We start from the raw sequence: 112738 nt of genomic DNA on the forward strand, positions 1-112738 counted from the left end.
GGCGACCCGGCTGCTGCGCCTCCTCGGCGCCGACGACCGGCCGCCGTCGGCGGACCGGCTGCCGGTGGACGCGGTGGAGGACCTGGTCGGCGACCGCTACGCGGACGTGGTCGGCGTCCACCCGGACCGGGTGGGGCTGCAGCGGGCGCTGCCCGTGGAGGACCTCTTCGGCGGCGCCCGGCGGCTGGACGCGATCGGCATCGGGCTCAACCTGCTGGTGCAGAACTACTCCGGCCGCCGCCTCGGCCGGCTCGCGGAGGCCGGCTGCCGGATCCGGCTGCTGTTCCTCAACCCGGCGAGCAGCACGGTGCGCCGGCGCGAGCGCGAACTGGGCATGAAGCGGGGCGAGCTGGCGCGGGCGGTGGAGACGAACATCATCCACATGCGCCGGGTGCGCTCCCGCGTGCGGCCGTCCGGCGGCGACCTGGCGGGGGCGTTCGAGATCCGGGTCTTCGACGAGACGCCGCGGTTCACGGCTTACCTGATCAACGGCGACCGGCCGGACGGCCTCGGGGTCGTGCAGACCTACCTGCGGCGGGCGCGCGGGGCGGAGGCGCCGGCGCTGGTGCTGCGGGCGGCGCGGCGGGAGCTGGTGCACGGGGAGGGCGGCGGCGAGCCGGGGCTCTTCGAGGTGTACCGCGAGGAGTTCGAGAGCTTCTGGACGGACGCGCGGCCGGTCTCCTGACGGCCGCCGCACGCCCTCTTCGTACGCCCCCTTCGTACGCTCTTGGCGGGCCCGCAATAACCGGAATCTCCCGGTCCGGTATGTCAGTGGCGGGTGAGAGTGTGGAGTCACTGGCCACAAAGCAGGGAGGGCGCCCATGGGGTGGTACGGGGAGCTGCTGGTCGGCTTCGACCTGGAAACGACCGGGACGGACCCGGGGGAGGCGCGGATCGTCTCCGCCGCGGTCGTGGAGGCCGTCCGCGGCGTGCCGACGCGCAGGCGGGAGTGGCTGGCCGACCCCGGTGTTCCGGTGCCGCCGGAGACGACCGCGATCCACGGGATCACCGACGAGCGGGCGACGACCCACGGCCGGCCGGCGGCGGAGGTCGCGGACGAGGTGGCGGAGGTGCTGGCGGCCCACTGGTCGCGCGGCGTCCCCGTCGTGGCGTACAACGCCGCGTTCGATCTCACGCTGCTGGCCGCGGAGTTGCGCCGCCACGGGCTCGCGTCGATGCGCGAGCGGCTGGGCGGCGGGGAGGAGGGCCCGGTGATCGATCCGTACGCGATGGACAGGACGGTGGACCCGTTCCGGGAGGGCAAGAGGACGCTGGAGGCGGTCTGTGTGGAATACGGGGTGGTGCTCGGCCGCGCGCACGACGCCGCGGAGGACGCGCTCGCGGCGGTCCGGCTGGCGGTGGCGATAGCCGAGCGGTACGGGGACGTGGCGTCGACCGGCGCCTGGGAACTGCACCGCGGCCAGGCGGGCTGGCACGCGGAGCGGGCGGAGGGCTACCGAACGCTTGCCCGGGGTTCCACCCTTCGGGGTGGAGGTGTAGGGCATACCGGCGGTAGCGCCTCGGAGGGGTTCAGGGCATGGCTACTATCGCCTTGTCCGGCAACGGAGTTGTCGGACCTACCGCCGGACGGGCGGGACGTGAAGCCTGTGGAGACCACGTCAGACTTCCCCTCTCGGGGCAGCAGCGGTCGGTGAAGCAGGAACCCGAGGTGGCACCGCGGAGCGGTGCCGACCAGAATCGTTCGCCTTCAGGCGGATGAGGACGTCAACGCCAGTGGCTCCTGCACCAGACCCGCCGCCCCGGCGACGGAACCGGTGCCGGAGCGCGCTTCGGCGCGGCCGGGGGCCGTCGCGCTTGTCGGGCCGCGAGGCGGGTTGCACCGCCTCGCGGCCCGGGGCGCGTCCCCGCCCCGCCAGCCGCAGGCCTCAGCGCAGCGTCTCGTGGAGCGTCAGCCACTGCGCGGGCGTGGCGAACGCCACGACCGTGTCACGGGGGAGGCCCGCCGCGCGGAAGGCGGCCATCAGGCGGGCCGGCGGGTAGCCCGCGCGGCGCAGCGAGGCGAAGAGCGTGCCGCCCGCGCCGCCGAAGCCCGCCTCGACCATGCGGCGGTACGCCGCCTCCTCGCCCCGCGGCAGCAGCGGGCGCCGGCGGCGCTCGATCCGCAGCACCGCCGAGTCCACCCGCGGCACCGGCCGGAAGCACTCCCGCGGCACCCGCCCGCACAGCCGCCACTCGTGCCACGGCCACGTCCGCACGGTCAGCAGGCTCCAACGGCCGAAGTCCCCGGTCCGCTTGCGGGCGTACTCGAGCTGGGTGACGAACGTCGCCGAGTCGAGCCGCGGCGCGCGCAGGCACCAGTCCACGATCTCGGAGGTCCGGGCATAGGGCACGTTGCCCACCACCGCGAACGGCTCCCGCGGCGGCCGGGCGGTGAGGAAGTCCTGCCCCACGACGCTGACATGGGCGTGGGCCGCGAGGCGGGCGCGGAGCCCGGCGAGGAGCCGGCGGTCGATCTCGTAGGCGATCAGCTCCCGGCAGTGCGGTGCCAGCACCTCGGTCAGCGCCCCGGTGCCCGCGCCCACCTCGATGACGAGCCGGCCGTCCGGCTCCGGCGCCGCGATGCGCACCACGCGCTCGGCGACGGTCCGGCTGGCCAGGAAGTTCTGGGAGAGGGAGCGGGAGGGGGATCGGGAGCCGCGGCGGGTGCCGCGCCCGGGCTCGGCGCGGGCGCCGTCGCGGTCGCCGGCGCCGGCGGAACCGGGCGAGCTTCCGGGGGAGTTGCGCCCAGCGCCGCCCCGAGCGCTCCCGCGGGGGTCGCCCCGGCCCTCCTGCCGGGCGTCATCCCGGGCGTCGCCCCGGGTCTCGCCGCCCACCGCGGGGGACCCGCGGCGGCGGTTCGTGCGGGCGTTGCCGCCCGTGTTCGTACGGGCGTCGTCGGCACGACGGTTCGTATCGGAGTCCGCGCGCGCGTGCGCGCGTCGGTGAGAGCGGGCCACAGCCGGCCGTCCTTCCGGAAAGAAGTGCGTTCCTGGACTGGCGGATGGCCCTGGCCGGGCAGCGAGACGTCGGCCCTCGGCGGGGCACGCGGACGTGACGGGAAATGCCCGGCGGGCGCGCTCAGGGCGCGCGGATCGCGGGGGCTGCGACGGGGTCGCTCAGCGGAAATGCCGTCCCGGGCTGCCGGTCAGGGCGCCGGGACCACGCGGGGGCGATAGGGCACGAGGGAGAAGGCCGCATACCGCAGACCTGCGTGGCCACCGGTGCACAGACGGGTCATCCCGCCGATGCCCGCGCACGAGCAGCAGCCTGCCACGGCGTCTCCTTGCCTCGGATTGCCTCGGATGCAGTTCCGCGGCCACCATAGCCGCCCGCCCACCGCCCGCGCACCTCGGTTTTCCCGCCCCCGTCCCCGCCCCGTACCGCCCCCGCCGGCACCGACCCGTACCCCGGGCCCCCACGCTCGGTGCCGGTGCTGCTACGCTCCCGCTGGGCCGTACCCGGGAGCGAGATGACCACCGCTGCCTTTCCCACCCCCCTGCACCGCACGGTGCTCGAGGTGGTGCTGACCGAACTGCGCGCGGACCCCGACGTCCGCGGCATCCTGCTGTCCGGATCCCTCGCCCGCGGCACCGGCCGCCCCGACTCCGACCTCGACGTGCTCGTGGTCACCGCCCTCGACCCCGTGCGGCCGGCCCCCTGGCGCTCCCGGCGCCGCCCGCTGCCCGTCGACCTGATCCCCCGCACCGCCGAGCAGTGGCGCTCGCACTTCGCCCCGAACCGCGTCGGCGACGAGTCCTGGGGCTACGCCTTCCTCGACGGCGTCGCCCTGCACGACCCCGACGGCGCCGTCGCCCGCCTCACGGCAGACGCCGAGACCATCCACGCCGGCTACCGCACCCCCGCACCCGTCAAGGCGCACTACGCCACGCTCTGGGCGCACGTCGTACCCAAGATGCAGGCCGTGCGCCGGCGCGGCGACCCCGTGGAGACGGGGTGGGCGGCGGCCGTCATGACCAACGAGCTGATCCGCACCCTCTGGGCGGCCAACGACCTGCCCAACCCCTCCCTCGACCTCGGCACCTGCCAGCGCCACCTGGACGACCTCAAGGTCCCCGCGGGCGCCACCGATCTCCTGCGCGCCGTGCTGCGCGCGGCCCCGCGGGACGCGCTCCGGCTGCAACTGGCGCTGGTGGAGGACGTCCTGCCGCTGCTGGCCGCGCCTCAGACCGCGCAGCCGCCGCCGGGTGCGAAGGGCGGAGCATACCGGTAGCGGCCCCACCCGAGCGGGACGTGGGCGCTCCGGTTTCGCCACGCCCGGGCGGCACGGCAAGCTCCCCTCCATGGCATACGCATCCCCCTGGCGCGTGCCCGCCTTCCGACGGCTGTACGCCGCCACCGCCGCCGACCAGATCGGCATCCAGGTCGGCCATCTGGCCATACCGCTGGCGGCACTCGGCCTCGGTGCGAGCCCCGGTCAGATCGGCCTGCTGGCCGCGCTCGGCACCTCGGCGTACCTGCTGATCGGTCTGCCCTCCGGAGTGTGGGTGGACCGGCTCGGCTGTGTGCCGGTGCTGGTGGCCGCCGCACTGGCGCGGGTCGTGCTGCTCACCGCCGTACCGCTGGCCTGGTGGTTCGGCACGCTCACGCTCCCGTACCTGTACGCGGCCGTGCTGCTGGTCGGCTGCGCGACCGTGTTCTTCGACGTCGCCTCACACAGCTGCCTGCCCGCGGTGGTGGGGCGGGAGGCGCTGGTGCGGGCGAACGCGGGTGTCGTGAGCCTGTACGCGGTCGGCAGCATCGCCGGGCGCGGGGCGGGCGGGCTGCTGGTGGAGGTGCTGACCGCGCCGGTCGCGGTCGCGGCGCAGGGGGTGAGCCACCTGGCCGCGGCGGTGTCGCTCACCGGCATCCGGGGCGGCGCCGCACGCCGCAACCGGGCGGCGCCGGCCGCGTCCCGCCGGCTGGCCGCCGAGATGCTCGACGGGCTGCGGCACGTGCTGCGCAGCCGCGAGCTGCGCTCACTCGCGCTCGGCGCCGCCTGCGCCAACCTCGGGGCGCAGACCGTCAACACGATGGTCCCGGTGCTCTTCGTCCGCCAACTCGGGCTGCCTGCCTGGCTGCTGGGCGGCTACTGGGTGTGCTGCGGCGCCGCCATATTCGTCGGCGCCCGGCTCGCCCGGCCGCTCGCCGCCCGGTGGGGGTGCGGGTGGACGCTCGCCACCGCGGGGCTGTGCGTGGCGCCGGCGGCGCTGCTCGTACCGCTGCTGAGCCGGCCGCCGCTGCTGTGTGCGGCCGGGGCCGCGGGGATGGCGCTGGTGTCGGTGAAGATCGGCGTCGACAACGTGCTGGGGCTGAGCCTGCGGCAGGGGCTGACCCCGGACGCGCTGCTGGGCCGGATGAACGCCACCTTCCGGTTCCTGCTCATGGGGTCGGTCGCGCTGGGCTCTGCACTGTCCGGCGTGATCGGCGAGTTCGCGGGCGTGCGCGCGGCGCTGTGGACGGGGGCGGTGATCCTCGTGGTGGCGGCGCTGCCGCTGTACTTCTCGCCGGTACGCGCCCGCCGCCACCTCCCGGGCGCCCCCGTCCCCGAGCCGGACCCGGTCGCCTGACGCGCCCGCCCGGGGCCCGTGCCCCGTACGCCCCGGGCGGGCGAGCCGTGCGTTCCCGTCCCCGTGCGCTCCCGTGCCCGAACGCCCGTCCCCGAGCCTCCCCGTCCCGTAACGCCCCCGTCCTACGCCTCCTGCGGCACCAAATCCTTCCCTCCACCGCACCCTTCGCCGCCCCCTGCGACGCACACGGTGTCCGCCGCCGCACCGCCGGCCCCGTTCCCTCCGCCCTCCTCCGCGAACTGCGTCCGGTACAGCTCCTCGTACCGCCCGCCGGCCGCCAGCAGCTCCGGGTGCGTGCCCCGCTCCACGATCCGGCCCTCCTCCACCACCAGGATCTGGTCCGCGGCCCGCACCGTGGACAGCCGGTGCGCGATGACCACCGCCGTGCGCCCGGCCAGCGCCTCCGCCAGCGCCTCCTGCACCGCCGCCTCCGAGGTGGAGTCCAGGTGCGCGGTGGCCTCGTCGAGCACCACCACGCGCGGCTCCGCCAGCAGCAGCCGGGCGATCGTTAGCCGCTGCCGCTCGCCGCCCGACAGCCGGTAGCCGCGCTCGCCGACGACGGTGTCCAGGCCCTCCGGCAGCGCCGCGATCAGCTCGGCCAGCCGCGCCTTGCGCAGCGCGTCCCAGAGGTCCGCGTCGCTCGCGTCCGGCCGCGCCAACAGCAGGTTCTCGCGCACCGACTCGTGGAAGAGGTGCCCGTCCTGGGTGACCATGCCGAGCGTCGCCCGCACCGAGGCGGCGGACAGCTCGCGCACGTCCATGCCGCCGAGGCGCACCGTGCCGCCGTCCGTGTCGTACAGCCGCGGAATGAGCTGCGCGATGGTCGACTTCCCCGCGCCCGAGGAGCCGACGAGGGCGACCATCCGGCCTGGCTCCGCGCGGAACGACACCCCGTGCAGCACCTGCGCGCCGGCCTTGCCGTCCAGCACCGCGACCTCCTCCAGGGAGGCCAGCGACACCTTGTCGGCGGCCGGGTAGCCGAAGTCGACGCCGTCGAACTCCACCGCCACCGGCCCCGCCGGCACCTCCCGCGCGTCCGGCTTCTCGGCGACCAGCGGCTTCAGGTCCAGCACCTCGAAGACCCGCTCGAAGCTGACGAGCGCGCTCATCACCTCCACCCGCGCCCCCGCCAGCGAGGTCAGCGGCGCGTACAGGCGGGTGATGAGCAGGGCGAGGGCGACGACGGCACCGGCGTCGAGGCTGCCGCGGAGGGCGAAGAAGCCGCCGAGGCCGTAGACGAGGGCGAGGGCGAGCGCGGAGACGAGGGTGAGGGCGGTGATGAAGAGCGTCTGCGTCATCGCCGTACGGATCCCGATGTCCCGTACGCGCGCCGCCCGCTCCCGGAACTCCGCCGACTCCCGCTCCGGCCGCCCGTACAGCTTGACGAGCGTGGCGCCGGCCGCCGAGAACCGCTCGGTCATCTGGGTGCCCATCGCGGCGTTGTGGCCGGCGGCCTCCCGCTGCAGCCGGGCGAGCCGGGCGCCCATGCGGCGGGCGGGCAGCACGAAGACGGGGAGCAGCACGAGCGCGAGGAGGGTGATCTGCCAGGAGAGCCGCAGCATGACGGCGAGCGTGAGCAGCAGTGTCACCAGGTTGCCGACGACGCCGGACAGGGTGTTGCTGAACGCCCGCTGGGCGCCGAGCACGTCGTTGTTGAGCCGGCTGACCAGGGCGCCGGTGCGGGTGCGGGTGAAGAACGCGACGGGCATGCGCTGCACGTGGTCGTAGACGGCGGTACGGAGCTGGAGGATGAGCCCCTCGCCGATACGGGCCGACAGCCAGCGTGCCAGCAGCCCGAACCCGGCCTCGGCGACGGCGATGCCGGCGATCAGCAGCGCCAGCCTGACCACCCGGCCCTCGCCGTCGCCGCCGACGATCGCGTCCACGACCCGGCCGGCGAGCAGCGGCGTGGCCACGGCCAGGGCCGAGGTGATCACGCTGAGCAGCAGAAACCATCTCAACAGCCGCCGGTGCGGCTGGGCGAACCGCCAGATCCGCCCGAGCCCGGCCCGCGACAGCGGACGCTTGTCGCGCTGCGCGGTCACCGTGCTGTGGAGCGACTGCCAGGCGGTGGCCTGCATGTCCATCGGGTTCTCCCGTCTCGTGGTGCGCGGCCGGGTGCGACGGCCCGCACCGTAAAGCTAGAACGTGAACCATGGTTCAGCGCAACCGCGGACTGTCGGGGCCCGGGGGTGGATTGTGGGCGGCCCGGGGCGAGGCTACACAGATGGGCACCGCCCTTGCCCGCGGTAACGTCCGCCCGCACACCCCGCCCGGCACCCCGCCCGGAACCCGCCACCGTCCGGCCGAGTGTTCCCCGCTACCTCAGCGCGTTGCGGGGCCGGGCCAGACGGCTGAGGCGTCGTCGCGGTGCGGGCCGGGCAGCCGGATCGGGCGGACCGGAATCACGCGCTCGTGTCCTTCCGTCGTGGCCGTCCACGAGGTGGGGTGCCCGGAGTAGCACAGGGTCGTCAGGGCGAACACGCCGTCGGCGTAGACCTCGACGTACTCGCCGATGGTGAGGATGCGCAGGGTGGCGGCCGGGCTGGTCAGGACGGTCACGCGAAGCGGGGTCCCGTCGGGGCCGGTGACCCAGAGGTTCTTGCCGTCGCAGCCGACGGCGAGGGCGGGGCGGTCGCTGTCCGGTGTGTCGGTGCGCAGGGTGATCTCCACCGGCCCTGTGATGCCGACGTCGCCGACGGCGTGCAGGGTGGGGCGGTCGGTTTCCTCGCCGAGCCAGTCGTCCAGGCCGGGCCACCATTCCAGGCGGGGAGCCGAATCATTCTCCACCACAAGGGACTTCGGCTGGGCGAGCATGCCGCGGCAGCGGGCGCCGGTGTCGCTGAGACCGACGCGGCGGGGGGTGGTGTGCAGCACGACGCGGGAGCCGTCGGGCATGCCGATGACACGCGGGGCGTAGGCGTCGGTCGGCCCGAGAGGACCGCGCCTTGTCCAGGGGCCGCGCAGGGCCGGAGCGGTCCACGATTCGATGCCGCGGGTGGCGGCGACGGAGCCGAGCAGCAGCCAGCTGCCGTCGTCGAGGCGTTCCAGGACCGGGCACTCCAGCTCGTCGATGCCGCCGGGGGAGATGAGTGGCGGGTGGACGGTCCAGTGCTCCAGGTCGTCAGAGGTGGCCCAGCCGACGCAGCCGCCGGCTTCTGCCGGGAGGGACGCGTCGTTGGCGCAGATGACCATGACCCAGCCGTCTGATTCGTCATCGCGTACGACGAACGGGTCGCGCCAGCCCATGTGTTCGCCGGTGCGGTACCAGCGCGGGTCCGCCTCGGCGACCGGTCCGGTGCCGTGCCGGCGCCAGCCGGTGCCGTCGGTGCGGTCGGAGTACGCCAGCCCGACGGTCTGCAGGGGCCAGCCGCCGCGGGTCAGGCCGCTCACGCCGGTGTAGAACATCGCCATCCCGGCGCCGTGCCGAACGGGGTGCATGGTCCACACCGCCTGCTGGTCGAAGCGGCCGGGCAGACCGACCCCGAAAGCGGTGCCCTGCGGCTGCCAGCCGACCAGGTCGGTGGAGGTGGCCCGCCCGTAGGAGGTCTCCATCCACAGATGGTCGAACTCCGGTGTCCAGGGTCCCTGCAGGTGCAGAACCACGTACATGCCGTCCTCGTCGCGCAGGAGGGCGAAGTCGTTCACGCAGAGGCCGGGCGGGGCGTATCGCATGCACAGTTCCTGTCGCTCTACAGCGCCCAAACGTGTGCGCTGACATGTGACTGCCGATCGAGACCGTCGAGAATCCGCCCAAGTAAATATGAACTCAAACGCTTGCGCAACAGGGTCGCCGGGTCTACGGTCACGTCACTCACACCGACGTGAAACCAACGGGAGGAACCCGCCGTGACCGCCAGCATCACCGACGTCGCCCGTGCCGCCGGAGTCTCGGCGTCGACCGTGTCCCGCGCGCTGCGCGGCCGACCGGGGGTGTCGGAGGAGGTGCGGGCACAGATCGCGGCCGTCGCCGCCGAACTCGGCTACACCGCTTCCCGTTCCGCCTCCAGCCTGGCCAGTGGCCGCACTTACACCATCGGTGTGCTGGTGCCGTACGTCGGCCGCTGGTTCTTCGGCACAGTGGTGGACGCCGCCGAGCACGTCTTCAGCGCCGACGGGTACGACGTCCTCCTGTACAACCTGGGCTCCGCGGAGTCCCGCAAGCGCTTCTTCAGCAGGCTCCCGGTACGCAAGCGAGTGGACGCGGTGCTGACGCTTCTCATCCCCGACGACGAGGAGTCGGCCGCACTGCGGTCACTGGGGGTGCCGCTGGCCACCACCGTCGGCGGCGCCCGGCCCGGTTTCACCGTGGTCGGCATCGACGACCGGGCCGGCGCCGAGAGCGCCGTACGGCATCTGGTGAACCTCGGCCACCGCCGGATCGGCATGATCAGCGGGACCAGCGGTCCGCTGCACTGGACCACCCCTGTCGAGCGGCGCGGCGCCTACCTGGACGTACTGACCGACGCCGGGATAGAGCACGATGCGGCTCTGGAGGCGGACGGCGACTACACCGTCGAGGGCGGCGAGCGGGCCATGACCGAACTGCTGGCCGTCTCGCGCCCGCCGACCGCCGTGTTCGCGCAGTCCGACGAGATGGCGATGGGCGCGCTGCGCGCCCTGCGCCGCCATCGGCTGACGGTGCCGGACGACGTGTCCGTCGTCGGCTTCGACGACCACGACCTCGCCGACGTGGTCGGCCTGACCACCGTCGCCCAGCCGGTCGCCGACCAGGGCGCTGAGGCCGCCCGGCTGCTGTTGCGGCAGTTGAACGAGCCCGACGCCGAAGCCCCCGCGGAGCAGGTACAGATGCCCATCCGCCTCGTACTGCGCGAGACCACCGCTCCGCCGCGCCCGCGCGGCCCGCACTGACACCCCGAGCCCGACAGCCCCACGCCTGGAAAGCACGTCAGCCCCTGGAACCCTCGCCGCGGAGGCACAGCCATGAACCCACGCAGCAGAACGCACCACCACACCGTCCGGGCGGGCCTGGCCCTGGCCCCCTTGGTGGGGTTGGCCGCCTGCGGCTCGGGCGGGGGTACCGATGCCTCCGCCGAGTCCGGGAGCGGCAAGGGCACCATCAGCGTCTGGGCGCACCAGGGGCAGCAGAGCGAGGCCGATGCGCTGCAGGACGCGGTGAAGTCCTTCAACTCCTCGCAGAGCAAGATCAAGGTCGACCTGAAACTGATACCCGACCTTGACTACACCAAGACCATCACGGCCACCGACGCCGCCGAGCTGCCGGACGTACTGGAGTTCGACGGTCCGACCATGGCGAACTTCGTCTACAACGGAAAGCTCGCCCCGATCGACACGTACGTCTCCGCCGCGACCATGGACAACGCCACCGACGCGAACAAGGCCCAGGGCGAGATCGACGGCAAGCACTACGGGCTGGGCATGTTCGACTCTGGGCTCGGGATCTACGGCAACAAGAAGCTGCTCGACGCGGCCGGGGTGAAGTACCCCGAGGGCGAGTCCGACGACTGGACGGCAGCCGAGTTCACCGCGGCGCTCAAGGCACTGAAGGTCGAGGACTCCGACGGTAAGACCCTCGACCTCCAGGAGGCCAGCGGCCTGGCCAGCGAGTGGGGTACCTACGGCTTCGCCCCGATCGTCTGGTCCGCCGGCGGCTCCCTCCTCAAGGACGGCAAGGCAGAAGGCGCCCTCGACACCCCGGCCGTGGTCTCGGCCCTGAAGACCTTCCAGTCCTGGAAGACCTACGTCGACCCCAACACCGACGGCAACGCCTTCGCCAAGGGCCGCGTCGCCCTGAGCTGGGTCGGCCACTGGATGTACCCCGCATACAGCGAGGCCCTCGGCGACGACCTCGTCGTCCTTCCCCTGCCCGACTTCGGCAACGGCCCCAAGACCGGCCAGGGCTCCTGGGCCTGGGGCATAGGTGCCGGCACCAAGAACGCCAAGGCCGCCGGCGCGTTCCTGGACACCCTCCTGGACGATGCCAGCGTCACCGCCATGACCACCGCCAACGGGGCCGTGCCCGGCACCAGTACCGCGCTCGCCAAGAGCACCCTCTACAAGCAGGGCGGCCCGCTCCAGCTCTTCGCCGACCAGCTCGCCAAGCCCTGCGGCGCCAGCGACATCACCACATCCTGCGTCGCCGTCACCCGCCCGGTGACCGCCGGCTACCCCGTCATCACCGCAAAGTTCAGCGAAGCCCTGAACTCCATCTACGGCGGTGCCGACCCCAAGAACGCCTTGGAAGAAGCCGCCCGCGCCATCGACCAGGACTTCTCCGACAACGCCGGATACCAGATCCCGTAGAACCCGTCGGCCCGGGCGGGCGCGGCAGCAGCGCCCGCCCGCCGAGAACAGGACCCTCCCGTGAAATCCGTGGAACCCGCGCACGCCGCGCCGCCCGGCCCGGAGCAGGCCCTCTCCGCGACATCCGTGAAACCCGAGCGGTCGACGCGGTCAGCGCGGCGGGGCCGCAAGAACCGCGACTGGCTGCACGGACTGCTCATGTCCGCCCCGGCCGTCGTCGGGCTCATCGTCTTCGTCGGTGTGCCGTTCGGCTACGCCGTGGTGCTCTCCTTCTACAACGTCCGCCTCGGCTCCCCTCTCGCACCGTCCTTCTTCGGCATGGAGCAGTACCGGCGCCTGTTCACCGACCCGGACATGTCCGGCCCGTTCCTGCGGGCGCTGCTGAACAACCTGACCTTCGCCGCGGTCGTCGTACCGGTGCAGACGGCCCTGGCGCTCGGTCTGGCGATCCTGCTCAACCGCAAGCTGAAGGCGATCGGTCTGTTCCGGTCCCTGTTCTTCATGCCGGTGGTCTTCCCGATGGCGCTGGTCGCCGTGATCTGGCGGCTCATCCTCGCCCGCAGCGACCAGGGCATGCTCAACTCCGCACTGGACGCGGTGAGTTTCGGCAACTGGGGCGCCTTCGACTGGCTCGGTGACGGTGCCACCGCGATGGCCTCGATCATCGTGCTGTCCATCTGGCAGGGCGTCGGCTTCCAGATGGTCATCCTCCTGGCCGGCCTCCAGCAGATCCCGGGCGAACTCTACGAAGCCGCCCGGCTCGACCGCGCCGGTCGCTGGCAGCAGTTCCGCCACGTCACCCTGCCCGGCATCCGCGGCACCCTCGTCTTCGTCGCCATGCTCACGTCGGTGCTCTCCTTCCGGGTCTTCGACCAGGTCTACGTCCTCGTCCGCGGTGGCGGCCTCGACGAGGAGGCCACCCGCACCGTGATGTACCAGACCGTCACCACCGCCTTCGACCAGAACAACATCGGCCAGGCATCTGCGATGACCGTCGTCTTCTTCCTGATCGTCGTCGTCCTGACGCTCATCCAGCGCCGCGTCATCCGGCCCGGAAACGAGGACTGACCCATGGGCACGTTCCCTACGCCCCTGCGCCGCTTCATGGACTACGCCGTACTCAGTGTGCTTGCCTTCATCTTCGTTCTGCCCGTGATCTACCTGTTCCTGGGCAGCCTCAAGCCGTCCGACGAGGTCCTCGGCGGCCTCTCGGGTTTCCTCCCGACCAACTTGTCCCTTGACAACTACTCCGCCGTCCTCAGCAGCCTCAACTCCGACAGCACCGGCTACTTCTGGCGCTTCATGGGCGTCTCCCTGCTGCTCGCGTTCGTGGTGGTGACGGGGGGCCTGTTCGTCAACTCGATGGCCGCGTACGGGCTGTCACGGCTGAAGTGGCGCGGCCGGGAAGGCGTCTTCACCCTCATCCTGCTGCTGATGCTGGTCCCGTTCGAGTCGGTGGCCGTGCCGCTCTTCTACATGTTCAACGACCAGCGCAACACCCTCTACATCCTGGCTCTCCCGTTCATCGCCAACGCCTTCTCGGTCTACCAGTTCCACACGTTCTTCCGCTCGATCCCGCTGAGCATCGACGAAGCCGCCCGCATGGACGGCGCCGGCCCCTGGCGTACCTTCTTCGCGATCATCGTCCCCATGTCGAAGCCGGCCTTCGCCTCCGTGGCGATCCTGACCTTCCTCATCCAGTGGGGCTCGTTCCTGTGGCCGGTGCTGATGGTCTCCGATCCGTCGGTCCGCCCCCTGCCGCTGGAAATGAGTGTCTTCCAGGGCCAGCAGCCCCCGGAATGGGGCCAGATCCTCGCCTTCGGCGTCCTCCTGGTCCTGCCCGTCCTGGTGGTCTTCGCCTTCTTCCAACGCTGGTTCGTCCAGGGAGTCGCCAGCTCCGCCGTCAAGGGCTGATCGTGTCGGCCGGTCCCGGGTGCCGGGTGCCGATGGGGCGTCGTAGAGAATCCGCGAGGGCGGTCCGTCAGCGGGAGAAGGTGGCGCCCCAGGTGGCGGGTCCGACGATGCCGTCGACGTCGAGGCCGTGCTTCGACTGGAAGTTCCGGCATGCGGCGTCGGAGTTGGGGCCGTAGGCGCCGTCCGCGGTGAGGCTGTAGCCGTGGGCGATGTTCATCTGGTTCTGCCAGGTGGCCACACTCGCGTGGTTGAAGGTCGGCGGCTGGCGGAAGTTGACGCCGGGGTGCGGCAGCGGGCCGCCGCCCGGGTTCGTCGCGCCGTTGAGCACGCCGTTCGCGTACAGGTTCCCCGGGCAGCCGGTGCTCAGGTGGTCACGGTGGCCGCAGATGGCCCGGGCCGCGCCGCCTTGTGTGCGCAGGCGGTTGACAGCGTAGCGGAAGGCGCTGATCAGGCCGGTGGTGATGGTGTCGTAGTTGCTCGCGGTCCCGCCGACGAGGCCGCAGACGGCGTACCAGTTCTGGTTGCCCGGGGTGGTGCCGTTTGCCGCTGTGCGGCGGTTCTCGCCGCGGCCCTGGAACACGTAGTCGTGGACGCACACCAGGTGGCTGTACGCGATGTCGTCCCAGCCGTTGCCGTCCATGTGGTGGTTCTGGATCCCGCGCACCTGTGCCGCGCAGTCGGCGTGGTTCCCGCGGGCGACGCGGACGCCGTCGACGTGGTGGACGGTGACCCCGCCGTGCTGCGGGGTGATGCTGCCGCTGGTGCTCCGCGGCGGGCGCGCGCCCCACGCGGACCGGGTGACGAACGTGGTCATCGGGCCCTCCGTCCGGACAGCGCGCAGTCGACGGTGGCGTTGAGGGGCTCCGTCTGTGCGTGGCGTAGGCCGCCGGAGGGGTGGACCGCGCCGGGGTGGTCGGGGCGGTTCACGATCGGCAGCTCGCGCGGGTCCGCGGCGAAGGCGTGACCGGAGCAGATCACCGGTGCGGCGGCCGCGGTAGCCGCGGCTATTCCCAGGAAGCCACGACGGGATGGTCGGTACGACATGTCGTCTCCAGACGGTTGTGGGTTTCGGGCGCTGCCTTGTGCGGATCTCCGTGTTCTCACGTGCGGGCGCACGCCAGGAGTACAGGACACCGGTAGCGCCGCGGTTGCGCCGTAGCCGTGGCTACGCGGCAGGCACGGGATCCCGGGAACACATCGCTCAGGTCACCGAGTCACCGCTGCGGCAACCGCCCCGACCGACTGTCCCGGCCCGGATCAAGCGCTCAGACGTGGCCGCGCCGGCGGGGTCAGCGGGCCGTCAGCAGATAGCGGGTGTGTCCGAAGCCCAGCTGGTCGCCCGGCCGGACCGGCGCCTCGCCCGTCAGCCGGCGGCCGTTGATGAACGTCCCGTTCGTCGAGCCGAGGTCCCGCAGCAGCCACACCCCGCTCGCGCAGCGCAGCTCCGCGTGCATCCGCGAGACGGTCTCCTCCATCAGCCGCAGCCCGTTGCGCGGATCCCGCCCTATACGCAGCGGGAACGCGCCCGGCGCCGGCAGCATCAGCGGCGGTAGCCGCTCCGCCTGCCACGCCTGCTTCACCCGCACGCCGAGCGACGACGCCTTGGCGACCGTGCCGAGGATCGCCCGCGTCAACCGCCCCTCCCGCGGCGGCAGATCGGCCGTCAGCGCCACCAGCTGCTCGTGCGAGTGGGCGGCGAAGGCCAGCTCCATCCGGGCCAGGAACGTGTCCTGCGACAGCCGGCCCTCCGCCGCGCCGTCGCGCAGCAACTCGATGGCCCTGTCCCGTTCTTCGTCGGACACGCGAGGGGTCCCCGCCGGGTACACGGGGAAGGCGGAAGACGTGGGGTGGTCGGAGCCGGACACCTTCGAATTGTCGGGCTGGGCGGCTGCGGGTGTCCAGTACGCTTCCGTTCCCGTACGGACCCGTGACAAATGATCGACACGCCGCCGCGCCCCGTCGGACAGGGCCTAGGGTCGGGTCATGCGCACACCCCGCCGCGCGGCCCGGCTCGCCCTCCTCGACTCCACCGGCGCGATCTTCATGTTCCGCTACGACGACGTGGAGGCCGGCATCCACTGGGCCACGCCCGGCGGCGGCCTGGACCCCGACGAGAGCCCCCGCGCGGGTGCGGTGCGGGAGCTGCACGAGGAGACCGGCTGGACGGACGTCGAGGCCGGGGAGCTACTGTGCACCTGGGTCCACGACTTCACCCGGCAGGGCGTCCCGGTGCGCCAGCACGAGCACATCTACCTGGCCGCCGGGCCGCGCCGCGAGCCGACCCCCGAGGCGGTCGCCCGGCATCCGGCGGACCGGATCCTCGGCTGGCGCTGGTGGCCGCCGGAGGAGGTGGCGGAGCCGTACGAGCCGCTGTGGCCCCCGCCGCTGGCCCGCCTCCTCGCCGGTCGCGGCGGCGGGCCGGTGGACCTCGGCTACCTGCCCGTCGCCCCCTCGCACCGCGCGTAGCGGCGGATACCCGCTATCCGGCGTCCCGGGTGAGGACGAAGTCGCGCTCCCGCACCGACGTCCCGTCCGGCGTGCCGCGCAGAATCCAGTAGCCGGACTCCTCGGGCGGCTCGCCCGCGCGGAACGTGCCGACCACGAGGTCGTCGTACCCGTCCGTGTCGAGGTCGGCGAGGTCCAGCTGCCAGCCGAAGAAGTGGTCCGCGTTCGGGCGCCCGCGGCGCTCCGCCCCCAGATCCTGCGGCACGACGACCTGCGCGCCGTCCGCGTCGAGGCCGTCGGCGCCGCCCAGGGCGACCGTGACCTTGCCCTCCCCGCCGCTCGCGGAGTGGGACGTGGCGAGGTCGTCCGTCCCGTCGCCGTTCACGTCGCCGACGACGTACCCCAGGTCGACCTGCCGGTCCAGCTCGGCGTCGCCGCGGCCGCCCCCCGGGCCCGCCGGGCTGCCGTAGGTGACGACGGCGCGGTCCTCCTCCTGCCGGGCGACGATGTCGTCCGTCCCGTCGTCGTCGAAGTCGCCGGACACGAGCGGAACGGCGGCGTCGCTCAGTGCGGGGGACCCGGAGAGGGCGCCCGGCACAGCGCCGGCGAGCCGCAGCCCTTCGGGCGTGCCGCGGTAGTACGCCACGTCGAGGACGCCGTCCGGCATGTCCTCCTCGAAGCGCACGTCCTCCTCGCCGTAGTTGGCCCTGGCGACCAGGTCGTCGCGGCCGTCGCCGTCGAAGTCGCCGGTGACCACCTCGTTGATCGACGCCCAGCCGTCGGAGCCCACGTCGATGTCCGCCGTCGAGCGCGGCTTCGCGCCGGCGCGGGAGAGGGGGCCGCGTAGCACGGTGGCGGGCTGGGCGCGGCGGTTGTATTCGGCGCCCTCGTGGCCGGCGAGGGTCAGCAGGTCGAGGGTGCCGTCGCCGTCGAAGTCGGCCACGGCGGTGGCCGGGTCGGCGTCCCGGGGCAGGTCGGTGGCGGCCACGGGTCCTTCGGGGCCGCCCCACACGATGCGCTGCTTCCCGGAGTCGGAGCCGTCCGGGCCCCGTACCCCGCGGACGAGGACGTCGGCGTAGCCGTCGTCGTCGAGGTCCCCGGTGAGCTGCGCGGAGTAGTCGTGGCCCACGGGGAACTGCGGCAGCGGGCCGTGCGGCGGATAGCACCCGGAGAGGGGGAAGGCGGCCGACGGGTCCGGGCCGCCGTCCGCGGCGCGGAGCACGAAGCGGTTGCTGCGCCACGACGTGCCGCTCTTGTACCAGCCGTTGAGGACCGCGTCGGCGTGCCCGTCGCCGTCCACGTCGTCTTCAACGGGCCCGCCGGCCCGTTCGGAGGCGCCGCCGCCCTGGCCGGAGGCGTACGTGCACGCGGCCGGCCTGCGGGCATCGCCCCCGCCGCCGCCGTCATCGCCTCCGTCGTCGCCGCCGCAGCCGGCGGCCAGCAGGGCGGCCGGGAGCACGACGGCCGCGAGTATCCGTCCCGATGCGGTGAGGTACATGGCGCACGAGTCTGCGGCGTGCAGCGCACGGGCGCATAACGGTGCGGTCAGGGTCCCGTTCCAGCCCGTACGGCCCGGGCCCGCGCCCCGCTCAGTGCTCCACCGCCAGCCGGATCCCCAGCGCCACCAGCACCGTGCCGGACACCTGCTCCAGCCGCTTGCGCACGCCCGCCCGCGACAGCACACCCTTCAGCCGCCCCACGAACCACACGTACATCGCGTACCAACCCACCTCGTACACCGCCCAAAGCGCGGCGAACGCCACCGTCGTCGTCGGCTGCGGCGCCGACGCCGGCACGAACTGCGGCAGGAAAGACATCGCGAAGACGCCCACTTTCGGGTTGGCCAGGTTCAGCAGCAGCCCCGCGCGGTACGCGCGCCACGACGTGACCTCCTCCGCCGCCCGGTCCGCGAACTCCGCCGCCGTCCCCCGCCGCGCCGCGCGCAGCGCCTGCACCCCGAACCAGACCAGCACCGCCGCGCCGACCCAGCGCATCACGTCGTACGCCAGCTGCGAGGCCGCCAGCAGCGCCGTGAGGCCGAACGCGGCGACGGCGCCCCACAGGAAGACGCCCGTCTCGTTGCCGAGGACGGTCATCATCCCCGCGCGGCGGCCGCGCATGGAGTTGCGGATGATCAGGACCGTGCTGGGGCCGGGCGTGGCGGCGATCAGCGTGCAGGCCCCCAGGAAGGCGAGGAGAGTCGCGAGCATGCGCGCCATCATGGCCCGGGCGAAACGGAGGCGCCATCGGATTAACGCACCCCTTCCGGCCTGGACAGCGTGCGGCGCCACCCAGCAGTCTGGTGCGCGTGAACTCCCCGGTAACGACCGTGCTGATGCCCGTCGTCCTCGCCGTCATCATGTACGGCCTCGGCCTGGGCCTCACGCTCGCCGACTTCCGGCGCGTACGGCACCACCCCCGCGCCGTCGCCGCGGCGCTGGTGTGCCAGGTGCTGCTGCTGCCCGCCGCCTGCTTCGGGCTGGTGCTGGCCTTCGACCTGGCGCCCGTGTACGCGGTGGGGATGATGCTGCTGGCCGCCTCGCCGGGCGGCGCCATCGCCAACTACTACAGCCGGCTCTTCGGCGGCGACGTCGCCCTCAACATCACGCTCACCGCCGTCAACTCCGCTCTGTCGCTGTTCTCCCTGCCGCTGATCGTCAACTTCTCGCTGGAGTACTTCGACGTCGGCCGCGACAACCTGGGCCTGAACTACGACAAGATCCTCCAGGTCTTCGCCATCGTGCTGATCCCCGTCGGGCTCGGCATGCTGACCCGGGCCCGCGCCCCGCGGGTCCGGGAGCGCATCGACCGGCCGGTCCGGGTGGCGTCCCTGTTCGGCCTCTTCCTGGTGATCGTCGGCGTGGCCGTGGTCGAGCGGGACCGGATCACCGACTCGTTCGTGGACCTCGGGCCGATCACGTTCCTGTTCACCCTGGTCTCGCTGGCCGTCGGCTACGGCGCCACCCGGCTGGTGCGCGCGGCGCATCCGCAGGCCGTGGCGTGCTGCTTCGAGATCGGGATGCACAACGTGGGGCTGGCCATGACCATCGCGATCAGCCCCACGCTGCTGGACAGCACCGAGATGGCCATGCCCGGCGCGGTGTACGCCGTCCTCAGCTACGTCGCCGCCACCGCCGCGGGGTACGCGCTGCGGGCGATCAGCCCGGAGGGCGGGGCACGTCGTCCGGCCCCAGTTCGCCCGTCGAGCGGTGACCCGACAGTCCCAGGGTGAGGTCGAGGTCGGCGAGCAGGCTGCGGAGCACGTGCGCCACGCCCTCCTCGCCGCCGTGGGCGAGCCCGTAGGCGTACGGCCTGCCGTACAGCACCGCACGCGCGCCCAGCGCGAGGGCCTTGAGCACGTCGGCCCCGGTGCGTACCCCCGAGTCGAAGAGCACCTCGACCCGGTCGCCGACCGCCGCCGCGATCTCCGGCAGCACGTCGAGTGCGGCGACGGCGCCGTCGACCTGCCGGCCGCCGTGGTTGGAGACGACGACGCCGTCCATGCCGGCGTCCGCGGCCCGGCGGGCGTCGGCCACGTGCTGGATGCCCTTGAGCAGGATCGGCCCGTCCCAGTGCGCCCGCAGGAACGGCAGCCGGTCCCACGTCCGGTCCGTGCCCGTGAACATCGGCACCCAGCGCAGCACCGCCGCCCCCAGGTCCTCCTCCGGCGGCTTCGCCAGGCCCGCGCGGAAGGCCGGGTCGGAGAAGGCAACCGCGGTGCCGACGCCGCGGATGAACGGCAGGTACGCGGCGTCGAGGTCGTGCGGGCGCCAGGCCAGCGTCCAGGTGTCGAGGGTGACGACGAGGGCGGTGAAGCCCGCGGCGCGGGCGCGCGCCAGGATGCTGGCGCACACCTCGTCGTCGTTCGGCCAGTACAGCTGGTACCAGCGCGGGCCCGCGCCGCTCGCCTCCGCGACCTCCTCGATGGAGTACGAGGAGGCCGTGGACATCACCATCGGGACCCCGAGGGCGGCGGCGGCGCGGGCCGTGGCCCGCTCGCCGTCGGGGTGCAGGATCGACTGCACCCCGACGGGCGCCAGCAGGACGGGCGCGGGGAGCGCGGAGCCCAGCACGGTGGTGGCCAGGCTCCGCTCGGTGGCGCCGCTCAGCATGCGCGGGACGAGGCGGACCCGGTCGAACGCCTCCCGGTTGGCCCGGGCGGTGGCGCCCGAGCCGGCCGCGCCCGCGACGTACCAGAACGGACCGTCCGCCAGCCGCTCGCGCGCGGACTGCTCCAGCGCGGTGAGGTCGGTGGTGAACGGCGGCACCTTGTCGGCCAGGCCGTTCAGGTAGATCTCGCTCTGGTAGTTGCCGAACGGCAGGTTCATCGGCGGCTCCCTTCGACCAACGGAGAGTGTGCGGGAACCGGCGGCACGACGCTACCCGTCGGTGCCGGCCGCGGCTCGTCGTGCTCCAGGTCGGGCAGCCAGCGCAGCGCCTTCGGGAAGTGCCAGTTGCGCTCGCCGAGCAGCGACATCACCGCGGGAAGCAGCACGCCGCGGATGATCGTCGCGTCGATCAGGACCGCCGTCGCGAGGCCCACGCCCATCTGCTTCATGGACTGCATCGACAGCGTGCCGAAGATCGAGAACACCGCGACCATGATGACGGCCGCGCTGGTCACCACGCCCGCGGTGGTGATCACACCGTGCGAGATGGCGTCCGCGGTGCCGCGGCCCTGGGCCCGCGCCTCCTTGATCCGGGAGACCACGAACACGTGGTAGTCCATGCTCAGCCCGAAGAGGATGACGAAGAGGAACAGCGGCAGCCAGGCGACGATCGCCCCGACGCCCTCGGCGCCCACCAGGCCCGCGCCCCAGCCGTGCTGGAAGACCATGGTCAGCACGCCGTACGCCGCGCCCACCGACAGCAGGTTGAGCAGGATCGAGGTGATCGCGATCGTCAGCGACCGGAAGGCCATCAGCATCAGCAGGAAGGCGAAGGCCACCACGAAGATGAAGACCGGCACCACCGCGCCGACCAGCTGGTCGTTGAAGTCCTTGCTCCCGGCCACCTGGCCGCCGACCGGCGCCTCGACGCCGTCCACCGCCTCCAGCGTCACCGGCCGGATCTCGTCGCGGAGCAGGCTGAGGCTCTTCTCGGCCTTGTCCTGGTCGGAGCCGCCGACCAGGGGCACCTCGATGATGGCCACGTTCTTGTCGTCGTGGACCTGGATGTCGATCGGGCCCTTCGACGCGCCGGTGTCGAGCGCCTGCTCCTCGAAGTCGACGATGGCCTTGCGGACCTCGGGCGCGTTGATGTCGTCGGCCCTGACCACCACCTCGGCGGGGTCGGAGCCGCCGGGGAACGCCTCGTTGACCCGGTCGTAGGTCTGCACGATCGGCAACGAGTCGCCGAACTCCTGGTCCAGCGTGAGGTTCGCCGTGTTCATCCCGAGCGCCGGCAGGGCGATCGCCGCCAGCGCGCCCGTGGCCACCACCACCGCCACCTTCGGGCGGCGCAGCACCCGCGTCAGCACGGCCCGCCACACCCGGCTCTCGCCGCCGGCGTTGGACCGGCCCCGCTTCAGCCGGGCCAGGAACGGCACCCGGCCCTTCTCGACCCGCTCGCCGAGCAGCGACAGCATCGCCGGCAGCACGGTGACCGAGCCGACCATGGCCACCGCGACCACCATCAGCGACGCCACGCCCATCGCCTCGAAGTCGGCGAGGCCGGTGAAGAGCATGCCGCACATCGCGACGATGACCGTGATCCCGGAGACCAGCACCGCGCGCCCGGAGGTGGCGGCGGCGATCTCCAGCGCGGTACGCGCGTCCCGGCCCTTGGCCCGCTCCTCGCGTTCGCGGCGCAGGTAGAACAGGCAGTAGTCGACGCCGACGGCCAGCCCCACCAGCAGCATCACCGAGTCCGCGACGTCGCTCATCGGCTGGACGTGGCTGACCACGCCCATGAGGCCCATCGTGGCCACGATCGCGGTCAGCGCCAGCACCACCGGCAGCAGCGCGGCCACGAACGCGCCGAAGACGATCAGCAGGATGCCGAAGGCGATCGGCACCGCCGAGTACTCCGCCTTCTTGAAGTCCTCGCCGAACGCGTCGTCGAAGGTCTTCTCCATGCTGGCGCCGCCGATCTCCTCGACCAGCAGCCCCTGCGACCTGTGTTCCTCCTGGACCTTCGCGACGGCGTCGGTCACCGGCTCCACCCGGTCGGCCGCGGTCTCCGGGTCGCCCTTCATCCGGAACTGCACCAGCGCGGAGCGCCCGTCCTCGGAGATCGTGTCGCTGTCGTACGGCGAGACGACGTCCGCCACCTCGCCGGTGCCCTGCACGGCCCGTACGACGTCCTCGACGGCCGTACGGAACTCGCCGGCCGACGCCTTCAGCGCGCCGTCCGGCGACTGGACGAGCACGCTCTCCCCGACCGGCTCGTCCACCCCCGCGTCCTCAAGGATCTTCGCGGACCGCCCGGTCTCGCCCGGGACCTCCTCGCTGTCGCTGACCTCCGCCCGCCCCGCCGCCGAGCCGGCGACGGTCGCCAATACCACGAACAACACCCAGACACCCACCGCGGCCCAGCGGTGGGTGACGCTCCAGCCGCCGACGGCCGCGGCGACGCCCTGCCGCCGCCTCGTATGCCCTGGCGTCCTCGGTGCCCCCATCGTCGCTCTCCCTCGTCGCGCGGCGGCGGCACACTGCCCCCACCTGCCGATACGACGCTAGAGAAGCGCGGCTGAGGTCCCCATCGTGCTGGCTGGTGAACCCGGTGGCGCTCAGCTCCACCGAAAGTACGGGGGATAACCCCACCCCGGAGGAGTCATGTCCCTTACACGCACATCACCGGGGGCAGTTCCGGGACCTGTTCTGCGGCCCGGAACGGCCCCCGGTGCGCGCGGGGAACAGCTCGTGCTCAGCGCGTGACGAGCAGTCCCCGGTTGCGCAGTACGCGGCGTTCCATCGGGCCGAAGACCAGTAGTTCGATGGCGACGCCGACGATGAGGATCAGCAGGATCGCGTTGAGCACGATCGCCATGTCCTGGTAGCCGCGGCCGGTCTCCAGCAACTGGCCCAGGCCCACCCCGAGATCGGGGGAGGTGGCGATGATCTCCGCGGCCATCAGGGACCGCCAGGAGAACGCCCAGCCCTGCTTGAGCCCGGCGAGGTAGCCGGGCAGCGCCGCCGGCAGCAGCACGTGCCGTACGCCGTGCAGGCCGGTGGCGCCGATGACCTGGCCGGCGCGTAGGTACAGGGGCGGGATCTGGCCGATGCCGGAGACCAGCCCGTTGGCGATCGACGGGACGGCGCCGAGCAGCACCACCGCGTAGATCATCGACGGGGTGAGGCCGAACCAGATGATCGCGGCCGGCACCCAGGCCACCGACGGCAGCGACTGCAGCCCGGTGAGGATCGGGCCGATCGCGGCGCGCACGAACGGCACCTTGGCGACGATCAGTCCGAGCGGGGTGCCGATGGCGATGGCGATGAGGAAGCCGAGCACGCCGCGGGACAGGCTCGTCCAGATGGTCTCGAAGAGCGTGCCCTCGTACCACTGGTCGGCGAACGCGTCCCAGACCTGGCCGGGGCCCGGGAGCTGGTAGTCGGGCTTGACCTCCAGCACGTACAGCAGCTGCCAGACGGCCAGCACCAGCGCGATCGCGATGATCGGCGGCAGCACCTTCTGCAGCAGCACCTGCCGCAGCGGGGTGCGCGACGCGGTGTGGGTGTCGAGGGCGTCGAGGCCGGCTTCGAGCCCGGCGAGGCCGGGGGCGGAGTCCTCGCCGCTCTTGGTCTCAGTGCTTGCCATGGCGGCGGATCTCCTCTCGCAGCTCTTCGGTGATCTCCAGCGACAGGTTGGCCACTTCGGTGTCCTCGATCCGGCGCGGCTGCGGGATGTCGATGGCCCACTCCCGGGCGATGCGCCCGGGGCGCGAGGACATGAGGATGACGCGCTCGGCGAGCTTGACGGCCTCGCGCACGTTGTGGGTGACGAAGAGCACGGAGACCTTCGTCTCCGTCCAAATGCGGGTCAGCTCGTCGTGCAGCACGTCGCGGGTGATGGCGTCGAGCGCGGCGAACGGCTCGTCCATCAGCAGCACCCTGCTGTCCTGGGCGAGCGAGCGGGCCAGCGCGACGCGCTGGCGCATGCCGCCGGACAGCTCGTGCACCCGCTTGCCGTACGCGCCGGCCAGCCGGACGAGTTCGAGCAGGCGCTCCGCCTCGCCGCGGCGCTCGGCCTTGGGCAGGCCGCGCATCTTCAGCGCCAGCTCGATGTTCTTGCCCGCGGTCAGCCACGGGAACAGCGCGTGCTCCTGGAACATCAGCGCCGGGCGCTGCGCGCCGGGTATCTCGATGGTCCCGGCGGACGGGGCGTCGAGGCCGGCGACCAGGTTGAGCAGGGTGGACTTGCCGCACCCGGACGCGCCGAGCAGCGTGACGAACTCGCCCGGCGCGACGTCGACGCTGATGTCGTCGAGGACCAGCAGCCGTTCGCCGGGGCGGCCGAAGGACTTGGACACGTGCGTGATGCGGGCCGCGGGCCCGGCCCCGGCCTGCGCGGAGCCGGCCGGGGCGTCGTCGGTGATGGCGGTGGACATCTCTTGCACCTCCCGGAGGTGAGGCGGGCAGAACTACTCGACGCCGAGGCCGGCGTCGTCGACGGCGGGCCGGCCCTCGCTCTTGAGCACCTCGTTGAGGATGGACAGGTCGTAGATGCCGTCGGTCTTCGCCTCGTCGAGCAGCCCCGACGTGACGCTGTGGTCGGCCTGTTCGCCGAGGGTGGTGGCGAGGGGGTCGTCGGTGACCTCGATCTCGCCGAACGCGCGGTTCAGCACCTCGTCCGGCAGCGGCTTGCCCCCGTACTCCTTGAGGCTGGCGTTGATCAGGGTCTTGGTCTCGTCCGGGTTGTCCTTGATCCAGGCGTTGGTCTTCACCGAGCCGCGGATGACGGCCTCGACCACGTCGGGGTGGTCCTTGAGGAACGTCTGCGAGACGATCAGGTGGGTGGTGACGAACTTGCCGTCCTCCCACAGATCCTTCTCGTTCAGCAGCACCTCGCCGCCCTTGGCGACGAGATTGGACGCGGTCGGCTCCGGCACCCAGGCGCCGTCGAGGCCGCCCTGCTGGAAGGTGGTCGGGATCTCCTTGTTGTCCTGGCGGATCACCGAGACGTCGCCCTTGCCGGACTGCGGGTCGACCTCCAGGTCCTCGCCGGCGAGGTAGTTGAGCAGCGCCACGTCCTGGGTGTTGCCGATCTGGGGCGTGGCGATCCGCTTGCCCTCCAGGTCGTCCAGGGTCTTGACCTTGTCGGGGTTGACGACGAGCGAGGCGCCGCCGGAGGTGGCGCCCGCGACGATGCGCAGGTTGCGGCCGTCCGCCTGGGTGTAGCCGTTGATGGCGGGGGAGGGGCCGATCCAGGTCATGTCGACGGAGCCGGCGTTGAGCGCCTCGATGGCGGACGGGCCGGCGTTGAAGATCTGCGGCTTGACGGCGGTGCCGCCCAGCTCCTTGGTGATCAGGCCGTCGTCGCCGAGGCCGACCAGGGGGGTCGCGTGGGTCACGTTGCCGAAGAAGCCGATGTTGATCTCGTCGAGGCCGCCGATCTTCTCGCCCTGCGCGGCGGGGGCCGCGTCGCCGCCCTCGTCGTCGCTGTCGGAGCCGTAGCCGCAGGCGGTCAGGGCGAGGAGGGGGAGGGCGGCGGTGCCGGCGAGCAGACGTATGGCCGCGCGGCGGCGGCGTGGTGCAGACACGGGAGGGTCATCCTCTCGGGGTTGTTCCGGGAATCAACATCGTCTTTCCGATTATCCCTATTGACTTAGTAGGGATAATCCCCCCGGGGTAGATCGGTCAAGGGGGTTCTTGAGGCGTGGACGAACGGCCCGAGATTCGGGTAGCTCATTCGTGTGCTTTTGCTTGCCTTTGTGGGGGAGGGGTGTTACGGGAGTGTGACCGGTAGGCCGGCCCGCCGCCACGCCTGAAAACCGCCGGTCAGATCCGTCGCGCGGGACAGCCCGAGCGCCCGGAGGGAGGCGGCGGCGAGCGACGAGGCGTATCCCTCGTCACACATGACGATCCAGTGCACATCCGTGCCGGTGGCCTCGGCCACGGTCGCGCCGCTGGACGGGTCGCAGCGCCACTCCAGGTGGTTGCGCTCCACCAGCAGCGCCCCCGGCACGGTGCCGGACGCGCGCCGCTGGAACTCGGGCCGGGTGTCCACGAGCACGGCGCCTTCGGCGAGGGCGGCGTACGCCTGCTGCGGGGTGAGGCGGTCCAGCGTGGCGCGTACGGCGGCGAGCATGCCGTCGATGCCGTCGATGCCGGAGCCGTTGCCGGTGGTCATCGGTCAGTCCACCGGGTCGGTACGGACCGGGCGCAGGCCGCCGTCGGGCACCTCGGCGTAGTACGACATGGCCGACAGCGCCGGCGCGTAGGCGTGGAGGCTGACGGCCGGCTCCGCGCCGGCGTTGACCACCTCGTGGACGTGCCGCGGTCCGAACGCGCGCAGCCCGCCGACGGCCAGCTTCCGTGCCCGCGGCGCGTCGCCCCGCAGCCCGGGGAAGGTGCGCTCGGTGAGCGCCCCCGCCACGACCGTGAACGCGCCCGCGGCGCCGCCGTGGTCGTGGATCTCGGTGCCCTGGCCCGGCAGCCAGGTCAGCAGCCAGACCTCGTACCCGCCGGACACCTCCAGCCGGGTGTGGAAGCGGGCCGCGGCGTCGAAGCGGACGGCCGGGCGCCAGCGGTGGGGACGGCGGGCGAGGCCGCGTACGACCTCGCCGAGCGCGGCGGGGGACAGGGCTGCGGGGGCCCCGGCGGGCGGGGCGGGGGAGAGGGTCGGCGGGGTGGACATGGAACCTCATTCGGGGTCGGTCGTACGGGCGGGTGGAATCAACGGGTGGCGAAGCACCCGTGCGGAAGGCACCCGCGGCGTACGCCCGGGCGCGGCCGTCTACGGACGGCCGCGGAGACACAGCGCGCTCGCCACGCGCACCAGATCCACGTGGTGGCGTGCGAAGAAGCGCTGGTCGATGGGCATGACCGGACGATCGCAGAATTCCCCGCCACATTCAATTCCCGTACCCGCGACGGGAATTGACGACAAAATTCCGAAACAACGTGAAGCGTTTGTTAAATCCGCGACCGGGGTGAAATCCACGCGGTGCGCCGACGGGATCGCGTACGACCGGCAACCTCCCGGGCGCCGGTGGCGACCTTCCAGCGAACGCCCCCCACAGAAAGGGAAGGTTCCATGGCACGGAAGCACGGGAAGCGCTTCACGGTGAAGCGTGCGCTCATCGGCGCGGTGAGCGCCGTCGCCCTCGGCGCCGGAGCACTCGCCACCTCGCTGGCCTCGCCGGCGTCGGCCGCCGAGTGGCCCACGCCCAGCGGCGAGGAGGGTGTCAGCGAGACGCGGGTCATCAGCGGCGAGTTCGACGGCGGCCTGACGCGCTTCTACGGCGAGGGCGACCTCGGCGGCGGCGGGCAGGGCGAGGGCCAGGATGCCATCTTCGAGCTGGAGGACGGCGCCACGCTCAAGAACGTCATCCTCGGCTCTCCGGCAGCCGACGGCGTGCACTGCGAGGGCAGCTGCACCCTGGAGAACGTGTGGTGGGAGGACGTCGGCGAGGACGCCGCCACCTTCCGCGGCGGCGACGGCTCCCAGTTCACCGTCAACGGCGGCGGCGCCCGCCAGGCCGAGGACAAGGTGCTGCAGCACAACGGCGGCGGCACGCTGACCGTCAGCGGCTTCGCGGTCGAGGACTTCGGCGCGCTGTACCGCTCCTGCGGCAACTGCTCCAGCCAGTACGAACGGCACGTGGTCTTCAACGACGTCGAGGTGACCGCGCCCGGCGACCGGCTGGCCGGCATCAACGTCAACTACGGCGACACCGCGGAGTTCAACAACATCACGATCATCGGCGACGACGGCCGCGAGATCGAGCCCTGCGTGAAGTACGAGGGCAACGACTCCGGCGACGAGCCCGACGAGATCGGCTCCGGCCCCGACGGCACCAACTGCCTCTACGAGGAGTCGGACATCACCTATCAGTGAGCGAAGCGGCTAAGCAGTGAGCGGGAGCTGCTCGCCGGCGCGTGCCTCGTCGTACCGCCGCGCGAGCAGCTCCGCCAGCTCCGGCGCCGCGCCCAGCACGGGCGCGAGCACGTCCGCCCGGGCCTCGGCCGCACCGTGCACGATGCGGTCCGGCAGGAATCCCGGGGCGATGACGTACGGCGCGACCGCCACCCGCTCGGCGCCGTCCGCGCGCAGCGCGCGGACGGCGTCCGCGGTACGGGGCGGGGCCGCGGAGGCGAACGCGGGCCGCACGGCGCACCATCCCGCGGTGCGCCGCCACTCCCGCGCGGTCCCGGCGACGCTCGCGAGCGCCTCCGGGTCGGAGGAGCCCGCCGCCGCCAGCACGACGCCCGTGCGGGCCCGTTCGGCGGGCAGGTGCAGCCCGGCCTCCGCCATCCGGCGGTCCAGCGCCGCCGTCAGCAGCGCGTCGGGGCCCAGCACGCCGCCCTGCACCACGCGCAGCCGCGGCAGGACGGCCCGTACCTCGTCCAGCACGGCGGGGATGTCGGACTTGGCGTGGAAGGCGCGGGCCAGCAGCAGCGGCAGCGCGACGACGTCCCGTACGCCCTCGTCGTACAGCCGCCGCAGCGCCCGCGGCACGCGCGGGGCGCAGTGGTCCAGATAGCAGGTCTCCACCCGCGCGTGCGGCCGCGCCGCCGCCACCCGCGCCGCGAGCGCGGCGACGGTGGCGGCGTGCCGCGGGTCGCGGCTGCCGTGGGCGACGATCAGCAGTACGGGATGCATGGCTCGCAAAGCTAGGACGGTGCGGTTGGGGAACGGTTGGGCGCGCGCCGCGCCGGGCCGCGGCGGCGGGCGGGGGAGGGCTCAGACGTTGATGCCGCACTCGGTCTTGGCGAAGCCCGCCCAGCGGCCCGCACGGGCGTCCTCGCCGGGGGCGACCCGGCGGGTGCAGGGCGCGCAGCCGATGGAGGGGTAGCCGTCGGCCAGCAGCGGGTTCGTGAGCACGCCGTGCTCGGCGACGTAGTTCTGCACGTCCGCCTCGGTCCAGCGGGCGATCGGCGAGACCTTCACCTTGCGCCGCTTGGCGTCCCAGCCGACGACCGGGGTGTCCGCGCGCGTCGGCGACTCGTCGCGGCGCAGGCCGGTGGCCCAGGAGTCGTACGCGGCGAGGCCGTCCTCCAGCGGCTGCATCTTGCGCATCGCGCAGCACAGGTCGGGGTTGCGCTCGTACAGCCGGGGGCCGTACTCGGCGCCCTGCTCCGCGACCGTCAGCCTGGGGGTGAGCGAGACGACGTTCACGTCCATCACGGCGGCGACCGCGTCGCGGGTGCCTATGGTCTCGGGGAAGTGGTAGCCGGTGTCGAGGAACAGCACGTCCACGCCCGGCATGACGCGGGACGCCAGATGCGCGACGACCATGTCCTGCATGGACGAGGTGACACAGAAGCGCTTGCCGAAGGTGTCCGCGGCCCAGCGCAGGATCGTCAGCGCCGGGGCGTCCTCCAGTTCGCGGCCGGCCCGCTCGGCAAGCGCCGCGGTATCTGTCTCCGCGTCTTCGATGACGGTCATCGGTGGTGGTTCCCTCCATCGCTGTCGGAACGCAGCCCTTCGGCCAGCAGCCCGAGGAACGAGAGCTTGAATGCGCGATTGCAGGACCGGCACTCCCATGTGCCGTGCCCCTCTTCGGAAGGACGCAGGTCCTCGTCGCCGCAGTACGGGCAGTAGAACGGCGCCGCCCGCCCGCTCACGTGAGGTCCTCCTCGCCGGCGCGCGCCGCCCACTGGGCGAACCGCTCGCCCTCCTCGCGCCCGGCGGTGTAGCGGGTGAGCACGCGCTCGACATAGTCGGGGAGCTGGGCCGCGGTGACCTTCAGGCCGCGGACCTTGCGGCCGAAGCCCGGGTCGAGGCCGAGGGCGCCGCCGAGGTGGACCTGGTAGCCCTCGACCTGCTCGCCGTTCTCGTCGGTGACCAGCTGCCCCTTGAGACCGATGTCCGCCACCTGGATACGGGCGCAGGAGTTCGGGCAGCCGTTGAGGTTGATGGTGATCGGCTCGTCGAAGGCGGGCAGCCGCCGCTCCAGCTCGTCGACGAGTGTCGCGCCGCGGGCCTTCGTCTCGACGATCGCCAGCTTGCAGAACTCGATGCCGGTACAGGCCATCGTGCCGCGCCGGAACGACGACGGCGCGACCTGGAGGTCCAGCGCCGCCAGCGCCTCGCGCAGCGGCTCGACCCGGTCCTCCTCGACGTCGAGGATGAGCATCTTCTGCTCGACGGTGGTACGGAGCCGGTCGGAGCCGTGCTCCGCCGCCAGCTCGGCGATCTTCGTCAGCGTGCCGCCGTCGATGCGGCCGACGCGGGCGGCGAAGCCCACGTAGTAGCGGCCGTCCCGCTGCCGGTGCACCCCGATGTGGTCGCGCCAGCGCTGGGCCGGCACGGCGGGCGCGGGGCCGTCGGCGAGGGTGCGCAGCAGGTACTCGTCCTGCAGCACCTGGCGGAACTTCTCCGGGCCCCAGTCCGCGAGCAGGTACTTCAGCCGGGCCCGGTTGCGCAGCCGGCGGTAGCCGTAGTCGCGGAAGATCGACACGACGCCCTCGAAGACGTCCGGCACGTCCGCCAGCGACGCCCAGGCGCCGATCCGTACCCCCAGCCTGGGGTTGGTGGACAGCCCGCCGCCGACCCAGACGTCGAAGCCCGGGCCCAGCTCCGGGTGCTCGACGCCCACGAAGGCGACGTCGTTGATCTCGTGCACGATGTCGAGCACCGGGGAGCCGGAGACCGCGGACTTGAACTTCCGGGGGAGGTTCGAGTACGCCGGGTTGCCGACGACCCGCCGCTGGATCTCCTCGATCGCCGGGGTGCCGTCGATGATCTCGTCCGCGGCGATGCCGGCGACCGGGGAGCCGAGGATGACGCGCGGGGTGTCGCCGCACGCCTCGGTGGTGGACAGCCCCACGGCCTCCAGCCGGCGCCAGATCTCCGGGACGTCCTCGATCCGGATCCAGTGCAGCTGGATGTTCTGCCGGTCGGTGAGGTCCGCGGTGCCCCGGGCGAACTCCTGCGAGATCTCGCCGATCGTGCGCAGCTGCGTGACCGTCAGCCGGCCGCCGTCGACGCGGACGCGGAGCATGAAGTACTCGTCGTCCAGCTCGTGCGGCTCCAGGATCGCGGTCTTGCCGCCGTCGATGCCGGGCTTGCGCTGCGTGTACAGCCCCCACCACCGCATCCGGCCGCGCAGGTCGGCGGGGTCGATGGAGTCGAAGCCACGCTTGGAGTAGATCGTCTCAATGCGCGTCCGCACATTGAGACCGTCGTCGTCCTTCTTGAACTGCTCGTTGGCGTTGAGCGGCGTGAAGTGGCCGGCGGCCCACTGGCCTTCGCCGCGGTGGCGGCCGGCCTTGCGGCGTCCGGCCCCGGTCGGGCGCGTGGAGGAGTTAGCCATGACAGGGGTGTCCTTAAGGCGAGCGAAGGAGCCGGCCAGGGTTGCGCATGACCCTGTGTGACCTGCGTAAACGGTTCTTCAGCAGGGCGGCTCGGCAGGGCCGCACGCGAGCGTCCGCGACGGTGGGGACGGCTGGGTGGCGGCGGGAGGTCGGCGGTGCTGTGACTTTCAGCCCGCCGGACAGATGGCGCTGGACATGCGGCCGAGATCGACGTGACGCCGACTCACCAGGGCGACTCCAGCTCGATCCATGAAGAGAGCGTGGCATGGGGTGCCGCGGATCGTCCACAGTATTCCGCCATGCGGACAGTCCGGTCTCGCTATATGGACAGGGGTGGGGGCCGGGGTGGGAGCCGGGCTTCGGGTCCTACGTCCGGGGGTCGCCGGCCGGGGCGTCCCCGGTGCGTACGTCGAAGATCCGGAAGCCGCGGCGCCGGTAGTTGTCCAGGGCGTACGGGCCGTCGTCGCTGCAGGTGTGCACCCACACCCGGCGCGTCCGCGACTGCTGTGGCCAGCGCTCCGCCAGGTCCCAGGCGCGCGCCGTGCCGACGGAGAGCAGGTGCCCGCCGATGCGCCGGCCGCGGAACGCGGGCAGCAGCCCGAAGTAGGTGATCTCCACCACCCCGTCCGGCCGGCCCTGCAGTTCCAGATAGCCGGCCGGCGTGCCGCGCTCGTACGCCACCCAGGTCTCGGTGCCCGGCTCCTCGACGAAGGCGCGCCACCGCGCCTCGTTCCACACCAGCCGGTCCGTCCACGACACATCGGCGCCGACGGCCTCGTACAGATAGCGGTTGAACCCGGGGGAGGGGATCCCGGCGCGTACGACGGTCAGCTCGCCGGCCGCGACGGCCGCCGGCTCGGCCGCCGCGCTGAGATCGTCCGCGGCGGTCTGCTCCAGCGACCAGGTGGTGAGTGCGGTGCTCTCCATGAAGGAATCAGACCATGGCGCACGGTGCCTTGCCGACCCGGGAGCGGTGCAGGAATCTGCGTCACGACCCCTTGCCCGCGGGTGGGCGCCGCCCGTAGCTTATGGCAAGCGCTTTCTGTGGCCTTGGCCACTGCCGTAGCACCGCACCAGGCACCACCAGGAACCACCTCGGAACTGCCCCGGCGACGGCCACCTGTTCAACCTCGATTGGATGCATCCCGAGTGACAACGGCACAGGACGACCTCAAGGCGCCCGCCGCCGTCCCGACCGCTCCCGAGCGGACGGGGCGGCGCGGAGCGCGCCTCGGCAACCAGCTCGCCGCCTTCGGCTCCGCCGTGTGGCGGCCCCTCATCGTGCTCGCCGTGATCGGCCTCGTCTGGTGGTTCGTCACCGCGCGGGAGATGGTCGAGCGCTACCTCGTCCCCACCCCCGGCTCCGTCTTCGAGGTCATGTGGGAAGAACGGTCGATGCTGGCCGAGCACACCTACGTGACGCTGTACGAGACGGTCATCGGCTTCCTGCTGGCCGCCCTCATCGGCATCGCCGCCGCCGTGCTCATCGTCTACTCCAAGACGGCCGAGCGCTCCCTGTACCCGATCATCCTCTTCGCCCAGGTCATCCCGAAGATCGCCATCGCGCCGATCCTCATCGTGTGGTTCGGCACCGGGCTCTCCCCGAAGATCATCCTGGCCGTGCTGATCGCCTTCTTCCCCGTCGTCGTCTCCGGCGTCGCCGGGCTGCGCGACACCGACCCCGAACTGCTGGACCTCTCCGCGACGATGGGCGCCAGCCGGTGGAGCGTCTTCGTCAAGGTGCGCTTCCCCGGCGCGCTGCCGCAGCTGATGGCCGGGCTGAAGGTCGCGGTGACCCTCGCCGTGGTCGGCGCCGTCGTCGGCGAGTTCGTCGGGGCCAGCGAAGGGCTGGGCTACATCCTGCTGCTCGCCAGCGGCAACCTGAACTCCGCGCTGCTCTTCGCGGACCTGATCCTCATGTCGGCGATCGGCGTGGTGCTGTTCGTCGTCATCGAGGTCGCCGAGTCCCTGCTCATCCCGTGGCACGCCAGCCGCCGCGAGGGCTCCAGCGTGACCATGGCGACGACGTGAGCCCCCCGGGGCCATGGCCCGCATGGCCCGCCCGGCTCGCCGACCCGGCGCCGCAGCCCGTATCCCGCAGTAACGGACCACCCAGGAAGGCTAAAGACATGAAACGCACCGCGGCGACACTCACCCTGCTGAGCGCGCTGCTCGCCGCCACCGCCTGCGCCCCCGACACGTCGGACGACGACGGCGGCGGCGACGCGGGGGGCGACGACAAGGGCAAGAACGTCACGCTGACCCTCAACTGGGTGCCGTACGGGGAGCACGCCCCCTTCTACTACGGCGTGGAGAAGGGCTTCTACGCCGACGAGGGCATCAACCTGGAGATCAAGCCCGGCAACGGCTCCGCCGCCACCATCCAGCAGGTCGCGCAGAACCAGACCGACTTCGGCTGGGCCGACACCCCGCCGCTGATGGCGGGCATCGGCGAGGGCATGGGGGTCAAGAGCCTCGGGGTGTACCTCCAGAAGGGCCCGTCCTCCGTGCAGTTCATGTCCGACCAGGAGATCAAGGAGCCGGCCGACCTGGAGGGCAAGACCGTCGCGGGCACGCCCGGCGACGCGATGTACGCCACCTTCCCCGGCTGGCTCGAAGCCAACGACGTGGACCCCTCGAAGGTGAAGGTCGTCAACGTCCAGCCCGCGGACAAGATCTCGCAGCTGGCCGCCGGCAAGGTCGACGCCATCATGGGCTTCTTCCACGACCAGGGCCCCACCATCGAGAACACCACCGGTGAGACGGTCGACTACATCCTCTTCTCCGACTTCGGCATGAACGTCCTCGGCACCGGCATCGTCGCCTCCGACAAGCTGCTGGCCGACGACCCCGAGCTGGCCAAGGCGTTCGTCCGGGCCACCGCCAAGTCGTGGCAGGAGGTCGAGGCCAACCAGGACGAGGCCGTGCAGATCATGTCGGAGGCCGCGACCGAGCCGCCGCCGGACAACGTGCTCGCCAACCAGCTCAAGGACACGCTGCCGCTGCTGGCGGGCGACGGCGGAGTCGGCGTCAACTCCGAGGAGTCGTGGCAGGAGACTATCGATCTGCTGGCGGACGGCGGGATGCTGAAGGAGGCCAAGGAGCCCGCCGCCTACTGGGACGCGTCGTACGCCGCTAAGGGGTGAGCAGTGCCGCAGCTCGAAAAGAAGAAGGCCGCCGCGACCGACGCGGCGGCGTCCGCAAGCATCGACATCCGCGATGTGACGTGCACGTTCACGACGAAGCGCAGTCGCACCACGGCGGTCGACGGGGTCTCGATGCGGATCGAGCCCGGTGAGTTCGTCTCCATCCTCGGCCCGTCGGGCTGCGGCAAGTCGACCCTGCTGAAGATGATCGCCGGCCTGGTGCTGCCCACGACGGGCCAGGTCAGCCTGCTGGGCCAGCAGGTGACCCGCCCGCAGCGCAACATCGGCTTCGCGTTCCAGCGGGCCTCGCTGCTGCAGTGGCGGGGCGCGCGGAAGAACATCCTGCTGCAGGCCGAGATGCGCGGCATGGACAAGCAGACCGCGGCCCGCCGAGCCGACGAACTCATCGAGCTGACGGGCCTGCAGGGTTTCGAGGACGCCCTGCCGCACGAGCTGTCAGGCGGCATGCAGCAGCGCGTGGCCCTGTGCCGCGCGCTGCTGCACGAGCCGCCGGTGCTGCTGCTCGACGAGCCGTTCGGCGCGCTGGACGCGCTGACGCGGGAGCACCTGAACGTCGAGCTGAACCGCATCTGGCGCGAGACGGGCACGACCATCGTGCTGGTCACCCATTCCATCTCGGAGGCCGTCTACCTCGGCACCCGGGTAGAGGTGATGAGCGCGCGCCCGGGCCGGATCATCGAGACGATGCCGGTGGACCTGCCGGCGGCGCGCGAGTACGGAAAGGTCATGTCCGCCCCGGAGTTCGAGACCCTGGCCGCCCACATCCGCACCCTCCTGGGCGGCGCACACTAGCGCCGTTCCCGGTACGCCGGCCGCCCGGGGGCCCGCGCGACGCGCGGGCCCCCGGGCGCGCGGCAGCCGTGCTCGACGGCCGGCGGCGCGTTCGGTATTGCGGAACACGTTCCCGCGGCCTCCGGCTGCGTGCTGCGCGGCTGGCCTCAGGTGGTCTACGGACCGCCCGGCGAAGGCAGGGCATCAGTGCAGGTCGGACGGGCTTCACCTGGTCCTGGACCCGCTCGCGATGTCGCGATGTCGCGATGTCGCGATGTCGCGGGGCGCGGGGCATGATCTCTAGCGTCTGTTGTGAAAGTCCCGCCTTCCTCTCGGTCGAGCGGCGGGATCTTTGCATCAGGCGCTAGGCGTACCGAGCAACCCGGTGGAACCTGTCAGATCGTGGTCGGCAGCGCGTTTTCCAGGAGGGTCTCCGCCGCTGTCCGCGCGTGCCGGCCGTAGTTCGACTCGCCCAGCACCATGGCGCGGCTGGCGGCGCCGTCCGCGAGGGTCACGAGTTGCTCGGCGAGGACGGCGGGCTCTCGGCAGCCCAGTTCCGCTACCAGGTCGGTCACCAGCCGCGCCATCAGCAGTTTCTGTTCGCGGGCGTAGGAGTGGACCGCGTTCTGGGGGTCGGGGAACTCCGCGGCGGCGTCGATGAAGGGGCATCCGCGCACGGGATCCGTGCCGGTCGGGGGCGGGTCGAACAGTGCGAGGATTCGCTCCTTGGCGGGGATGTCCTCACGTGCCAGCACGCCCTCCAGGGTGCGTCCCGTCGAGGAGAGGTCCTTGAGGTGGGCGAGGACCAGCTCGTCCTTGGTCCTGAAGTGCGCGTAGAGGGTGCGCTTGGACACCGGCGCCCGCTCCGCGATCTGCTCCATGCCGGTCGCGTTGATCCCCTGGGCTGCGAACAGTCCGGCTGCGGCAGCCAGGATGCGCTCCCGTCCTCCGCGTCCCTGCCGTCGAGACGCCGTCGGCACCGTGGTCATGGCGTAAGTATACGTTCTCGTTTACTTCGGAGGGGTGGCTGGCTATAGTGCCCTTCTAGGTAAACGCCTCCGTTTACTTCGATGAACCTAAGGAGAGTTCCATGAGCGGACCGGTCTTCACCCGGACACGCACGAGCGAGGCGCCCACCGGCGGAACACGGACGGGCGGGACACGAACATGGGAGTACGCCGAGCAGCTGATCCGCGGGCGCCACGCGACCCGCGCCTTCCGTCCCGACCCGGTGCCCCAGGACACTCTGCGCGGGGTCTTCTCCCTGGCCGGCGCCGCGCCGTCCAACTCCAACGCGCAGCCGTGGCGGGTCGAGGTGGTCGGCGGCGCACGGCGAGACCGTCTGGCCGACGCCCTGCGAACGGCCCACGCCGAGGGACGCGTCACGGCCGACTACCCGTACTCCGAGGACATGTACGACCCCGTCCACCAGGAACGGCAGGCCGCCTTCGGCGCCGAGGTGTACGGAGCGCTGGGCATCGGCCCCGAGGACCACACGGCCCGCGCGGCCTACGACGCGGAGAGCCTGGGCTTCTACGGGGCGCCCCATGCCGCGTTCCTGTTCGTCACCGGCGACGGCGGGCCGCGGCTGGCCGCCGACGCTGGCGCCTACATGCAGACGCTGCTGCTGGCCATGGCCGCCTACGGCGTGGCCAGTTGCCCGCAGGGCCTGCTCAGCTTCTACGCCGACGCCGTCCGCGACCAACTCGGAGTGGACGAGGGGAAGCTGCTCGTGGGGGTCTCTTTCGGCTACGCCGACGAGAACGCGCCGGTAAACCGGGTCGCGATCGGCCGGGCGGCTCTGGAGGCAACCACCACCTTCCACATCTAGAGCCGGTCGCGAAAGCGCCGGTCACAGCCACTCGTTGAGGACTGCAACCAGCACGGTCGCCTCGTATCGGACGGCGAGTTTGTCGTATCCCGTGGCCACTGCGCGGTGCCGTTTCAGCCGGTTGATCCTGCACTCCACCGCGTGGCGTTCCTTGTAGTCGTAGTCGTCCTTGTCGAAGGCCGGTGGCCGACCGCCCCGGGACCCGAGCCTCTCGCGGTTGCGGACCTGGTCGGCCTTCTCCGGGATGGTGCACCCGATCCTGCGCCTGCGCGGGTAGGAGCGGTTCGCGCGGGATCCGTAGGCTTTGTCGGCACGGACCCTGTCCGGCGTGGTGCGCGCGCGTCCGGGACCGGTGCGAGGCACGCGGATGCGTTCGAGGACGGGCTGGAACTGCGGGCTGTCGTGACGGTGGCCCGCAGTGATCAGCAGGGACAGCGGCTTCTGCCCCTGCTCGGTCACAAGGTGGATCTTCGTCGTCAGGCCACCACGGGAACGTCCGAGCCGGTGATCGTCCGGCTCGGTGTCGACCCCACCGGGCGGCTCACGCTGCAAATCCCCTTTTGCGCGCGCCGGCGGCGTGCTGGTGGGCACGGCAGACGGTCGAGTCCACACTCACGTCCCAGGTGATCAGGCCCTGTACATCGGCTAGGACCTGCAGTTGTTCCAGGATCCGCTTCCATGTGCCGTCGCGCTGCCAGCGGCGGAACAGGTCGTAGACCCGGTCCCATGGGCCGTACCGCCCGGGGACGTCCCGCCAGGGCGTGCCAGCCCGGGTCCGCCACCGTATCCCGTCGATCAACTGCCGACGCGCCCACGTCCGTGGCCGCCCCGACTTCTTCCCCGCTGGCAGCAGCGACTCCAGTCGAGCCCACTGCCGGTCCGTCAGGTCCCCTCGCGCCACAGCTTTGCCTTGCCTTTCGACCTGTGTGAGGTACCCCTCGCGCCTCAGGGGTGGGAGTACTGCTACGCAGGGGAGGTGTTCCGCCGACACCTCGTACCGTTCATGTCCGTACCGGAACTCTTGCCCTTCGCGGACCTCGGCACCGGCACCTGCGTCGGATGGGTGGTCCCCGCGCCGGAACTCGGGCGCACCGACCATCCCGTTGCTTCCTTCGGCCACAAGGAGCCGGGCGTCATCGGCCGGAACACCCTGGACGGCCTCACCTTTCTGCTCTCCCTCGCCCTGCGCAGCGGAGGAGAGCGCCGCCGCACCCAGGTAGCACGCCTGTCGGCCGAACTCGGCATCCGACCCACCCCGGAGTACGGGGTGAACCCCGACGGCATGGACGTGGAGATCCCCCTCGATCTCGCGCCATCGGCCGACTGGCACCACGAACCCGACCCGACCGGCATCGGTATCGGCGTTCTCGCACCGAACGACGCCTTCGGCGACGAGTACCCCTCCTTCACCGGAGAGACAGCCACCATCCTGACCGACGCCTCCCGGATGCTGGACGCGGGCCACCCGGCGAGCGCTCTTCTGGGACTCACCGCCGCCTATCACGAGGACATACATCGCCTCCCGGAACTCCACCCCTTGTGGGCCCGCGCTTACGATGATCTCGACCGTCCTCTGTTCCGTGAACGTCTCGACGTCATGCTGGAGGACCACCAGCAGACGTTTTAATGCTGTGAGTTGGAAGCATCTGGGTGGTTGAAGGGGTGGGTGGATGCCGAGTCCGCCGGGTGCTGCGGGGCTGGTCGCGGCGGCGGACGGCGTCAGCATTGCTCGTCCTGCGCCCGAAACGACGCTCAGCGTGTCGAGCGTTGACGAACCCGTTCCTGCGATCTGGTCCGCGTGTCTGCGGCGCCATGCGCGGCTGTCCTCAGATCTCAAGGAGTGTGCAGGTCCGAAGCGTAGCCTTTGCCCTATGGGCGAGCACCTTGGCGACCGGGTGGCGCGGCTGCGTCGCCTGGCCGACTTGACGCGGGAGGGGCTGGCAGCGCGCTCCGGGGTGTCCGTGGACGTGGTCCGAAAGCTTGAACAGCACCGCAAGCACAGCGCGCGGCTGCCGACCCTGCATGCGCTGTCGCAAGGGCTCGGCGTCGAGCTGACGGCGTTGCTCGGCGGCGCGCGAGTACGGAAAGGTCATGTCCGCCCCGGAGTTCGAGACCCTGGCCGCCCACATCCGCACCCTCCTGGGCGGCGCACACTAGTGCCGCGTCAGAGAACCTTTGCCCTGTCGTGAGGTGACGCGCCGGTCGGAGGCTGGTTCCGGCGACGCGGTACCGCCAGGCTGTCCGGGTGGCAGAACGAGTACGCGTTCGCGAGATTGATGATGACGAAGGCCAGCGCCTGCTGCGGATCGTTCGCAGAGGTACCGGGTCGGTGGTGACCTGGCGGCGAGCGCAGATGGTGCTGCTGTCCGCGCAGGGCATGCCGGTGGCGAAGATTGCGGATGTGACGTTCACCAGCACGGACCGCGTTCGGGATGTGATCCACAACTTCAACGCAGACGGCTTCAACTCGCTGTATCCGAAGTACCAGGGCGGACGGCCGAGGACGTTCACCCTGCCCGAGCGCCGCGAGATCAAGAAGATGGCCAAGTCCAAGCCGGCCGAGCACAGCTTGCCGTTTTCGACCTGGAGCCTGGCCAAACTCGCCGACTTCCTGGTCGCTGAGGGGGTGGTCGACGACATCAGCCACGAGGGCCTTCGGGTCCTGCTCCGCCAGGAGGGCGTGTCGTTTCAACGCATGAAGACCTGGAAGACCTCCCGCGACCGCGACCACGCCGCCAAGAAGGCCCGGGTGGAGCACCTCTACGCGATCGCCGACGGCGAGGTCATACCCGAGGACGGCGAACCTGACGTCATCTTCTGCCTGGACGAGTTCGGGCCGCTCAACCTGATGCCCCACCCTGGGCGGCAGTGGGCCGAGCGGGGCGGGCGGCGCAAGGACCCCGACCGCAAGCCCCGGCCCCGCAGACGGGCGACTTACACCCGCCCGCACGGCGTCAGGCACCTGCTCGCCGCCTACGACCTGGGCAAGGACAAGCTCTACGGCCACGTCAAGCCGAAGAAGAACCGGACGAAGTTCCTGGAGTTCTGTCGCTACCTGCGCAGCCTCTACCCCTCCGAGATCTGGATCGCGATCGTGCTGGACAACTTCTCCCCGCACCTGACCACGAAGAAGGACGCCAGGGTCGGCGACTGGGCCGCGGCGAACAACGCCGAGTTCGCCTACACGCCGACCAACAGCTCCTGGCCGAACCGCATCGAGGCGCAGTTCACCGCCCTGCGCTACTTCGCGCTGGACGGCACCGACCACACCAGCCACAAAGAACAGGGCAGCATGATTCGCCGCTGCATCATCTGGCGGAACAACCACGCGGCCGACGAACGCCTCCGCAAGATCATCGACAGGGCGAACGCTGCTTGATACACACTCCCCTGACGGGTGATCAGGGAAGTGCGTCGAGGAACCAGGCGGTGATGCCATCACAGCCCGAGGCAACGAATACTCGGCCATCCGGGGTGAACGAGGCGACGGTCTGATCGGAACCGGTCCAAAGAACGCGGCCATTGGTGGCGTCGAACAGCACGGCAAGGTAGTCATCTGCGGTGAACACAGCCGGGCCGCGGCTGGTCCAGCAGGCTCGCGTCGACAGGGCCGTCCAAGGCAACGTGGCATCGATCGTGAGCGCGGGATCGGCCACCCTCACATCCGTTCGATCCCCATCCGCTGCGAACAGACAAGCGGTCGGACGTTCTCCACCGGCTGCGACGAGCTCGGCGCCATCCGGGGAGAATGCCAGCGCGTGTATCGCCGGAAGGCCGGTGTCCCAGGTGGACAGGGCAGCACCGGGTGTCGTCTCTTGCACCGAGACCCGGCCGCCCGGCCGGGCGTACGCCAGGCGCCGGCCGGTGTGGTCCAGCGCCGCAGGCCCGGTCGCGTCCGGCACGGTCAGCAGGACACCACCGGTCACCGAATCGGCCACGGTCACCGCCTTCACCCGGGCGCTGCCGCCGACGAGCAGCCGCCCGTCGCCGGACTGGGCGAGCCGGTCGAAGTCGACGTCACCATCCCAGTCGTCGTGCTCGTCCAACTCCCCACCGATGACGAAGCTATGTTGGAACGCTCCGTCGAGCCCGTACGTCACCGGACTGCCGCTGTCCCCGCCGAGGTCGGCGTACCCGACGGTCACCCGTGCACCATCAGAGCTGAATACCGCATCCACCGCCGTCGACTGCTCCGCAAGCACGGCAATCTGATCCGGCTGTTCGGCGACGGGATCCGGCCGCAGCAGCAGCACCTCACCAAGGTCGTTGTTGCCGGTCGCGCCGGCCCCGGCCAGCACCACGCTCACGTCATTCGGGCAGGCAACAACGCTGACGTGGAAGTACTCGTCAAGCCGACACAGCAGCCGATGCGGAACATCCATCACAGCCGCTGATCCTCTCACGGCCGGCAGAGTCATCGACAAGGCGAACGTTGCTTGAAGCGGCACTAGGATCGGGCCCGGTACGCCGGCCGCCCGGGGGCCCGCGCGACGCGCGGCGCCTCCGGGCGCGCGGCAGCCGTGCTCGACGGCCGGCGGCGCGTTCGGCGTTGACGGAACTCGTTCCCGCGGCCTCCCCCGCCGCGCGCTGCGCGGCTGTCCTCGGATGGGTCTACGGCCCACCCGGCGAAGGCAGGGCATCAGTGCAGGTCAGACAGACTTCACCTGGTGCTGGACCCGCTCGCGATGTCGCGAGGCGCGGGGTGCGGGGTGCGGACCATGATCTCTAGTACAGAACGGGAATAGTCCCGTTCCGGCATGGACGGTGGTCGGCTCACTACGTACCGTAGTGGGCATGCAGGGAGGGTCTCTGCCGGAAGGTGCACCATGGCGCGCACGGAACTCACGCGGCTTACGGGGCGAGTTGGCGACCCGGAATGCGACGACGACGATTGCCCGAACGTCTATCGCGACGACCGGGACGGGAGCATTGTCGTCCAAGGTGACAAGTCCGACGCGTTCACTCCCCCCAGCGGCGAAGCACTCGTCAGGATTCCCGAGCACGTTCTCAGGGAGGCTGTCCGTGCTCTTGGATGGTGAGGACTGGAGGCGCGTATTCGACGCTTTCCAAACCGAAGCCTGGCGGTTCGAAGCGCAGCCGACCTACACCATGCCGCGCGAGGCTGAGAACGTCGCGCGCTTCCTTCGCGGAGAGCCAAAGCCGGAGGAACACAACGCGCGATGGCATGAGCGCGTGCGTGGCTATGTCGCTTCTGGTCGACGGATCGGCAGAGTTCGCGTCGTACGGCAGCCACTCACGGATTACCAGCGATACCAGTTCGCTTGGGGAATCCCCGGGAACATTGCCGCCGGAGAGGATATCCGCGTGCTGGACGTCACGGACTCCGACTACGGCCTGCCACTTACCGGGCAAGACTGGTGGATGTTCGATCAATCCCGAGTGGTTCACTTGAACTTCCGCCCGGACGGAACGCAGATCAACCGCAAGTTGTCCGCGGGCGACCCAGCGCAGTACGTCGAATGGCAGGAATTCGCCATGCGTCACGCGGTGCCGTTCGGGGAGTATGTGAAAGCGCACGCGTGACGTTCACCCCTGAGCAGCTAGGGCAGTCGAAAGCGGACCTGGCCGAGAAGCTGCGAGAGTTGCGGAAGCGAGCCGGCCTCACAGGAGACCGGCTCGCTAAACGCTGCGCTCTTTCACAGTCACAGATCAGCAAGTTTGAAACCGGGAAGCGCGTCCCGAAACTCGTAGACCTTGAGCGCATCCTCACGGCCCTGGACGCTCCCGCTGAAATGGTTGCCGAGGTGACCGCGCTGGCCAGGGTCGCGCGTACCGAGTGGCAGGATAAGCGCTCATCGTGGCGACGCGGGATTGAGAAACGTCAAGCGGAGTTGGCGGCATTGGAGGCGCAGGCTACAGAGCTGCGCTATTTCCTGCCTTCTATGGTGACGGGTCTACTTGCCTCCCCTGAGTACATGCGGGCTAGCCTTGCCCACACGCCCGGAGATGCGAGCAAGACGATATCGCGGAAACTGGAACGACAGGCGGTTCTCTATGATGAGGAGAAGCGGTTTACTTTCATCCTCACGGAACAGGCCGTTAGGTGCTCGATCCTTCCTCCCGCCGCCATGGCCGTGCAGATCGACCTACTTGCGTCGCGGTCGCACCTCCCCAGCATTCAGCTTGGGGTGATTCCGTTGGGTGTGACAATGCCTCGCGGACCCATGAACACGTTCACCATCTACGACAGTCGACTAGTCACCGTCGAGACATTCAACGGCCGCATGGTCTTCCAAGACCCTCGTGACATCAGCGAACACTTGACCTTGTTCGCGTCGTTCGAAGAACAGGCGCTGCTCGGTGATGCCGCGCGCGTGCAACTCTCCGCGTGGGCTGCGGAGTTCCGGCAAGATCTTTAGGCCGCAACAGGAATGATCCTCGCAGTTTCCCTGTATTGGTAGAACCATGGTGGGCATGGTGATGAAGGCGAATTCCGGCCCGTTGGGTTTAGCCCGACAGTTGGCCGCAGCATTCCACCCGGTGACCGTGGGCGCGGCGGGCGGTGGTGCGTCGTGAGGACTGACGGCAGGGTTCGGGAGGCGGATGCGGCGCGGGCCGAGTTGTCGGCGGCGTTGCGGAAGGCGGGGGTTTCGTTCCCCGCTATGGACGTGTTGCCCCAGGGGGTGAAGGGTGGCAGGGCGTCTTATGGCCTGGTCGAGTTGGGTGCGGTGTCGCCGCCGGTGGCGCGGTGTCTGGCGCGGCTGATCGCGCGGGGGGCGGAGACGTGAGCGCGCCCGTGCCTGGGATGCGGTTGCTGCCGTGGACGACGCCGGAGGGGTCGGGGTGGCTGTCGGAGTACGCCGACGCGATCGAGGGCCAGCAGCTCGTCTGGGGGCCCGACCTGTTGGAGCGCGCCGCGCAGGTGCTCAACGGCGGGGCGTCGGAGACTGAGTTGCGGTTCCTGGTGCAGCGGCTGAGCGAGGCGCTGCGCGACGCGCTGAGGGTCGCGGAGTGCCGCGGGAGGCGGGCAGCCGAACCGGACGGCGACGGCCCGTCAGACGACGGCGGCGGGCCGGGCTGGATGCCCCCGGCTGAGGCGTTCGGATGAGCGTCCCCACCCCCGCACCCGCGAATCCGTCCCGTACCCCGTCCGGGACCGGGCCAGCGGGGCAGGGTTAGGCGGCGTGTCGGGCGCTTCCGAACGCGGCTCGGCTCCCCTTGGCTCCCACCCGGGGGCCGGGCCGCGCACTACCCACACCCGGAGAGGGGGTGAGAACGTGGGAGGCAACGACAACGGCGAGATCAACGGCTATGACGTGTTCGAGGAGGAGACCGTCACGCCCGCTGAGTCGGAGACAGACGAGAGTGACCAGGAGAGCGGCACCGATGGGCAGTAAGAAGCCGTGGGCGGGGATCGGCGCGTTCATCAAGCGCGACCTTCCCGACCGTGCCCCGGCTTCCGCGTGGTGCGGCAGGCACCCCCAGGAACGCACGCGGCTCGTCGCCCGCGCCGGTTGGGTGTGCCTGGACTGCGTACGCGAGACGGCCACCCCCGGCGACGCCGCGCCGTAGCGCGCGTCCAGGCGGCCCCGCCGCACGGCCTCCTGAGGAATCCGGGTGGCGGGGCTTTGCCCGTGCCCGCGCACGCAGCGAGGGACGCTGAATGACCATGCACGAGGCAGCGGTGGCCGGCCCCAAGCGGCTGGCCTCCGCGCTGGTGGACAAGGGGGCGCTGACCTCCGACTGGCTTCCTGCGTTCGAGGCCGTGCCGCGGCATCTGTTCGTACCGGATGTCATCTGGCCGGGCCGGGCGGGCATGAACCGGCAGAGCGACCGGGTGATTCGCTCCGAGAAGCCGGACATGTGGTGGCAGGCCGTCTACCAAGACGCTCCGATCACCACCCAGTGGGACGACGGTGCCTACACCGGCCCCGGCAAGGGCAAGATCCCCTCAAGCTCCAACTCCATGCCTTCCATGGTGTTTTCCATGCTCAAGGCGCTGGATGTGGACGACGGGCACCGTGCGCTGGAGATCGGCACGGGGACGGGTTGGAACGCGGCGCTGCTGACGCATCGGCTCGGCCCGTCCGACGTCGTCACCGTCGAGGTGGACGAGGCCAGCTCCCGCGATGCACGGACTCGGCTCACGGCGGCCGGGTTCGATCCGCTCACGGTGGTGGGGGACGGTACACGGGGATACGCTCCCCGGGCTCCGTACGATCGGGTGATCGCTACCTGCTCGACGGTCCGCATCCCCCTGGCGTGGATCGAGCAGACACGGCCGGGCGGAGTGATCGTCGCCCCGTGGGGGCCGACCTACGGCGGTGAGGTCGTCGCCCGCCTCACCGTCGCGCGTGACGGGACGGCCTCCGGACGGTTCGCCGGCTCCTCGGCCTTCATGCGACTGCGCGCGCAGCGCACCACGCGTCGGCACGTGCGCCACTACCTCAAGGGCCGCAAGTGGCCCGCAGACGGCGTGAGATCCACGACCACCCTCTCCCCGGACGACGTGGGCGACTGGGCGGTGATGTTCGCCATCGGCCTGTATGTGCCTGCAGCGTTCCCGTGGATGGAGTCCTACAAGGACGGCTCGTACACCCTTTGGCTGCGCGATACCGCCGTCACCTCATGGGCGACAGCCGATTACGAGCCGGACCGCACCCGGTACGAGGTGGTGCAGTCCGGGCCCCGCAAGCTGTGGGATGAGGTCGAGACCGCCTACCGGTGGTGGGTCGACCAGGACCGCCCCGGCTTGAACCGCTTCGGACTCACCGTCACCCCGCACGGTCAGAACGCCTGGCTCGACACCCCCGACCGCCCCGTGCTCCCGACCACCAGGTAAGCCCAGGCCGGTCCGGGCCCCCTGCCCCGCGTGTTCCTGGAGGGTGCGCGCGGGCGGTCGCGGCGGGGTGCCGGCGGGGACCGTGCAGCCGGGCGTTGTCAGTGGCGGCTGCGAGCATGGCCGCCATGACGCCGTTGCTTCTCACCGACATCGAGCGAGCCGTGCGCAGCAGTTGGGGCGCCGACACGTGCACGCCCGAGTTCCGGGCGCACTGGACGCCCGAGAACCCCGCCCGGGACCAGTGCGGCACCACGGCGATGGTGGTCAACGACCTGCTGGGCGGCGAGTTGTTGCGCGGCGAGGTTCTGGTGAACGGGCAGCGCACGGACTACCACTGGTGGAACCGACTGGGCATGGGTATCGAAATCGACCTCACCCGGGAACAGTTCGAACCGCACGAGGTCGTCACCGACGGTATGGTCATCACCCGGCCGCCGAAGCTCGTGCGGCTGCGCGAGGAGTACGAGCTGCTCCGCGACCGCGTGGCGGAGAAGCTCACGTACGCGCGGTTAGCGAACGCGGACTCGCTCAGCCGAGGGCGTCGGCGAGCACGTTGTCCATCAGGCGCAGGGTCGCCGCGAGGCCGCGGGTGAGCTGGGCGGGGTCGCCCGTGCCGGTGGTGTGGACGACGACGGCCGTGCGGCCGTCCTCCGTGCAGGAGACGTACGTTTCGCTGCCCGCGCCCTGGCCCGCTGGGGTCCACACGTGGCGGCCGGAGGGCAGGGTGCGGCGGATGATGCCCAGGCCGTAGCGGCCTCCGGGGATGAGCCGTGCGTAGTCGGCTGTGAGGGGGACGGAGCGCAGCATCGACCGTAGTTGGGGCGGGGGCAGGACGGCGCCGCGGAGGAGGGCGGTCGTGAAGCGTTCGAGGTCCCCGGGGGTGGTGACGATCTCGCCGGAGGCGCCGTAGAAGGTCATGTTCCGTACGGTGGTGTCGGTCCATTCGGCGCGGTTCTCCGGGAACCGCTTGTACGTGCGCGCGTGCGGCGCCGGCAGCGCCGTGTCGTTGGCGGGCGCGTAGGTGTGGCGCAGGCCGAGGGGGCGCGTGATGCGTCGGTGCAGTTCCCGGCGCCAGCCGTGGCCGGTGACCGCCTCGGTGACCATGCCGGCGACGACGAAGTTGGTGTTGGAGTACTCCCACTCGGGCTCGGGGTCGTCCGGGTCGGCCGGGGGGAACCGGGGTGGCTCCGCCAGCGACATGGCGACCAGTTCCGCGGGCTCGTAGTGGCGCTTCCGGTGGCGCCGGAAGGACTCTCCGGTCTGGTCGAAGTCGATGAGCTGGGTGTGGTTGGGCAGCCCGCTGGTGTTCTGGAGCAGGTGGCGCAGGGTGATCGCGTCGCCGTCGTAGCCGTTGCCGGCGATCAGGCCCGGCAGCCAGCGCGACACGGGGGCGCCGAGGGCCAGGCGCCCCTCGGCCTCCAGGGCGAGGACCAGCGTGGCGACGAACGTCTTGGTGATGCTGTTGCCGCGCAGGTAGCCGTCGTACGGGGGCGGCTCGGCGGTCTCCAGGTCGGCGACGCCCGAGCGGGCGCGGGCGCGGCGCCGGCCGTCGCGGAGGTGGGCGACGACGCTGACGAAGCTGCCGTCGGCCTGGGCCCGTTCCACCTCGCGCCGCAGCGCGCCGGTGCCGGAGCCGTCGGTGCCGGTGCCGGTGCCGGAGCCCCGTGCCGCGGCCAAGGACACCGGGGCGGCGGCCAGGGCGGCCAGGCCGGCGCCGGCGACAGCGCGACGGCGGGGACGGTGACGGTGACAGCGCGACGGCGGTGGGTGCATGCGGGACCTCCTCGGTGTGGGCGATCGAGTCTGGCCGCCGGGCGGGTGCCGTGTCGGTAGCGTTTCTGCCCGTCTGGGGTGGAGATTTGTGCAGTCTTGACGCGGACCGCACGCCCTCGACACCATCGGAACATGTCTTCCGAGAAGGATGCTTCCGACGGTGCCGCAGGCTCCGATCCGCGCGCCCTGCGGGCGCTGGCGCACCCGGTCCGGCTCGACCTGCTCTACCTGCTGGAGCGGGAGGGACCGCTGACCGCGAGCCGGGCCGCGGAGCTGCTCGGGCTCACCCCGAAGGTGTGCTCGTACCACCTCGGCACCCTCGGAAAGTACGGCGTCATCGAGGAGGCCCACGGCGGCAGGGGCCGCGCCCGGCCCTGGCGGCTGCGCGAGACCGCCCTCGACTACACCCACGACCCGGACGAGGAGCCCGCGACCACCCACGCGGTGGACGCCTTCGCCACGACCATGCTGGCCCGGGACGCCCGGGTGGTCGAGGAGTTCATCCGCCGACGCCACCGGCTGCCGCGGCGCTGGCGCAACGTCTCCGCGATGTCCAGCACCCCGCTCCGGCTGACCCCCGGGGAACTCCGCGAGCTGCGCGCCGACCTGCTCGCCGTACTCCACCGCTACAACGAGCGCGGCGGTGCCCCGCGCCCCGGTGCCCATCCGGTGCACACGGCCGTCTACGCCGTGCCCACCGAACTCGGCGCCCTCACCGCCCGGGAAGAGGACTGACGATGCCGCGCCCCACCTCGGATGCGGTCGCCGCGGCGGCGCGCGGCGGCGCGGTCCGGGTGCTGATCGCCGAGGACCCCGAGATGCTCCGGCAGGCCCTCGCCCGGCTGCTGGCGGAATACGACACCGGACCACCAGGACCACCCCGCCCGCCGGGCCGGCCCACGCCGCCGCCGGACCGAAGCGACCGGGACCGGGACCGCGACCGCCTCCTCGACCGGATGACGCCGCGCGAGCGGGAGGTGCTGGCACTGATGGCCCAGGGCCGCTCCAACACCGGCATCGCCGACACGCTCGTCCTCAGCCGCAGCGCCGTCGCCAAGCACATCAACGCCATCTTCACCAAACTCGACATCCCGCCCGCGGGCCGCGACAACCGCCGCGTGCTCGCCGTCCTCGCCTACCTCCGCACGAGCGCCCCGGCCCCCGCCGGCGAACGGACGTGACCGTCAGCCCGATGACCGGCGCCACTTGCGCAGGCTCACCAGTTCGCGCGGCGGCGTCAGCTTGCTGCCCACCTCGACGTACGACACCTCCGCCGCGTACACGTCGCCCGCCGAGTCCACCGCGATGCTGTGCAGCCAGTTGAACCGGTCCGGGGCCTCGCCGGGGAGGTCCGCGCCGAAGCGGGTGACCTCGTGGCCCGCGGTGTCGAAGACGCGGATCCTGTGACCGATGCCGGGGACGCCGTGCTGCACCGGCGGGGGGCCCTGTTCGGCGACGTAGAGGCGGGTGTCGGGGCCCGTGCCGGTGGCGCAGACGGCGACCGCCTTGTGGGCGTGCCACGTGGTGCGGAACCCGCCGTCGCGGGAGAAGACCTGCACCCGGTGGTTCTCGCGGTCGCAGACGACCACGGTGCCGTCGCCGTCGGCTGCGTCGGCGAGGGTCAGGGCGTGCGGGAGGCTGAAGCTGCCCGGGTCGGTGCCGGGGGTGCCCCAGGAGGCGAGGTGGCGGCCGGTGGCGTCGAAGCGGTGGACGCGGGAGTTGCCGTAGCCGTCGCTGACGAAGACGTCGCCGGTGCGCGGGCATATCGCCACGTCGGTGGGGCGGTTGAAGGGCTCGCCGCTCTGGAAGCCGCTGGGTTCGCCGGTGCCGAGGGTCAGCAGGGTGGTGCCGGTGCGGTCGGTCTTGGTGAGGGTGTTGCCGACGTCGTCGACGAGCCAGAGGTGGTCCTCGTGGTCGACGGTGACCGCGTGCGGGCGGGTGAAGCGGCAGCCGCGCCAGCGCGGCAGGGTGTTGCCGTACGGGTCCTCGTACAGCTCGGTGCCGAGGTACGGGGTGTCGTTGCCCCACATGTCGACGACGTTGCCCTCCGGGTCGAAGACGAGCACCGGCATGTTGCCCCGGTTGAACACGTAGACGCGGTCGGCCGAGTCGACGGCGACGGAGGTGGCTTCCCTGAGCCAGATCCCGTGCGGGATCTTCGCCCAGAGGGGGACGGGTTCGTAGACGGTGTCACCGGTCGCGGGCCCGACGGCCATCGCTTCCTCCCCTGCAGACGCGTGGGCCGGCGATCATAGCCCGCGCCCGTGAACGGCGCCGCGGCACTCAGCGGCGGGCGGCCAGGACCGCCGGGGCCGTGGACTGCGGGAGCAGGTCGGCGGGGCGGGCGGGCAGCCGGAGCTGGACGTCGATCTCGTCGCTGAAACGGTACGGCCGATGGGTGAGCAGTCCGGCGAACTTCCGCCGCAGCCGGGACACCTCGGCCCGTACCGTCACCGTACGCTCCGGGTCGCCGAAGAGCGCGTCGGCCAGCGCCGTGGAGCTGAGCCCGGCGCGGTGCACCGCCAGCAGGTACAGCACCTCCGCGTGCCGCGGGCTCACCTGCTGCGTCCACCGGCCCGCGCCGCCCAGCACCGCCAGGCTCGCCGACGCCGACCGCGTCAGGTCCAGCACCACCCGGGTCGGCGGCGGCGCGGACTCCTCCGGCTCGACCCGGACCAGCCACCCGCCGCCCGGCAGCGGCGCCAGCGCACACGGCCCCAGCACCGGCAGCGTGCACGCGCCCGCCGCCGGCGACGTCGGCAGCGTCACCCGCTCCGGCGGCAACATGCCGGTGGCCGCCGCCGCCCAGCCGTGCTCGTCCACGGCCAGCGCCCGGCCGCCGATACCGGCGAGGACGGGCGCCGCGACCGCCCGCAGCCGCCCCATCGCCGTCCAGTGTTGGTCCCGCAGCTCGCCCTCCGCGACCCGGCCGACGGCGGTGACGAACGCCAGCGAGATCGTCGGCATCGTGAGCGCCGGTCCTGTGACGTTGACCACGCCCAGGACCCGCCCGTCGCGCGGGTCGGTCAGCGGCGCGGCGCCGCAGCTCCACCGGTGCCAGGTGCGCAGGAAGTGCTCGTCGCCGTAGACACCCACGGGGTGACCCGTCGCCAGCGCGGTGCCGATGCCGTTGGTGCCCGCGGAGTCCTCGCTCCAACTCGCGCCCTCCGCCAGGCCGATACGGCTCACCGCCTTGAGCATCCCACGCTCGCCTTCCCGCCACAGCACCACGCCGTCGGCGTCGGTGACCACGACGACGTGCTCGGGTACGGTGTCCTCGGCCGGCATCAGCCCGTCGCGCAGCACCTCGCGCAGGACGCCCACGACCGCCGTACGCCGCCGCCACTCCAGCTCCACGACGCCCACCCGCCGCGGCCAGCCGCCCTCCCGGTCCAGGCCGCGCGCCTCCGCGCGGCGCCACGACTCGCCGATCACCTCACGCGGTACGTCCCTGGCTGGCGGCAGCTCCGGGAGGGAGACGGTGTACGCCTCGGCAGCCTGCCCGCCGGAGCCGGCCCGCGCCCGGCCCCAGCCGGGCCGCGGGCCGCGCACCCGGCCGTTTTGCCGGGGTCTCCGCCCGCCGCCCGCATCCGCAGTTTCCGGCACAACACTCCCAGCCGGCCCGGCTGTTCAGCGGGCCCGGATTCCATGGTGCCCGCGTCCGCGCCCTTACGCCCACCTCTTGGACCAAACCGGTCGCCCGCTGCAATTCCAGGCTGCAACGGTGTGCAACCTTTGCGTACGCGCGTGCGCGAGGAGTTGAGTGGCGCGGGGTTGACGAGCGGAAGGGGTGACGAGTCGGCGCGGCACCGCTTCCGACGCCCTGCAACAGCGGAAGGCCGCCTCCCCTCCCTGCGGGAGGCACCTTCCGCTGCCGCATCCCGGCCCGGGCCGCCCGCACCCGGGACCGCGGTCCCGGCGCCGCGGATCACCCCGGCACCGGCCGGGCCCGGTCCACAACCGCCCGCAGATCCGGCCCGTGCGGCAGCGTCCCCAGCGCCGCCCCCCACTCGCCGCCCAGCCGCGAGGCGCAGAAGGCGTCCGCGACTGCCGCCGGCGCATGCCGTACGAGCAGCGCGCCCTGCAGCACCAGTGCCAGCCGCTCCGCCAGCCGGCGGGCCCGGGTCTCGACGCCCTCCAGGTCCGCCAGCTCCGTCAGCAGGTCCTTCACCGCCCGGTCCAGCCGGTGGTCCGCGCCGCGCGCCCGGCCGATCTCGGTGAGCACGGCGTCCACCGCCCGCGGCTCCCGCCGCAGCGCGCGCAGCAGGTCGAGCGCCTGTACGTTGCCGGAGCCCTCCCAGATCGAGTTCAGCGGCGCCTCGCGCAGCAGCCGCGGCATCCCCGACTCCTCCACGTACCCGTTGCCGCCCAGGCACTCCAGCGCCTCCGCCGCCACCGGCGTGCACCGCTTGGTCACCCAGTACTTCGCCGCCGGCACCGCCAGCCGCAGGAACGCCAGTTCGTCGTCCGTCCCCGCGTCGTACGCCGCCGCCAGCCGCAGCGCCAGCGCCGTCGCCGCCTCCGACTCCAGCGCCAGGTCCGCCAGCACGTTGCGCATCAGCGGCTTGTCGGCGAGCACCCCGCCGAACGCCGTCCGGTACGTGCAGTGGTGCACCGCCTGCGCCACCGCCTGGCGCATCACGGCCGCCGCGGCGGTCGCGCAGTCCACCCGCGTGGCGGCGACCATCTCGATGATCGCCGGGATGCCCCGGCCCTCCTCGCCGACCCGCCAGGCCAGCGTCGTGCCGTCGAACTCGACCTCGGCGGAGGCGTTCGAGCGGTTGCCGAGCTTGTCCTTCAACCTCTGTAGGAGGAAAGTGTTGCGGCTGCCGTCCGGCAGCACGCGCGGCAGCAGGAAGCACGTCAGCCCGCCCGGCCCCGCGCCGCCGGACGGCACCTGCGCGAGCACCAGGAAGGCATCCGACATCGGCGCCGAGCAGAACCACTTGTGGCCCGTCAGCGCGTACGCCCCCGCCCCGGCCGGCTCCGCCCGGGTGGAGTTGGCCCGTACGTCCGAGCCGCCCTGCTTCTCCGTCATGCCCATCCCGGCGATCGCCCCCGCCTTCCCGGCGACGGGCACCAGCCCCGGTTCGTACACCCGCGACGTCAGCAGCGGCTCCCAGACCGCGGCCAGCTCCGGCTGCGCGCGCAGCGCCGGGACGGCGGCGTGCGTCATCGAGAGCGGACAGCCGTGTCCCGCCTCGGCCTGCGTCCACACCAGGAACCCGGCCGCCCGCCGCACGTGCCCGTCCGGCCGGTTCCAGGCATCGGTCAGTCCGGCCGTCACTCCGCGCTCCATGAGCTGGTGCCAGGCGGGGTGGAAGTCCACCTCGTCGACGCGCCGGCCGTAGCGGTCGTGGGTGCGCAGCACCGGCGGCGAGGCGTTCGCCGCCACGCCCCACCGCTGCACCTCGGCGGCGCCCGCCGCGCGGCCGAGCGCGGTCAGCTCCGCGCGCGCCTCGGCGTGCCGCTCCGGCGCGACGTACCGCTCCACCGCCTCGGTCAGCGCCGCGTCCGCGGCGTAGACGTCGTAGCCGACCAGCGGCGGTGCCTGATTCGTCACCGTATGAGTACCTGCTTCCATGACAGCTACGGTAGGCAGGTGGGAGCAGAACGGGAAACGGGTGCGGAACAGGGCGGACGCGGCGGACCCCGCGGCCGGCTGCGCCGGGCCCGGGCCCTGTACCAGCACCTGCCCAAGCGGCGGGTGGCGTGGCTGCTGTTGAAGGACACGGTCAACACCTGCATGCAGCAACGCGTGATCGGCCTCGCCGCCGAGGCCGCGTTCTTCAGCCTCCTGTCGCTGCCGCCGCTGCTCCTCGGCCTCCTCGGCCTGCTGGGCTACTTCGACCAGTCGCTCATCGACATCGAGACCATCCGGCACAACATCATCGACGCCTCCGACACGGTCCTGACGGACAAGGGCGTCGACGAGATAGTCCGCCCGCTCCTCGACGACGTCACCCGCGGCGGGCGCCCGGACCTCATCTCGTTCGGCTTCGCGCTCGCGCTGTGGTCGGGCTCGCGCGCCGTGAACGTCTTCATCGACACCATCACCATCATGTACGGGCTCGAAGGCCACCGCGGCATCGTCAGGACCCGGCTGCTGGCGTTCGGGCTCTACCTCGTGGCGCTGGTCATCGGCGTGGTCGCGCTGCCCCTGACGGTGGCCGGGCCGGACGCGGTGGTGCACCTGCTGCCGTGGAGCGAGACCGCCCTGCGGGTGCTGTACTGGCCGGTCGTCACGCTGCTGTCCATCGCCTTCCTGACGACGCTCTACCACGCGGCCGTGCCCGTCCGCTCGCCGTGGCGCGAGGACCTGCCGGGCGCGCTGGTGGCGCTCGGGATGTGGCTGCTGGGCAGCCTGCTGCTGCGGCTCTACCTGCTGAACGCCGTGGAGGGGCCGACCATCTACGGCTCCCTCGCCGCCCCCGTCGCGGTGCTGCTGTGGTTCGGCGTCTCGGCGTTCGCGGTGCTCGTCGGCGCGGCGGTGAACGCCGCGTTCGACCGCGTCTGGCCCTCGGTGGCCACCGCCACCGGCCGCGCCGAGACGGCCCGCGCCCGGGAGGAGGCGGCGGCCCGGCTGGTCGCGGCGGCCTCGGCGGAGCGGCAGGCCCGGATCCGCGGGCTCGACGGGGACGCGTCGGCGGAGGAGTGGGAGCGCGAGCCGGAGCCGGAGCTGGCCGAGGAGGGGGAGGAGGCGGCGGAGGAGGCCCGTCGGAACCGGGCCAGGGACCGGCCGGCCGAGCCCGCCGAGCGGGATGAGCCCGCTGGGCGGGAAGAGGGGAGCGGCACGAGGTCAACTTCTCGGCGCTGAAGGACCGAACTCGGTCTCGGTCACAGAAGAGCCTCGATTGCAAGTCCTGCCCGTCGCTGGCTGCGGCGTATGGCCTGCGTCCAGGACCGCAAGTCACGGTCCAGGGGCGATTGACTGCGCCCCGCTACCACGCACGCCCCGAAGGACACGGGAGCCGCCGCAGCTCACCTGTGGGCGAGCCAGGTCACAACGGGCTGGTCCTGGCGCCAACCGTGTCCCCACCGGCGCGTGGTTCGTGCCTTAACGCTCGCAGTCCCGGAACGGAGTGTAGCGCAACGGCTCCGTTACGCTACCTCGTCCCGTTAGCCCCCTTCACGCGCAGGAACCGCCGCAGCCGCGCCAGCGGCCAGGTGTTGATCACGTCCTCCGGCGTCAGCCAGCCGCGCTGGGCGACGCCCACCCCGTAGCGCATGTTCGACAGGTCCGGCACCGAGTGCGCATCGCTGTCCACCGCGAACTTCACGCCGTGGCTCCGCGCCCGCAGGATCAGCTCGTCCGGCAGGTCGAGCCGGTTCGGGTGCGCGTTGACCTCCAGCGCCGTGCCCGTACGGGCGCACGCCGCGAAGACCGCGTCCCAGTCCGCGTCGACCGCCGGCCGCTTGCCCGCCTTGCGGGTGGTGGGGTGGCCGATGACGTGCACGTGCGGGTTCTCCACCGCGGCGAGGAAGCGCCGTGTCATCTCGTCCCTCGGCTGGGTGAAGTGCGAGTGCACCGACGCCACGCACACGTCGAACGTCTCCAGGAAATCCTCCGGCCAGTCGACCGAGCCGTCCGGCGCGATGTTCAGCTCCGTGCCGTGCAGCAGCCGCATCCCGCCGCTGCGCCGCCGGTGGCGTGCGTCCAGCTCCGCCACGGTTTCGCGCTGGGCGAGCATCTTCTCCTTCGTCATGCGCTGCATGCGCAGCTCGGGCGCGTGGTCGGTGACGGCGTAGTAGGCGTAGCCGCGTTGCCTGGCGGCCTCCACCATCGCCTCCAGCGAGTCGATGCCGTCGGTGAGGTCGGTGTGGGTGTGCAGGTCGCCGCGCAGGTCGTCCTCCGTCACCGGCTCCGGCGGCCCGTCCCCGGTCGCCGCCTCGATCTCGCCGCGGTCCTCGCGCAGCGGCGGCGGGATCCACGGCAGGCCGAGGCGGGCGTAGACGTCCTCTTCGGTCGTGACCGGGATACGGCGCCCGCTGCGGGCGTGGAACAGCCCGTACTCGGACAGCTTCAGCTTCTTGCGCACCGCGATCTCGCGGAGGCGGATGTTGTGCTGCTTGGACCCGGTGAAGTACTGCAGCGCCGCGCCCCACGCGTCCGGCGGCACCACCCGCAGGTCGACCTGGACGCCGTCGGTGGTGCGGATGCTCGTCTTCGTCCCGCCCGTGCCGATGACCTCCCCGACCAGCGGCAGCCCGGTGAACGCCGCCGTCAGCGGCGCGGAATCCACCGCCGCGGCGAGCACGTCGAGGTCCCCGACGGTCCCGCGGCGCCGCCGCAGCGAGCCCGCGTACGTGCAGCGCTCGCAGCCCGCCACCGCCGACAGCCGCGCGACGATGTCCTCGGCCAGCGCCAGCGCCGTGTCGACCGGGATCCGGCCGGTGGACGAGCGCAGCAGGTCGATGCCGTGGAGCAGCTTCTCCTCGCTCTTCGGCCCGAACCCCTTCAGGTCGCGCAGCCGGTGCTCGCCGATCGCCGCGGCCAGCTCGTCGACGGAGGACACGCCCAGCTCCTCGTACAGGACCAGTGCCCGCTTGGGGCCGAGGGCGGGGATCGCGATCAGCTCCCGGACCCCGGCCGGGATCCGCTCGCGGGCCTCGTCGATGGCCGCCACCCGGCCCGTACGCAGGTACTCGCCGACCTTGCCGGCGATGGAAGCACCCACCCCGGGGATCGCCTTGAGCGCCTTGGCGTCCAGCCCGGCGACGTCGGCGGAGTGGCCGCCGACCGCGCGGGCGGCGCGCTCGTACGCGCGCGCCTTGAAGGCGTCGCCGCCGGTGATGGACAGCAGGTCCGCGTACTCCTGTAGGAGCGCGGCGACCTCCTCGTTGGACGCCACCTGTGTTCACCTCGGTCCACGTCGCGGGGAGTACGGGCGTACGGGCGTACAGCGGTACGGGCAGCGGGGCCGGCGCCCGGCCGTCCCGCGGAGACTGCACCCGTGCCGACAAGCATGCCGCCGATCGCCGCTCCCCGCCGCCCGGGCGCGGCGGGCAGGGAAAACCGCTGGCGCCACGTGTGCGTCGCTGCATACGCTTCCAGCGCACCTTGTGACCGGTACCGACCAGGGAGGTGAGGGCCATGACCGAAGCCGTCAGGGGCGCAGTCCCCGCAGGACAGCCGCACGCCCGCTCCTTTCTGAAGGGTCACTCTGTTGACACACCTCCCCGCCCCCCGTCCCCTCACCGCGTACGGCTGGGATGAGGCCGCCGCCGACGCCTTCGCGCCGTACGAGTCCGAGGGGCTGATCCCCGCCCGCATCGCGCGGGTCGACCGCGGCTCCTGCATCGCGCTCACCGACTCCGGGCCCGTACGCGCCACCACCGCCCGCCTCGCGGGCACCGACCGCGCCGCCGGCCGGGCCGCCGACCTCACCCGGCTGCCGTGCACCGGCGACTGGGCGGCGCTCGAACCGGGCGAGCACCCCGCCGTACTGGCCCTGCTGCCGCGCCGCACGGCGTTTCTGCGCTCGGCGTCGTCCAAGCGCTCCGAGGGCCAGGTCGTCGCCGCCAACGTCGACCACGCCGTCATCGCCGTCTCGCTGGCGGCGACGCGCGCCGCCGACATCGAACCGGCGCGCCTGGAGCGGATGCTGTCGCTCGCCTGGTCCAGCGGCGCGCAGCCGCTGGTCGTCCTCACCAAGGCCGACCTGGTCGGCGACCCCGTCGTCCTCGGCCACCTCGTCACCGACACCGGGGAGGTCGCGCCCGGCACCGCCGTCCTCGCGGTCAGCGCCGCCACCGGCGCCGGCGTCCCGCAGCTGGCCGCCGCGCTGGCCACCGGCACCTCCGTGCTCCTCGGCGCCTCCGGCGCCGGGAAGTCCACGCTCGCCAACACCCTGCTCGGCGAGGCCGCCCAGGAGGTCCACGAGGTACGCGACGCCGACGGCAAGGGCCGGCACACCACCGTCACCCGCGACCTGCTGCCGCTGCCCGGCGGCGGCGTCCTCATCGACACCCCGGGCCTGCGCGGCGTCGGCATGTGGGCGGCCGACGACGGGCTGGGCCAGGTCTTCGCCGAGATCGAGGAACTGGCCGAACGCTGCCGCTTCCACGACTGCACGCACACGGCCGAGCCGGGCTGCGCGGTCGTCGCGGCCCTGGAGAACGGCGAGTTGCACCCGCGCCGGCTGGACAGCTACCGCAAGCTGCAGCGCGAGAACGCCCGCATGACGGCCCGCACCGACCTGCGGCTGCAGGCGGACCAGCGCCGGGAGTGGAAGCGCCGCGACGCGCAGAACCGCGAAGGGCGGGCGCGCAAGGGGAGAGGCTGAGGCACGGGCGGCGGCCCGCCCGGGACGCGCGAGGGTACGCGGCCTGCCGGAACCCGCGCACCTCACGGGGCGGAGCCGAGGCCCCGGTTGCGGGCGGCGGCGTGTTCCGGGCGCAACCGGCGCCGCTCGCGTTTGCCGGCGAGGTACGTGGTCACGCCAGCGCCGACAGCACCCCGCCGGTGGCGTACGCGAGACCGACGAGAACGGTCACCGCTCCGGGGCCCGTTCAAGGCACCAGCCGCGTTCGTGGGCGTACCAGCCCAACTGCAGTCGCGTGTGCACCCCGGCGATCTCCATCAGCCGCTTCACCCGCCGCTGTACGGTCCGCAGCCCCAGGTCCAGCTGCTTGGCGGCGCTCGCGTCCGTGAGTCCCGCCAGCAGCAGCCCGAGGATCTGCCGGTCCACCGCGTCCGGCCCGTCCGGCCCCTGCTCGGCCACCGCCGCCCCGCCCGCGGCCAGCCGAAGGGGCAGCGCCTGCCGCCACAGGCTCTCGAAGAGCCCCACGAGCGCCTCCAGCAGCCCGCTCGCGTGCACCACCAGCGCGGCGGGCTCGCCGGCGTCGGCGGACATCGGCACCATCGCCGTCGCCCCGTCCGCGATCACCAGCTTCGTCGGGACCACGTCCGCGACCCGCAACTCCTCGTTCCGGCGCAGGGCTTCCGCCGCCTCCGCCACCGTGCCGGGGGCGAGCAGCCGGGAGCGCTCCAGCACCACCCGGAAGCGCACGCCGCGGCCCGCGGCCTTCTCCTCCGCGGTGTTGTCCTGGCTGCGCACCGCCAGCGGCTCGCGCGTGACGAACGCGCACACCTCCTGCTCGGCGCCGAGCTGCAGCTGCAGAAACCGGTGCGCCACCGCCCTCGCGCCGGTCACCACCTCGACCAGGTCGTGTACGTCGGCCGGCTCGCCGGCCTCCGCGCGGTACTCCTCCGCGAGCAGCGCCGCGGCCAGCTCGGCGCGCTCCAACTCGTGCCGCTGCTGGATGAGCAACGCCCCCAGTGCCACCGACGGCGGCGCCGCCACCCAGCGGCCGGGCCGCGCCGACGACTGCGCCGCCAGCCCGTGCTGCTCCAGCCGCCGCAGCGTCCGCACCGCCTCCGGCTCGGGCAGCGCCAACCGCCGCGCCAGCTCGGGGACGTCGGCGGCGCCGAGTGCCACCAGCGCGCGGTAGGCCGACTCCTGCACGTCGTCGAGTCCGATGGCACCGAGCACCTGCACATCCTGACCTTGCGGGCGGCTCGGTTGGAAGGCCTTTGCCGTGATCTTGCGGGTCCGGTCGTTGCGGACCGGGGTGGCGGGGAACAATAGAGGCATGGATCGGCAGGGGGAGACGGCGGGGGAACGCCGCACCGAGGACGACTGGTGGCACGACCTGTACGAGGAGGGGGTGCCGGACACGGGCCCGCAGCGTGCGGGTGACACCCTCGACGACCGCTTCGCGTCGGTGGCCCGGACGGTGGAGGAGGAGTCGGAGCCGTCTGTGCGGGAGCCGTCTCCGCGGAAGTCGGCTCCGCCGGGGGCGGCGGGGCCGTCGCGGCCGTCGGCGGCGGAGCCGTACGACCAGATGCGAGACCCCGACTACCCGCCACCGCCTGGGCCGCCGCCGGTGCCGGCACCGGCACCGGCGCCGCCGCCCTCTGGCTCCGCGTCGGTGGCGCCGTCGGTGGCGGGTGTTCCGGGCTTCACGGAGCGCGCGGAACCTGCGGCGGCCGGGCGCGGCTGGGCGGACGATGTGTTCGCGGGCCTGCGGGAGGACCTGCGGCGGGACCTGCCCCCGGCGGAACGCGCGGACATCGCGGACGCGGAGCCCGAGCGCGAGCCGGAGCCGTACGAACCGCCCCCGCCCGCACCGGAGCCGCCCGCGGAGGCGGCGGAGCCTGGTCCGCGGGAGTCCGCGGAACCCGCCTGGTGGGAGTCCGTGGATCGGGCCGCGGTGGACGCGGCGCCGTCCGGTCCTCTGGAGCCCGCTGGTCCCGCCCCGGTGGAAGCGGCAGGGCCGCCCGCCGCGTGCGGGTCCGCGGATCGTGCCGTGGCGGAGGCGGTGCCGTCCGGCCCGGTGGAAGTGGCCTCACCCGGCCCGCAAGAAGCCGCGGACCCCGTCGCGGCGGAAACGGTGCTGCCCGCCTCGCGGGAAGCCGTGGATACCGCGTCGGCGGAAGCGTCGCCGCTCGACCCGCGGGACTCCGTGGAGGGCGCCTCGCTTCGCACGGCGCCGTCCGGCCGAGGGGAGACCGCGGATCCCGACCCGGCCGACGCGAAGCCGTTCGGCACGGAGGGACCCGCGGCACCTGAACCGGCGGAGAGCGTGCTGCCCGGTCCGCGGCAGCCCGTTGATCCCGGCCCCGTGGAAGCGGTGCCGCCCCGTCCGCGGGAATCCGCGGTCCCCGCGCCGGCGCAGCCGGAAACGCCTGCGTCGGCCTACTCGGCGCCGTCCGTCCCTGCGGAGGCGGCGGAGCCCGGTCCCGGCGAGAGCGCACCGCCCGCGCCCGAGCCTTCCGTTCCGGCCCCACCGGCGCCGCCCGGTGCGGCGGCAGCTGTGCCACCCGACCCGGCGGCGACGGCGGAGGCCCGGCCCGGGGAGACCGCACCGCACGCCCCGGCGGCCTCCGTACCGCCCGCCCCCACGGGGCAAACGGCCCGCCCCATTCCCGCCGGAACCTCGCCGGCGCCCGCCACCATGCGGCTGCGCCAGGTGTCCGTCACCGACACCCTCACCGACGCCGACTGGGCCGGCCGGCGCACCGGTTCCTTCGTCGGCGGTGGGCCGCCCACCTACGAGGCGGAGCCCACGGCGCTGCCCGAACTCGCGCCCGGGGCGCTCGGGGAGTTGGTGCCGGACACCGTCCTCGACGGCGCGCGCTACGGGTCCTTCACCCTCCGCACCGCCGCCACCCGCGGCGACAGCCCCCGCTACCGCGGCGAGTCGCGGCGCGACGCCGTCCTCACCGCCCGCTTCGGCGGCGGCGACGACGCGCTCGTGTTCGTCGCCGTCGCCACCGGTGCCCGCGGCGTGCCCCGTACGGACCGGGCCGCCGCCTCGCTCGTGCGGTGGATGGGCGAGGCCGTCGGCCGCAGCCGGGCCCGGCTCTCCGAGGACATCCGCACCGGCCGCCGCGCCGCGCTGAAGGGCGGTCTGCACCGGCTCACCGGCCGCACGTACGGGCTGATGCGCGCGCAGGCGGAGGAGTTCGGCGTGGATCCCGCGGAGTACACCGCGGGGCTGCGCTGCCTGCTGCTGTCCACCGACGCCGCCTGCCGCACGCGGGTGTTCTTCGGCACCGGCACCGGCGGCCTCTTCCGGCTGCGCGGCGACGAGTGGCAGGACCTGGAGCCCGCCCCGCCGGCCGACGACGAGGGTGGCAAGGGCGACGCGACCGACGAGGGCGGCAACGGCGACGCGCGCGACGCGGACGACGAGCAGAAGCCCGTCGATCCCCGGCTCACCGTCGACCTCGGCGCCCGGCCCCCGCGCAGCGACCCCGCCGGCCCTCCGCCGCCCGGCTTCGGCGCCCCGGGTTCGGCGCCCCCGCCCGACGCCCCGCCCGGCTTCGGCGCGCTCGTGCCGTCGCCCGACCCCGGTGAGCCGGCGCCGTTCGCCTTCCGGGCGTCGGAGGGGAAGCCCGGCGACGTGCTGCTGCTGTGCAGCCCCGGGTTCGCGGAGCCGCTGCGCGGGGCGCCCGGGCTGGCGGCGGAGCTGGCGGAGCGGTGGCGCGGCGAGGCGGCGCCGCCCGGGCTGGCCGCGTTCCTCGGGGACGTCCAGCTGCGCGCCAAGGGCTTCGCCGACGACCGCACCGCCGCCGCCCTCTGGGAGAGCTGAGCAAGGGGGGGCCGGCGCCGCCGGCCCCCTTTCCGTCACATGTGTCTGACGGGCGCACCGCCCTGGAAGTTTCGTCAAGCACCGCCCCACACCGGGGCGTCCGTACCCCACAGACCCGGCGGGCGTGCCCAGTTCACCGGGCCTCCCTCGTACGACACCGGCGGCAGCACGTACCGCAGCCGGCCCATAGGGCTGTCGGTCTCGGTCACTCGGCGCCCGGCGTCGAAGCCGTCTTCCTCACGCGGGGCGGGGGGCAGGACGTGGACCAGCCAGTGCGCGGTCTGCGTCAGGGCCAGGCGGACCAGCCGGGTACCGCCCGTGCGGTGCTGCTCGGTGAGCGCGCGCAGCACCCCGGCCGCCAGCAGATAACCGGTACCGTGGTCGAGTGCTTGGGCGGGCAGCGTGCCGGGCGAATCCGACGAGCCCTCAAACTCGGCGATGCCGGTGGCCACCTGGACCAGGCTGTCGAAGCCGCGCCGCCCTTGCCACGGCCCGTCATGGCCCCACGCGGACAGCTGAGCGATCACGAGCCCCGGACGACGCCCGGCGAGCGCCTCGGGCGTCAGCCCGAACGGGTCCAGCGCGCCCGGCCGGTAACCGGTGACCACCACGTCCGCCTCGTCCAGCAGGTCCTCGAAGACCCGGCGGCCGGTGGCATCACCCAGGTCAACGGTGGTCGAGCGTTTCCCCATGCCCGTGTCGTTGTGGGCCTCCTGACTCTCCGGCAGCTGTGGGGCGTCGATCCGCAGCACGTCCGCGCCGAGCAGCGCCAGCGTTCGGGTGGCGACCGGCCCGGCGAGCACCCGGGTCAGATCCAGGACGCGCAGCCCCGCGCAGGGCAGCGCGGCATCACCGAGCATCCGGCCCGGGGCGTCGTTGACGCGCGTCGTTGTCAGCAGCGGCTTCCCCGCGACCAGGGCCCCCTGCGTGCTCTTGGCCCATTCCTCGGGGCTGCGTGCCGCGACGGCGAGGCCGCCCGCCGCGTACACGGTCTCCTCCACCTCCAGCGCGGCATGCCCCGCGATCGCCCCGGCCACCGCGTCCATCGCCTCCTCGCCGATGTTCCCCGGCACCCCGAGAGCGGCGAGCAACCGGGCCCGGTGGTGCGGGTAGTTGGCGTGCGTGCGGACCCATCCATCGGCCGCTCGCCAGAACCGGGACAACGGTGCGAAGGTCGACCACGCTTGCCCGTCGACCCGCACCAGCCGGTCGCTGAGGAACGCCGCCGCGACCGACTCGTCGTCGACCCGCACCCGGGGCACGGGCCGCCCCGTGCGTTCGGAAGTCAGCTCGGCGGCGGCGAGCGAGCACACCGCGACGGTGGCCCGCGCCAGTTCCATGACGGGCAGCCGTGCCGGCAGTCCCCCGGACGGACCGCTGTAGGACACCCGGTCGAGCAGAGAAGAATCGGCACCCAGTGCCACCCAAGCCTGCGACGCGCCTGTCGAGATTGAGGAGTTCATAGGGGCATGGTGGCACCGAGTGCCATCTTCGGGAAGGTCCCGGGCACCACGCAACCGGGACCCGCACGGACCACGCGGGTTCGGCGAGGACGTCCTGGAGCACGAGGGTGTTGATGTACACCAGAGACGCCTGGAAGATGCGCAGGCACAGCGTGGCCCGGACCCACCTCCCCGGGCCCTGGAGGAACACCGTCAGCGGAGCTGGTTCTCCATGGCCCTGAGCTTCTGCTCCAGGGTGTCCAGCGGGGCCGCCAGTTCGTCGTCCTGTACGACGGGCCGCGCGGCACGCTGGGTGGCCGGCTTCGCGGCGGGCTGCGCGGGCGGTGTCCCGCCCGCCTGCTCCGTGGCCGGCCGCCCGAGGCCGACCGCCGGCCGGGACCGCAGCGGCAGCTGCGCCGCCGCCTCCGGGACCGGCTCCGGCGTCAGCGCCACCGCCGGCTCGGCGCGCGCCGCGGTCAGCTCGCCCGGGGCCAGCGCGCGGTGGTGCTTGCCGAGCGCCTTGAGCCGGACCCGCTCCAGCCGGGCCTGCTCGCGCTCCTCGGCCCGCCGGCGCGCCTCGTCCCGGCTGTCCTGCCGCACCTCGTCGACCGCCTCGTCGAGGGTGCGTACGCCTTCGAGGAGCATCAGCGACCACGCCCGGAACGTCTCGCGTGGCGCCCGCAGCCAGCGTACGAACCGGATCTGCGGCAGCGGCCGCGGTACGAGCCCCTGCTCGCGCAGCGCCGCCCGGCGGGTCTGCTTCAGCGCCCGGTCGAAGAGCACCGCGGCGGACAGCGACATGCCCGCGAAGAACTGCGGCGCGCCCGCGTGCCCGGCGCCGCGCGGCGCGTGCACCCAGTTGAACCAGGCCGCCGCGCCCGCGAACGTCCACACCAGCAGCCGGGAGCCGAGCGCCGCGTCGCCGTTGCTGGCCTCGCGTACGGCGATGACCGAGCAGAACATGGCGGCGCCGTCGAGCCCGAACGGGACCAGGTACTCCCAGCCGCCGGACAGGCCGAGGTTCTGCCGGCCGAAGCCGACCAGGCCGTGGAAGGAGAGCGCGGCGGCGACCGCGGCGCAGCAGAAGAGCAGGACGTACGCCAGCGTCCCGTACATGGCCTCCTTGCGGCGGCGGCGCTGCTCGCCGGCCTCCCAGGAGTCGGCGGGCTCGCCGGCCTTCTGCCGGCCGCGTACGACGACGGCGACGGCCGCGAGCACGCCGAGCAGCAGCACGGCGGCCGGGAGGGCCCAGCTCAGCGGTATCCCGTTGAATCCCATCGGATGTCCCTTGCCTCGCCATGTGACTCGTGACTCGTGAGTCGTGGTTCGGGCACCGATACTCGCGGAACTGCACGGCGATTCCGGAGGAAACGAAATCAGCCACTCAAACGGGTGGCTTGCGGGCTAAGTGCTTGCGACGAGGCGGGCGACGCGCTCCGTGTCGCAGGTGCGGGGGCAGGTGACGCAGGTGTCGTCCGGCCGCAGCGTGTAGTACATGCAGCAGCTCGCCCGGTCCCGAGTGGCCAGGGGCTGCCCCGCCGGCCCGGTGAGGGTGCGGAAGGCGGCGCCGCCGGCGTACGGGGCCGTGGCGGGTCCGTTCCCGGGGCCGTTCCCGGCGCCGTTCCCGGCGCCGTTCCCGGGGAGGAGCCGTGTGGCCTCGGCCATCGCGCGCTCCTCCTCGCCCAGGAGTTCGCCCAGGTACCAGAGCCCCTCGACGATCTCGTCCGTCGCCATCCCCCACAGGGCGCGCGGCCCGCGGCGCATCCGCGGCCCGAACGCGGCGAGCACCGGCTCCAGATGCTCGGCCACGGCGCCTCGCACCTCGGCGCGCAGCGCCTCCTCGCCGGCGACGACGCGGGCGCCGGGCAGGCCGGCGGCCGGGTCGTCCGGCAGGCAGGCGAACCCGCTGCCGCGGGCGGCGGCGCGGGTGCGGCTGCCGTCCGCGTTGCGGTGCAGCGCCACGGTGTCCACCGGGAGCCGGGGCACCCGGCGCAGCAGGAACCAGGGGACGGTGACCAGCAGGCAGGCGGACCAGGCGTAGCGGTGCAGGCCGAAGCTGGCCACGACGTCGGGGCGGGCGTCCTCGCCGTAGTCGCGGCGGACCTGCTCGGCGTCCCAGGCGAGGAAGTCGTCGAGGACCTCGCCGCCCGCGGCGAGGTCCGCGGCGGCCACCCAGCCGGGCCCGGTCGGCAGCGGCTCCGCGGGGCCGAGTTCGGTGACGGCCAGGAACGGCAGGACCTCGGTGAGCCGCGCGTACGCCGCGGTGACCGGCGTGCCGGCGCGCCGGGCGCGCGGGCGGCCGGCGTCGTCGAGCGGCTGGGGCGCTGCGGGTGCGGACATCGGTGCGGTGACCACCCTGGGCTCGGCGGGGCGTGGTGTGTTCCCGACCCGTCGGCGGGTTCAGGTAAGCCTAACCTTAACCGGCTTGATCCCGAGGTAGGCAAGGGGCACCGGGTTACTGTGTGGCGCGGCGGTCCCCCAAAGGGGCGTATTTCTGTGGTGAATCGGGAGAAAGAGTGGACGAGGCGGGGCAGACGGCGCACACGCCGGCGGCGATACGCAACCCCCGCGCCCGGTCCCGGGTGCGCCGGCACTCCGTACGCGACCAGGTGCTCGACGCGCTGCGCACCGCGGTCCTCGGCGGCGAACTGCGGCCCGGCGAGGTGCACTCCGCGCCCGCGCTCGGCGAGCGGTTCGGCGTCTCGGCGACGCCGGTGCGTGAGGCCATGCAGCAACTCGCCGCGGAGGGCGCGGTGGAGATACTGCCCAACCGCGGCTTCCGGGTGCTCGCGCCCAGCGCGCGCGACCTGGCCGAGCTGGCGGAGGTGCGGGCGCTGCTCCTCGTACCGCTGCTGCACCGGCTCGCGGCCGGGCTGCCGCCGGAGCGCTGGGTGGCCCTGAGCCGGCTCGCGGCGGACGACGCGGAGTTCCACGAGGCGCTGGTGGCCCTCTCCGGTAACCGCCAACTGGTCCGCGTGGCGGGCGAACTGCGGGCCCGGGCGCGCCCCCCGGCGGTGCCGCAGGCCCGCCGGCAGGCGCTGGTCGACGCGCTGGCGGCGGGCGACACGGCGGCGGCGGAGGCGGTGCTGCGGGAGCTGCTCGGCGCCCCGGAGCGGCCCTGACGGGGCGTACGGCCGGGAGACCGTGGGGTGGTGCGCCCCCGCCGGGCGTCCTAGACCTGCCCCCGCGGGGTTCCCTAGACCCGCCCCAGCCAGGCCAGCGACGCCACCCGGTGCTCGTTCCCGCCGCCCTCGTGGCCGTTCCACGGGTAGACCTCGATGTCCTTCGGCCCGCCCCAGTGGTTGTACGACGCGAAGACCGTCGACGGCGGGCACACCTCGTCCATCAGCGCCACCGAGTACAGCGCGGGCACCCGCGCCCGCACCGCGAAGTTGAGGCCGTCGAAGTACGACAGCGTCCGGAACACCCGCTCGTCCGCGCCCCGCTGGGTGGCCAGGTACAGGACCAGCTCCTGGTACGGGTTCCGGTCGGTGATCGTGACCGCCCGGCGGAAGTGGTTGAGGAACGGCACGTCGATCATCGCCGCCGCCACCCCCGGGTGCAGCCCCGCGACCGCCGTGGCGATCGCGCCGCCCTGGCTGCCGCCGCTCACCGCGATCCGCTCGCCGTCCACCGCCGGGTGCGCGGCGGCGGCGCCGACGGCGCGCACGGCGTCGGTGAAGACCCGGCGGTAGTAGTACTCCTCCGGGTCGAGCACGCCGCGCGTCATGAAACCGGGGGTCTGCGCGTTGCCCGTGCCGTACGGGTCGGGGGTGGAGCCGGCGTTGTTCCGGTGGGCGGCGCCCTGGCCGCGGGTGTCGACGACGAGGACGGCGCGGCCGGCGGCGGGCCAGAACAGGTGGTCGTGCGGCAGCCCGCGCCCGCCGCCGTAGCCGATGTAGTGCATGACGCACGGCACGGGCCCGTCGGCGCCCCGGGGCAGGACGAGCCAGGCGGATATCCGGTGGCCGCCCCAGCCGGCGAAGGACACGTCGAGGACGTCGACCGCCGTCAGGTCCGTCGGGTACGGGCGGAACTCCGGGGCGAGGCCGCCCGCCGCGGACTCCGCCTCGGCGAGGGTGCGCGTCCAGAAGTCGTCGAAGTCGGCGGGTTCGTCGCGCTCGGGGCGGTAGTCGCGCAGTGCGTCGAGGGGCATGTCGAACAGGGCCATGTCGGTGCTCCAGTCGGTCGTGACGGCGGTGCCGTTGCGAGTGCGGGCGGGTGGGCGGAGTCGGGGGAGTACGGTTCGGCCGCGGCGGCGTTGCGGGACCGCCGGCGGCGTCCGGGCGGGCGGGACGTACGGGACACGCAGGACGTGCGGGAGCGCGGGGGAGGGCGGGCGCGTGCGGGACGTGCGGGAGTGCGGGGGCGTACGGGGCGGTGGCGGCGCGGGTGCGGGCCCCGCGGCGCTCAGCCGGCCCGCGGCGGGCCCGTGGACTCGCGCACCGTCAGCGTCGTCGCCAGCTCCACCTGCTCCGGCTGCGCCGCCCCGCCCTCGCCGTGCAGCCGGAGCATCCGGAACGCCGTCGCCGCCATCGCCTCCAGCGGCTGTACGACGGTGGTCAGCGGCGGCGCCGCCCACGCGGCCACCGGAGTGTCGTCGAAGCCGGTGACGCTCACGTCCGCCGGCGCCCGCAGCCCCCGTTCCGCCAGCCCCTGCAGCACGCCGAACGCCTGCCCGTCGTTCGCCGCGACCACCGCCGTCGGCGGCTCGGGCAGGTCGAGCAGCGCCAGCGCCCCGGCCCGGCCGTCGGGCGCGAAGAAGTCGGCCCTGCGGATCAGCGCCTCCTCGACCGGCAGCCCGGCCTCCAGCAGCGCCGCGCGGTAGCCGTCGAAACGGGCACGGGCGGACCAGACGGTGAGCGGCCCGGTGACGGTGGCGATGCGGCGGTGGCCCAGCTTGATGAGGTGGCGGGTCGCGGCGAGGCCCCCCTGCCAGTTCGTGCAGCCCACGGAGCGCACGCCCGCGCCCGGCTCCGCCGGCGGGTCGATGGCGACCAGCGGGATGCGCTTGGCCGCCAGCCGCGCCCGGGTCTCGGGCGCCGGCATCTGGTGGACGAGCAGGACGCCGTCGCTGCCGCGCGCCATGATGCGCTCCAGGGTGTGGCGCAGGACGTCCGCGCTGTCGGGCACGCTGTCGATGACGATCCGGCAGTCGGCCTCGGCGCCGGCCTCGACCGCGCCGGTGACCAGCGCTTCCGCCCACGGGCTGTTGAGGCTGCCGATGACGAGGTCGACGACGCCGGAGCCGCGCGACGGCCGGTATCCGTGGTCGGCGAGCAGCCGGGCGATCCGCTCGCGGGTGGCGGGGGCGACGTCGGTGCGGGCGTGCAGGACCTTGGAGACGGTCGACACCGAGACACCGGCGCGGGCGGCGATATCACTGAGGGTGGCTTGTTCGGGAGGCATGGCACGTCCTTTTTCGAAAACTTCGGCCAGCGTGCAAGTCGAGTTCCGGCCTGTCAAGGGTGTTGACGGGGGTCGGCCGGGCTTCTAGCGTCACTGGTGAGCGAAAAATTGTCGAAAACGATCGTGGAGGAGACCATGAGCCCGTCCCTGGGCGTGCAGCTCTACACCGTTCGCGACGAGATCGCCGCCGACCGCCCCGGCACCCTCGCCGCGCTCGCCGGCTTCGGCTACCGCGAGGTCGAGTGCTACGACGTGCTGACCGACCCCGAGGCGCTGCGGGCCGACCTGGACGCCGCGGGCCTCGCGGCCGGCTCCGTGCACGCGCACGTCCTCGCCGGCCCCGAGCAGGCCGACGCCGCCTTCCGGGGCGCGCGCACCGTCGGCGCCGACACCGTCTTCGTGCCGTACCTGCCGCCGGAGCGGTTCACCGACGCCGACGGGATACGGGCCGTGGCCGGCGAGCTGGCCGAGGCCGCGAAGCGCGCCGCCGGGCACGATCTCGCGCTCGGCTACCACAACCACGAGTTCGAGCTGTCCCAGCACGTCGGCGGCGTCCCGGCGCTGGAGGCGCTGGCCGGCCTGCTCGCCGACCTGGACGCCCCGGTGCAGTTCGAGGTGGACACGTACTGGGCGGCGGTCGGCGGCCAGGACGTGCCCGCGCTGCTCGGCCGCCTCGGCGACCGCGTCACGCACCTGCACGTCAAGGACGGGCCGATTACCAAGGACGACCCGATGACCGCGGTCGGCTCCGGCCGGATGCCCGTCGAGGCCGTGCTCGCCGCCGGCGCGGGCGCCCGCCGGCACATCGTCGAACTCGACCGCTGCGCCACCGACATGCTCACCGCCGTCGGCGAGAGCCTCGCCTGGCTGGAAGGGAAGCGCCGATGACCGCCAGGGAACCCCTCGGTGTCGCCGTGGTCGGCTGCGGCACGATCAGCGACCAGTACCTGACGAACCTCACCGCCTTCCCCGACCTGCGGGTGCTGTTCTGCGCCGACCTCGACACCGAACGCGCCGCCGCGCAGGCCGCCGCCTACGGCGTACCGGCGCACGGCACGACCGAGGACGCCCTCGCCCACCCCGGCGTCGAGCTGGTCGTCAACCTCACCGTCCCCGCCGCCCACCACGACGTGGCGATGGCGGCCGTCGAGGCCGGCAAGCACGTGTGGAACGAGAAGCCGCTGACCCTCGACCCCGCCTCCGGCGCCAAGCTCGTCGCCCGCGCCGCCGAGGCCGGCGTGCGGCTCGGCTGCGCCCCGGACACGTTCCTCGGCGCCGGGCTGCAGACCGCGCGCCGGCTGCTCGACGACGGCGCGATCGGCGCGCCGCTGAGCGGTCTGGCCCTGATGCAGACCCCCGGCCCGGAGTCGTGGCACCCCAGCCCCGAGTTCCTCTTCCGGCACGGCGGCGGGCCGCTGTTCGACATCGGCCCGTACTACCTGACCTGCCTGGCGACGCTCTTCGGGCCGGCCGAGCGGGTCGCGGCGGTGGCCCGCAAGGCGCGCGCGTCCCGGGTGATCGGCTCCGGACCGAAGGCCGGCACCGAGTTCCCGGTGGAGGTGCCCACGCACGTCGCCGCGCTGCTCGACTACGCCGCGGGCCCGGCCGCCTCGCTGGTCGTCAGCTTCGACTCCCCGCTGAACCGGCAGGGCTTCGTGGAGATCACCGGCACCGAGGCCACCCTCGCGCTGCCCGACCCCAACCGCTTCGACGGCACGCTGCGGCTGCGCCCCACGGGCTCCGACGAGTGGCGGGAGATCGACGCGGCGGGCGCCACCGCGGGCCGCGGCATGGGCGCGCTCGACATGGCCCGCGCGCTGGCCGCCGGCGAGCCGCACCGCGCCTCCGGCGAGCTGGCGCAGCACGTGCTGGAGACCATGGCGGCGATCGAGAAGTCCGCGCGCGAGGGGGAGTTCGTCGCCGTCGGGGGCGCCGGCTTCACCGTGCCGGCGGCGCTGCCGGCCGACTGGGATCCGGGCGTACGGATGAGTTGAGCTTCCGTCGGGGCGCGGGCACACTCCGGAAACACCGGCAAGGGAACGGCCTGGATGCGCTTCCGGCTGGAGCTGCCGGATGTCGGCGCCTGGGACGTCGCCCTGTGGGGCGGTCGCGGGATGTCGCTGTACGGGCGTGCGCGGGGTTCTCGCGTACGGGCGCCGGTCAGCGGGACCACGCCGGCGCCCAGGTCCCGCCGGCGCCCGCGGGCACGTGCCGCGGCCGGGCGGCGGCGAGGTGATCGCGCAGCAGGGCGAGCGCGGGGTGCGCGTTGTCCGCGTGCCAGTGCAGCAGGTGCGGGTAGACCGGCGTCGGGTCGATCAGCGGGATGCGGCACAGGCCGTGGTCGACGGGCCAGACCAGCGGCGTCCGTTCGCTGAGGAAGGTCCCCACCGTCGCGGACTCGGCGATCGTGTCGAGCAGGTTCTCGATGCCGAAGTCGGGGCCGACCGCGTCGATCCCGACGCCGAATTCGGCGGCCATCTCGTCGTAGTACGCGGCCCACTCGGTGCCCGGCGCGTTGCCCGGCATCCAGATGCGGCGCCCGGCGAGCTGCCCGGGGGTGACCGAGCGGGCGCCGGCGAACTCGTGCGCGGGACCGGTGACGAGCTGCAGCGGCTCGTACAGCACGGGCTCGACGGCGATGCCGTCCGGCAGCCGCCGGCCGGGCGGGGGCAGGGCGCGGAACGTCGCGTCGACCGTGCCGTCGCGCACGGCGTCCACCGCCGGCCCACCGCCGTAGACCGTGACGACGTCCAGCTCGACCTCCGGGTGCGCGCGGTGGAAGTCGCGCAGCAGCCCGGCGGTCGCCACGCGCCGCCCGACCACGTCCACGCGCAGCGCCCGGCTCCCGGGCCGTACCGAGGCCGCGGCCCGCTCCGCGGCCTGCAGCAGGGCGCGGGCGTGCGGCTGGAACGCCTGGCCGTCGATGGTGAGCTTCGCGCCGCGCGCGGTGCGGGTGAACAGCCGTACCCCGAGGGCCTTCTCCAGCCCGGCGATGCGCTTGGAGACGGCCTGCTGGGTCAGCATCAGCTCGGCCGCCGCCTCCTGGAACTGGCCGGTGTCGGCGGCGGCGACGAAGGTCCGTACGGCATCGAGGTCCACGCCCGGCAACCCTAGCCGCAGCCGCTACGGCACCCGGCACCGTCCTCGTCCTCGTCCGCGTACGTGCCGAGCCCCGGCGTGCGCGGCGGCACCGGCGTGGACTGGACGATCGACGTCGTGGTCTGGCCGTGCAGCAGGAAGCGGTCGAGGACTTCTTCGAAGGTGTCGAGGTTCGTCGCGTGCACCTTGAGCAGGAAGCAGTCCTCTCCGGTGATCCGGTGGCACTCGCTGACCTGCGGCAGGCTCCGCGCCAGCGCGGCGATCCGGGGCAGCTGCCCCGGCCCCGGCCGCACCCGGACGTACGCCGCCACCGGGTAGCCCAGCGCCGCCGGGTCGACGTCGAGCCGGTACCCGCGGATCACCCTCGACTCCTCCAGCCGCCGCACCCGCTCCCGGGCGGTGGGCACCGAGACGCCGGTGCGCCGGGCCAGTTCGGCCGTCGACAGCCGGGGGTCGGCGTCGAGTTCGGTGAGGATCGAGCGGTCGAGTGCGTCCATCGCTTCACCCTCGCACAGCAGTGGTCCGTTTCGTACCCCGGAGCGGAAAGCGATCGGCCGATGTGCTTTCTGCTTCGCCATGGTCCACGGCGGTGTGCGTTGCGACGATTCCTCCGTGGCCGACTCCCCGCCCCGCAGCCCCGCCGCCGGTGCCCCCGCCGGCCGGCTCGCCCTCGCCGCCGAGCGCGTGCCGCCGCCGGCGTTCCTCGTCTCCTCCGCCGTCTTCCACTACCTCGGCCCGGCGTGCGCCGTCCTGCTCTTCGCCCGCCTCGACGTGCTCGGCGTCGCCTGGCTGCGGATCGCCTCGGCCGCGCTGGTCTTCGCCGTCTGGCGGCGGCCGTGGCGCGACTGGCGGGCCGCGACCCCGTACCAGCGGCGGCTGCTGGTGGCCATGGGCGCCGTGCTCGCCACCATGAACTGCACGTTCTACCTGGCCCTGGAGCGGCTGCCGCTGGGGACCGTCGGAGCGGTGGAGTTCCTCGGCCCGGTGGTGCTGGCCGCGGCGGGGGTACGGACCCGGCGGAACCTCGCCGCGCTGGCGCTGGTGCTCGCGGGCGTCGCGCTGCTCACCGACGTGCACCTCGTCGCCGAACCGCTCGGCCTGGCGCTGGCGTTCGGCAACTGCGCGCTGTTCGTGCTCTACGTCGTCCTCGGCCACCGCCTCGCGGCGGACGGCGGCGCCTCGGGCGTGGGGCGGCTCGGCGCCGCGATGCTGGTGGCGGCGGTCGTCGCGGCACCGGCGGGGGTCGCGGACGCGGCGGCGGTGGTGACGTCGCCGGTGCTGCTGGCGGCGGCGTTCGGGGTGGGGGTGTGCTCGTCGGTGATCCCGTACGTGTGCGACCAGCTCGCCATGGCGCGGGTGCCGCGGGCGACGTTCGCGCTGATGCTGTCGCTGCTGCCGGCGACGGCGGCGCTGATGGGCGTGGTGGTCCTCGGCCAGGTGCCGGGGCCGGCGGAGGCGGCGGGTATCGCGCTGGTCGTCGCGGGCGTCGCGGCGCACCGGGAGCGGGACGGGGCGGCGTAGCGGCGCAGCGGCGCGTGCGCGCATCGAAAGACGGCCGGAAAACGCCTGTCCGCGGGACGGAGAGACCGTGATACAGAGACGGGCCCGGCGCCCCGCGCGCCACCCGACCGCCGAGCCGTCCAACCGCCGAGCCGCCGAGCCGTCCAACCGCCGAGCCGCCGAGCCGCCGAGCCGTCCAACCGCCGAGCCGCCCGGCGACCGTGCCGGACCGCCGCCGCAGCCGCGCCGCGTCAGCCCTCCGCCCCCGGGACCCGCCGCGGCTCCTCGCCCAGTTGCTCCGCCAGCCACGCCGGCACCCCGTCCAGCAGCCGCACCAGCCGCGTCGCCTCCGCCCGCAGCCGGCCCGCCTCCGGCTCCGGCTCCACGTCGGCCAGCGCCATCAGCGCCGGCGCCGTACCGACCAGGTAACCCAGCTCCTCGCGCAGCCGCAGCGACTCGCGGAAGCCGCGCCGCGCCTCTGCCAGATCGCCCTCGTCGGCCGCGAGCGCGGCCAGATGGCGCCACGTAAACGAGCACAGCAGCCGGTCGTCCCGCTCCAGCGCCCCCGTGTGGGCGCGGCGGAACGCCGCCTGCGCCGCCGTCGCGTTCTTCGTCAGGTGCTGGGCGACCAGCCCGCGCCGGAAGTCCAGCATCGGCCGGTGCGGCGACGCGGGCGGCAGCAGCGCGGCGGCGCGGCCGAGCGCCGCGCGCGCCTCGTCGGAGCGGTCGCGCTCCTGGAAGAGGGTGGAGGCGTACGCGAGATAGCCCCGCTCGCACGCCGTGACGCCGCGGTTCTCCCCGTCGGTCGACAGTGCCTCCGCGTTGCGCACGGCATCCTCGGCGCGCTCCCAGCCGTCCGCCGTGAACATGCACTGCTCGACGAGCAGCGCCGCGCGCCGCTGCGCCGCCTCGGCGTCGGTCCCGGCGGCGTCCTCAAGCAGCGCCGCGGCGTCGTCCCAGCAGCCACGCGAGCGCAGCCGCCAGATCGCCCGCTCCAGCGGATCCTCCGAGATCGCCGATTCCGACCGTGCCATGGCGGTATCCGCCACTCTCGCCTCCCCAACGCGCCGTCGAGCCAAGGAACAACGCAGCCCAATGAGTCGAATCTCAGCACGAAGTCTGCCCTGGACCAAGGGCCCGCGTGAACGACTTCACATGATCTTGGCCAAGGATTGCCCGGGGGCCGGCCGCCTCGCGCACGAACGTCCGGCGCGGGCAGCGGCGGTCGGCTCCGGGGTCAGCTCATGCGCAGGGCGAGGAAGAAGTCGAGTTTGTCCTCCAGCCGCGACAGGTCCCGGCCGGTCAGCTGCTCGATCCGGCCCACCCGGTAGCGCAGCGTGTTGACGTGCAGGTGGAGGCGGGCCGCGCAGCGGGTCCAGGAGCCGTCGCAGTCGAGGAACGCGGCCAGGGTCTCCACCAGTTCGGCGCGGTGGCGGTTGTCGTACGCGCGCAGCGGGTCCAGCAGGCGGGCGGTGAACGCGCGGCGTACGTCGTCGGGGACGAACGGGAGCAGCAGTACGTGCGAGGCCAGTTCCTCGTGGCCCGCCGCGCACACGCTGCCCGGCCGGGCGGCGGCGACGCGGCGGGCGTGCCGGGCCTCCTCCAGGGCGCCGCGCAGCCCCTCCGAGGAGTGCACGGCGGCGCTGACGCCGAGCGTGAGCCGGCCGTCGTCGGCCAGCCCGCGCGCCAGCGGCTCCCGGACGGTGGCGAGCAGCGCCGCGGCGCGCAGCCCCGCGGCGTCGGCGGTCACGCCGGGGCCGGTGCGGGAGCGCCCGCGGCCCGGCGGTGCGCCGGCCGTGCTCCGGCCGCCGTCCGCGCCGCCCGCACCTTCCGGTTCCGGCGCCTCCGCCGCGTCCGGCCGCGCCGCCGCCCGCGCCGGCAGGGGCACCAGCGCCACCGCCTCGTCGCCGGTCGCCGCCACCGCGATCCGGTCTGCCGGCTCCGTCCCCGGTGCCGGGACCGCGCCCACGCCCGCGCCCGCGTCCGCGTCCGCGCCCGTCAACATCTCCTCCAGCAGCGCCTGCGCCACCGGCCCGCCCGGGATCCCCGGCTGGCCCTGCGGGACCTCCCACTCGACCCGCGCCACCACCACCTGCCACTGCGGCGCCGCCCCGACCCCCGGCAGCAGCACCGGTACCGCCATCCGCAGCCGGGCCGCGATCTCCGCCGGCTGCGCCCCGGCCTGCACCAGCTCCAGCACCTCCTGCGCCAGCCGCCGCCGCACCGCCCGCGCGGCGTCCCGCCGCTCCCGCTCCACGGCGATCAGCTGCGTGACGCCGCGCAGCAGGTCCAGCCGCTCCGGCGGCCACTCGCCGGCGTCCGCCGCCACCGCCAGCAGCCAGTCGGACAGCACGGTCTCGCGTAGGTCCCGTCCGCCGTCGCCGACCGGGAACAGCGAGTACGTCACGCTCCCGCCCGCCGCCGGCAGCGTCACCCGGTGCGGCCCCGGCCGGCCGCCGCGCCGCGCCGCCAGGTGCTCGCCGGCCAGCCGCGCCGTCAGCTGCGCGGGCAGCGCGGGCAGCGCGGGCAGCGCGGGCAGTGCGGGCAGCGCGGGCTGCGCCGACAGCGCCGGCACCCGGCCCCCAGCCGCCCCGGACACGGTGCCGGCGATCTGCCGGCCGGTGGGGGAGAGCACCCAGGCGCGCAGGTCCAGATCGGTGCCGAGGAGGTCGAGCACCGCGTCGGGGCCGCCGCCCGCGGGCCCGGCCGACATCAGCCGGCGGTGCCGCTCCACCACGGCCGCCAGGTCGCCGGCCCGCTCGCCGGAGACCTGCCGTACGACGTGCTCGGTGATGGTGGCGAAGGCGACGTCCTCGTCCACCGCGAACAGCGGCAGCCGGTGCCGCGCGCACGCGCGCACCAGGTCCTCCGGCACCCCGGCCCCGGACAGCTCCGCCTCGCCCGCCGCCAGCCCGGCGACGCCGGCCGCGGCCAGGATGCGTACGAAGGGCTCCGAGTCCTCCGGGCCGTGCCGCCAGGCGAGCCCGGTGAGCACCAGCTCGCCGCCCGACAGGTAGCGGCCGGGGTCGGTCAGGTCCGTGGTCATCACGCCCCGCACCGTGCGGTCCAGCTCGTCCGCGCCGCCGAGCAGCTTCAGCCCCAGCGCCGCGGAGTCCAGGAGTGCCCGCAGCCTCATGCGCGCTCCCTTGCTGTCGGTCGTGCGTCGGGCCGCCCGCCGTGCGCGTGCGCGTACGCCGCCGGGCGGTCGTCGCGGGATGTCCCGCACAGAATGGATGCCCCGGCTTTCGTTCGAATCTACAAGGTGCGGGTTCTGGCCAGCCCCTTGCTTCATGTTTTCCGTGACTGCACCCGGACGGCGGCGTTTCTGTGTACTTGGGCCACGTTCCGTCAACAGCTCAAGAACAAACGCAACCGCATAGCCGAGAGAGGATCCATGGACTTCCTGCGCCCCGCCGGCTGGGAGGAAGCGCTCGCCGCCAAGGCCGAGCACCCCGCGGCCGTGCCCCTCGCGGGCGGCACGGACCTCATGGTCGAGATCAACTTCGACCACCGCCGCCCGGAGTACCTGCTCGACCTCACCCGCATCCCCGAGCTGCAGGACTGGGAGGCCGGGGCGGAGACGGTGCGGCTGGGCGCCTCCGTGCCGTACGCGCGCATCATGGCGGAGCTGGGTGCGGCGCTGCCCGGGCTGGCGCGGGCGTCGCACACCGTCGCCTCCCCGCAGATCCGCAACCGCGGCGGCGTCGGCGGCAACCTCGGCACCGCCTCCCCGGCGGGCGACGCGCATCCCGCGCTGCTGGCCGCGGGCGCGGAGGTGGAGGTGGAGTCCGTACGGGGCAGCAGGCGGATCCCGGTCGACGAGTTCTTCACCGGCGTCAAGCGCAACGCGCTCGCCGCCGACGAGCTGATCAAGTGGGTGCACATCAAGAAGGCCACCGGGCCGCAGGAGTTCTCCAAGGTCGGCACGCGCAACGCGATGGTGATCGCGGTGTGCGCGTTCGGCATCGCGCTGCACCCCGACACCCGGACGGTCCGCACTGGCATCGGCTCGGCCGCGCCCACCCCCGTGCGCGCCGCCGCCGCCGAGGAGTTCCTGACCGCCGCGCTGGCCGAGGGCGGCTTCTGGGACAGCGGCCGGACCCTGCCCCCCGCCCTCGCCCGGCAGTTCGCCGAGCTGGCGGCCGGAGCCTGCAACCCCATCGACGACGTGCGCGGCAGCGCGCGCTACCGCCGGCACGCGGTCGGCGTCATGGCCCGCCGCACGCTCGGCTGGACCTGGGAGTCGTACCGCCGGGGCGCGGCAGGACCCACGAAAAGGGAAGGAGCCGCGTGATGCGGGTGACGTTCACCGTCAACGGCCGCGAGCAGCGGGCCGACGACGTCTGGGAGGGCGAGAGCCTGCTGTACGTGCTGCGCGAGCGGATGGGCCTGCCGGGCTCGAAGAACGCCTGCGAGCAGGGGGAGTGCGGCTCGTGCACGGTACGTCTGGACGGCGTGCCGGTGTGCGCCTGCCTGGTCGCCGCCGGGCAGGCCGAGGGGCGCGAGGTCGTCACCGTCGAGGGCCTGGCGGAGGAGGGTCTGTCGGCGGTCCAGCAGGCGTTCGTCGACGCCGGCGCCGTGCAGTGCGGGTTCTGCACCCCGGGGCTGCTGGTCGCCGCGGACGACCTGCTGGAGCGCTGCCCCTGGCCGATGGCGCCGTCTGACGCCGACATCCGCGAGGGCCTGTCGGGCAACCTGTGCCGCTGCACCGGCTACGAGAAGATCCTCGACGCGGTGCGGCTCGCCGCCGCCCGCCGGGAGGGGGTCTGATGGCCGAGGTCACCCGTATCCCGGCCGGCCTTACGCAGGGTTCGCAGACCGCCGGCGCGATCGGCGAGTCCACGCCGCGCCCGGACGGCACGCTGAAGGTCACCGGGGAGTTCGCGTACTCCTCCGACCTGTGGCACGAGGACATGATCTGGGGGCACACGCTGCGCTCCCCGTACGCGCACGCCGAGATCGTCGAGATCGACACGTCCGCCGCCCTGGCCCAGTCCGGGGTCCACGCCGTGCTCACGTACGACGACCTGCCCGCCGGGCAGAAGAACTACGGCCTGGAGATCGCCGACACCCCGGCGCTCGCCGCCGGCCGGGTGCGGCACCACGGCGAGCCGGTGGTGCTGGTCGCCGCCGACCATCCCGAGACCGCCCGCCGGGCCGCGGCGAAGATCCGTGTCGAGTGGCGGGAGCTGCCGCTCGTCACCGACGAGGAGTCCGCGCTCGCCCCCGGCGCCCCCGTCCTGCATCCCGGCCGCGCGGACGACCACGCGCGGCACGTACCGCACCCGAACGTCGTCCACCGCCAGCCGATCGTCCGCGGCGACGCCGCCGCGGCGGCCCGCCGGGCCGACCACATCGTCACCGGCGAGTACGAGTTCGGCATGCAGGACCAGGCGTTCCTGGGTCCAGAGTCCGGTCTCGCGGTGCCCGCCGAGGACGGTGGCGTCGACCTGTACGTCGCCACCCAGTGGCTGCACGCCGACCGGCGGCAGATCGCGCCGGTCCTGGGGCTGCCGGAGGAGAAGGTGCGCATGACGCTCTCCGGCGTCGGCGGCGCCTTCGGCGGGCGCGAGGACCTGTCGATGCAGATCCATGCCTGCCTGCTGGCGCTGCGCACCGGCAGGCCGGTGAAGATGGTCTACGACCGCTTCGAGTCCTTCTTCGGCCACGTGCACCGCCACCCGGCCAGGATCCGCTACGAGCACGGCGTCACCGCCGACGGCCGGATCACCCACGCCCGCTGCCGCATCGTCCTGGACGGTGGTGCGTACGCCTCCACCACCGCGGCCGTCGTCGGCAACGCCGCGTCGCTGTCCATCGGCCCGTACGTCGTCGAGGACGTCGAGATCGAGGCGGTCGGGCTGTACACCAACAACCCGCCGTGCGGCGCGATGCGCGGCTTCGGCGCCGTCCAGGCGTGCTTCGCGTACGAGGCGCAGATGGACCGGCTCGCCGCGGCCGTCGGCATGGACCCGGTGGAGTTCCGGCAGCTGAACGCCATGTCGCAGGGCTCGCGGCTGCCGACCGGGCAGCGGGTCGACTCCCCGGCCCCGGTCGCGGAGATCCTGCGCCGGGTCAAGGCCCGGCCGCTGCCGCCGGAGCGGCAGTGGGAGAGCGCCGGCGGCGCCGCGGACGTACGGGCGCTGCCCGGCGGGCTGTCCAACACCACCCACGGCGAGGGCGTCGTGCGCGGCGTCGGCTACGCGGTCGGCATCAAGAACGTCGGCTTCTCCGAGGGCTTCGACGACTTCTCCACCGCCCGCGTACGGCTGGAGGTGGCCGGCGGGGAGCCGGTGGCCACCGTGCACACCGCGGCGGCCGAGGTCGGCCAGGGCGGCATCACCGTGCAGGCGCAGATCGCCCGTACCGAACTGGGCGTCGCGCAGGTGGTCATCGCGCCGGCCGACACCCGGGTCGGCTCCGCCGGCTCCACCTCCGCCTCCCGGCAGACGTACATGACGGGCGGCGCGGTACGGTACGCCTGCGCGGCGGTGCGCGAGCAGGTCCTCGCGCTCGGCCGGCGCAAGCTCGGCACGTACCACCCCGCGTGGGCGACGGCCGAACTGCTGCTGGAGGGCGGCAAGGTCGTCACGGACGGCGGCGAGGTCCTCGCCGGCCTGGCCGACGTGCTCGACGGCGAGCGGCCGGTGGAGGTCGAACTGCCCTTCCGGCACCGGCCGACCGAGCCGTTCGACCTCGCGACCGGCCAGGGCTTCGGCCACGTCCAGTACTCGTTCGCCGCGCACCGCGCGGTCGTCGAGGTCGACACCGAACTCGGGCTGGTCAAGGTCGTCGAGCTGGCCTGCGCCCAGGACGTCGGCAGGGCGCTCAACCCGCTGTCCGTCGTCGGGCAGATCCAGGGCGGCACGACGCAGGGCCTGGGCATGGCGGTGATGGAGGAGATCCTGGTCGACCCCGGGACGGGCCGGGTGCGGAACCCCTCGTTCACCGACTACCTCATCCCGACGATCCTCGACACCCCGGCCATCCCGGTCGACGTGCTCGAACTGGCCGACCCGCACGCGCCGTACGGCCTGCGGGGCGTGGGCGAGGCGTCCACACTCTCGGCGACCCCGGCGGTGCTGGCCGCGATCCGCCAGGCCACCGGTCTGCCGCTGACCAAGGCCCCCGTACGGCCGGAACACCTCACCGGCACCTGAACCGCACACCTTCGACGTGCAGCACAGCGGCCCTGTGAGGAGCTGATCAGCATGCTGGACATCGCCGCCGACCTCGCCCGGTGGTGCGCGGACGGGCGCCCCTTCGCCGTCGCCACCGTCGTGCGCACCAGCGGCTCCGCGCCGCGCGGCCCGGGCGCCGCGCTGGCGGTGGACGCGGCGGGCACGGCGGTCGGCAGCGTGTCGGGCGGCTGCGTCGAGGGCGCGGTGTACGAGCTGTGCCGGGAGGCCGTCGAGACCGGGAAACCGGTGCTGGAGACCTTCGGCTACGCCGACGAGGACGCCTTCGCCGCCGGGCTCACCTGCGGCGGGGAGATCGACATCCTCGTCGCGCCGGTCGGCGGTGCGCTCCGACCCGGCGCCGAGATCCTGCGTACGGCGCTGGCCGCCGCCGCCGACGGCCGGGCCGCGGCGGTCGCGCGGGTCGTCGCGGGTCCGGCCGCGCTGCTCGGGCAGGCGCTGCTGGTACGCCCCGGCGGCGCGTACGAGGGCCGCCTCGCGGGCCCGCTGCCGGACCTGCCGGACTGGGACGGCGCCGCGCTGGAGCACACCGCCGCCGCCGAGGCCGCGGCGCTGCTCGACGCGGGGCGTACGGACACCGTGACGGTCGGCGCGGCGGGCGCGTGCTGCGGCGAGCCGGTGACGCTGCTGGTGGAGGTGAGCGTGCCGCCGCCGCGGATGGTGGTCTTCGGCGCGATCGACTTCGCGCACGCGCTCGTACGCATCGGCACGTTCCTCGGCTACCGCGTCACCCTCTGCGATGCCCGGCCCGTCTTCGCCACGGCCCGCCGCTTTCCGGAAGCGGACGAGGTGGCGGTGCGCTGGCCGCACGAGTACCTGGCGGACGCCGTGGCCGCGGGGGAGCTGGACGGGCGCACGGTGCTGTGCGTGCTCACGCACGACCCGAAGTTCGACGTGCCGCTGCTGGCCGCGGCGCTGCGGCTGCCCGTCGCGTACGTCGGCGCGATGGGCTCGCGCCGTACGCACCTGGACCGCAACCGGCGGCTGCGGGAGGCGGGCGTCACCGACCTCGAACTCGCCCGCCTGCACTCGCCGATCGGCCTGGACCTCGGCGCCCGCTCGCCGGAGGAGGTCGCGGTCTCGATCGCGGGCGAGATCGTCGCGGCCCGGCGGGGCGGGACGGGGATGCCGCTGACGGGCGCGCACACGCCGATCCACCGGGAGCGGGGGGCGGCGGGGGAGGCGGGCCGGATCGCGGACGTGGCCTGAGGACGGGGCGGCGCGGTGTCGCCTCCGCGGTGCAGCGGTGCAGCGGTGCAGCGGTGCCGGGTCTGCGGGGGGCCGGGGTCTGCGCCGTGACGTAGCCGCTCTCGGCGGCCTCGTCCTGACCGTCGGCGATCGCCGCGTGCCCGCCCGCGGTCAGCGTCCGCGCCGCCCGCGCAGCGACCTCCCGATGGGTCGCGGCGCTCCAGGAGGGCAGCTGGAAGAGCACGGACAGCCAGCCGCCCGCCGGGTCGCGGCAGCGCGGCGACCGCGAATCGGCTGCGGTCGTCGGCCAGCTCAGCGCAGTTGCAGATCCACGAGCACCGCGCGGTGGTCGGTGCCGTCCAGCTCGGGGAACGCGATGTCCGTGGGGGCCAGCCGGTCGCTCAGCAGGACGTGGTCGATCTGGGTGCCGAAGAGCGGCGTCGTCGACGCCGGCCAGGTCGGGGTGCGGGAGCGGCCGAGCAGCATGGCGCTGTCGCGCAGGCCGGTGTCCAGGATGTCGCGGAACGCCTCGTGGTCCTGCGAGGCGTTGAAGTCGCCGCCGAAGACGGTGGGCGCGTCGCCGCGCGCCGCGGCGGCGTCCCGCAGCCGCCCCAGCTCGGTGCGCCAGGCGTCCATGGACCCGGGCGTCGGCGGCATCGGGTGCACGACCTGCAGCCGCAGCCGCTCGCCCGCGACCCGCGCGGTGGCCGCCGGCATCGACAGCGTGCTGCGTACGCCGCGCTCCGCGGTCAGCGGGTACGTGCTGAGGACGGCGGAGCCCTCGGCCGGGTCGCCGGCGTCGATGACGCGGTACGGGTACGCGGCGCGCAGCGCCGGGGTGCGCAGGGCCGCGACGCAGCGGCTGTCGCACTCCTGGACCAGGGCGATGTCCGGCTCGTACGCGCGGAGCGCCGCGCGCAGGGCGGGGGTGGCGTCGCCGAACTTGAGGTTGGCGGTGAGCAGGCGGAACTCGGCCCTGGGCGGAGCGGAGGGCGGGTCGGCGGCGGACTGGTAGGGCCGTACGAACCAGGCGGTGGCGGCGAGCGCGACGAGCGCCCACACGATGCCGGTACGGCTGCGGGAGGCGGCCATGAGGAGCAGCCCGACGCCGCCGGGGACGAGCAGCCAGGGCAGAAAGGCGGCGAGCTGCGGGAGGGGGGTGACCCCGTCGCCGTCGCCGGCCCGGAACCCGACGACGACGGAGACGAGCAGCAGCGGCAGCCCCCCGGCCAGGGCCCACGCCCGCCGCACCCCCGACGGGCGCCGCCCCCCGCCGTCCCCCCGCGGCCGAGCCGGTTCCCCGACTTCCGCGCCGTGGGTGCCCACCGGGCCGGGGCCGGCGGTGGTGTCCTCGTGCGGGGCGCTGCCTGCCGCGCCCGCGCGGTCGTTGCGTACCGCCGGCTCTGGTGCGCCCACGTTCCCTGCGTCCTGCGTACCCGCCGGGGCGGTGGCCCCCGCCGAGGGGCTCGCGCCATCGGCGTCCGCCGGGCCGCCCTCGCGGGCACCGCGCTCCGTGGTACCCGCCTCGCCCCCGGCGCTCTCCGCGTTCCCCACGCTCTCCCCTTTCGTCGCCTCCGCCTGCGATCCTCCCTCAGCCGCACCGACGACCTGCCACCCCCTCCTTGCGGACAGAATCCGTCCGCAAGGGCCGTTAGCGTGGCGGCCATGACGAGGACCAGCGGACCCGCGGCCCCCGCCACGCTCAGCCTCCTCGTCGACGGCTTCGCCCGCGGACAGTGGCGGGTGACGGAGGCGGACGGGACGGCGACGATGCACCTGGAGACGTTCGTGCCGCTGACGCGCGACGAGCGCGCGGAGGTCGAGGCGGAGGCGGCGGGGGTGCTGGAGATGCGGGCGCCGGGCAGCGCGCAGGAGCTGCGGAGCAGGCAGGCGCGCGAGCTGTGACAGGACGACGGCTGACGGCCGGTGGCCGTCAGTCAGCGGCCGGCAGACAGCGGCGGTCGGTCGGCGGCGGTCGGCTGCCGTCGGTCGGCGAGCTACCGGTCAGCGGGTCGCCGGCTCCGGTGCCGCCGGCGCGGGCGGCGATGTGCGCCGCTGCGGCGCCCGCGGCTCGCCCTCCGCCTGCGGCTCCGGCGCGCGCTGGGCGTGGGGCCGGCGGGCGGTGAGCAGCGGGTCGACGGTGATCCGGTCCGCGCCCAGCGGCGCGGTGAGCGCGCGCAGCGCCGGCTCCCCGAGCCGTACCCACTCCTGCTCCGGTCCGAGCGCGCGGCTCAGCGCGGCCTGACTGGTGAAGGCCACCGCCGTGCGCGTGCCCAGCGGCGTACGGAACATCCGCAGCCCCATCCCGCTCCGGCCGTGGCGAACGGGGACGTACAGCCGGGGCCGGCGCTGCGGGGCGGGGGTATGTTCGGAGGAGTCCACGCTATGACCGTACGGGGCCCTGCCCCGGCGGGCACGTGGATTCCGGCATGCGAGACGGCGCCGCCGGGACCGCGGCGAACAAGGGCCGGCCGGAGCCGTCGGGAGGCCGGATCCGGGGGATGCGGACGGCCCACATGCCGGACAGCGGGGGTGAGGGGCGCCCGCGGTACGGCCGCCGCGGCGACGGTTGGCTGGCCCGGTCCCCCGGCGGGCCGCCCGTACGTCCTCCGCGGTCCGGCCGGTCCGCCCGGCTGCCGCCGGTCACGTACGCACATCCGTACGTGCAACCGCCCGCGCTCAGCCGCCCGTCCGCGCCCTGCCGAGCCCTCTCACCCCGCCGCCGTCAGCCGCCACAGCGACGTCACCTCCGCCGCCCGCGCCGCGTGCAGCGGGTCCGACGGGTCCGTCGCCCGGCGGTGGCGGGGCCGGGCGTCGTGCCGGCCCGCGACCCGCAGGCCCGCCGCCTCGATCGCCGCCGGCAACTCCGCGTGGCCGCGCAGCCCCAGGTGCTCGGCCAGGTCGGACAGGACGAGCCACCCCTCGCCGCCCGGCTCCAGATGCGCGGCGAGGCCCGCGAGGAAGCCGCGGAGCATGCCGCCGCCCGGATCGTAGACGGCGCGCTCCAGCGCGGAGGTCGGCTTGGCGGGCAGCCAGGGCGGGTTGCAGACCACCAGCGGCGCGCGCCCCGGCGGGAACAGGTTCTCCGCCACCACCTCGACCTGGTCGCCCAGACCCAACCGGTCGACGTTGTCGCGGGCGCACGCCAGCGCGCGCGGGTCCATGTCGGTGGCGACGACCCGCTCCACCCCGCGCCGCGCCAGCACCGCGGCGAGCACGCCGGTGCCGGTGCCCACGTCGAACGCCAGCGTCTTCGCCGGCAGCGGCGCCTCGGCGACGAGGTCCACGTATTCACCCCGCACCGGCGAGAACACCCCGTAGTGCGGGTGCACGCGGGCGCCCAGCGCCGGTATCTCCACGCCCTTGCGGCGCCATTCGTGCGCCCCCACCGCGCCGAGCAGTTCGCGCAGCGCCACCGCGCCGGGCTCGGTCACCGGACCGTACGCCTCGGTCACCGCCGCGCCGACGTCGGGCGCCCGGCGCAGCGGCACCGCCGGGCCCTGCGGGCCGGGTTCGAGGGGGACGAGCAGCATGCCGAGGACGCGCGCCCGGTGGCCCTGCGCCTGCCGGTGGCGGTGGAAGGCGTCCGCCGCGCCGGGCGCCCGGCCCCCCGCCGGTGCGGCCGGGCGCCGGCCGCGGCGGGCGGCGCGGCGGTCGATGCGGCGGCCCAGCGCGGCGAGGAGCTGCCGGCCGCCGTGGTAGTCGCCCTGCCACAGGACGGCCGTGCCCTCGCACACCAGCCGGTACGCGATGTCGGCGCACATCCGGTCGTCCGCGGTGACCACCCGCGGCGGCGGTGGGGCGCCGCCCGCGGCGTACCAGCGGGCGGTCTGCGTACGCCCGTCGGCGATCCAGTTCAGGCGGGGGAGTTCGGTCACGACCCCATTTTCCCGCGTGGCCGCCGCCGTGTCGCCCTCGGGGAGGCCCGTGCTGCCGTGCGCCCCCGACGTACGCGGGCCGCCGCCCCGGCCCGGCGGTGCGCGGCGTGCCGGACGTGTGCGCCCCCGACGCCCCACCGACGCCCCGACGCGCGGCCCCGGCGCGCGCGGCCCACCTGCGCGCGCGGGCGGCGCGGTGTCACCGGCGGCCGGTAGCCTCCGCGGCATGGGCATCAGAAGAGTCGTCCCCGACATCAAGACCGAGTCCTTCGAGGCCAGCCGCGAGTTCTACGGGCGGCTGGGATTCGAGGAGGTGATGAACCTGGGATGGGTGATGGCGCTGGCCGCGCCCGACAACCCAACCGCGCAGCTCATCTTCATGGACCGGGACGCCTCCGCGCCCGTGGAGCCGGACATGAGCATCGAGGTCGGGGACGTCGACGCGGCGCACGAGGCGATGCGCGCCACGGGCGCGGAGAACGTCCATCCGCTGACCGACGAGGAGTGGGGCGTGCGGCGGTTCTTCGTCCGCGACCCCAACGGCCGGGTGGTGAACGTCGTCGGGCACCGCGGCTGACGGGCCCCGGAGCGGTGAGGGGAGCCGGAGCGATGACAGGCCCCGGAACGGTGGCGGGCCCGCGAGCCGTGCGGGGCCGGTGGAACGGCGGAACGGCACCGGGCGGGGGAGCCCCGGCGGCGGCCCCGCCCGGGACGCTACGGCAGCAGCCCCACCCGGCGCGCGGCGGTCACCGCCTCCAGCCGGGTGTGCGCCCCGAGCTTCCGCATCGCCGAGCGCAGGTAGCTCTTCACCGTCTCCGGCCGCAGCCCCAGGCGCTCGCCCGCCTCCGCGTTCGTCGCACCCGTCGCCACGCACGCGAGCACGTCCAGCTCCCGCGGCGCCAGCACCGTCCGCTCCGGCCCGGCCCCGGCGGGCGGGGCGACCGTGACCGCCGCCGACGCCAGCCGGTCGCAGAGCGACAGCAGTTCCGCGCGCAGCTCCTCGTCTGCTATACGCGGCGCCAGCGTGCGCAGGTCGCGATGTGCGGTGCGGACGTTCTCCCAGGCCGCCGGGTCCGCGGCCCGCTGCGCGGTGGGCGTGGCGACGGCGAGCAGCCGGCGGGCCTCGTCGCGTACGGCGAGGGTCTGCTCCAGGTGGCGCGCCGTCTCCACCGCGGCGGTCAGCGACCGGTCGCCCAGCGGCAGCGAGTCGCGCAGTGCGCCGTAGAGCACCGCCCGCACCCGCCCGCGTACGACCACGGGCACCGCCAGCACCGACCGCAGCCCCTCGGCGCCCACCGGGCCGTCGTACTCGTGGCTGATGGCGCGGGACGAGGTGTAGTCGGTGACCGCGCAGGGCTTGGAGAAGGCGATGGCCTTGCCGCCGAGACCGTTGCCCGTGGCCACCCCGAGCCCCTGCAGGGACAGCGTCACCGTCCCGCTCAGCTCGCTGATCCGCAGCTTCCGGCCACCGTCCGTAAGCAGCCCGCCGAAGGCGACGGGGACTCCGCCGCCCCGGCGCAGCCGGGCCAGCGCGCCGCGCACCTCTGCTGCGTCCGCGGTCTCCGGCATGTCGCTCGCTCCCTGGTGCTGACGGGGGACCACCGGCGGGGCCGGCGTCAGGGCACCCCCGTACGGGGGTAGTGAGGCGTATGTCACTGGCAGCACGATGCTAGCGAGCCGCCGCCGTACGAGGAGGACATGTGACGGCATCGAATCCGACCGCGGACTTCCGGTCCGCCCGGGACTTCCTGCTGCGGCAGCGGGAGGACTACGCCGCCGCCCGCGCCGGCTTCTCCTGGCCCCGGCCGGAGCGCTTCAACTGGGCACTTGACTGGTTCGACGCCATCGCCGAGGGCAACGACGGCACGGCCCTCCACATCGTGGAGGAGGACGGGCGGGAGACGAAGCTGAGCTTCACCCAGATGAGCGAGCGCTCGAATCGGGTGGCGAACTGGCTACGCGCGCACGGCGTGCGCGCCGGCGACCGGATCGTCGTCATGCTCGGCAACCAGGCCGAGCTGTGGGAGACCGCGCTCGCCGCGATGAAGCTGCGCGCCGTCGTCATCCCCGCCACCCCCCTCCTCGGCCCGGTCGACCTCGCGGACCGCATCGGGCGCGGCCGGGCCCGCCACGTGCTCGTACGCGCCGCCGACGAGGGCAAGTTCGCCGACGTGCCCGGCGACTACACCCGCATCTCCGTCGGCGGCTGGGGGCACCCCCGGACGAAGTTTGGGGGAGGGGCCGGCTGGCTCCCGTACGAGGACGCGTACGGGGCCTCCGCCGTCTTCGTGCCGGACGGCCCGACCGCCGCCGACGACACCCTGATGCTCTACTTCACCTCCGGCACCACGGCGCGCCCGAAGCTGGTCGAGCACACCCATGTCTCGTACCCGGTCGGCCACTTGGCGACGATGTACTGGATCGGCATCCGCCCCGGCGACGTGCACCTGAACATCTCCTCGCCGGGCTGGGCCAAGCACGCCTGGTCCAACCTCTTCGCGCCCTGGAACGCGGAGGCGACCGTCTTCCTGTACAACTACACGCGCTTCGACGCCGGCGCGCTGCTGGCCGCCATGGACCGCGCGGGCGTGACAACTTTCTGCGCCCCGCCCACCGTCTGGCGGATGCTCGTCCAGTCCGATCTGAGCGCCCTCACCACCCCGCCCCGCGAGGCCGTCGCCGCAGGTGAACCCCTCAACCCGGAGGTCATCGAAGCCGTCCGGCGGGCCTGGAACCGGACCATCCGCGACGGCTTCGGCCAGACCGAGACCGCGGTGCAGATCGCCAATCCCCCCGGGCAGCGCGTCAAGCTGGGGTCCATGGGCCGTCCCACTCCCGGATACGACGTCGTGCTCCTGGACCCCGTCAGCGGTGCGCCCGCCGACGAGGGCGAGATCTGCCTCGACCTGAACGCACGCCCCGTGGGCCTGATGACGGGCTACGAGGGCGACGCGGAGCGCACCGCCGAGGCCATGGCCGGCGGCTACTACCGCACCGGCGACATCGGCGCCCGCGACGCCGAGGGCTACATCACGTACGTCGGCCGCAGCGACGACGTCTTCAAGGCGTCCGACTACAAGATCAGTCCCTTCGAGCTGGAGAGCGCGCTGCTGGAGCACGAGGCGGTCGTCGAGGCCGCCGTCGTGCCCGCGCCCGACCCGCTGCGGCTCGCCGTACCCAAGGCGTACGTCGTGCTCGCGGCCGGCTGGGAGCCGGGCGCCGCCGCGGCGAAGGCGATCTTCGCGCACTCCCGCGCGGTGCTCGCCCCGTACCAGCGCGTCCGGCGACTGGAGTTCGCCGACCTGCCCAAGACCGTCTCCGGCAAGATCCGCCGCGTGCAGCTGCGCGAGGCGACCGCCGCCGGATCCCCCGACGAGTACCGCGAGGAGGACCACTCATGACCGCAGAGCCGTCCTACACCGGGGGCACCGGCACCACAGCGCTGCTGGGGGACACCATCGGTGCCAACCTGGACCGCGCCATCGCCGCCCACCCCGACCGCGAGGCCCTCGTCGACGTGCCCTCCGGCCGGCGCTGGACGTACGCGGAGTTCGGTGCCGCCGTCGACGAGGTGGCGCGCGGGCTGCTCGCCCGCGGCGTCGCCAAGGGCGAGCGCGTCGGCGTCTGGGCGGTCAACTGCCCGGAGTGGGTGCTCGTGCAGTACGCCTCGGCCCGCATCGGCGCCGTGATGGTCACGATCAACCCCGCCTACCGGGTGCACGAGCTGGAGTACGTCCTCAACCAGGCCGGCATCTCGCTGCTGGTCGCCTCGCTCGCGCACCAGACCAGCGACTACCGGCGGATGGTCGAGCAGGTACGCGGCAGCTGTCCGGCCCTGCGCAACGTCTTCTACGTCGGCCACGCCGGCTGGGGCAGGCTGATCGAGGCCGGCCGCAAGGTGCCCGTGGAGCGGGTCCGTGAGCGCGAGGCGATGCTGTCCTGCGACGACCCCGTCAACATCCAGTACACCTCCGGCACCACCGGCTTCGCCAAGGGCGCGACCCTGTCGCACCACAGCATCCTCAACAACGGCTTCTTCGTCGGCGAGACGCTGGGCTACACCGAGCAGGACCGGATCTGCATCCCCGTCCCGTACTACCACTGCTTCGGCATGGTGATGGGCAACCTCGCGGCCACCAGCCACGGCGCCTGCATGGTCATCCCCGGCCCCTCCTTCGATCCCGCCGCCACCCTCGCGGCCGTCGAACAGGAGCGCTGCACCTCGCTGTACGGGGTGCCGACGATGTTCGTCGCCGAGTTGGGCCTGCCCGACTTCGCCCTGTACGACCTGACGTCGCTGCGCACCGGGATCATGGCCGGTGCGCCGTGCCCGGTGGAGGTGATGAAGCGGGTGGTGAACGAGATGCACATGGCGGAGGTGACCATCTGCTACGGCATGACCGAGACCTCCCCGGTCGCCACCCAGACCCGGCGCGACGACGACCTGGAGCGCCGCACCGCCACCGTCGGCCGCGTCCTGCCGCACGTCGAGGTCAAGGTCGTCGACCCGGTCACCGGCGTGACCGCGCCGCGCGGCGAGGCCGGCGAGCTGTGCACCCGCGGCTACAGCGTCATGCAGGGCTACTGGGAGCAGCCCGAGCGCACCGCCGAGGTGATCGACGCCGGCCGCTGGATGCACACCGGCGACCTGGCCCGCATGCGCGACGACGGCTGCGTGGAGATCGTCGGCCGGATCAAGGACATGATCATAAGGGGCGGCGAGAACGTCTACCCGCGCGAGATCGAGGAGTTCCTGCACACCCACCCCAAGATCGCCGACGTGCAGGTGGTGGGCGTGCCGGACGAGACTTACGGCGAGGAGATCCTCGCCTGCGTGATCCTCAGCGACCCGACGCTCGCGCTCTCCCGGCGCGAGCTGGCCCACTACTGCGAGAACCGGCTCGCGCACTACAAGATCCCGCGGCATCTGCGGATCGTGGAGGAGTTCCCGACGACGGTCAGCGGGAAGGTGCGGAAGATCGAGCTGCGGGAGCAGTTCAGTGCTGCGGAATAGCGGCGGCCCGCGGGTCCTTGGCACTGCCATGACGATCTTGCACTACGTCGGCGGCCCCACCGCGCTGCTCCGGCTCGGCGGGGTCCGGCTGCTGACCGACCCGACCTTCGACCCGCCCGGCGAGTACCCGGTCGGCGACCGGCGGCTGGTGAAGACCGTGGGCCCGGCGCTCACGCCGGCCGACCTCGGCCCGGTCGACGCGGTGCTGCTCTCCCACGACCAGCACCCCGACAACCTCGACCGGGCCGGGCGCGCGTGCGCCGCCGCCGCGCCGCTGGTGCTGTCCACGGCGTCGGCGGCGGAGCGGCTGGGCGGGCCGGTGCGGGCGCTGCCGGCGTGGGAGTCGTACACCGTCGGCAGCCGGGCGCAGGTCCGCGTCACCGCCGTGCCCGCGCGGCCCGGCCCGCCCGGCAGCGAGCAACTGACCGGCGAGGTCACCGGCTTCGTCCTCACCGGCGAGGACCTGCCCACGGTCTACGTCAGCGGCGACAACGCCTCCCTCGACGTGGTCCGCACCATCGCCGCCCGGCTCGGCCCGGTGGACGTCGCCGTGCTCTTCGCCGGCGCCGCGCAGACCCCGCCGCTCGGCGCCGCGCACCGCACGCTGACCAGCGAGCACGCCGCCGCCGCGGCGGCCGTGCTCGGGGCGCACGACGTGGTGCCGCTGCACTTCGAGCACTGGGGGCACGTCACCCAGGGCGCCGACTCGCTGGTCGCCGCCTTCGAGGCGGCGGGCCTCGGCCACCGGCTGCGGCTGCCGCGGCCGGGGGAGGCGGTGGAGCTGTAGGCGTACGTCCAGGGGCCGGTCAACTCGCCGCGGGCGCCGGGATCTTCAGCTCGGCCAGCCGCCGGAAGGACTCCAGCCGGGCGTCCTCGTCGGGGGTGTGCGCGGAGACCAGGAGTTCGTCGGCGCCGCTGCGCGCGACCAGTTCGCCGAGGGCGGCGGCCACCTGCGCGTCGGTGCCGGACACCTGCGACTGCCGGGCCTCGTCGAGATACCGGGCCTCGCGTTCGGTGAGCGTACGGGCCCGTATCTCCGCCGCCTCCGCCAGCGGCGGGAACTCCCCGCGGGTACGCGACCAGACCGTCGCCCACGCCTCCGGCAGCAGCAGGTCGGCGGCCTGCTCCGCGGAGTCGGCCACGGCGGCGGCGAGCGCCACCACGACGTACGGCTTCGGCTCCTGCGCCGAGGGCGTGAAGGCCGCGCGGTACCGCTCGACGGCCCGCAGCAGCTTCTCCGGGCGCCGGCCCGCGCCGATCACCAGCGGCAGCCCGTGCGCGGCGGCGATGTCGGCGCCGCCGTCGAGGGCCAGCACGTACGCCGGTATCCGCAGGCCCTCCGCCGGTACGGCGTGCACCCCCGGATACGCCGGCTGCGCCCCCTCGAACCAGCGCAGCAGCTCCGCCAGCGCCGCCCCGAAGTCCGCCGCGTCCGCCGTGCCGTGGCCGAGCGCGCGGCGGATGCCGTCGGTGAACCCCAGCGAGCGGCCGAGGCCCATGTCGATCCGGTCCGGGAACAGCGAGCCCAGCACCCCGAACTGCTCGGCGACGACCAGCGGCCGGTGGTTGGGCAGCATCACGCCGCCGGTGCCGACCCGGATGGTGGACGTGGCGGCGGCGACGGCGGCGGCCAGCACGGTCGGCGCGGAGCCCGCGACGCCGGGGACGCCGTGGTGCTCGGAGACCCAGAACCGGCGGTAGCCGTACCCCTCGACCTGTCGCGCGAAGCGGACGGTGCGGCGCAGCGCGGCTGCCGGGTCCTGCCCCTCGCGTCGCAGGGACCGGTCGAGCACGGAGAGGGGGATGTCCATGATCCGTACAACACCGCGGACGGCTCAGGATTCCCCGGCGGACTCCTCGGCCGACTCCTCGGCCGGCTCCCCGGCGTCGTGGACGAGGAGGGCGATCTGCACGCGGTTGTTGAGGCCCAGCTTGGTGAGGATGCGCGAGACATGCGTCTTCACGGTGGGCACGCTCATGTACAGCTCGGCGGCGATCTCGGCGTTCGACCGGCCGCGGCCGACGGCCACGGCCACCTCCCGCTCGCGCTCGCCGAGTGCGGCGAGCCGGCGGCGCGCGCTCTCCGCGGCCTGCCCGGGGCCCGGGGTGCCGGCGCCTCCGGAGACCTGCGCGATGAGCTGCTGGATGACCGCGGGCGACAGCACCGGCTCGCCGGCGGCGACCTTGCGAACGGCTTCGACGATCTCCCGGGGCGGGGTGTCCTTGAGGACGAACCCGGCGGCGCCGGCGCGCAGGGCGCGCAGCACGTGCTCGTCGGTGTGGAACGTCGTCAGCACCAGCACCTCCGGCGGGTCCGGACGCCGGCGCAGCGTCTCCGTGGCGGCCAGGCCGTCGAGCCGCGGCATGCGGATGTCCATGAGCACGACGTCGGGCGCGTGCGCGGCCACGAGCGCCGGCACCTCGCTGCCGTCGGCGGCCTCGCCGACGACGTCGACGTCGTCGGCCCCGCCGAGCATCAGCCGCAGCCCGGCCCGTACGAGGGGGTCGTCGTCGACGAGGAGTACCCGGACGCGGGCGGCGGCGTGGGGGGTCTGGTCGGGCACGCGCCCACCTTAACGGGGTGGGAGCGGGTGGCCTGGGGGAGTGTGCAGGTCGGCTGCCGGGCAGCGCGGTGTGTGCGCCGGAGACCGGGCGTGCGGTTCGCTGCCAGCGTGGGGGTGGGGCCTGGGGTTTGTCTCGTACGGGGCGGGCGGCCCGGTGCGGTGTGTTCGGTGGATCGGGCGGGCCCCTCTGCTCGGGACCGGGGTGCGGTTCGTTGCCGGGGACTCACTCCGTACGGGGCGGGCGGCTGCAGGGGAGCCAGGCGCGGAGGTGGAAGCCGTCGGCGTCGGCTCCGTGTGCCAGCCAACCGCCGGCCAGCGCGGCGCGCTCGGCGAGCCCGATGAGCCCCTGCCCGGCGCCGGGGATGGGCGCGGCGCCGCCGTTGACCCGGCCGCCCGCCCCGGGTGCGGGCGCCGGGCCGGGCCCGCCGCCCGGCAGCTCCACCGGTAGCACGGGCACCGCGGGCCGACCGGTGCCGACGTCCCGCCGGGCGGCGGCCCGGTCGCGCTGCCCGGCCGCCGGATGCCCGCTCCGCGCGGTCCGGCGATTCTCGACGAAATCCGGGTCCCGTCCGGTGGTGTGCTGTGCGCGGGAGGTGAGGCGGTCGTTCTCGGGAGAGCGGGCGTCCGCCACGCGTGCCGGAAATCCGCCCCGCGCGGTCCTGTCGTCCCTGGCGCATTCTGGGCCCCGCCCGGCCGCCGGCTGTCCGCTGCCCGTGCTCCGAACGCCCTCCGCCGGCCGCCCGCGCCCGGCGGGACCCGCGCCCGCCCGCTCGCCGTCCCGGCCGGGGTCCTCTCCGCCCGTGTCCGTCAGCGGGTTGCTCACCGCCACCGTCAGCCCCGCCTCCGGGCCGCCCGTCAGCGTCACCGTCACCTCCGTGCCCGCGGCGTGCTTGCGCGCGTTCGTCAGCCCCTCCTGCACGATCCGGTACGCGGTACGCCCCGTCGCCGCCGGCACCGCCTCCGGCGCGGCGACGTCCTGCGCGTACGCGATCCGCATCCCCGCCTCCCCGGCCTCCGCGACCAGCCGGTCCACGTCCCCCAACGTCGGCTGCGGACGCCCGGCGCCCGTGCCGGAGTCCGCGCCCGCGGGCGCGCGCAGCACGCCGATCACGTCCCGCAGATCCTGCAGCGCCTCGTGCGCGCTGTCCCGGATCACGCCCGCCGCTCGGGCGACCTCCGCCGGCGGGGCGCCCGGGTTGAACTCCAGCGCCCCCGCGTGCACGCTCAGCAGCGACAGCCGGTGCGCCAGCACGTCGTGCATCTCCCGCGCGATGTCCTCCCGTGCCCGCCGCTGCGCCTGCTCCGCGCGCAGCGCCGCGTCGGCCTCAGCCTGCTCGGCGCGCTCGCGCAACGAGGCGACGAGCTGGCGGCGGGAGCGCAGGAACAGACCCCAGACCATGGCGGAGGCGACCAGCGCGAAGTACGCCACCCCCGCGCCGGTCCGCGGGTCCTCGGGGTCCGGGGTGGCGGCGAGGAACGCCACCAGCCGGGCGAAGACGAGGGCCGCGACCCAGCCGGTGGTACGCAGCGGGCGGTGCACCGCGACGGTGAAGAGCGCCACCAGCGTCGGGCCGATGTAGAAGTGGCCGAAGGAGTCGGCCATGAGCATCGCCACCGCGAGCGGCACGGGCCAGCGGCGGCGCAGCAGCAGCGCGAGGCAGGCCACGCCGGCGGCCACCGCCTCGGCGAAGAGCACGTTCTCCGAGACGCCGGCGCCGTCCTCCGGCAGCACCGAGTCGGCGGACACGAACGAGAAGGCCCCGGCGCAGAGGACGAGGCCGGCGTCGGCGAGCCGGTCCCGCCGGATCGTCCTGCCGGCGGCGCGGGTCTCGGGGGCGGTACGGGGCATACCGGCCAATCTACGGTCGCCCGCCCGGCACGGCGCCCCCCGCGGCCGGCGTCGAGACCTTCGTACGACCGCGGGTGCCCGACCACATACTTTGGTCACCGGCGCCCGGTGCCCGGCGCCCAACCGCCCGCCCGGCACCCAACCGCCCGACGCCCGGCACCCCGCCCGCTCAGCCGGCCTGCGCCGCGCCCGTGCGGATCAGCTCGTCCGCGGCGTCGTTGACCGGCTGCGGGGTGCCCGTCAGGTCCATCACGTACAGCGGGAGGCGCAGCTCGTCCGCCCGGGTACGGGCCTCGCGGGTGTAGCCGGCGAGGGCGAAGAAGACCGCGAGCGCCGAGGCGTTGAGGCCGCTGAGCCACACGCACTCGACGTCCCGCAGCGCGGTCGGCGTCGTGGTCGGGTCGACGTGGGCGACCACGCCCGCGCCGCGTACGTCGATGCCGGACGCGGGCCGGTCCTCGTTCTTCACCAGGTCCGTGAAGCCCAGCCAGCGCAGGTACTGTGCCGCCGCCGTGACGGCGTCGCCGGTGTTGCGGATCGTCACCGGCCGGAACGCCGGCCGCGGCACGGGCCCGGGGACCGCCGGGGTGTCCGAGCCGGCCGGGGTGTCCGGGCCGGCCGGGGTGTCCGAGCCCGCTGGGGCGCCGGGCCCGGGCGGCGCCGGCGCGGGTGCCGGGGGCGCCGGCCGCGGGCGCCGGCTCTGCGCGGCGGCCACCGGCAGCCGTACCACCGCGCCGCAGTCGCACGACAGCTCCGGCCGGGGCCACTCGTCGCGCCGGTCGCAGACGGGGCAGCGCACGGTCACCCACGAGTCCCGCCAGGTGCGGTGCCGCAGCTCGACCGGCACCCCGCCGCGCAGCAGCGGCAGCGTCAGCGGGGCGCCGCAGGCGCAGGGGAACGTGCTCGGGGTGTACGCGTGCTCGCGCCGGCAGGCCGGGCAGCGCACCGGCACGCTCTCGGGCATGGGAAGTGCTCCTGGTTCGGGGCCGCGTGGTCGGTTCCGCACTCCAGCATCCCGCACGGATCCGGCTCTTGACGCCGTCTTGCCCCGCTTCTCAACCCGTTCTGCGCGGCCCTCAGGGCCGCCGGCGGCGTCGACCAGCCGCGTACGCCGGTGTCCCGGGCCGCGTAAGCGGTGCTGTCGGGGCGTACGGTTCAGCCGTCACGGCCGGAGAGCCGCTCCACCCCGCGCAGCAGCGCGGAGTGGTCCAGGTCGCCGTCACCCTGCGCGCGCAGCGCGGCGACGAGCTGCGCGACGAGCGTGCCGGCCGGCAGCGCGGCGCCGACGTCGCGCGCCGCGTCGGTGACGATGCCCATGTCCTTGTGGTGCAGGTCGACGCGGAAGCCGGGGCGGAAGTCGCGGTCCAGGAAGTTGTTTTTCTTCCGGGCCAGCACCGTGGAGCCGGCCAGTCCGCCGCCGAGCACGTCGAGGGCGGCCCGGAGGTCCACGCCCGACTTCTCCAGGAAGACCACGGCCTCGGCGCACGCCTGGATGTTGACCGCGACGATCAGCTGGTTGGCGGCCTTGACCGTCTGCCCCGCGCCGTGCGGCCCGCAGTGCACGATCGTCCTGCCCAGCGCCTCGAAGACCGGCCGGGCCCGCTCGAAGTCGGCCCGCTCGCCGCCGACCATGATGGACAGCACCGCCTCGACGGCCCCGGCCTCGCCGCCCGAGACGGGGGCGTCGAGCACCCGGATCCCCCGCTCGGCGGCGTTCTTCGCCAGGTCTACCGAGGTCTGCGGGGTGATCGACGACATGTCGACGAGCAGCGCGCCGCGCCGGGCGTTCGCCAGGATGCCGTCGGGCCCGTACGCGACGGCCTCGACCTCCGGCGACGCGGGGACCATCGTGATGATCACGTCCGCGTCGGCGACGGCCTCGGCGATCGACCCCGCGGCGGTGCCGCCGGCCTGCGCCAGCCGGTCGAGCTTGTCCCGCCGCCGGGTGTGGCCGGTGACCGGGAAGCCCGCCGCGAGCAGGTTCTCGGCCATGGGGGAGCCCATGATGCCGAGGCCGATCCAGGCAATCGAAGGCCGGTCTGCCCGGTCTGCCCGGTCTGCCTGATCTGCCCGGTCAGCCCGGTCGGCGGAGTCGGTCGCGGAGTCGGTGGTCATGCGGCTGTGCCTTCCTGTCGGGCCGGGGTACGGGCTCGGCGGCTCTGCGGGTCTGCCGCTCGGCCGGTCTGCGGTGCGGCGGGTCAGCGGGGCAGCCAGCCGAAGGACTCGGCGCTCGGCCGGTCGCCCGGCTTGTACTCCAGACCCACGTGCCCGTCGTACCCGGCGCGCGCGAGCCGGTCCACCAGCGCGGCCAGCGGCAGCGTTCCGGTGCCGGGGGCGCCGCGGCCGGGGGCGTCGGCGATCTGGACGTGGCCGGTGCGGGCGGTGTGGGTGTCGATGACCTGCTCCAGGTCCGCGCCGTTCCTGGACAGGTGGTAAAGGTCCATCAGGAAGCGGGCGTTGCCGAGGCCGGAGGCCGCGTCGACCCGCTCCGCCAGCGCGACCGCGGACGGCGCGTCAAGAAGCGGGTAGTGCGGTGACTCGGCCGCGCCCAGGGCCTCGATGAGGAGGACCGCGCCGGCCCGGTCGGCCGCGCGGGCGGCGAGTACCAGGTTCGCCAGCGCCAGCCGGTCCTGCTCGGCGGCGGGGACGCCCTCGACGCGGTTGCCGTAGAGGGCGTTGAGCGCGGTGCAGCCGGTGGCGGCGGCGAAGCCGGCGGCCACGTCGAGGTTGGCGCGGAAGCGCTCGGACTCCGCGCCGGGTACGGAGAGCGCCCCGCGGTCGGGTCCGGGCAGCCGGCCAGCGTAGAAGTTGAGCCCGGTCAGCCGGGTGCCGGCGGCGTCCAGCGCGGTGCGCAGGGCGTCGAGTTCGGCCTGTGCGGGGACGGGCGCCTCGGGCCAGGGCCACCACAGTTCGACGGCGTCGAAGCCGGCCGCGGCCGCCGCGGCCGGGCGTTCGAGCAGCGGAAGCTCGGTGAAGAGGATCGAGAGGTTCACGGTGAAGCGGTGGTCGCCGAAGCCCATGAGCGGTGCGCGTTCCTTCCGTATATCGGAAGTAATGTCTTGAATAACGGAAAGGCTGCCTGCTCGGTGCGCGCACTGTCAAGGGCCGGGCGACGTCACCGACCGTGCTGCCGCGCCTATCGTGCGTGAGGATGACCTACTCGGGGAGGAGGCGCCTGGCGTCCCGTGCCGTCTATGGTCCTCGCGTGCGGAGCGACGGAAGCGACGGAAGCGACGGAAGCGACGGAAGCGACGACGGCACAGCCCGGCACCACCGACCGCGGCGGCGCGGCCGGCCGGTGCCGCCGGACCTGCTCGCCGCCGCCGCGTTCGCGGGCCTGACGGTGCTGACCGCGCTCGCGCCGCTGCCCGCGCGCTCGCACCCTCCGGGCTGGCTCGTCGCCGTCGTCGCCGCGGCCACGGCCGTCGCGCCCGCGCTGCGCCGCTTATACCCGCTGCCCGCCTGCGGTACGGGCCTGGCGGTGGCGGCGTGGCCGCTCGGCTGGGGCGCCGCGGGGTTCGCCGCCGTCGCGTACACGCTCTACCCGCTGGCGCTCACCCAGCCGCGCCGGGACGTGGACGCCCGGGCCGTGGCCGCCGTGCTGGCCGCCGGACCGCTGTTCCTGGCCGCCGCCGGGCTCTTCGGCGACCTCCCCGTCCACCCCGCGACACCGGCCGTCGCGGTGCTGCTGCCCGCCACCGCCTGGGTCGCCGGGCGCGTGGTACGGGACCGGCGGCTGGCCGCGGCCCGGGCCGCGGAGGAGCTGGCGCTGCGCGCCGTGGCGGGCGAACGGCTGCGCGTGGCGCGGGAGGTGCACGATGTCGTCACGCACAGCATCGGGCTCATCGCGGTCAAGGCGTCGGTGGCCAACCACGTGGCGGCCGAGCGGCCCGGTGAGGCCGCCGAGTCGCTGCGGGCCATCGAGTCCCTCAGCCGCGAGGCGCTGGCGGAGCTGCGCAGCATGCTGCGGCTGCTGCGCGTCGACACCGGTGCCCGCACCGACCCCTGCCCGGGACCGCGGAACCTGGACCCGACGCCGGGCGTCGCCGGCCTCGGCGCGCTCGCCGAGCGGGTGCGCGCCGCGGGCGTCGCGGTGGAGCTGACGACCGGCGGGCTCGACGACGTGCCCGCCGGCGTGGGCCTGTCGGTCTACCGCATCGCGCAGGAGTCGCTGACGAACGTGGCCAAGCACGCCGGCGTGGCGCGCTGCCGCGTCACCGCCGAGGCCGACGGCACGGAGGTACGGATCGAGGTGACCGACGACGGCCGCGCCGCGGGCGGCCGGGACGCGGCGCCGGACGGCGGCCACGGTCTCGTCGGCATGCGCGAACGGGTCGCCATGTACGGCGGGGTGCTCGACGCGGGCCCGACGCCCGGCGGCGGATACCGGGTCATGGCCCGGCTGCCGTACGAGCCCGCGCCCGGAAACGGAGTCCGGTCGGGCGTGCCGGGACGCTGAGCCCGGGCACCGACACGACCAGGAGGCGGGGGGAAGCGATGGTGACACGGTGGAGACCCATGCCGTGGTGAGGGAGCGCCCCGAGCCGGGCGCCCAGTCCGCGTTGCGGATACTCGCCGCACGATTACGCGACGACGTACGGCCGGCGGAGGCGGCCACGCTCGCCTGCGAGCTGGCGGTCGCCCACCTCGGGGCCGCCGGCGCCACGCTGCGCACCGCCCGCCGCGGCGCCGCGGCGGGCTGCCGCGCCCGGGCCGGCGAGCCCGCGCCCCCGGCGGTGCGCCGGCCCCTGATCCACCAGGGCGAGGTCTACGGGGTGTTCAGCTGTCACGCGCCGCCGCGCGACTGCGGCCTCGGCACGTACGTGGACCAACTGACCCCGATGATCGCCGCGCTGGTGCTCCGCGAGGAACTGCGCCGCCGCGGCCACCAGGTCGTCGCCGCCCGCGAGGCCGAGCGGCACCGGCTCCGCCGCGACCTGCACGACGGCCTCGGCGGCAACCTCGCCAGCATCCGGCTGCGGCTGGAGACCGCGGCGGAACTGCTCGCGGACGAGCCCGCGGGCCGCCGGCTCGTCACCGACGCCGCCCGCACGGCCGCCGGGATCAACGCCGAGATCCGCTCGGTCATCGACGACCTGCGGCCCCCCGACCTGGCCGAGGCCGGGCTCGCCGGCGCGCTCGTCCGGCTCGCCGCCCGCCACGACGGCACGGGCACCGAGGTACGGGCCCGGGTGCCGCGCCGGCTGCGCGCGCTGCACCCGGCGGTGGAGGTCGCCGCGTACCGCATCGCCGCCGAGGGGCTGACCAACGCGCTGCGGCACGCCGCGGCCCGTACCGTCCTGCTCGGGGTGTGGACCTCGGCCACGACGCTGCGCCTCGACATCGCCGACGACGGCGCCGGCTCCGGCACGGGCACCGGCGCCGGCCGGCCGCCGCGGCGCCGGCTGGGCCTGGGCATCGCGTCCATGGTGCGGCGGGCGGAGGAGGTGGGCGGCACGCTGCGGATCCTGCCGCGGACGGACCTGCCGCACGGGACGCTGGTGCGCGCGGTGCTGCCCGGAGGACCGGCGTGAGCGCGGTGCGGGTGTACGTCGTCGACGACCACCCGGTGTTCCGGGACGGGGTGCGGGTGGCGCTGGAGAACGTGCCGGACCTGGAGGTCGCGGGCGAGTCGGGAGCGGGGGAGGAGGCGCTGACGGCGCTGGCGGAGCCGGACGCGCGGGTCGACGTGGTGCTGATGGACCTGCACCTGCCGGGCTGCTCGGGGGTGGAGACGACGCGGCAGCTCAACTCCCCGGGCCGGGGCGGCTCGCCGCCGCGGGTGCTGGTGATGTCGGCGTCGGTGGAGGACGACGCGGTGGTCGCGGCGCTGCGCGCGGGGGCGTACGGGTATCTGGACAAGGGGGCGTCGCGGGCGGAGCTGCTGGGGGCGGCGGCCTGGATCGCTCCGCTGTAGGCGGTGGTGCCGTGGTAGAGCCGGCGCGGCGTGCCGATCAGCCGGGAGCGTACGAACGAACGGACCCCGTCGGCGCCCACCAGCACGTCGGCCGTCGCGCTGCCCCCGTCCGCGAACTCCAGCTCCACGCCGTCCGCCGACTCCGTGAAGCCGCTCAGCCGTCGGCCCAGCCGGATGCGCTCCTGCGGCAGCCCGGCGAGGAGCAGGTCGTACAGCTCGTCCGTGAGCAGCGTGCAGTACGGGGCGGCGAAGTCGCCCGGGCCGAGTCTGCCGAGCGGCTGCCGCCAGGCCAGCGAGCCGTCGCTCCAGTCGCGGAACTCCATCGCGACCGGCTGCACCGCGAGCGCGAGCAGCTCCGCGCCCAGGCCCCAGCGCTGCAGGACGCGGCTGCCGTTGGGCGCGAGGTGCAGCGCCGTCTCGTCCTCCGGCAGCCGGGGCCGCTGTTCGTACACGGTGACCTCCAGCCCCGCCCGGACGAGCGCCGCCGCGGCGGCGACCCCGCCGAGCCCGGCGCCCGAGACGGCCGCCCGCAGGGGTCGTGTCATGTGTCACCTCCCGGAATCACGCGGCTACGCTAGGCAACCCGCTGTCCCGGGCACCTGGGAGCGGCGCCCCGGCGCCGCCCGGCCGGGGCGGCGTCGTGACCCCCGCACGTATGCTGCTCCGATGCGACTCAGGGTGGAGTTCACGACCGAGCCGTTCGACCTGGAGGAGCCGCCGCCGCACGCGGTGGCGGCCCGGGATCTGGTGGAGTCGGCGGGTCTTGACGCCGTGGACGTGGGCCCGTTCGGCAACAGCGCGGAGGGCGGCGCGCAGGTCGTGCTCGACGCCGTGGACGAGTTGCTGCGCAGATCGCTGGCGTCGGGGGCCACCCGTATCTCGCTGCAGGTGAGCGTCGTCGGGGAGGCGCCTGCGGCTCCGGGGGAGGGGTGCGCGTGACGGAGCCCGCGGACCACCCGTTCGTCGCCGCGGTCAAGCCGCTGGTGGACGCCATGGGCGGGGAGCTGGTCGCGCCGGAGGCGGCGGAGGGTGACGACGTCGTGCTGTCCTGGGAGGGCCGCGAGGTCCTGGCGGTGCGGCTGCCGCATCTGGCGGACTCGCTGGACCACATGCTCGCGGAGCTGGAGCGCCGGCACGGGGTGCCGCTCGCGCAGCTCGACCGCCGGACGAAGCAGCAGGTCGTACGGATCCTGGAGACCCGCGGCGCGTTCTCCGTACGGCACGGGGTGGAGACGGTCGCCGGCGCGCTGGGCGTCAGCCGGTTCACCATTTACAACTACCTGAACCGGGAGGCCCGGCAGGGCACGCCGCCGGCGGGCGGCTGACGCGGAATTCAACAAACTGTTGACGTGGCGCGCCGGGGCTCCTAGCTTGCGGCTGTGACCTCCCGCGTTCCGCCGGGCCTCGCCCGGCTCAACTCCGCCGACGAGCAGGCCGCCCGGACGCTGCTGCACGAGGTGTGCGCGGCCGGCCCCTGGGTCGCGGCCGTCGCCGCCGCCCGGCCGTACGCGGACGCCGCGCAGCTCCACGCCGCCGCCGACGCCGCCCTCGCCGACCTCGACGACGCGGGACTGGCCGAGGCGATGGCCGGGCACCCGCCCCTCGGCCGGCCGAAGCCGGGCGACCCCGCCTCGGCGCGCGAGCAGCGCGGCCTGGCCGGAGCCCCGGCGGCGCTCCGGGCGGAGCTGCTGGAGCTGAACCTGGCGTACCAGGAGCGCTTCGGGCACGTCTTCCTGATCTGCGCGACGGGCCTCGGCGCCGAGGAGATGCGGGACGCGCTGCGGGAGCGGATCGGCAACGCGCCGGAGCGGGAACGGCAGATCGCGCGCGGCGAACTGGGCAAGATCAACCGTATCCGGCTGACCCGCCTCGTCGAAGCAGACGCCGAAGGAAGGAGCCCGAGCATGAGCGTCGGCGCCACGTCCGTCTCCACACACATCCTGGACACCAGCGTCGGCCGCCCGGCGGCCGGAGTCGCCGTCGAGCTGTCGGTCGCCACCGGCGGCGGCATCGGCGGGGACACCGACGGGGACACCGGGGGCGATACCGGCGGGGACACCGGCGGCTGGACCGCCCACGGCACCTCCGTCACCGACACCGACGGCCGCGTCCGGGACCTCCCGGCGCTGCCGGCGGGCACGACCCGCGTACGGCTGGTCTTCGCCACCGGCCCGTACCTCCGCGAACCGGCGGCCGAGGACCGGCGGGACGCCGCCGCGCACCGGGACGGCGGCGGGGCGTTCTTCCCGGAGGTGGCGGTGGTCTTCGCCGTCCGCCCCGGCGAGCACTACCACGTCCCGCTGCTGCTCACCCCGTTCGGCTACTCCGTATACCGAGGGAGCTAGCACATGGCAGACCGCCCCCGGCCCGCCCGCGCCACCCGTACCGCGGTGCTCGGCCCGAACCGGTACGGCAAGGCCGAGACCCGCGTCCTCAAGGTCACCCGCGACGGCGCCACCCACCACGTCCGCGACCTCAACGTCTCCGTCGCCCTGTCCGGCGACATGGACGAGGTCCACTACTCCGGCTCCAACACCCACGTCCTCCCGACCGACACCACCAAGAACACGGTCTACGCCTTCGCCAAGGAGCACGGCATCGAGTCCCCCGAGGCGTTCGCCCTCCACCTCGCCCGGCACTTCACCCGCGGCCGGGAGGCCATACACCGCGCCCGGATCCGCGTCGAGGAGTACGCGTGGGAGCGGATCGACACCCCTGTCCGCGACGGCGCCCGCCACTCCTTCGTACGTCGCGGCCGGGAGACCCGCGTCGCCCAGGTCACCTGCGACGGCGAGCGCTTCGAGGTGGTGGGCGGGCTGAAGGACCTGGTCGTCATGAACACCACCGACTCGGAGTTCTGGGGCTACGTGAAGGACGCGTACACGACGCTGAAGGAGGACTACGACCGCATCCTCGCCACCGAGGTCTCCGCCCGCTGGCGCTACGGCTGGACCGGCGCGGCCGGCGCGGCGCCGCCGGCCTGGGATGACTCGTACGAGCAGGCCGTGCGGCACCTGCTGGCCGCCTTCGCCGACACCTACTCGCTCTCGCTGCAGCAGAGCCTGTACGCGATGGGCGCGCGGGTCGTGGAACACCGCCCGGAGATCGAGGAGATCCGCTTCTCCCTCCCCAACAAGCACCACTTCCGCGTCGACCTGGAGCCCTTCGGGCTGACGAACGACGCCGCCGACGGCGCCGTCTACTTCGCCGCCGACCGCCCGTACGGCCTCATCGAGGCGACGGTCCTGCGCGACGGCGCGGACGCCCGGATCCCCGACGACCTGACCCACCTCTGACCACCGGCCCCCGCCGGGAGGCCGGGAGGTCCAGAAAGCCGAGGAACGCATGGCAGCACGGCGCACCGTCGTGGAGAACTGCGCGATCGCCACCGTGGACGCCGACGACACGGAGTACGCCTCCGGGCACGTCGTCGTCGCGGGCAACCGGATCGAGTCGGTGGGCGCGGGCCCGGCGCCGGCCGGGCTCGACGGCGTGGTGCGCAGGATCGACGCCACCGGCCACCTGGCCACGCCCGGACTGATCAACACCCACCACCACTGCTACCAGTGGCTCACCCGCGGCCTCGCCCAGAACGCCAACCTCTTCGACTGGCTCGTCGCCCTCTACCCCACCTGGGCGCGCATCGACGAACCGATGTGCCACACCGCGGCGCAGGGCTCGCTGGCGATGCTCGCGCGCGGCGGCGTGACCACCGCGACGGACCACCACTACGTCTACCCGCGCGGCGCCGGCGACCTCTCCGGCGCCGTCATCCGCGCCGCCCGCGAGACGGGCGTCCGCTTCACCTTCGCCCGTGGCTCGATGGACCTCGGCGAGCGGGACGGCGGACTGCCGCCGGACTTCGCCGTCGAGACGCTGGACGATGCGCTGGCGGGCACGGAGGCGGTCATCGACGCCTACCACGACGCTTCGTACGACTCGATGGTGCAGGTCGCCGCGGCGCCCTGCTCGCCGTTCTCCATCTCCACCGAACTGCTGCGCCAGGGCGCGGAGCTGGGCCGCCGCAAGGGTGTGCGGCTGCACACCCACGGCAGCGAGACCGTGGAGGAGGAGAAGTTCTGCCACGAGCGGTTCGGCATGGGGCCGACCGGCTACTTCGAGTCCACCGGCTGGCTCGGCGACGACGTCTGGATGGCCCACTGCGTGCACATGTCCGACACCGACATCGACGCCTTCGCCCGCACGGGTACGGGCGTCGCCCACTGCCCGTCGTCCAACGCCCGCCTCGGCGCGGGCATCGCCCGCATCCCCGACATGCTGGCGGCGGGCGTCCCGGTCGGCCTGGGCGTGGACGGCAGCGCGTCGAACGAGTCCGGCGAGCTGCACCCGGAACTGCGCAACGCGCTGCTGGTCAACCGGCTCGGCCCGCACAAGGAGAAGGCGCTGACGGTCCGCCGGGCGCTGCGCCTCGGCACGTACGGCGGGGCGCAGGTCCTGGGCCGCGCGGAGGCGATCGGCTCGCTGGAGCCGGGCAAGCTGGCGGACCTGGTGCTGTGGAAGCTCGACGGCCTGGGCCACGCGTCGATCGCGGACCCGGTGGCGGCGCTGGTGCTGGGGCCGCCAGCGCCGGTGACGCTGTCGCTGGTCGACGGGGAGCCGGTGGTGGAGGAGGGCCGGCTGGTCACGGTCAACGAGGAGGCGGTGGCCGGGGCGACGAGGGAGCAGGCGAGGAGGCTGGCGCGGCTGGCTGAGGAGGGCTGAGGAGGGCTGAGGAGGACAGGACTCCGGCCGGCGGCCGGGGCCCGGCCCGGCCGTCCCGAGGGCCTGGGGGCGGAGCCCCCGCGGGGTCCGGGGCGGAGCCCCCGCGGGGGTCTCGGGGGCGGAGCCCCCGAGTTTCGGGAAGGGGCGGGTCAGGGGAACAACCCCCCGCCCCGCCGCAGCGCTACAGCTCCGGGACCCGCCCCCCGTACCGCGTGAAGTTCCGCCGATTCGCCTCGTCTCCGCCCGGTACGTTCGCACTCACCCAGCGCGGCAGCTCCACCCCCCGCGCCGCCGCCCGCTCGTCCAGCTCCGCCAGCAGCAGCGCCCACACGTACGCCCCCAGCACCGTCGACACCGCCGCCGTGTGCGGCGACTCCGGCGGGTGCACCACGTCGCCCGGCGGCACGCACGTATCCAGCACCACCGTCGCGTGGTCCGCGAGCCGCGTACTGGCCCGGGCCGCCGCGCTCGCGGACGCCGGCATCGACGTCACCGCGACCACCGGCACCCCGCGGGCCATGCACTCCTGCGCGATCTCCACCGGGTACGGGTTGCGGCCGCTGGTGGAGAAGACCACCACCACATCCCGGGGCCCCGGCTTCACCCGCTCCACCACCGCCCGCCCCGAGCCCGGCCGCCGCTCCGCGGCGGTGCTGGCCGTGGCGCCGTTCAGCGGCAGTATCTCGGGGTCCCACACGGGTCGTACGCACGCCAGGCCGCCCGCCCGGTAGAACGTCTCGCAGACCATCGCCAGCGAGTGGCCCGCCCCGGCCGCGTACACCAAGCCGCCCGCGGCGACGGCGTCCAGGATCAGCGTGGCGGCGTCCGCGACCGCCGTCCCGGAGGTCCGGTCGAGGTCGTCGAGCAGGCCGCGGAAGCGGCCGGCGACGGCGGCGCGGGCGGCGCCGGCCGCGGCGCCGGGCGGTTGGGAGTCGTGCTCGGTGGTCGTGTCGTCCGTCATGCGAGCATGCGACCACGTACCGCGCCCGTTCCGCCAGAGGGAATCTCCGGCGGGCAAGGCGCCCCTCAGTCCAGCAGCTCGTACGCCGGCAGCGTGAGGAAGTCCGCGTAGTCCGCGTCCAGCGACACCTGCAGCAGCAGGTCGTGCGCCTGCTGCCACCGGCCCGCCGCGAACGCCTCCGCCCCGGACTGCGCGCGGATGCTCTCCAGCTCCTCCGCCGCGATCCGCCGCACCAGCTCCGCGGTCACCCGCCGGCCGTCGTCGAAGACGACGCCCGCGTTGATCCACTGCCAGATCTGCGAGCGGGAGATCTCCGCGGTGGCGGCGTCCTCCATGAGGTTGAAGATGGCCACCGCGCCCAGGCCCCGCAACCACGCCTCGATGTAACGGATGCCCACCTGCACGGCGTTGACCAGGCCCGGGTACGTCGGCCGCGCGTCCAGCGAGTCGATCGCGATCAGGTCGGCGGCGGAGACGGACACGTCCGCGCGCAGCCGGTCCTTCTGGTGGGGCCGCTCGCCGAGCACGGCGTCGAACGACTCCCTGGCGATCGGCACCAGATCCGGGTGCGCGACCCAGGAGCCGTCGAAGCCGTCGTGCGCCTCGCGGTCCTTGTCGGCCTTGACCTTGTCGAACGCGACCTTGTTGACCTCCGGGTCGCGGCGGGAGGGGATGAACGCCGCCATGCCGCCGATCGCGTGCGCGCCGCGCTTGTGGCAGGTGCGTACGAGCAGCTCGGTGTACGCGCGCATGAACGGGGCCGTCATCGTCACCGCGTTGCGGTCGGGCAGCACGAACGCCGCGCCGCCGTCGCGGAAGTTCTTCACGATCGAGAAGAGGTAGTCCCAGCGGCCGGCGTTGAGGCCGGAGGCGTGGTCGCGCAGCTCGTAGAGGATCTCCTCCATCTCGTACGCGGCGGTGATGGTCTCGATCAGCACGGTGGCCCGCACCGTGCCCTGCGGGATGCCGCAGTGGTCCTGGGCGAAGACGAACACGTCGTTCCAGAGGCGGGCTTCGAGGTGCGACTCGGTCTTCGGCAGGTAGAAGTACGGGCCCTTGCCGAGGTCGAGCAGCCGCCGGGCGTTGTGGAAGAAGTACAGCCCGAAGTCGACCAGCGCGCCCGGCACGGGACGGCCCTCGACGGTGAGGTGCCGCTCGTCGAGGTGCCAGCCGCGCGGCCGGGTGACGACCGTCGCCAGCTCGGCGGCCGGCCTCAGGGCGTAGGACCTGCCGGAGGCGGGGTCGGTGAAGTCGATGCGGCGCTCGTAGGCGTCGACCAGGTTGGCCTGGCCGCCGATGACGTTCTCCCAGGTGGGCGCGGAGGCGTCCTCGAAGTCGGCGAGCCAGACCTGCGCACCGGAGTTGAGGGCGTTGATCGTCATCTTGCGGTCGGTGGGGCCGGTGATCTCCACCCGGCGGTCCTGCAGCGCGGGCGGGGCGGGGGCGACGCGCCAGGAGCCGTCGGCGCGTATGCCCGCGGTCTCGGGGAGGAAGTCGAGGGCGGCGGTGCGCGCGATCGCGGCGCGGCGCTCGGCGCGGCGGGCGAGCAGCTCGTCGCGGCGCGGGGTGAACCTGCGGTGCAGCTCGGCGAGGAAGGCGAGGGCGGCGTCGGTGAGGACCTCGTCCTGGCGGGGCGCGGGTTCGGCGGCGGCGACGACTGCGGACATGGCGGTCACTCCTTGGCGGCACGGGGTGCCGGGCGCAGCGGACGTGGCGGGGGCGGCCTGTGGAGAATAGTTTCCTTATCCCGGAAGTTCAACGGTCTGTTGATGTCGAGAGGCTTTCGGTACGGGTCGGGTGGCGCTCAGTGCCAGCCGGCCCACGCCTCGCCGAGCAGCGCCAGATCCGCGGGTGTGTCGACGTCGTCGGGCGCGGCCACGTCGCCGCACTCCACCAGCGCCAGTTCGCCGCGGTGCGCGGCGGCGGCCAGCACGTCGCGGGCGCCGCGGTCGCCGGTGGCGCGCGCGGTGACCTCCGGCCAGCGGCGGCGGTCCAGCAGGACGGGGTGGCCGCGGACGCCGTCGTACGTGGCCGCCGCCAGTTCCGCGCCCTCCGTCCGGTACGCGGCGGCCAGCCGGGCGACGGCGGCGGGCCCGATCCCGGGCTGGTCGACGAGCAGCACCACCGCCGCCGCGGCGTCCGTCGGCTCCAGCGATGCCAGCCCGGCGCGCAGCGACGAGCCCATGCCCGACTCCCAGTCCGGGTTCGACACCGGTACGCAGCCGGGCAGCCGGGCCCCGGCCCGTACTGCGTCCTCCGCCGCGCCCAGCACCACGTGCACCGGCGCGCACCCCGCCGCCCGCAGCGCCCCGGCCGCCCGCTCCACCAGCGGTCGCCCGCCCGGCCCGGCCGGCAGCAGCGCCTTCGCCCGCCCGCCGAGCCGGCGCCCGCCGCCCGCGGCGAGCAGCAGCCCGGCGACGGGAAATTCGGCGGCGCCGATCTTCCTATTCATCTGAATTTCCCGTTCCGAGTGGCGTTCTGACGCATTGTTGGCTTTACTGTCTCGGCATCGCCCGGGGGGCGCGGCGCCCTCGGGGGGCGGTCGGCGGAGCGGGCGGGCGGGGGAGGACTGCCGATGGGAAACGATCGTACGGGCCGGGGCGCGGTGGTGGCGCCGGACGGGGGCGGTGCGGCGCGCGAGCCGCGCGCGGGCACGGGGCGTGAGGCGTACGGGCCCGGGACGCGGGAGGTGCGCGCGGTTGCGGCCCGTGAGATGAGCCTGCCCGAGGCCGGGGAGGTGGGTGTGCCCGAGGTCCGCGACGTGCGCATTCCCGAGTCGGGGGAGGCGCACCCGGCTGCGGCTCGTGAGGGTCGCGCGTCCGCGAATCGTCAGCGCCGCGTGACCGGGGCCCGCGGGGCGCGCGCGTACGAGACCCGTGAGGCCCGCGCGGCCGAGGAGGCCGACCCGCGGGTGACGGCGCTCGCCGCCGCCGTGTCCCGGCTGCGGGACGACTTGGCGGCCCACCCCGCCGACCTCCGCGATCGCGCCCCCGCCGAGGAGGCGCTCGCGGAGCTGGCCGCCGTGGCGGCGACCGGCGCGCCCGACGTGGCGCGGCTGCACCGGGCGCTGCTGGTGGTCGCGGGCGCGGTCGGCTCGGTGAGCGCGGTGGCGCCGGCGGTCGCGGAGGTCCGCGACGTGATCGAGCTGTTCGGCCGCGCACCGCGGCGTTAGCGCGGTCCGGCCTCCGCCCGGGACGGCCAATCACCCCGCGGCGGTCCGCCGCCCCGCGCCACCGGACCGGTCCGAAGCGCACAGTGCCCCGCGGTCGGTTCGTCCGCCGCGCGGACCGCGCCGCGAGGCCGATCTCGTTCGCACCGTGCGCCGAGGTCGGTTCGCCACCCTCCTGCCCTGCCGCCGCACGGTGCGATCAGTCCGCCCCCACCCACCACCGGCCCGGTCCCACCCGCGCCGCCCCCGCGACGGGCAGACCCGCTGCCGGGACCCGAGGTCAGTCCGTGTCCGTGAGCGCTGCCGACAGGTCCCGGGCGACCTCCTGCAGGACCGGTACGATCCGCTCCGTCGCCGCCTCGGTCACCCGGCCCGACGGCCCGGAGATCGAGACTGCCGCGGCCGTCGGCGCGTCCGGCACCGCGACCGCGAGGCAGCGCACGCCCATCTCCTGCTCGTTGTCGTCCACCGCGTAGCCGTCCGCACGGACGGCGGCCAGCGCCTCAAGGAAGGCGTCCGGCGAGGTGATCGTCCGCTCCGTCGCCGCTGGCATCCCGGTACGGGCCAGCAGGGCCCGTACCGTGTCGTCCGGCAGCTGCGCCAGCAGCGCCTTGCCCACCCCGGTCGAGTGCGGCAGCACCCGCCGCCCGATCTCCGTGAACATCCGCATCGAGTGCCGCGACGGCACCTGCGCGACGTACACGGCCTCGTCGCCGTCGAGCAGCGCCATGTTCGCCGTCTCGCCGGTCTCCTCCACCAGCCGGGCCAGCTGCGGCCGCGCCCACGTGCCCAGCAGCCGGGAGGCGCCCTCGCCGAGCCGGATCAGCCGGGGCCCGAGCGCGTAGCGGCGGTTGGGCTGCTGGCGTACGTAGCCGGTGGCGACCAGGGTGCGCATCAGGCGGTGGATGGTCGGCAGCGGCAGCCCGCTGCTGTCGGCCAGCTCGCTCAGCCCCACCTCGCCGCCCGCGTCGGCCATCCGCTCCAGCAGGTCGAAGGCGCGCTCCAGCGACTGGACGCCGCCGCCGGCGGGCGGCCTGGGCTCTGCGGTGCTGGGGGGCACGTCGGCGGTTCCTTCCGTACGGGTGCGACCGCAGCTTAACGGCCCGGAATCCGGCTTTCATCATGTGGAATCCACCCGACCGCCCGCCGGGTCACCCTTGACGAGCGCGGGAATCCCCGGCGACAGTGCGACAGTGCCCTTCAACAGAACGTTGAAGCAGGAGGCCGTCGAGAGGAGACCGGGTGCCGGACGTCGATCTGGTGCTGCGCTCACGCCGCGTCGTCACCCCCGAGGGGGAGCGGCCCGCCGCCGTCGCGGTCGCCGGCGAACGCATCGCCGCCGTACTGCCGTACGAGACGGCCCCGCCGCCCGGCGCCCGCACCGAGGACTACGGCGACCAGGCGCTGCTGCCCGGGCTCGTCGACACCCACGTCCACGTCAACGACCCCGGCCGCGCCGAGTGGGAGGGCTTCGCGACCGCCACCCGGGCGGCCGCCGCCGGCGGCGTCACCACCCTGGTCGACATGCCGCTCAACAGCCTGCCGCCCACCACCACCGTCCGGGCGCTCGCCGTCAAGCAGGCCGTGGCCCGGCCCCGTGCGCACGTCGACGTCGGCTTCTGGGGAGGGGCGGTCCCCGGCAACGCCGCGGACCTCGAACCGCTGTACGCCGCCGGCGTCTTCGGCTTCAAGTGCTTCCTCTCCCCGTCCGGCGTCGAGGAGTTCCCCCCGCTCGACGGTGCCGACCTGGAAACGGCCGCTGCCGAGGCCGCCCGCCTCGGCGCGCTGCTGATCGTCCACGCCGAGGACCCCGACGTGCTCGACGGCGCCCCGCCGGTCACCGGCCGCGACTACGCCGGCTTCCTCGCCTCCCGCCCGCGCACCGCCGAGAACCGGGCCGTGGAGCGGGTCGTCGCGCTCGCCGAGCGGCACGGCACCCGCGTCCACGTCCTCCACCTCTCCTCCGCCGACGCGCTGCCCGCGCTGGCCGCCGCCCGCCGCGCCGGCCTGCCCGTCACCGCCGAGACCTGCCCGCACTTCCTCACCCTGACCGCGGAGGAGATCCCGGACGGCGCCACCGAGTTCAAGTGCTGCCCGCCCATCCGCGAGGCCGGCAACCGGGACCGGCTGTGGGCCGGCCTCGCCGGCGGCACGGTCGACTGCGTGGTCTCCGACCACTCCCCGGCCACCGCCGAGCTGAAGACCGGCGACTTCGCCACCGCCTGGGGCGGCATCTCCTCGCTCCAGCTCGGCCTGCCCGCCGTGTGGACCGAGGCGCGCCGCCGCGGCCACGGGCTCGCCGACGTCGCCCGCTGGATGGCCACCGGCCCCGCCCGGCTCGCCGGGCTCGCCGCCAAGGGCGCCGTCGAGCCCGGCCGCGACGCCGACTTCGCCGTCCTCGACCCCGACGCGGCCTTCACCGTCGACCCGGCGGACCTGCGGCACCGGAACCCGATCACCGCGTACGCGGGCCGGAGGCTGCACGGCGTCGTCACGTCCACCTGGCTGCGCGGGCGCCGCGTCCACCACCGCGGCGGGCTCACCGAACCCCACGGCCGGCTCCTCGGCCGCACCGACCGGGACACCGGCCGAGACACCGACGGGGACACCGACCGGGACGAAGGGCGGCGGCACGCATGACCGCGGAGATCCCCCGCTTCACCGGCGCCGCCGCCCCGTACCGCGGCGGCGACCCCTACGCCGACTACCGCACCGCCGACTTCGCCTTCGCCGGTCTGCCGGACCT

Annotated in this window: 105 protein-coding genes and 3 pseudogenes (2 of these 108 only partly in view); 54 read left to right on the plus strand and 54 right to left on the minus strand. The window is 73.9% G+C overall.

Annotated elements, in window-relative coordinates:
* Together T328_RS01640 and T328_RS01645 are read left to right on the plus strand one after the other, a co-directional pair.
* Window positions 1-685, plus strand: partial view of a DUF5919 domain-containing protein gene (locus T328_RS01640; RefSeq protein ID WP_496494304.1) — the 3' portion only. Its footprint begins 593 nt before the window's first position; 685 of the gene's 1278 nt are visible here — the last part of the coding sequence; its start codon lies off the left edge, out of view; its stop codon occupies window positions 683-685.
* Window positions 686-821: 136 nt separating this feature from the next.
* Window positions 822-1655: an exonuclease domain-containing protein gene (locus T328_RS01645; protein ID WP_496493964.1), complete on the plus strand. Its 834-nt coding sequence runs from the start codon at window positions 822-824 to the stop codon at window positions 1653-1655.
* Between the two features lie 231 nt (window positions 1656-1886).
* Here T328_RS01645 and erm read toward each other — a convergent pair whose 3' ends face one another.
* The gene (erm, locus tag T328_RS01650) at window positions 1887-2618 is read right to left on the minus strand and encodes an ErmE/ErmH/ErmO/ErmR family 23S rRNA (adenine(2058)-N(6))-methyltransferase (RefSeq protein ID WP_496494305.1); all 732 of its coding nucleotides are present in this window, start codon (window positions 2616-2618) and stop codon (window positions 1887-1889) included.
* Window positions 2619-3469: 851 nt separating this feature from the next.
* On the opposite strand from erm, the gene T328_RS01655 reads away from it, so the two are divergent.
* Window positions 3470-4231, plus strand: coding sequence for a nucleotidyltransferase domain-containing protein (locus tag T328_RS01655; protein WP_496493965.1), 762 nt, complete (start codon window positions 3470-3472; stop codon window positions 4229-4231).
* Window positions 4232-4301: 70 nt separating this feature from the next.
* Window positions 4302-5567 carry an MFS transporter gene (locus T328_RS01660; RefSeq protein WP_496493966.1) on the plus strand — a complete coding sequence of 422 codons (1266 nt, stop codon included), beginning with the start codon at window positions 4302-4304 and terminating at the stop codon, window positions 5565-5567.
* Window positions 5568-5689: 122 nt separating this feature from the next.
* On the opposite strand, the gene T328_RS01665 is transcribed toward T328_RS01660, so the two are convergent.
* Both T328_RS01665 and T328_RS01670 read right to left on the minus strand, forming a co-directional pair.
* Window positions 5690-7654: an ABC transporter ATP-binding protein gene (locus tag T328_RS01665; RefSeq protein ID WP_496493967.1), complete on the minus strand. Its 1965-nt coding sequence runs from the start codon at window positions 7652-7654 to the stop codon at window positions 5690-5692.
* A gap of 238 nt (window positions 7655-7892) precedes the next feature.
* Window positions 7893-9242, minus strand: coding sequence for a glycoside hydrolase family protein (locus T328_RS01670; RefSeq protein WP_496493968.1), 1350 nt, complete (start codon window positions 9240-9242; stop codon window positions 7893-7895).
* A 174-nt stretch (window positions 9243-9416) separates the two neighbouring features.
* On the opposite strand from T328_RS01670, the gene T328_RS01675 reads away from it, so the two are divergent.
* The 4 genes from T328_RS01675 to T328_RS01690 all read left to right on the plus strand — a co-directional run bounded on the left by T328_RS01675 (window position 9417) and on the right by T328_RS01690 (window position 13766).
* A complete protein-coding gene (locus T328_RS01675; RefSeq protein WP_496493969.1) occupies window positions 9417-10439 on the plus strand; it encodes a LacI family DNA-binding transcriptional regulator in 1023 nt (340 codons plus the stop codon).
* A gap of 72 nt (window positions 10440-10511) precedes the next feature.
* Entirely contained in the window at window positions 10512-11852 is a 1341-nt protein-coding gene (locus T328_RS01680) for an ABC transporter substrate-binding protein (protein WP_496493970.1), read from the plus strand.
* 60 nt (window positions 11853-11912) lie between these two features.
* On the plus strand, window positions 11913-12920 hold the full coding sequence (locus T328_RS01685; RefSeq protein ID WP_496493971.1) for a carbohydrate ABC transporter permease: 1008 nt from the start codon (window positions 11913-11915) through the stop codon (window positions 12918-12920).
* Window positions 12921-12923: 3 nt separating this feature from the next.
* Window positions 12924-13766, plus strand: coding sequence for a carbohydrate ABC transporter permease (locus T328_RS01690; protein ID WP_496493972.1), 843 nt, complete (start codon window positions 12924-12926; stop codon window positions 13764-13766).
* Window positions 13767-13833: 67 nt separating this feature from the next.
* On the opposite strand, the gene T328_RS01695 is transcribed toward T328_RS01690, so the two are convergent.
* The 3 genes from T328_RS01695 to T328_RS01705 form a co-directional block, all read right to left on the minus strand.
* Window positions 13834-14580, minus strand: coding sequence for a peptidoglycan recognition protein family protein (locus T328_RS01695; RefSeq protein WP_496493973.1), 747 nt, complete (start codon window positions 14578-14580; stop codon window positions 13834-13836).
* Window positions 14577-14810, minus strand: coding sequence for a hypothetical protein (locus tag T328_RS01700; RefSeq protein WP_496493974.1), 234 nt, complete (start codon window positions 14808-14810; stop codon window positions 14577-14579). The genes T328_RS01695 and T328_RS01700 overlap by 4 nt, the downstream gene beginning before the upstream one ends.
* A gap of 245 nt (window positions 14811-15055) precedes the next feature.
* The gene (locus tag T328_RS01705) at window positions 15056-15568 is read right to left on the minus strand and encodes an FHA domain-containing protein (RefSeq protein ID WP_496493975.1); all 513 of its coding nucleotides are present in this window, start codon (window positions 15566-15568) and stop codon (window positions 15056-15058) included.
* 181 nt (window positions 15569-15749) lie between these two features.
* Here T328_RS01705 and T328_RS01710 point away from each other — a divergent pair, with 181 nt between their 5' ends.
* Window positions 15750-16232 (plus strand): NUDIX hydrolase, encoded by a 483-nt coding sequence (locus T328_RS01710; RefSeq protein WP_496493976.1) that lies wholly within the window; start codon window positions 15750-15752, stop codon window positions 16230-16232.
* A 13-nt stretch (window positions 16233-16245) separates the two neighbouring features.
* Here the strand turns inward: T328_RS01710 and T328_RS01715 are convergent, their stop codons facing one another.
* A complete protein-coding gene (locus T328_RS01715; protein WP_496493977.1) occupies window positions 16246-17709 on the minus strand; it encodes a VCBS repeat-containing protein in 1464 nt (487 codons plus the stop codon).
* A gap of 91 nt (window positions 17710-17800) precedes the next feature.
* Window positions 17801-18421: a LysE family translocator gene (locus tag T328_RS01720; protein ID WP_496493978.1), complete on the minus strand. Its 621-nt coding sequence runs from the start codon at window positions 18419-18421 to the stop codon at window positions 17801-17803.
* Between the two features lie 98 nt (window positions 18422-18519).
* Here T328_RS01720 and T328_RS01725 point away from each other — a divergent pair, with 98 nt between their 5' ends.
* A complete protein-coding gene (locus T328_RS01725; RefSeq protein WP_496493979.1) occupies window positions 18520-19443 on the plus strand; it encodes a bile acid:sodium symporter family protein in 924 nt (307 codons plus the stop codon).
* Here the strand turns inward: T328_RS01725 and T328_RS01730 are convergent.
* The 7 genes from T328_RS01730 to T328_RS01760 form a co-directional block, all read right to left on the minus strand.
* On the minus strand, window positions 19370-20539 hold the full coding sequence (locus T328_RS01730; protein WP_496493980.1) for an alpha-hydroxy-acid oxidizing protein: 1170 nt from the start codon (window positions 20537-20539) through the stop codon (window positions 19370-19372). The two genes, T328_RS01725 and T328_RS01730, sit on opposite strands and share 74 nt — an antisense overlap.
* Window positions 20536-22830 carry an MMPL family transporter gene (locus tag T328_RS01735; protein WP_496493981.1) on the minus strand — a complete coding sequence of 765 codons (2295 nt, stop codon included), beginning with the start codon at window positions 22828-22830 and terminating at the stop codon, window positions 20536-20538. Before T328_RS01735 ends, T328_RS01730 begins: the two co-directional genes overlap by 4 nt.
* A gap of 248 nt (window positions 22831-23078) precedes the next feature.
* Complete coding sequence (locus T328_RS01740; RefSeq protein WP_496493982.1) at window positions 23079-23972, minus strand: ABC transporter permease; 894 nt, start codon at window positions 23970-23972, stop codon at window positions 23079-23081.
* Complete coding sequence (locus tag T328_RS01745) at window positions 23959-24762, minus strand: ABC transporter ATP-binding protein (RefSeq protein ID WP_496493983.1); 804 nt, start codon at window positions 24760-24762, stop codon at window positions 23959-23961. Before T328_RS01745 ends, T328_RS01740 begins: the two co-directional genes overlap by 14 nt.
* 33 nt (window positions 24763-24795) lie before the next feature.
* The gene (locus T328_RS01750; RefSeq protein WP_496493984.1) at window positions 24796-25914 is read right to left on the minus strand and encodes an ABC transporter substrate-binding protein; all 1119 of its coding nucleotides are present in this window, start codon (window positions 25912-25914) and stop codon (window positions 24796-24798) included.
* A gap of 185 nt (window positions 25915-26099) precedes the next feature.
* Window positions 26100-26504, minus strand: a complete 405-nt coding sequence (locus T328_RS01755; RefSeq protein WP_496493985.1) for a rhodanese-like domain-containing protein — start codon at window positions 26502-26504, stop codon at window positions 26100-26102.
* Window positions 26505-26507: 3 nt separating this feature from the next.
* Window positions 26508-27011 carry a cysteine dioxygenase gene (locus T328_RS01760; RefSeq protein ID WP_496493986.1) on the minus strand — a complete coding sequence of 168 codons (504 nt, stop codon included), beginning with the start codon at window positions 27009-27011 and terminating at the stop codon, window positions 26508-26510.
* A gap of 399 nt (window positions 27012-27410) precedes the next feature.
* Here T328_RS01760 and T328_RS01765 point away from each other — a divergent pair, with 399 nt between their 5' ends.
* On the plus strand, window positions 27411-28214 hold the full coding sequence (locus tag T328_RS01765; RefSeq protein ID WP_496493987.1) for a pectate lyase: 804 nt from the start codon (window positions 27411-27413) through the stop codon (window positions 28212-28214).
* A 9-nt stretch (window positions 28215-28223) separates the two neighbouring features.
* Here the strand turns inward: T328_RS01765 and T328_RS01770 are convergent, their stop codons facing one another.
* From T328_RS01770 to T328_RS01795, 6 genes are all read right to left on the minus strand, one after another.
* A complete protein-coding gene (locus T328_RS01770) occupies window positions 28224-28979 on the minus strand; it encodes a sirohydrochlorin chelatase (RefSeq protein WP_496493988.1) in 756 nt (251 codons plus the stop codon).
* An 81-nt stretch (window positions 28980-29060) separates the two neighbouring features.
* Entirely contained in the window at window positions 29061-29765 is a 705-nt protein-coding gene (locus T328_RS01775) for a phosphoadenylyl-sulfate reductase (RefSeq protein ID WP_496493989.1), read from the minus strand.
* A complete protein-coding gene (locus tag T328_RS01780; protein WP_496493990.1) occupies window positions 29762-29944 on the minus strand; it encodes a hypothetical protein in 183 nt (60 codons plus the stop codon). Before T328_RS01780 ends, T328_RS01775 begins: the two co-directional genes overlap by 4 nt.
* A complete protein-coding gene (locus T328_RS01785) occupies window positions 29941-31635 on the minus strand; it encodes a nitrite/sulfite reductase (protein WP_496493991.1) in 1695 nt (564 codons plus the stop codon). The genes T328_RS01780 and T328_RS01785 overlap by 4 nt, the downstream gene beginning before the upstream one ends.
* Window positions 31636-31803: 168 nt before the next feature.
* On the minus strand, window positions 31804-31887 hold the full coding sequence (locus tag T328_RS01790; RefSeq protein ID WP_367648462.1) for a putative leader peptide: 84 nt from the start codon (window positions 31885-31887) through the stop codon (window positions 31804-31806).
* Window positions 31888-32002: 115 nt separating this feature from the next.
* Entirely contained in the window at window positions 32003-32563 is a 561-nt protein-coding gene (locus T328_RS01795) for a GNAT family N-acetyltransferase (protein ID WP_496493992.1), read from the minus strand.
* A gap of 222 nt (window positions 32564-32785) precedes the next feature.
* Here T328_RS01795 and T328_RS01800 point away from each other — a divergent pair, with 222 nt between their 5' ends.
* From T328_RS01800 to T328_RS01810, 3 genes are all read left to right on the plus strand, one after another.
* The gene (locus T328_RS01800) at window positions 32786-33667 is read left to right on the plus strand and encodes an ABC transporter permease (protein ID WP_496493993.1); all 882 of its coding nucleotides are present in this window, start codon (window positions 32786-32788) and stop codon (window positions 33665-33667) included.
* Between the two features lie 98 nt (window positions 33668-33765).
* Window positions 33766-34782 carry an ABC transporter substrate-binding protein gene (locus T328_RS01805; protein ID WP_496493994.1) on the plus strand — a complete coding sequence of 339 codons (1017 nt, stop codon included), beginning with the start codon at window positions 33766-33768 and terminating at the stop codon, window positions 34780-34782.
* A gap of 3 nt (window positions 34783-34785) precedes the next feature.
* On the plus strand, window positions 34786-35595 hold the full coding sequence (locus tag T328_RS01810; RefSeq protein WP_496493995.1) for an ABC transporter ATP-binding protein: 810 nt from the start codon (window positions 34786-34788) through the stop codon (window positions 35593-35595).
* 374 nt (window positions 35596-35969) lie between these two features.
* Here the strand turns inward: T328_RS01810 and T328_RS01815 are convergent, their stop codons facing one another.
* Window positions 35970-36563 carry a TetR/AcrR family transcriptional regulator gene (locus T328_RS01815; RefSeq protein ID WP_496493996.1) on the minus strand — a complete coding sequence of 198 codons (594 nt, stop codon included), beginning with the start codon at window positions 36561-36563 and terminating at the stop codon, window positions 35970-35972.
* A 101-nt stretch (window positions 36564-36664) separates the two neighbouring features.
* On the opposite strand from T328_RS01815, the gene T328_RS01820 reads away from it, so the two are divergent.
* On the plus strand, window positions 36665-37405 hold the full coding sequence (locus T328_RS01820) for a nitroreductase (protein WP_496493997.1): 741 nt from the start codon (window positions 36665-36667) through the stop codon (window positions 37403-37405).
* Between the two features lie 21 nt (window positions 37406-37426).
* On the opposite strand, the gene T328_RS01825 is transcribed toward T328_RS01820, so the two are convergent.
* Window positions 37427-38306 (minus strand): IS5 family transposase gene (locus T328_RS01825; protein ID WP_496493998.1). Its coding sequence is split into 2 segments (ribosomal slippage): window positions 37427-37949 and window positions 37948-38306, totalling 882 coding nucleotides; the frame shifts between segments, so codons are not numbered across the junction.
* Window positions 38307-38408: 102 nt separating this feature from the next.
* Between T328_RS01825 and T328_RS01830 the strand changes: the two genes are divergently transcribed.
* The 3 genes and pseudogenes from T328_RS01830 (at window position 38409) to T328_RS01840 (ending at window position 40784) form a co-directional block, all read left to right on the plus strand.
* Window positions 38409-39032 (plus strand): hypothetical protein, encoded by a 624-nt coding sequence (locus tag T328_RS01830; RefSeq protein ID WP_496493999.1) that lies wholly within the window; start codon window positions 38409-38411, stop codon window positions 39030-39032.
* 244 nt (window positions 39033-39276) lie between these two features.
* A pseudogene (locus tag T328_RS01835) lies at window positions 39277-39474 on the plus strand (helix-turn-helix domain-containing protein); the annotation flags it as partial.
* A gap of 176 nt (window positions 39475-39650) precedes the next feature.
* Window positions 39651-40784, plus strand: coding sequence for an IS630 family transposase (locus T328_RS01840; RefSeq protein ID WP_496494000.1), 1134 nt, complete (start codon window positions 39651-39653; stop codon window positions 40782-40784).
* 22 nt (window positions 40785-40806) lie between these two features.
* On the opposite strand, the gene T328_RS01845 is transcribed toward T328_RS01840, so the two are convergent.
* Window positions 40807-41790 carry a WD40 repeat domain-containing protein gene (locus T328_RS01845; RefSeq protein WP_496494001.1) on the minus strand — a complete coding sequence of 328 codons (984 nt, stop codon included), beginning with the start codon at window positions 41788-41790 and terminating at the stop codon, window positions 40807-40809.
* A gap of 441 nt (window positions 41791-42231) precedes the next feature.
* Here T328_RS01845 and T328_RS01850 point away from each other — a divergent pair, with 441 nt between their 5' ends.
* The 7 genes from T328_RS01850 (at window position 42232) to T328_RS01880 (ending at window position 46801) form a co-directional block, all read left to right on the plus strand.
* Window positions 42232-42444, plus strand: coding sequence for a hypothetical protein (locus tag T328_RS01850; protein WP_496494002.1), 213 nt, complete (start codon window positions 42232-42234; stop codon window positions 42442-42444).
* The gene (locus T328_RS01855) at window positions 42428-42949 is read left to right on the plus strand and encodes a DUF6879 family protein (RefSeq protein WP_496494003.1); all 522 of its coding nucleotides are present in this window, start codon (window positions 42428-42430) and stop codon (window positions 42947-42949) included. The genes T328_RS01850 and T328_RS01855 overlap by 17 nt, the downstream gene beginning before the upstream one ends.
* Window positions 42946-43785, plus strand: coding sequence for a helix-turn-helix domain-containing protein (locus T328_RS01860; protein WP_496494004.1), 840 nt, complete (start codon window positions 42946-42948; stop codon window positions 43783-43785). The genes T328_RS01855 and T328_RS01860 overlap by 4 nt, the downstream gene beginning before the upstream one ends.
* Window positions 43786-44150: 365 nt before the next feature.
* Entirely contained in the window at window positions 44151-44474 is a 324-nt protein-coding gene (locus T328_RS01865) for a hypothetical protein (RefSeq protein ID WP_496494005.1), read from the plus strand.
* A 278-nt stretch (window positions 44475-44752) separates the two neighbouring features.
* Window positions 44753-44938: a hypothetical protein gene (locus T328_RS01870; RefSeq protein ID WP_496494006.1), complete on the plus strand. Its 186-nt coding sequence runs from the start codon at window positions 44753-44755 to the stop codon at window positions 44936-44938.
* A 91-nt stretch (window positions 44939-45029) separates the two neighbouring features.
* Window positions 45030-46208 carry a methyltransferase domain-containing protein gene (locus T328_RS01875; protein ID WP_496494007.1) on the plus strand — a complete coding sequence of 393 codons (1179 nt, stop codon included), beginning with the start codon at window positions 45030-45032 and terminating at the stop codon, window positions 46206-46208.
* Window positions 46209-46333: 125 nt separating this feature from the next.
* Window positions 46334-46801: a YunG family protein gene (locus tag T328_RS01880; protein WP_496494008.1), complete on the plus strand. Its 468-nt coding sequence runs from the start codon at window positions 46334-46336 to the stop codon at window positions 46799-46801.
* On the opposite strand, the gene T328_RS01885 is transcribed toward T328_RS01880, so the two are convergent.
* Window positions 46737-47885: a serine hydrolase domain-containing protein gene (locus tag T328_RS01885; protein ID WP_496494009.1), complete on the minus strand. Its 1149-nt coding sequence runs from the start codon at window positions 47883-47885 to the stop codon at window positions 46737-46739. The two genes, T328_RS01880 and T328_RS01885, sit on opposite strands and share 65 nt — an antisense overlap.
* 228 nt (window positions 47886-48113) lie before the next feature.
* Between T328_RS01885 and T328_RS01890 the strand changes: the two genes are divergently transcribed.
* Together T328_RS01890 and T328_RS01895 are read left to right on the plus strand one after the other, a co-directional pair.
* Window positions 48114-48716: an ArsR/SmtB family transcription factor gene (locus tag T328_RS01890; protein ID WP_496494010.1), complete on the plus strand. Its 603-nt coding sequence runs from the start codon at window positions 48114-48116 to the stop codon at window positions 48714-48716.
* A gap of 212 nt (window positions 48717-48928) precedes the next feature.
* Window positions 48929-49162, plus strand: a pseudogene (locus tag T328_RS01895) (response regulator transcription factor); the annotation flags it as partial.
* A 3-nt stretch (window positions 49163-49165) separates the two neighbouring features.
* On the opposite strand, the gene T328_RS01900 reads toward T328_RS01895, so the two are convergent.
* From T328_RS01900 to T328_RS01910, 3 genes are all read right to left on the minus strand, one after another.
* A complete protein-coding gene (locus tag T328_RS01900; RefSeq protein WP_496494011.1) occupies window positions 49166-50197 on the minus strand; it encodes an NHL repeat-containing protein in 1032 nt (343 codons plus the stop codon).
* A 67-nt stretch (window positions 50198-50264) separates the two neighbouring features.
* Window positions 50265-51533, minus strand: coding sequence for a helix-turn-helix domain-containing protein (locus tag T328_RS01905; protein WP_496494012.1), 1269 nt, complete (start codon window positions 51531-51533; stop codon window positions 50265-50267).
* Between the two features lie 376 nt (window positions 51534-51909).
* Window positions 51910-53565, minus strand: a complete 1656-nt coding sequence (locus T328_RS01910) for an acyl-CoA dehydrogenase family protein (RefSeq protein WP_496494013.1) — start codon at window positions 53563-53565, stop codon at window positions 51910-51912.
* On the opposite strand from T328_RS01910, the gene T328_RS01915 reads away from it, so the two are divergent.
* The gene (locus tag T328_RS01915) at window positions 53548-54798 is read left to right on the plus strand and encodes a YihY/virulence factor BrkB family protein (protein WP_496494014.1); all 1251 of its coding nucleotides are present in this window, start codon (window positions 53548-53550) and stop codon (window positions 54796-54798) included. The two genes, T328_RS01910 and T328_RS01915, sit on opposite strands and share 18 nt — an antisense overlap.
* A gap of 289 nt (window positions 54799-55087) precedes the next feature.
* On the opposite strand, the gene polX is transcribed toward T328_RS01915, so the two are convergent.
* Complete coding sequence (polX, locus tag T328_RS01920) at window positions 55088-56833, minus strand: DNA polymerase/3'-5' exonuclease PolX (RefSeq protein WP_496494015.1); 1746 nt, start codon at window positions 56831-56833, stop codon at window positions 55088-55090.
* Window positions 56834-57148: 315 nt separating this feature from the next.
* On the opposite strand from polX, the gene rsgA reads away from it, so the two are divergent.
* On the plus strand, window positions 57149-58267 hold the full coding sequence (gene rsgA / locus T328_RS01925) for a ribosome small subunit-dependent GTPase A (RefSeq protein ID WP_496494016.1): 1119 nt from the start codon (window positions 57149-57151) through the stop codon (window positions 58265-58267).
* A gap of 207 nt (window positions 58268-58474) precedes the next feature.
* On the opposite strand, the gene T328_RS01930 is transcribed toward rsgA, so the two are convergent.
* Window positions 58475-59476, minus strand: a complete 1002-nt coding sequence (locus tag T328_RS01930) for a helix-turn-helix domain-containing protein (protein ID WP_496494017.1) — start codon at window positions 59474-59476, stop codon at window positions 58475-58477.
* A 100-nt stretch (window positions 59477-59576) separates the two neighbouring features.
* Here T328_RS01930 and T328_RS01935 point away from each other — a divergent pair, with 100 nt between their 5' ends.
* A complete protein-coding gene (locus T328_RS01935; protein WP_496494018.1) occupies window positions 59577-62081 on the plus strand; it encodes a protein phosphatase 2C domain-containing protein in 2505 nt (834 codons plus the stop codon).
* 74 nt (window positions 62082-62155) lie between these two features.
* Here T328_RS01935 and T328_RS01940 read toward each other — a convergent pair whose 3' ends face one another.
* The 3 genes from T328_RS01940 to T328_RS01950 form a co-directional block, all read right to left on the minus strand.
* On the minus strand, window positions 62156-63544 hold the full coding sequence (locus T328_RS01940; RefSeq protein ID WP_496494019.1) for a CoA transferase: 1389 nt from the start codon (window positions 63542-63544) through the stop codon (window positions 62156-62158).
* A gap of 192 nt (window positions 63545-63736) precedes the next feature.
* Entirely contained in the window at window positions 63737-64801 is a 1065-nt protein-coding gene (locus tag T328_RS01945) for a DUF2637 domain-containing protein (RefSeq protein WP_496494020.1), read from the minus strand.
* A 126-nt stretch (window positions 64802-64927) separates the two neighbouring features.
* Window positions 64928-65863: a (2Fe-2S)-binding protein gene (locus T328_RS01950; protein ID WP_496494021.1), complete on the minus strand. Its 936-nt coding sequence runs from the start codon at window positions 65861-65863 to the stop codon at window positions 64928-64930.
* Window positions 65864-66039: 176 nt separating this feature from the next.
* Here T328_RS01950 and T328_RS01955 point away from each other — a divergent pair, with 176 nt between their 5' ends.
* Window positions 66040-66645 (plus strand): GntR family transcriptional regulator, encoded by a 606-nt coding sequence (locus T328_RS01955; RefSeq protein ID WP_496494022.1) that lies wholly within the window; start codon window positions 66040-66042, stop codon window positions 66643-66645.
* 74 nt (window positions 66646-66719) lie between these two features.
* On the opposite strand, the gene T328_RS01960 is transcribed toward T328_RS01955, so the two are convergent.
* The gene (locus T328_RS01960; RefSeq protein WP_496494023.1) at window positions 66720-67694 is read right to left on the minus strand and encodes an acetylxylan esterase; all 975 of its coding nucleotides are present in this window, start codon (window positions 67692-67694) and stop codon (window positions 66720-66722) included.
* Window positions 67695-67933: 239 nt separating this feature from the next.
* Entirely contained in the window at window positions 67934-68932 is a 999-nt protein-coding gene (locus T328_RS01965; protein ID WP_496494024.1) for a LacI family DNA-binding transcriptional regulator, read from the minus strand.
* 135 nt (window positions 68933-69067) lie between these two features.
* Here T328_RS01965 and T328_RS01970 point away from each other — a divergent pair, with 135 nt between their 5' ends.
* On the plus strand, window positions 69068-69820 hold the full coding sequence (locus T328_RS01970) for a sugar phosphate isomerase/epimerase family protein (protein ID WP_496494025.1): 753 nt from the start codon (window positions 69068-69070) through the stop codon (window positions 69818-69820).
* Window positions 69817-70926, plus strand: a complete 1110-nt coding sequence (locus tag T328_RS01975) for a Gfo/Idh/MocA family protein (protein WP_496494026.1) — start codon at window positions 69817-69819, stop codon at window positions 70924-70926. The genes T328_RS01970 and T328_RS01975 overlap by 4 nt, the downstream gene beginning before the upstream one ends.
* Before the next feature lie 166 nt (window positions 70927-71092).
* Here the strand turns inward: T328_RS01975 and T328_RS01980 are convergent, their stop codons facing one another.
* Together T328_RS01980 and T328_RS01985 are read right to left on the minus strand one after the other, a co-directional pair.
* A complete protein-coding gene (locus tag T328_RS01980) occupies window positions 71093-72031 on the minus strand; it encodes a LysR family transcriptional regulator (RefSeq protein ID WP_496494027.1) in 939 nt (312 codons plus the stop codon).
* Between the two features lie 11 nt (window positions 72032-72042).
* Window positions 72043-72528 (minus strand): Lrp/AsnC family transcriptional regulator, encoded by a 486-nt coding sequence (locus tag T328_RS01985; RefSeq protein WP_496494028.1) that lies wholly within the window; start codon window positions 72526-72528, stop codon window positions 72043-72045.
* 115 nt (window positions 72529-72643) lie between these two features.
* On the opposite strand from T328_RS01985, the gene T328_RS01990 reads away from it, so the two are divergent.
* Window positions 72644-73552, plus strand: coding sequence for an EamA family transporter (locus tag T328_RS01990; RefSeq protein WP_496494029.1), 909 nt, complete (start codon window positions 72644-72646; stop codon window positions 73550-73552).
* Between the two features lie 230 nt (window positions 73553-73782).
* Here T328_RS01990 and T328_RS01995 read toward each other — a convergent pair whose 3' ends face one another.
* Both T328_RS01995 and T328_RS02000 read right to left on the minus strand, forming a co-directional pair.
* On the minus strand, window positions 73783-74565 hold the full coding sequence (locus T328_RS01995) for a hypothetical protein (protein WP_496494030.1): 783 nt from the start codon (window positions 74563-74565) through the stop codon (window positions 73783-73785).
* Window positions 74566-74768: 203 nt separating this feature from the next.
* The gene (locus T328_RS02000) at window positions 74769-76667 is read right to left on the minus strand and encodes a PucR family transcriptional regulator (protein ID WP_496494031.1); all 1899 of its coding nucleotides are present in this window, start codon (window positions 76665-76667) and stop codon (window positions 74769-74771) included.
* 258 nt (window positions 76668-76925) lie between these two features.
* Between T328_RS02000 and T328_RS02005 the strand changes: the two genes are divergently transcribed.
* The 4 genes from T328_RS02005 to T328_RS02020 are packed head-to-tail and all read left to right on the plus strand — an operon-like array spanning window position 76926 to window position 81939.
* Window positions 76926-77825: an FAD binding domain-containing protein gene (locus T328_RS02005; protein ID WP_496494032.1), complete on the plus strand. Its 900-nt coding sequence runs from the start codon at window positions 76926-76928 to the stop codon at window positions 77823-77825.
* Window positions 77825-78301: a (2Fe-2S)-binding protein gene (locus T328_RS02010; protein WP_496494033.1), complete on the plus strand. Its 477-nt coding sequence runs from the start codon at window positions 77825-77827 to the stop codon at window positions 78299-78301. The genes T328_RS02005 and T328_RS02010 overlap by 1 nt, the downstream gene beginning before the upstream one ends.
* Window positions 78301-80691: a xanthine dehydrogenase subunit D gene (pucD, locus tag T328_RS02015; protein ID WP_496494034.1), complete on the plus strand. Its 2391-nt coding sequence runs from the start codon at window positions 78301-78303 to the stop codon at window positions 80689-80691. The genes T328_RS02010 and pucD overlap by 1 nt, the downstream gene beginning before the upstream one ends.
* A 51-nt stretch (window positions 80692-80742) precedes the next feature.
* On the plus strand, window positions 80743-81939 hold the full coding sequence (locus T328_RS02020) for an XdhC family protein (RefSeq protein WP_496494035.1): 1197 nt from the start codon (window positions 80743-80745) through the stop codon (window positions 81937-81939).
* Between the two features lie 291 nt (window positions 81940-82230).
* Here the strand turns inward: T328_RS02020 and T328_RS02025 are convergent, their stop codons facing one another.
* The gene (locus T328_RS02025; protein ID WP_496494306.1) at window positions 82231-83169 is read right to left on the minus strand and encodes an endonuclease/exonuclease/phosphatase family protein; all 939 of its coding nucleotides are present in this window, start codon (window positions 83167-83169) and stop codon (window positions 82231-82233) included.
* 414 nt (window positions 83170-83583) lie between these two features.
* Between T328_RS02025 and T328_RS02030 the strand changes: the two genes are divergently transcribed.
* A complete protein-coding gene (locus T328_RS02030) occupies window positions 83584-83823 on the plus strand; it encodes a DNA glycosylase AlkZ-like family protein (protein WP_496494036.1) in 240 nt (79 codons plus the stop codon).
* A gap of 99 nt (window positions 83824-83922) precedes the next feature.
* Here the strand turns inward: T328_RS02030 and T328_RS02035 are convergent, their stop codons facing one another.
* Complete coding sequence (locus T328_RS02035; RefSeq protein ID WP_496494037.1) at window positions 83923-84300, minus strand: SAV_915 family protein; 378 nt, start codon at window positions 84298-84300, stop codon at window positions 83923-83925.
* 329 nt (window positions 84301-84629) lie between these two features.
* Complete coding sequence (locus T328_RS02040; RefSeq protein WP_496494038.1) at window positions 84630-85796, minus strand: methyltransferase; 1167 nt, start codon at window positions 85794-85796, stop codon at window positions 84630-84632.
* A gap of 226 nt (window positions 85797-86022) precedes the next feature.
* Here T328_RS02040 and T328_RS02045 point away from each other — a divergent pair, with 226 nt between their 5' ends.
* On the plus strand, window positions 86023-86373 hold the full coding sequence (locus T328_RS02045; protein ID WP_496494039.1) for a VOC family protein: 351 nt from the start codon (window positions 86023-86025) through the stop codon (window positions 86371-86373).
* Between the two features lie 137 nt (window positions 86374-86510).
* Here T328_RS02045 and T328_RS02050 read toward each other — a convergent pair whose 3' ends face one another.
* Window positions 86511-87365, minus strand: coding sequence for a helix-turn-helix transcriptional regulator (locus T328_RS02050; RefSeq protein WP_496494040.1), 855 nt, complete (start codon window positions 87363-87365; stop codon window positions 86511-86513).
* 131 nt (window positions 87366-87496) lie between these two features.
* On the opposite strand from T328_RS02050, the gene T328_RS02055 reads away from it, so the two are divergent.
* The 3 genes from T328_RS02055 to T328_RS02065 are packed head-to-tail and all read left to right on the plus strand — an operon-like array spanning window position 87497 to window position 91597.
* On the plus strand, window positions 87497-89197 hold the full coding sequence (locus tag T328_RS02055; RefSeq protein WP_496494041.1) for an AMP-binding protein: 1701 nt from the start codon (window positions 87497-87499) through the stop codon (window positions 89195-89197).
* A complete protein-coding gene (locus T328_RS02060; RefSeq protein WP_496494042.1) occupies window positions 89194-90810 on the plus strand; it encodes an AMP-binding protein in 1617 nt (538 codons plus the stop codon). Before T328_RS02055 ends, T328_RS02060 begins: the two co-directional genes overlap by 4 nt.
* Before the next feature lie 28 nt (window positions 90811-90838).
* A complete protein-coding gene (locus T328_RS02065; RefSeq protein ID WP_496494043.1) occupies window positions 90839-91597 on the plus strand; it encodes an MBL fold metallo-hydrolase in 759 nt (252 codons plus the stop codon).
* A gap of 19 nt (window positions 91598-91616) precedes the next feature.
* Here T328_RS02065 and T328_RS02070 read toward each other — a convergent pair whose 3' ends face one another.
* From T328_RS02070 to T328_RS02095, 6 genes are all read right to left on the minus strand, one after another.
* Complete coding sequence (locus tag T328_RS02070; protein WP_496494044.1) at window positions 91617-92621, minus strand: MsnO8 family LLM class oxidoreductase; 1005 nt, start codon at window positions 92619-92621, stop codon at window positions 91617-91619.
* A 24-nt stretch (window positions 92622-92645) separates the two neighbouring features.
* Window positions 92646-93374, minus strand: coding sequence for a response regulator transcription factor (locus tag T328_RS02075; protein ID WP_496494045.1), 729 nt, complete (start codon window positions 93372-93374; stop codon window positions 92646-92648).
* A 223-nt stretch (window positions 93375-93597) separates the two neighbouring features.
* Complete coding sequence (locus T328_RS02080; protein ID WP_496494046.1) at window positions 93598-95223, minus strand: histidine kinase; 1626 nt, start codon at window positions 95221-95223, stop codon at window positions 93598-93600.
* A 169-nt stretch (window positions 95224-95392) separates the two neighbouring features.
* Window positions 95393-96187 (minus strand): hypothetical protein, encoded by a 795-nt coding sequence (locus T328_RS02085; RefSeq protein ID WP_496494047.1) that lies wholly within the window; start codon window positions 96185-96187, stop codon window positions 95393-95395.
* A 191-nt stretch (window positions 96188-96378) separates the two neighbouring features.
* Window positions 96379-97338: a 2-hydroxy-3-oxopropionate reductase gene (locus T328_RS02090; RefSeq protein WP_496494048.1), complete on the minus strand. Its 960-nt coding sequence runs from the start codon at window positions 97336-97338 to the stop codon at window positions 96379-96381.
* Between the two features lie 83 nt (window positions 97339-97421).
* A complete protein-coding gene (locus T328_RS02095) occupies window positions 97422-98243 on the minus strand; it encodes a TIM barrel protein (protein WP_496494049.1) in 822 nt (273 codons plus the stop codon).
* A 185-nt stretch (window positions 98244-98428) separates the two neighbouring features.
* Between T328_RS02095 and T328_RS02100 the strand changes: the two genes are divergently transcribed.
* The 3 genes from T328_RS02100 to T328_RS02110 are packed head-to-tail and all read left to right on the plus strand — an operon-like array spanning window position 98429 to window position 101140.
* On the plus strand, window positions 98429-99682 hold the full coding sequence (locus T328_RS02100) for a sensor histidine kinase (RefSeq protein WP_496494050.1): 1254 nt from the start codon (window positions 98429-98431) through the stop codon (window positions 99680-99682).
* Window positions 99683-99731: 49 nt separating this feature from the next.
* The gene (locus T328_RS02105) at window positions 99732-100757 is read left to right on the plus strand and encodes a sensor histidine kinase (RefSeq protein ID WP_496494051.1); all 1026 of its coding nucleotides are present in this window, start codon (window positions 99732-99734) and stop codon (window positions 100755-100757) included.
* A complete protein-coding gene (locus tag T328_RS02110) occupies window positions 100754-101140 on the plus strand; it encodes a response regulator (RefSeq protein ID WP_496494052.1) in 387 nt (128 codons plus the stop codon). Before T328_RS02105 ends, T328_RS02110 begins: the two co-directional genes overlap by 4 nt.
* A gap of 26 nt (window positions 101141-101166) precedes the next feature.
* Here T328_RS02110 and T328_RS02115 read toward each other — a convergent pair.
* Window positions 101167-101685: pseudogene (locus T328_RS02115) on the minus strand (FAD-dependent oxidoreductase); the annotation flags it as partial.
* A gap of 121 nt (window positions 101686-101806) precedes the next feature.
* On the opposite strand from T328_RS02115, the gene T328_RS02120 reads away from it, so the two are divergent.
* From T328_RS02120 to T328_RS02140, 5 genes are read left to right on the plus strand one after another with little or no spacing between them, the layout of a single operon-like run.
* The gene (locus tag T328_RS02120) at window positions 101807-102079 is read left to right on the plus strand and encodes a hypothetical protein (protein ID WP_496494053.1); all 273 of its coding nucleotides are present in this window, start codon (window positions 101807-101809) and stop codon (window positions 102077-102079) included.
* Window positions 102076-102465 carry a helix-turn-helix domain-containing protein gene (locus tag T328_RS02125; RefSeq protein ID WP_496494054.1) on the plus strand — a complete coding sequence of 130 codons (390 nt, stop codon included), beginning with the start codon at window positions 102076-102078 and terminating at the stop codon, window positions 102463-102465. Before T328_RS02120 ends, T328_RS02125 begins: the two co-directional genes overlap by 4 nt.
* A 54-nt stretch (window positions 102466-102519) precedes the next feature.
* Window positions 102520-103485 carry a 2-oxo-4-hydroxy-4-carboxy-5-ureidoimidazoline decarboxylase gene (uraD, locus tag T328_RS02130; RefSeq protein ID WP_496494055.1) on the plus strand — a complete coding sequence of 322 codons (966 nt, stop codon included), beginning with the start codon at window positions 102520-102522 and terminating at the stop codon, window positions 103483-103485.
* Between the two features lie 3 nt (window positions 103486-103488).
* On the plus strand, window positions 103489-104436 hold the full coding sequence (pucL, locus tag T328_RS02135; RefSeq protein ID WP_496494056.1) for a factor-independent urate hydroxylase: 948 nt from the start codon (window positions 103489-103491) through the stop codon (window positions 104434-104436).
* A gap of 49 nt (window positions 104437-104485) precedes the next feature.
* Complete coding sequence (locus tag T328_RS02140) at window positions 104486-105862, plus strand: 8-oxoguanine deaminase (RefSeq protein WP_496494057.1); 1377 nt, start codon at window positions 104486-104488, stop codon at window positions 105860-105862.
* A gap of 181 nt (window positions 105863-106043) precedes the next feature.
* Here the strand turns inward: T328_RS02140 and T328_RS02145 are convergent, their stop codons facing one another.
* The 3 genes from T328_RS02145 to T328_RS02155 all read right to left on the minus strand — a co-directional run bounded on the left by T328_RS02145 (window position 106044) and on the right by T328_RS02155 (window position 109275).
* Window positions 106044-106823 (minus strand): SIS domain-containing protein, encoded by a 780-nt coding sequence (locus T328_RS02145; protein ID WP_496494058.1) that lies wholly within the window; start codon window positions 106821-106823, stop codon window positions 106044-106046.
* A 65-nt stretch (window positions 106824-106888) separates the two neighbouring features.
* Window positions 106889-108490: a malate synthase A gene (aceB, locus tag T328_RS02150; protein WP_496494059.1), complete on the minus strand. Its 1602-nt coding sequence runs from the start codon at window positions 108488-108490 to the stop codon at window positions 106889-106891.
* A gap of 137 nt (window positions 108491-108627) precedes the next feature.
* A complete protein-coding gene (locus T328_RS02155; RefSeq protein ID WP_496494060.1) occupies window positions 108628-109275 on the minus strand; it encodes a nucleotidyltransferase family protein in 648 nt (215 codons plus the stop codon).
* 123 nt (window positions 109276-109398) lie between these two features.
* On the opposite strand from T328_RS02155, the gene T328_RS02160 reads away from it, so the two are divergent.
* Window positions 109399-109995 carry a DUF5955 family protein gene (locus tag T328_RS02160; protein WP_496494061.1) on the plus strand — a complete coding sequence of 199 codons (597 nt, stop codon included), beginning with the start codon at window positions 109399-109401 and terminating at the stop codon, window positions 109993-109995.
* 277 nt (window positions 109996-110272) lie between these two features.
* On the opposite strand, the gene T328_RS02165 is transcribed toward T328_RS02160, so the two are convergent.
* Window positions 110273-111052 carry an IclR family transcriptional regulator gene (locus T328_RS02165; RefSeq protein WP_496494062.1) on the minus strand — a complete coding sequence of 260 codons (780 nt, stop codon included), beginning with the start codon at window positions 111050-111052 and terminating at the stop codon, window positions 110273-110275.
* Window positions 111053-111234: 182 nt separating this feature from the next.
* On the opposite strand from T328_RS02165, the gene allB reads away from it, so the two are divergent.
* Together allB and alc are read left to right on the plus strand one after the other, a co-directional pair.
* Entirely contained in the window at window positions 111235-112632 is a 1398-nt protein-coding gene (gene allB, locus T328_RS02170; RefSeq protein ID WP_496494063.1) for an allantoinase AllB, read from the plus strand.
* Window positions 112629-112738, plus strand: partial view of an allantoicase gene (alc, locus tag T328_RS02175; protein ID WP_496494064.1) — the 5' end (the start) only. Its footprint extends 967 nt past the window's final position; 110 of the gene's 1077 nt are visible here — the first part of the coding sequence; it begins with the start codon at window positions 112629-112631; the stop codon falls past the right edge of the window. The genes allB and alc overlap by 4 nt, the downstream gene beginning before the upstream one ends.

It is taken from the genome of Streptomyces sp. CNX435 (genome assembly GCF_059570575.1).

What these genes read in the sequence shown, in the direction of transcription:
- T328_RS01645 (WP_496493964.1), top strand. Translation starts at nt 822, where the DNA reads ATGGGGTGGTACGGGGAGCTGCTGGTCGGCTTCGACCTGGAAACGACC.
- T328_RS01655 (WP_496493965.1), top strand. Translation starts at nt 3,470, where the DNA reads ATGACCACCGCTGCCTTTCCCACCCCCCTGCACCGCACGGTGCTCGAG.
- T328_RS01660 (WP_496493966.1), top strand. Translation starts at nt 4,302, where the DNA reads ATGGCATACGCATCCCCCTGGCGCGTGCCCGCCTTCCGACGGCTGTAC.
- T328_RS01665 (WP_496493967.1), bottom strand. Translation starts at nt 7,654, where the DNA reads ATGGACATGCAGGCCACCGCCTGGCAGTCGCTCCACAGCACGGTGACC.
- T328_RS01670 (WP_496493968.1), bottom strand. Translation starts at nt 9,242, where the DNA reads ATGCGATACGCCCCGCCCGGCCTCTGCGTGAACGACTTCGCCCTCCTG.
- T328_RS01680 (WP_496493970.1), top strand. Translation starts at nt 10,512, where the DNA reads ATGAACCCACGCAGCAGAACGCACCACCACACCGTCCGGGCGGGCCTG.
- T328_RS01690 (WP_496493972.1), top strand. Translation starts at nt 12,924, where the DNA reads ATGGGCACGTTCCCTACGCCCCTGCGCCGCTTCATGGACTACGCCGTA.
- T328_RS01695 (WP_496493973.1), bottom strand. Translation starts at nt 14,580, where the DNA reads ATGACCACGTTCGTCACCCGGTCCGCGTGGGGCGCGCGCCCGCCGCGG.
- T328_RS01700 (WP_496493974.1), bottom strand. Translation starts at nt 14,810, where the DNA reads ATGTCGTACCGACCATCCCGTCGTGGCTTCCTGGGAATAGCCGCGGCT.
- T328_RS01710 (WP_496493976.1), top strand. Translation starts at nt 15,750, where the DNA reads ATGCGCACACCCCGCCGCGCGGCCCGGCTCGCCCTCCTCGACTCCACC.
- T328_RS01715 (WP_496493977.1), bottom strand. Translation starts at nt 17,709, where the DNA reads ATGTACCTCACCGCATCGGGACGGATACTCGCGGCCGTCGTGCTCCCG.
- T328_RS01720 (WP_496493978.1), bottom strand. Translation starts at nt 18,421, where the DNA reads ATGCTCGCGACTCTCCTCGCCTTCCTGGGGGCCTGCACGCTGATCGCC.
- T328_RS01730 (WP_496493980.1), bottom strand. Translation starts at nt 20,539, where the DNA reads ATGAACCTGCCGTTCGGCAACTACCAGAGCGAGATCTACCTGAACGGC.
- T328_RS01735 (WP_496493981.1), bottom strand. Translation starts at nt 22,830, where the DNA reads ATGGGGGCACCGAGGACGCCAGGGCATACGAGGCGGCGGCAGGGCGTC.
- T328_RS01740 (WP_496493982.1), bottom strand. Translation starts at nt 23,972, where the DNA reads ATGGCAAGCACTGAGACCAAGAGCGGCGAGGACTCCGCCCCCGGCCTC.
- T328_RS01745 (WP_496493983.1), bottom strand. Translation starts at nt 24,762, where the DNA reads ATGTCCACCGCCATCACCGACGACGCCCCGGCCGGCTCCGCGCAGGCC.
- T328_RS01755 (WP_496493985.1), bottom strand. Translation starts at nt 26,504, where the DNA reads ATGACCACCGGCAACGGCTCCGGCATCGACGGCATCGACGGCATGCTC.
- T328_RS01760 (WP_496493986.1), bottom strand. Translation starts at nt 27,011, where the DNA reads ATGTCCACCCCGCCGACCCTCTCCCCCGCCCCGCCCGCCGGGGCCCCC.
- T328_RS01765 (WP_496493987.1), top strand. Translation starts at nt 27,411, where the DNA reads ATGGCACGGAAGCACGGGAAGCGCTTCACGGTGAAGCGTGCGCTCATC.
- T328_RS01770 (WP_496493988.1), bottom strand. Translation starts at nt 28,979, where the DNA reads ATGCATCCCGTACTGCTGATCGTCGCCCACGGCAGCCGCGACCCGCGG.
- T328_RS01775 (WP_496493989.1), bottom strand. Translation starts at nt 29,765, where the DNA reads ATGACCGTCATCGAAGACGCGGAGACAGATACCGCGGCGCTTGCCGAG.
- T328_RS01785 (WP_496493991.1), bottom strand. Translation starts at nt 31,635, where the DNA reads ATGGCTAACTCCTCCACGCGCCCGACCGGGGCCGGACGCCGCAAGGCC.
- T328_RS01790 (WP_367648462.1), bottom strand. Translation starts at nt 31,887, where the DNA reads ATGGATCGAGCTGGAGTCGCCCTGGTGAGTCGGCGTCACGTCGATCTC.
- T328_RS01795 (WP_496493992.1), bottom strand. Translation starts at nt 32,563, where the DNA reads ATGGAGAGCACCGCACTCACCACCTGGTCGCTGGAGCAGACCGCCGCG.
- T328_RS01805 (WP_496493994.1), top strand. Translation starts at nt 33,766, where the DNA reads ATGAAACGCACCGCGGCGACACTCACCCTGCTGAGCGCGCTGCTCGCC.
- T328_RS01815 (WP_496493996.1), bottom strand. Translation starts at nt 36,563, where the DNA reads ATGACCACGGTGCCGACGGCGTCTCGACGGCAGGGACGCGGAGGACGG.
- T328_RS01820 (WP_496493997.1), top strand. Translation starts at nt 36,665, where the DNA reads ATGAGCGGACCGGTCTTCACCCGGACACGCACGAGCGAGGCGCCCACC.
- T328_RS01830 (WP_496493999.1), top strand. Translation starts at nt 38,409, where the DNA reads ATGTCCGTACCGGAACTCTTGCCCTTCGCGGACCTCGGCACCGGCACC.
- T328_RS01850 (WP_496494002.1), top strand. Translation starts at nt 42,232, where the DNA reads ATGGCGCGCACGGAACTCACGCGGCTTACGGGGCGAGTTGGCGACCCG.
- T328_RS01870 (WP_496494006.1), top strand. Translation starts at nt 44,753, where the DNA reads ATGGGCAGTAAGAAGCCGTGGGCGGGGATCGGCGCGTTCATCAAGCGC.
- T328_RS01875 (WP_496494007.1), top strand. Translation starts at nt 45,030, where the DNA reads ATGACCATGCACGAGGCAGCGGTGGCCGGCCCCAAGCGGCTGGCCTCC.
- T328_RS01880 (WP_496494008.1), top strand. Translation starts at nt 46,334, where the DNA reads ATGACGCCGTTGCTTCTCACCGACATCGAGCGAGCCGTGCGCAGCAGT.
- T328_RS01890 (WP_496494010.1), top strand. Translation starts at nt 48,114, where the DNA reads ATGTCTTCCGAGAAGGATGCTTCCGACGGTGCCGCAGGCTCCGATCCG.
- T328_RS01900 (WP_496494011.1), bottom strand. Translation starts at nt 50,197, where the DNA reads ATGGCCGTCGGGCCCGCGACCGGTGACACCGTCTACGAACCCGTCCCC.
- T328_RS01915 (WP_496494014.1), top strand. Translation starts at nt 53,548, where the DNA reads ATGAGTACCTGCTTCCATGACAGCTACGGTAGGCAGGTGGGAGCAGAA.
- T328_RS01910 (WP_496494013.1), bottom strand. Translation starts at nt 53,565, where the DNA reads ATGGAAGCAGGTACTCATACGGTGACGAATCAGGCACCGCCGCTGGTC.
- T328_RS01935 (WP_496494018.1), top strand. Translation starts at nt 59,577, where the DNA reads ATGGATCGGCAGGGGGAGACGGCGGGGGAACGCCGCACCGAGGACGAC.
- T328_RS01940 (WP_496494019.1), bottom strand. Translation starts at nt 63,544, where the DNA reads ATGAACTCCTCAATCTCGACAGGCGCGTCGCAGGCTTGGGTGGCACTG.
- T328_RS01945 (WP_496494020.1), bottom strand. Translation starts at nt 64,801, where the DNA reads ATGGGATTCAACGGGATACCGCTGAGCTGGGCCCTCCCGGCCGCCGTG.
- T328_RS01950 (WP_496494021.1), bottom strand. Translation starts at nt 65,863, where the DNA reads ATGTCCGCACCCGCAGCGCCCCAGCCGCTCGACGACGCCGGCCGCCCG.
- T328_RS01960 (WP_496494023.1), bottom strand. Translation starts at nt 67,694, where the DNA reads ATGGCCCTGTTCGACATGCCCCTCGACGCACTGCGCGACTACCGCCCC.
- T328_RS01965 (WP_496494024.1), bottom strand. Translation starts at nt 68,932, where the DNA reads ATGCCTCCCGAACAAGCCACCCTCAGTGATATCGCCGCCCGCGCCGGT.
- T328_RS01970 (WP_496494025.1), top strand. Translation starts at nt 69,068, where the DNA reads ATGAGCCCGTCCCTGGGCGTGCAGCTCTACACCGTTCGCGACGAGATC.
- T328_RS01975 (WP_496494026.1), top strand. Translation starts at nt 69,817, where the DNA reads ATGACCGCCAGGGAACCCCTCGGTGTCGCCGTGGTCGGCTGCGGCACG.
- T328_RS01985 (WP_496494028.1), bottom strand. Translation starts at nt 72,528, where the DNA reads ATGGACGCACTCGACCGCTCGATCCTCACCGAACTCGACGCCGACCCC.
- T328_RS01995 (WP_496494030.1), bottom strand. Translation starts at nt 74,565, where the DNA reads ATGGCACGGTCGGAATCGGCGATCTCGGAGGATCCGCTGGAGCGGGCG.
- T328_RS02000 (WP_496494031.1), bottom strand. Translation starts at nt 76,667, where the DNA reads ATGAGGCTGCGGGCACTCCTGGACTCCGCGGCGCTGGGGCTGAAGCTG.
- T328_RS02005 (WP_496494032.1), top strand. Translation starts at nt 76,926, where the DNA reads ATGGACTTCCTGCGCCCCGCCGGCTGGGAGGAAGCGCTCGCCGCCAAG.
- T328_RS02010 (WP_496494033.1), top strand. Translation starts at nt 77,825, where the DNA reads ATGCGGGTGACGTTCACCGTCAACGGCCGCGAGCAGCGGGCCGACGAC.
- pucD (WP_496494034.1), top strand. Translation starts at nt 78,301, where the DNA reads ATGGCCGAGGTCACCCGTATCCCGGCCGGCCTTACGCAGGGTTCGCAG.
- T328_RS02020 (WP_496494035.1), top strand. Translation starts at nt 80,743, where the DNA reads ATGCTGGACATCGCCGCCGACCTCGCCCGGTGGTGCGCGGACGGGCGC.
- T328_RS02030 (WP_496494036.1), top strand. Translation starts at nt 83,584, where the DNA reads ATGACGAGGACCAGCGGACCCGCGGCCCCCGCCACGCTCAGCCTCCTC.
- T328_RS02045 (WP_496494039.1), top strand. Translation starts at nt 86,023, where the DNA reads ATGGGCATCAGAAGAGTCGTCCCCGACATCAAGACCGAGTCCTTCGAG.
- T328_RS02050 (WP_496494040.1), bottom strand. Translation starts at nt 87,365, where the DNA reads ATGCCGGAGACCGCGGACGCAGCAGAGGTGCGCGGCGCGCTGGCCCGG.
- T328_RS02060 (WP_496494042.1), top strand. Translation starts at nt 89,194, where the DNA reads ATGACCGCAGAGCCGTCCTACACCGGGGGCACCGGCACCACAGCGCTG.
- T328_RS02065 (WP_496494043.1), top strand. Translation starts at nt 90,839, where the DNA reads ATGACGATCTTGCACTACGTCGGCGGCCCCACCGCGCTGCTCCGGCTC.
- T328_RS02070 (WP_496494044.1), bottom strand. Translation starts at nt 92,621, where the DNA reads ATGGACATCCCCCTCTCCGTGCTCGACCGGTCCCTGCGACGCGAGGGG.
- T328_RS02080 (WP_496494046.1), bottom strand. Translation starts at nt 95,223, where the DNA reads ATGCCCCGTACCGCCCCCGAGACCCGCGCCGCCGGCAGGACGATCCGG.
- T328_RS02085 (WP_496494047.1), bottom strand. Translation starts at nt 96,187, where the DNA reads ATGCCCGAGAGCGTGCCGGTGCGCTGCCCGGCCTGCCGGCGCGAGCAC.
- T328_RS02090 (WP_496494048.1), bottom strand. Translation starts at nt 97,338, where the DNA reads ATGACCACCGACTCCGCGACCGACTCCGCCGACCGGGCTGACCGGGCA.
- T328_RS02095 (WP_496494049.1), bottom strand. Translation starts at nt 98,243, where the DNA reads ATGGGCTTCGGCGACCACCGCTTCACCGTGAACCTCTCGATCCTCTTC.
- T328_RS02120 (WP_496494053.1), top strand. Translation starts at nt 101,807, where the DNA reads ATGCGACTCAGGGTGGAGTTCACGACCGAGCCGTTCGACCTGGAGGAG.
- pucL (WP_496494056.1), top strand. Translation starts at nt 103,489, where the DNA reads ATGGCAGACCGCCCCCGGCCCGCCCGCGCCACCCGTACCGCGGTGCTC.
- T328_RS02140 (WP_496494057.1), top strand. Translation starts at nt 104,486, where the DNA reads ATGGCAGCACGGCGCACCGTCGTGGAGAACTGCGCGATCGCCACCGTG.
- T328_RS02145 (WP_496494058.1), bottom strand. Translation starts at nt 106,823, where the DNA reads ATGACGGACGACACGACCACCGAGCACGACTCCCAACCGCCCGGCGCC.
- aceB (WP_496494059.1), bottom strand. Translation starts at nt 108,490, where the DNA reads ATGTCCGCAGTCGTCGCCGCCGCCGAACCCGCGCCCCGCCAGGACGAG.
- T328_RS02155 (WP_496494060.1), bottom strand. Translation starts at nt 109,275, where the DNA reads ATGAATAGGAAGATCGGCGCCGCCGAATTTCCCGTCGCCGGGCTGCTG.
- T328_RS02160 (WP_496494061.1), top strand. Translation starts at nt 109,399, where the DNA reads ATGGGAAACGATCGTACGGGCCGGGGCGCGGTGGTGGCGCCGGACGGG.